This is a genomic window from Azospirillum sp. HJ39 (assembly GCF_041507355.1).
In the GTDB taxonomy this organism is placed as follows: domain Bacteria; phylum Pseudomonadota; class Alphaproteobacteria; order Azospirillales; family Azospirillaceae; genus Azospirillum; species Azospirillum thiophilum.
This window is the reverse complement of the sequence record NZ_CP167909.1, coordinates 584,407-696,043: the sequence shown is the minus strand read 5'-3', so window position 1 is coordinate 696,043 and position 111,637 is coordinate 584,407. Positions and strand designations below refer to the sequence as shown.

At 68.7% G+C, this 111,637-nt stretch carries 106 protein-coding genes (1 of these 106 cut by a window edge); 61 read left to right on the top strand and 45 right to left on the bottom strand.

What is annotated here, in order from left to right; genetic code table 11:
- The first annotated feature begins 69 nt into the window (after positions 1–69).
- The gene (locus ABMY26_RS10610) at positions 70–1,308 is read left to right on the top strand and encodes a polysaccharide pyruvyl transferase family protein (RefSeq protein WP_372395662.1); all 1,239 of its coding nucleotides are present in this window, start codon (positions 70–72) and stop codon (positions 1,306–1,308) included.
- Between the two features lie 11 nt (positions 1,309–1,319).
- Complete coding sequence (locus ABMY26_RS10605; RefSeq protein ID WP_372395661.1) at positions 1,320–2,483, top strand: hypothetical protein; 1,164 nt, start codon at positions 1,320–1,322, stop codon at positions 2,481–2,483.
- Positions 2,484–2,494: 11 nt separating this feature from the next.
- Here ABMY26_RS10605 and ABMY26_RS10600 read toward each other — a convergent pair whose 3' ends face one another.
- Genes ABMY26_RS10600 through ABMY26_RS10580 form a run of 5 tightly spaced genes read right to left on the bottom strand, consistent with a single transcriptional unit; the run spans position 2,495 to position 6,647 of the window.
- Positions 2,495–3,208, bottom strand: a complete 714-nt coding sequence (locus ABMY26_RS10600; RefSeq protein WP_372395660.1) for a histidine phosphatase family protein — start codon at positions 3,206–3,208, stop codon at positions 2,495–2,497.
- The gene (locus ABMY26_RS10595) at positions 3,205–3,588 is read right to left on the bottom strand and encodes a DUF6285 domain-containing protein (RefSeq protein WP_372395659.1); all 384 of its coding nucleotides are present in this window, start codon (positions 3,586–3,588) and stop codon (positions 3,205–3,207) included. Before ABMY26_RS10595 ends, ABMY26_RS10600 begins: the two co-directional genes overlap by 4 nt.
- A 25-nt stretch (positions 3,589–3,613) precedes the next feature.
- Entirely contained in the window at positions 3,614–4,669 is a 1,056-nt protein-coding gene (locus ABMY26_RS10590; RefSeq protein WP_372395658.1) for a phosphotransferase family protein, read from the bottom strand.
- Entirely contained in the window at positions 4,666–5,862 is a 1,197-nt protein-coding gene (locus tag ABMY26_RS10585) for an acyl-CoA dehydrogenase family protein (protein ID WP_372395657.1), read from the bottom strand. The genes ABMY26_RS10590 and ABMY26_RS10585 overlap by 4 nt, the downstream gene beginning before the upstream one ends.
- A 17-nt stretch (positions 5,863–5,879) precedes the next feature.
- Positions 5,880–6,647, bottom strand: coding sequence for an SDR family NAD(P)-dependent oxidoreductase (locus ABMY26_RS10580; RefSeq protein ID WP_372395656.1), 768 nt, complete (start codon positions 6,645–6,647; stop codon positions 5,880–5,882).
- Between the two features lie 153 nt (positions 6,648–6,800).
- On the opposite strand from ABMY26_RS10580, the gene ABMY26_RS10575 reads away from it, so the two are divergent.
- Positions 6,801–7,532 carry a TetR/AcrR family transcriptional regulator gene (locus ABMY26_RS10575; RefSeq protein ID WP_372395655.1) on the top strand — a complete coding sequence of 244 codons (732 nt, stop codon included), beginning with the start codon at positions 6,801–6,803 and terminating at the stop codon, positions 7,530–7,532.
- On the opposite strand, the gene ABMY26_RS10570 is transcribed toward ABMY26_RS10575, so the two are convergent.
- Positions 7,514–9,121 carry a class I adenylate-forming enzyme family protein gene (locus tag ABMY26_RS10570; protein WP_372395654.1) on the bottom strand — a complete coding sequence of 536 codons (1,608 nt, stop codon included), beginning with the start codon at positions 9,119–9,121 and terminating at the stop codon, positions 7,514–7,516. The genes ABMY26_RS10575 and ABMY26_RS10570 overlap by 19 nt on opposite strands.
- A gap of 271 nt (positions 9,122–9,392) precedes the next feature.
- Here ABMY26_RS10570 and ABMY26_RS10565 point away from each other — a divergent pair, with 271 nt between their 5' ends.
- Entirely contained in the window at positions 9,393–11,018 is a 1,626-nt protein-coding gene (locus tag ABMY26_RS10565; protein WP_372395653.1) for an alpha/beta fold hydrolase, read from the top strand.
- Between the two features lie 22 nt (positions 11,019–11,040).
- Here ABMY26_RS10565 and ABMY26_RS10560 read toward each other — a convergent pair whose 3' ends face one another.
- On the bottom strand, positions 11,041–11,904 hold the full coding sequence (locus ABMY26_RS10560) for an IclR family transcriptional regulator (protein WP_045585620.1): 864 nt from the start codon (positions 11,902–11,904) through the stop codon (positions 11,041–11,043).
- Between the two features lie 380 nt (positions 11,905–12,284).
- Between ABMY26_RS10560 and ABMY26_RS10555 the strand changes: the two genes are divergently transcribed.
- From ABMY26_RS10555 to ABMY26_RS10500, 12 genes are all read left to right on the top strand, one after another.
- Positions 12,285–13,178 (top strand): MBL fold metallo-hydrolase, encoded by an 894-nt coding sequence (locus ABMY26_RS10555; RefSeq protein ID WP_372395652.1) that lies wholly within the window; start codon positions 12,285–12,287, stop codon positions 13,176–13,178.
- Positions 13,179–13,226: 48 nt separating this feature from the next.
- Complete coding sequence (locus tag ABMY26_RS10550) at positions 13,227–14,816, top strand: FAD-binding oxidoreductase (protein WP_372395651.1); 1,590 nt, start codon at positions 13,227–13,229, stop codon at positions 14,814–14,816.
- Positions 14,817–14,842: 26 nt separating this feature from the next.
- Positions 14,843–16,099 (top strand): aconitase family protein, encoded by a 1,257-nt coding sequence (locus ABMY26_RS10545; protein ID WP_372395650.1) that lies wholly within the window; start codon positions 14,843–14,845, stop codon positions 16,097–16,099.
- Between the two features lie 7 nt (positions 16,100–16,106).
- On the top strand, positions 16,107–16,670 hold the full coding sequence (locus ABMY26_RS10540) for a 3-isopropylmalate dehydratase (RefSeq protein ID WP_372395649.1): 564 nt from the start codon (positions 16,107–16,109) through the stop codon (positions 16,668–16,670).
- Positions 16,654–17,514, top strand: a complete 861-nt coding sequence (locus ABMY26_RS10535) for an oxaloacetate decarboxylase (RefSeq protein ID WP_372395648.1) — start codon at positions 16,654–16,656, stop codon at positions 17,512–17,514. Before ABMY26_RS10540 ends, ABMY26_RS10535 begins: the two co-directional genes overlap by 17 nt.
- 75 nt (positions 17,515–17,589) lie before the next feature.
- Positions 17,590–18,726, top strand: a complete 1,137-nt coding sequence (locus ABMY26_RS10530; RefSeq protein WP_372395647.1) for an ABC transporter substrate-binding protein — start codon at positions 17,590–17,592, stop codon at positions 18,724–18,726.
- Positions 18,727–18,813: 87 nt separating this feature from the next.
- A complete protein-coding gene (locus ABMY26_RS10525) occupies positions 18,814–19,692 on the top strand; it encodes a branched-chain amino acid ABC transporter permease (protein ID WP_372395646.1) in 879 nt (292 codons plus the stop codon).
- On the top strand, positions 19,689–20,693 hold the full coding sequence (locus ABMY26_RS10520; RefSeq protein ID WP_372395645.1) for a branched-chain amino acid ABC transporter permease: 1,005 nt from the start codon (positions 19,689–19,691) through the stop codon (positions 20,691–20,693). Before ABMY26_RS10525 ends, ABMY26_RS10520 begins: the two co-directional genes overlap by 4 nt.
- A complete protein-coding gene (locus tag ABMY26_RS10515; protein WP_372395644.1) occupies positions 20,690–21,496 on the top strand; it encodes an ABC transporter ATP-binding protein in 807 nt (268 codons plus the stop codon). The genes ABMY26_RS10520 and ABMY26_RS10515 overlap by 4 nt, the downstream gene beginning before the upstream one ends.
- Positions 21,489–22,196: an ABC transporter ATP-binding protein gene (locus ABMY26_RS10510; RefSeq protein ID WP_372395643.1), complete on the top strand. Its 708-nt coding sequence runs from the start codon at positions 21,489–21,491 to the stop codon at positions 22,194–22,196. The genes ABMY26_RS10515 and ABMY26_RS10510 overlap by 8 nt, the downstream gene beginning before the upstream one ends.
- 3 nt (positions 22,197–22,199) lie before the next feature.
- Positions 22,200–23,633 carry an FAD-binding oxidoreductase gene (locus ABMY26_RS10505; protein WP_372395642.1) on the top strand — a complete coding sequence of 478 codons (1,434 nt, stop codon included), beginning with the start codon at positions 22,200–22,202 and terminating at the stop codon, positions 23,631–23,633.
- Positions 23,634–23,677: 44 nt separating this feature from the next.
- Positions 23,678–24,766 carry a serine hydrolase domain-containing protein gene (locus tag ABMY26_RS10500; protein WP_372395641.1) on the top strand — a complete coding sequence of 363 codons (1,089 nt, stop codon included), beginning with the start codon at positions 23,678–23,680 and terminating at the stop codon, positions 24,764–24,766.
- Between the two features lie 9 nt (positions 24,767–24,775).
- Here ABMY26_RS10500 and ABMY26_RS10495 read toward each other — a convergent pair whose 3' ends face one another.
- Together ABMY26_RS10495 and ABMY26_RS10490 are read right to left on the bottom strand one after the other, a co-directional pair.
- Complete coding sequence (locus ABMY26_RS10495; protein ID WP_372395640.1) at positions 24,776–25,057, bottom strand: GNAT family N-acetyltransferase; 282 nt, start codon at positions 25,055–25,057, stop codon at positions 24,776–24,778.
- Positions 25,058–25,156: 99 nt separating this feature from the next.
- Positions 25,157–26,329, bottom strand: coding sequence for a malate/lactate/ureidoglycolate dehydrogenase (locus tag ABMY26_RS10490; RefSeq protein WP_372395639.1), 1,173 nt, complete (start codon positions 26,327–26,329; stop codon positions 25,157–25,159).
- Between the two features lie 602 nt (positions 26,330–26,931).
- Here ABMY26_RS10490 and ABMY26_RS10485 point away from each other — a divergent pair.
- The gene (locus ABMY26_RS10485) at positions 26,932–27,231 is read left to right on the top strand and encodes a hypothetical protein (protein WP_372395638.1); all 300 of its coding nucleotides are present in this window, start codon (positions 26,932–26,934) and stop codon (positions 27,229–27,231) included.
- Positions 27,232–27,426: 195 nt separating this feature from the next.
- Here ABMY26_RS10485 and ABMY26_RS10480 read toward each other — a convergent pair whose 3' ends face one another.
- The 4 genes from ABMY26_RS10480 to ABMY26_RS10465 all read right to left on the bottom strand — a co-directional run bounded on the left by ABMY26_RS10480 (position 27,427) and on the right by ABMY26_RS10465 (position 32,651).
- Positions 27,427–29,103: a methyl-accepting chemotaxis protein gene (locus ABMY26_RS10480; protein WP_372395637.1), complete on the bottom strand. Its 1,677-nt coding sequence runs from the start codon at positions 29,101–29,103 to the stop codon at positions 27,427–27,429.
- 147 nt (positions 29,104–29,250) lie between these two features.
- Positions 29,251–29,859 (bottom strand): histidine phosphatase family protein, encoded by a 609-nt coding sequence (locus ABMY26_RS10475; RefSeq protein WP_372395636.1) that lies wholly within the window; start codon positions 29,857–29,859, stop codon positions 29,251–29,253.
- A gap of 10 nt (positions 29,860–29,869) precedes the next feature.
- On the bottom strand, positions 29,870–31,027 hold the full coding sequence (locus ABMY26_RS10470) for an alpha/beta fold hydrolase (protein ID WP_372395635.1): 1,158 nt from the start codon (positions 31,025–31,027) through the stop codon (positions 29,870–29,872).
- Positions 31,020–32,651 (bottom strand): MFS transporter, encoded by a 1,632-nt coding sequence (locus tag ABMY26_RS10465; RefSeq protein WP_372395634.1) that lies wholly within the window; start codon positions 32,649–32,651, stop codon positions 31,020–31,022. Before ABMY26_RS10465 ends, ABMY26_RS10470 begins: the two co-directional genes overlap by 8 nt.
- A 689-nt stretch (positions 32,652–33,340) precedes the next feature.
- Here ABMY26_RS10465 and ABMY26_RS10460 point away from each other — a divergent pair.
- From ABMY26_RS10460 to ABMY26_RS10450, 3 genes are read left to right on the top strand one after another with little or no spacing between them, the layout of a single operon-like run.
- On the top strand, positions 33,341–33,778 hold the full coding sequence (locus ABMY26_RS10460; RefSeq protein ID WP_372395633.1) for a ferrous iron transport protein A: 438 nt from the start codon (positions 33,341–33,343) through the stop codon (positions 33,776–33,778).
- Positions 33,779–33,813: 35 nt separating this feature from the next.
- Positions 33,814–35,739: a ferrous iron transport protein B gene (gene feoB, locus ABMY26_RS10455; protein ID WP_372395632.1), complete on the top strand. Its 1,926-nt coding sequence runs from the start codon at positions 33,814–33,816 to the stop codon at positions 35,737–35,739.
- A gap of 3 nt (positions 35,740–35,742) precedes the next feature.
- The gene (locus ABMY26_RS10450) at positions 35,743–35,946 is read left to right on the top strand and encodes a hypothetical protein (protein WP_372395631.1); all 204 of its coding nucleotides are present in this window, start codon (positions 35,743–35,745) and stop codon (positions 35,944–35,946) included.
- A gap of 14 nt (positions 35,947–35,960) precedes the next feature.
- On the opposite strand, the gene ABMY26_RS10445 is transcribed toward ABMY26_RS10450, so the two are convergent.
- Both ABMY26_RS10445 and ABMY26_RS10440 read right to left on the bottom strand, forming a co-directional pair.
- The gene (locus ABMY26_RS10445) at positions 35,961–36,632 is read right to left on the bottom strand and encodes a pentapeptide repeat-containing protein (RefSeq protein ID WP_372395630.1); all 672 of its coding nucleotides are present in this window, start codon (positions 36,630–36,632) and stop codon (positions 35,961–35,963) included.
- Positions 36,633–36,703: 71 nt separating this feature from the next.
- The gene (locus ABMY26_RS10440; protein WP_372395629.1) at positions 36,704–38,611 is read right to left on the bottom strand and encodes a methanol/ethanol family PQQ-dependent dehydrogenase; all 1,908 of its coding nucleotides are present in this window, start codon (positions 38,609–38,611) and stop codon (positions 36,704–36,706) included.
- Positions 38,612–39,117: 506 nt separating this feature from the next.
- On the opposite strand from ABMY26_RS10440, the gene ABMY26_RS10435 reads away from it, so the two are divergent.
- Together ABMY26_RS10435 and ABMY26_RS10430 are read left to right on the top strand one after the other, a co-directional pair.
- On the top strand, positions 39,118–40,551 hold the full coding sequence (locus ABMY26_RS10435) for an ATP-binding protein (RefSeq protein ID WP_372395628.1): 1,434 nt from the start codon (positions 39,118–39,120) through the stop codon (positions 40,549–40,551).
- Positions 40,548–41,180, top strand: coding sequence for a response regulator (locus ABMY26_RS10430; protein ID WP_372395627.1), 633 nt, complete (start codon positions 40,548–40,550; stop codon positions 41,178–41,180). Before ABMY26_RS10435 ends, ABMY26_RS10430 begins: the two co-directional genes overlap by 4 nt.
- Before the next feature lie 40 nt (positions 41,181–41,220).
- On the opposite strand, the gene mntR is transcribed toward ABMY26_RS10430, so the two are convergent.
- The gene (mntR, locus tag ABMY26_RS10425; protein WP_372395626.1) at positions 41,221–41,757 is read right to left on the bottom strand and encodes a manganese-binding transcriptional regulator MntR; all 537 of its coding nucleotides are present in this window, start codon (positions 41,755–41,757) and stop codon (positions 41,221–41,223) included.
- 204 nt (positions 41,758–41,961) lie between these two features.
- Between mntR and ABMY26_RS10420 the strand changes: the two genes are divergently transcribed.
- The 3 genes from ABMY26_RS10420 (at position 41,962) to ABMY26_RS10410 (ending at position 47,741) form a co-directional block, all read left to right on the top strand.
- Entirely contained in the window at positions 41,962–43,320 is a 1,359-nt protein-coding gene (locus ABMY26_RS10420; protein WP_372395625.1) for an Nramp family divalent metal transporter, read from the top strand.
- A gap of 249 nt (positions 43,321–43,569) precedes the next feature.
- Positions 43,570–46,584, top strand: a complete 3,015-nt coding sequence (locus tag ABMY26_RS10415) for a LodA/GoxA family CTQ-dependent oxidase (RefSeq protein WP_372395624.1) — start codon at positions 43,570–43,572, stop codon at positions 46,582–46,584.
- 14 nt (positions 46,585–46,598) lie between these two features.
- Entirely contained in the window at positions 46,599–47,741 is a 1,143-nt protein-coding gene (locus tag ABMY26_RS10410) for an NAD(P)/FAD-dependent oxidoreductase (RefSeq protein WP_372395623.1), read from the top strand.
- 58 nt (positions 47,742–47,799) lie between these two features.
- Here ABMY26_RS10410 and ABMY26_RS10405 read toward each other — a convergent pair whose 3' ends face one another.
- From ABMY26_RS10405 to ABMY26_RS10395, 3 genes are all read right to left on the bottom strand, one after another.
- Positions 47,800–48,174, bottom strand: coding sequence for a response regulator transcription factor (locus ABMY26_RS10405; protein WP_372395622.1), 375 nt, complete (start codon positions 48,172–48,174; stop codon positions 47,800–47,802).
- Between the two features lie 142 nt (positions 48,175–48,316).
- Positions 48,317–48,967, bottom strand: a complete 651-nt coding sequence (locus ABMY26_RS10400) for a response regulator transcription factor (protein WP_045585644.1) — start codon at positions 48,965–48,967, stop codon at positions 48,317–48,319.
- Between the two features lie 5 nt (positions 48,968–48,972).
- Positions 48,973–50,652: an ATP-binding protein gene (locus ABMY26_RS10395; protein WP_372395621.1), complete on the bottom strand. Its 1,680-nt coding sequence runs from the start codon at positions 50,650–50,652 to the stop codon at positions 48,973–48,975.
- A gap of 274 nt (positions 50,653–50,926) precedes the next feature.
- Between ABMY26_RS10395 and ABMY26_RS10390 the strand changes: the two genes are divergently transcribed.
- Entirely contained in the window at positions 50,927–51,235 is a 309-nt protein-coding gene (locus ABMY26_RS10390; RefSeq protein WP_372395620.1) for a putative quinol monooxygenase, read from the top strand.
- An 18-nt stretch (positions 51,236–51,253) separates the two neighbouring features.
- Here the strand turns inward: ABMY26_RS10390 and ABMY26_RS10385 are convergent, their stop codons facing one another.
- On the bottom strand, positions 51,254–51,835 hold the full coding sequence (locus ABMY26_RS10385; RefSeq protein ID WP_372395619.1) for a TetR family transcriptional regulator: 582 nt from the start codon (positions 51,833–51,835) through the stop codon (positions 51,254–51,256).
- Positions 51,836–52,081: 246 nt separating this feature from the next.
- On the opposite strand from ABMY26_RS10385, the gene ABMY26_RS10380 reads away from it, so the two are divergent.
- Together ABMY26_RS10380 and ABMY26_RS10375 are read left to right on the top strand one after the other, a co-directional pair.
- A complete protein-coding gene (locus tag ABMY26_RS10380) occupies positions 52,082–52,684 on the top strand; it encodes a TetR/AcrR family transcriptional regulator (RefSeq protein ID WP_372395618.1) in 603 nt (200 codons plus the stop codon).
- A gap of 84 nt (positions 52,685–52,768) precedes the next feature.
- On the top strand, positions 52,769–54,016 hold the full coding sequence (locus ABMY26_RS10375; protein ID WP_372395617.1) for a YbfB/YjiJ family MFS transporter: 1,248 nt from the start codon (positions 52,769–52,771) through the stop codon (positions 54,014–54,016).
- Between the two features lie 29 nt (positions 54,017–54,045).
- Here the strand turns inward: ABMY26_RS10375 and ABMY26_RS10370 are convergent, their stop codons facing one another.
- The 4 genes from ABMY26_RS10370 to ABMY26_RS10355 form a co-directional block, all read right to left on the bottom strand.
- Positions 54,046–54,912 (bottom strand): helix-turn-helix transcriptional regulator, encoded by an 867-nt coding sequence (locus tag ABMY26_RS10370; RefSeq protein ID WP_372395616.1) that lies wholly within the window; start codon positions 54,910–54,912, stop codon positions 54,046–54,048.
- 340 nt (positions 54,913–55,252) lie between these two features.
- Positions 55,253–56,059, bottom strand: coding sequence for an alpha/beta fold hydrolase (locus tag ABMY26_RS10365; protein WP_372395615.1), 807 nt, complete (start codon positions 56,057–56,059; stop codon positions 55,253–55,255).
- A gap of 98 nt (positions 56,060–56,157) precedes the next feature.
- Complete coding sequence (locus tag ABMY26_RS10360; RefSeq protein WP_372395614.1) at positions 56,158–57,174, bottom strand: alpha/beta hydrolase; 1,017 nt, start codon at positions 57,172–57,174, stop codon at positions 56,158–56,160.
- 18 nt (positions 57,175–57,192) lie between these two features.
- Complete coding sequence (locus ABMY26_RS10355) at positions 57,193–57,846, bottom strand: helix-turn-helix domain-containing protein (protein ID WP_372395613.1); 654 nt, start codon at positions 57,844–57,846, stop codon at positions 57,193–57,195.
- Between the two features lie 207 nt (positions 57,847–58,053).
- Between ABMY26_RS10355 and ABMY26_RS10350 the strand changes: the two genes are divergently transcribed.
- On the top strand, positions 58,054–59,064 hold the full coding sequence (locus ABMY26_RS10350) for a C-terminal binding protein (protein ID WP_372395612.1): 1,011 nt from the start codon (positions 58,054–58,056) through the stop codon (positions 59,062–59,064).
- Positions 59,065–59,128: 64 nt separating this feature from the next.
- On the opposite strand, the gene ABMY26_RS10345 is transcribed toward ABMY26_RS10350, so the two are convergent.
- From ABMY26_RS10345 to ABMY26_RS10315, 7 genes are all read right to left on the bottom strand, one after another.
- Positions 59,129–59,944 (bottom strand): NAD-dependent epimerase/dehydratase family protein, encoded by an 816-nt coding sequence (locus tag ABMY26_RS10345; protein WP_372395611.1) that lies wholly within the window; start codon positions 59,942–59,944, stop codon positions 59,129–59,131.
- Positions 59,941–60,402, bottom strand: a complete 462-nt coding sequence (locus tag ABMY26_RS10340) for a MarR family winged helix-turn-helix transcriptional regulator (protein ID WP_372395610.1) — start codon at positions 60,400–60,402, stop codon at positions 59,941–59,943. Before ABMY26_RS10340 ends, ABMY26_RS10345 begins: the two co-directional genes overlap by 4 nt.
- Before the next feature lie 153 nt (positions 60,403–60,555).
- Positions 60,556–61,620, bottom strand: a complete 1,065-nt coding sequence (locus ABMY26_RS10335) for a malate/lactate/ureidoglycolate dehydrogenase (RefSeq protein ID WP_372395609.1) — start codon at positions 61,618–61,620, stop codon at positions 60,556–60,558.
- Complete coding sequence (locus tag ABMY26_RS10330) at positions 61,617–62,885, bottom strand: threonine synthase (protein WP_372395608.1); 1,269 nt, start codon at positions 62,883–62,885, stop codon at positions 61,617–61,619. The genes ABMY26_RS10335 and ABMY26_RS10330 overlap by 4 nt, the downstream gene beginning before the upstream one ends.
- Positions 62,886–63,797 (bottom strand): ABC transporter permease, encoded by a 912-nt coding sequence (locus tag ABMY26_RS10325; protein WP_372395607.1) that lies wholly within the window; start codon positions 63,795–63,797, stop codon positions 62,886–62,888.
- Positions 63,794–64,630: an ABC transporter ATP-binding protein gene (locus tag ABMY26_RS10320; protein ID WP_372395606.1), complete on the bottom strand. Its 837-nt coding sequence runs from the start codon at positions 64,628–64,630 to the stop codon at positions 63,794–63,796. Before ABMY26_RS10320 ends, ABMY26_RS10325 begins: the two co-directional genes overlap by 4 nt.
- A 4-nt stretch (positions 64,631–64,634) precedes the next feature.
- Positions 64,635–65,663: an ABC transporter substrate-binding protein gene (locus tag ABMY26_RS10315; RefSeq protein WP_372395605.1), complete on the bottom strand. Its 1,029-nt coding sequence runs from the start codon at positions 65,661–65,663 to the stop codon at positions 64,635–64,637.
- Between the two features lie 298 nt (positions 65,664–65,961).
- Between ABMY26_RS10315 and ABMY26_RS10310 the strand changes: the two genes are divergently transcribed.
- Positions 65,962–66,384 (top strand): hypothetical protein, encoded by a 423-nt coding sequence (locus ABMY26_RS10310; protein WP_372395604.1) that lies wholly within the window; start codon positions 65,962–65,964, stop codon positions 66,382–66,384.
- A gap of 101 nt (positions 66,385–66,485) precedes the next feature.
- Here ABMY26_RS10310 and ABMY26_RS10305 read toward each other — a convergent pair whose 3' ends face one another.
- The 5 genes from ABMY26_RS10305 to ABMY26_RS10285 all read right to left on the bottom strand — a co-directional run bounded on the left by ABMY26_RS10305 (position 66,486) and on the right by ABMY26_RS10285 (position 70,219).
- Positions 66,486–66,836 (bottom strand): HPF/RaiA family ribosome-associated protein, encoded by a 351-nt coding sequence (locus ABMY26_RS10305; RefSeq protein ID WP_372395603.1) that lies wholly within the window; start codon positions 66,834–66,836, stop codon positions 66,486–66,488.
- Positions 66,837–67,005: 169 nt separating this feature from the next.
- Entirely contained in the window at positions 67,006–68,082 is a 1,077-nt protein-coding gene (locus ABMY26_RS10300) for a YeiH family protein (protein WP_372395602.1), read from the bottom strand.
- A gap of 171 nt (positions 68,083–68,253) precedes the next feature.
- Complete coding sequence (locus ABMY26_RS10295; RefSeq protein ID WP_372395601.1) at positions 68,254–68,793, bottom strand: Rrf2 family transcriptional regulator; 540 nt, start codon at positions 68,791–68,793, stop codon at positions 68,254–68,256.
- A 193-nt stretch (positions 68,794–68,986) separates the two neighbouring features.
- The gene (locus ABMY26_RS10290; RefSeq protein WP_372395600.1) at positions 68,987–69,430 is read right to left on the bottom strand and encodes a cupin domain-containing protein; all 444 of its coding nucleotides are present in this window, start codon (positions 69,428–69,430) and stop codon (positions 68,987–68,989) included.
- Between the two features lie 33 nt (positions 69,431–69,463).
- Entirely contained in the window at positions 69,464–70,219 is a 756-nt protein-coding gene (locus tag ABMY26_RS10285; RefSeq protein WP_372395599.1) for an SDR family oxidoreductase, read from the bottom strand.
- A 272-nt stretch (positions 70,220–70,491) separates the two neighbouring features.
- On the opposite strand from ABMY26_RS10285, the gene ABMY26_RS10280 reads away from it, so the two are divergent.
- The 23 genes from ABMY26_RS10280 to ABMY26_RS10170 all read left to right on the top strand — a co-directional run bounded on the left by ABMY26_RS10280 (position 70,492) and on the right by ABMY26_RS10170 (position 92,393).
- Positions 70,492–70,848, top strand: coding sequence for an ArsR/SmtB family transcription factor (locus ABMY26_RS10280; protein WP_372395598.1), 357 nt, complete (start codon positions 70,492–70,494; stop codon positions 70,846–70,848).
- A gap of 51 nt (positions 70,849–70,899) precedes the next feature.
- On the top strand, positions 70,900–71,418 hold the full coding sequence (locus ABMY26_RS10275) for an arsenate reductase ArsC (protein WP_372395597.1): 519 nt from the start codon (positions 70,900–70,902) through the stop codon (positions 71,416–71,418).
- A complete protein-coding gene (gene arsC / locus ABMY26_RS10270; protein ID WP_372395596.1) occupies positions 71,415–71,849 on the top strand; it encodes an arsenate reductase (glutaredoxin) in 435 nt (144 codons plus the stop codon). The genes ABMY26_RS10275 and arsC overlap by 4 nt, the downstream gene beginning before the upstream one ends.
- 54 nt (positions 71,850–71,903) lie before the next feature.
- A complete protein-coding gene (arsB, locus tag ABMY26_RS10265; RefSeq protein WP_372395941.1) occupies positions 71,904–72,935 on the top strand; it encodes an ACR3 family arsenite efflux transporter in 1,032 nt (343 codons plus the stop codon).
- Positions 72,928–73,689, top strand: coding sequence for an arsenical resistance protein ArsH (arsH, locus tag ABMY26_RS10260; RefSeq protein ID WP_372395595.1), 762 nt, complete (start codon positions 72,928–72,930; stop codon positions 73,687–73,689). Before arsB ends, arsH begins: the two co-directional genes overlap by 8 nt.
- A 111-nt stretch (positions 73,690–73,800) precedes the next feature.
- Positions 73,801–75,762 carry a sigma-54 interaction domain-containing protein gene (locus tag ABMY26_RS10255; protein WP_372395594.1) on the top strand — a complete coding sequence of 654 codons (1,962 nt, stop codon included), beginning with the start codon at positions 73,801–73,803 and terminating at the stop codon, positions 75,760–75,762.
- 204 nt (positions 75,763–75,966) lie between these two features.
- Complete coding sequence (locus tag ABMY26_RS10250) at positions 75,967–76,377, top strand: thioesterase family protein (protein WP_372395593.1); 411 nt, start codon at positions 75,967–75,969, stop codon at positions 76,375–76,377.
- Positions 76,378–76,409: 32 nt separating this feature from the next.
- Positions 76,410–77,732: a phenylacetate--CoA ligase family protein gene (locus tag ABMY26_RS10245; protein ID WP_372395592.1), complete on the top strand. Its 1,323-nt coding sequence runs from the start codon at positions 76,410–76,412 to the stop codon at positions 77,730–77,732.
- The gene (locus tag ABMY26_RS10240; RefSeq protein WP_372395591.1) at positions 77,729–78,493 is read left to right on the top strand and encodes an enoyl-CoA hydratase/isomerase family protein; all 765 of its coding nucleotides are present in this window, start codon (positions 77,729–77,731) and stop codon (positions 78,491–78,493) included. Before ABMY26_RS10245 ends, ABMY26_RS10240 begins: the two co-directional genes overlap by 4 nt.
- 14 nt (positions 78,494–78,507) lie before the next feature.
- The gene (locus tag ABMY26_RS10235; protein WP_372395590.1) at positions 78,508–79,197 is read left to right on the top strand and encodes an HAD family hydrolase; all 690 of its coding nucleotides are present in this window, start codon (positions 78,508–78,510) and stop codon (positions 79,195–79,197) included.
- Positions 79,198–79,308: 111 nt separating this feature from the next.
- Positions 79,309–80,451 carry a branched-chain amino acid ABC transporter substrate-binding protein gene (locus tag ABMY26_RS10230; protein WP_372395589.1) on the top strand — a complete coding sequence of 381 codons (1,143 nt, stop codon included), beginning with the start codon at positions 79,309–79,311 and terminating at the stop codon, positions 80,449–80,451.
- Between the two features lie 144 nt (positions 80,452–80,595).
- Positions 80,596–82,368, top strand: a complete 1,773-nt coding sequence (locus ABMY26_RS10225) for a PhnD/SsuA/transferrin family substrate-binding protein (RefSeq protein ID WP_372395588.1) — start codon at positions 80,596–80,598, stop codon at positions 82,366–82,368.
- Complete coding sequence (locus ABMY26_RS10220) at positions 82,365–82,988, top strand: response regulator transcription factor (RefSeq protein WP_045585666.1); 624 nt, start codon at positions 82,365–82,367, stop codon at positions 82,986–82,988. The genes ABMY26_RS10225 and ABMY26_RS10220 overlap by 4 nt, the downstream gene beginning before the upstream one ends.
- 162 nt (positions 82,989–83,150) lie before the next feature.
- Entirely contained in the window at positions 83,151–84,584 is a 1,434-nt protein-coding gene (gene soxC / locus ABMY26_RS10215; RefSeq protein WP_372395587.1) for a sulfite dehydrogenase, read from the top strand.
- Complete coding sequence (locus tag ABMY26_RS10210) at positions 84,568–85,629, top strand: c-type cytochrome (protein WP_372395586.1); 1,062 nt, start codon at positions 84,568–84,570, stop codon at positions 85,627–85,629. The genes soxC and ABMY26_RS10210 overlap by 17 nt, the downstream gene beginning before the upstream one ends.
- A gap of 24 nt (positions 85,630–85,653) precedes the next feature.
- The gene (gene soxY, locus ABMY26_RS10205) at positions 85,654–86,112 is read left to right on the top strand and encodes a thiosulfate oxidation carrier protein SoxY (protein WP_372395585.1); all 459 of its coding nucleotides are present in this window, start codon (positions 85,654–85,656) and stop codon (positions 86,110–86,112) included.
- A 23-nt stretch (positions 86,113–86,135) separates the two neighbouring features.
- Entirely contained in the window at positions 86,136–86,447 is a 312-nt protein-coding gene (soxZ, locus tag ABMY26_RS10200; RefSeq protein WP_372395584.1) for a thiosulfate oxidation carrier complex protein SoxZ, read from the top strand.
- Between the two features lie 66 nt (positions 86,448–86,513).
- Positions 86,514–87,326 carry a sulfur oxidation c-type cytochrome SoxA gene (gene soxA, locus ABMY26_RS10195; protein ID WP_372395583.1) on the top strand — a complete coding sequence of 271 codons (813 nt, stop codon included), beginning with the start codon at positions 86,514–86,516 and terminating at the stop codon, positions 87,324–87,326.
- Between the two features lie 11 nt (positions 87,327–87,337).
- Positions 87,338–88,006, top strand: a complete 669-nt coding sequence (gene soxX, locus ABMY26_RS10190) for a sulfur oxidation c-type cytochrome SoxX (protein ID WP_372395582.1) — start codon at positions 87,338–87,340, stop codon at positions 88,004–88,006.
- On the top strand, positions 88,003–89,724 hold the full coding sequence (gene soxB / locus ABMY26_RS10185) for a thiosulfohydrolase SoxB (protein ID WP_372395581.1): 1,722 nt from the start codon (positions 88,003–88,005) through the stop codon (positions 89,722–89,724). Before soxX ends, soxB begins: the two co-directional genes overlap by 4 nt.
- 58 nt (positions 89,725–89,782) lie before the next feature.
- The gene (locus tag ABMY26_RS10180; protein WP_372395580.1) at positions 89,783–90,223 is read left to right on the top strand and encodes a DsrE family protein; all 441 of its coding nucleotides are present in this window, start codon (positions 89,783–89,785) and stop codon (positions 90,221–90,223) included.
- 13 nt (positions 90,224–90,236) lie between these two features.
- Complete coding sequence (locus ABMY26_RS10175) at positions 90,237–91,355, top strand: YeeE/YedE family protein (RefSeq protein WP_372395579.1); 1,119 nt, start codon at positions 90,237–90,239, stop codon at positions 91,353–91,355.
- 18 nt (positions 91,356–91,373) lie between these two features.
- A complete protein-coding gene (locus ABMY26_RS10170; protein WP_372395578.1) occupies positions 91,374–92,393 on the top strand; it encodes an MBL fold metallo-hydrolase in 1,020 nt (339 codons plus the stop codon).
- A 136-nt stretch (positions 92,394–92,529) separates the two neighbouring features.
- Here the strand turns inward: ABMY26_RS10170 and ABMY26_RS10165 are convergent, their stop codons facing one another.
- Positions 92,530–92,934 (bottom strand): hypothetical protein, encoded by a 405-nt coding sequence (locus ABMY26_RS10165; protein ID WP_372395577.1) that lies wholly within the window; start codon positions 92,932–92,934, stop codon positions 92,530–92,532.
- A gap of 66 nt (positions 92,935–93,000) precedes the next feature.
- On the opposite strand from ABMY26_RS10165, the gene ABMY26_RS10160 reads away from it, so the two are divergent.
- Positions 93,001–94,968 carry a cache domain-containing protein gene (locus ABMY26_RS10160; protein WP_372395576.1) on the top strand — a complete coding sequence of 656 codons (1,968 nt, stop codon included), beginning with the start codon at positions 93,001–93,003 and terminating at the stop codon, positions 94,966–94,968.
- Between the two features lie 208 nt (positions 94,969–95,176).
- On the opposite strand, the gene ABMY26_RS10155 is transcribed toward ABMY26_RS10160, so the two are convergent.
- Positions 95,177–95,932, bottom strand: a complete 756-nt coding sequence (locus ABMY26_RS10155) for a TetR/AcrR family transcriptional regulator (protein WP_372395575.1) — start codon at positions 95,930–95,932, stop codon at positions 95,177–95,179.
- A 143-nt stretch (positions 95,933–96,075) separates the two neighbouring features.
- On the opposite strand from ABMY26_RS10155, the gene ABMY26_RS10150 reads away from it, so the two are divergent.
- The 6 genes from ABMY26_RS10150 (at position 96,076) to ABMY26_RS10125 (ending at position 102,536) form a co-directional block, all read left to right on the top strand.
- Positions 96,076–97,218 (top strand): ABC transporter ATP-binding protein, encoded by a 1,143-nt coding sequence (locus ABMY26_RS10150; protein WP_372395574.1) that lies wholly within the window; start codon positions 96,076–96,078, stop codon positions 97,216–97,218.
- Positions 97,178–98,305 carry an ABC transporter substrate-binding protein gene (locus tag ABMY26_RS10145; protein WP_372395573.1) on the top strand — a complete coding sequence of 376 codons (1,128 nt, stop codon included), beginning with the start codon at positions 97,178–97,180 and terminating at the stop codon, positions 98,303–98,305. Before ABMY26_RS10150 ends, ABMY26_RS10145 begins: the two co-directional genes overlap by 41 nt.
- A complete protein-coding gene (locus tag ABMY26_RS10140) occupies positions 98,302–99,198 on the top strand; it encodes an ABC transporter permease (protein ID WP_372395572.1) in 897 nt (298 codons plus the stop codon). The genes ABMY26_RS10145 and ABMY26_RS10140 overlap by 4 nt, the downstream gene beginning before the upstream one ends.
- A complete protein-coding gene (locus ABMY26_RS10135) occupies positions 99,195–99,998 on the top strand; it encodes an ABC transporter permease (protein WP_372395570.1) in 804 nt (267 codons plus the stop codon). Before ABMY26_RS10140 ends, ABMY26_RS10135 begins: the two co-directional genes overlap by 4 nt.
- Before the next feature lie 85 nt (positions 99,999–100,083).
- The gene (locus tag ABMY26_RS10130) at positions 100,084–101,709 is read left to right on the top strand and encodes a class I adenylate-forming enzyme family protein (protein ID WP_372395569.1); all 1,626 of its coding nucleotides are present in this window, start codon (positions 100,084–100,086) and stop codon (positions 101,707–101,709) included.
- Positions 101,710–101,768: 59 nt separating this feature from the next.
- Entirely contained in the window at positions 101,769–102,536 is a 768-nt protein-coding gene (locus ABMY26_RS10125) for an enoyl-CoA hydratase/isomerase family protein (protein WP_372395568.1), read from the top strand.
- A 335-nt stretch (positions 102,537–102,871) separates the two neighbouring features.
- Here ABMY26_RS10125 and ABMY26_RS10120 read toward each other — a convergent pair whose 3' ends face one another.
- The 4 genes from ABMY26_RS10120 to ABMY26_RS10105 are packed head-to-tail and all read right to left on the bottom strand — an operon-like array spanning position 102,872 to position 107,675.
- Positions 102,872–104,311 carry a class I adenylate-forming enzyme family protein gene (locus ABMY26_RS10120; protein WP_372395567.1) on the bottom strand — a complete coding sequence of 480 codons (1,440 nt, stop codon included), beginning with the start codon at positions 104,309–104,311 and terminating at the stop codon, positions 102,872–102,874.
- Positions 104,308–105,147 (bottom strand): enoyl-CoA hydratase/isomerase family protein, encoded by an 840-nt coding sequence (locus ABMY26_RS10115; RefSeq protein ID WP_372395566.1) that lies wholly within the window; start codon positions 105,145–105,147, stop codon positions 104,308–104,310. The genes ABMY26_RS10120 and ABMY26_RS10115 overlap by 4 nt, the downstream gene beginning before the upstream one ends.
- Positions 105,148–105,192: 45 nt before the next feature.
- Positions 105,193–106,428 (bottom strand): MFS transporter, encoded by a 1,236-nt coding sequence (locus ABMY26_RS10110; protein ID WP_372395565.1) that lies wholly within the window; start codon positions 106,426–106,428, stop codon positions 105,193–105,195.
- Positions 106,429–106,445: 17 nt separating this feature from the next.
- Complete coding sequence (locus tag ABMY26_RS10105; protein ID WP_372395564.1) at positions 106,446–107,675, bottom strand: ABC transporter substrate-binding protein; 1,230 nt, start codon at positions 107,673–107,675, stop codon at positions 106,446–106,448.
- A gap of 238 nt (positions 107,676–107,913) precedes the next feature.
- On the opposite strand from ABMY26_RS10105, the gene ABMY26_RS10100 reads away from it, so the two are divergent.
- Positions 107,914–108,654: a FadR/GntR family transcriptional regulator gene (locus ABMY26_RS10100; RefSeq protein ID WP_372395563.1), complete on the top strand. Its 741-nt coding sequence runs from the start codon at positions 107,914–107,916 to the stop codon at positions 108,652–108,654.
- Between the two features lie 43 nt (positions 108,655–108,697).
- Here the strand turns inward: ABMY26_RS10100 and ABMY26_RS10095 are convergent, their stop codons facing one another.
- From ABMY26_RS10095 to ABMY26_RS10085, 3 genes are all read right to left on the bottom strand, one after another.
- On the bottom strand, positions 108,698–109,693 hold the full coding sequence (locus ABMY26_RS10095; RefSeq protein WP_372395562.1) for an MDR family oxidoreductase: 996 nt from the start codon (positions 109,691–109,693) through the stop codon (positions 108,698–108,700).
- Between the two features lie 204 nt (positions 109,694–109,897).
- Entirely contained in the window at positions 109,898–110,863 is a 966-nt protein-coding gene (locus ABMY26_RS10090) for a hypothetical protein (RefSeq protein ID WP_372395561.1), read from the bottom strand.
- Positions 110,860–111,637: the 3' portion of an aldo/keto reductase gene (locus tag ABMY26_RS10085; RefSeq protein ID WP_372395560.1), read on the bottom strand. It continues 1,226 nt past the right edge of the window; the window shows 778 of its 2,004 coding nt (coding positions 1,227–2,004); its start codon lies beyond the right edge, outside the window; its stop codon occupies positions 110,860–110,862. Before ABMY26_RS10085 ends, ABMY26_RS10090 begins: the two co-directional genes overlap by 4 nt.

The following is a 111,637-nucleotide window of genomic DNA, read 5'->3' as shown; positions in this document are numbered from 1 at the left end:
CGGCCATACCTCTTCCGCGCTTACCGTCGGGATTGTTTCCAGCATCCAACGCCCCGAGGCAGAGCCGACATGCTTGAAGACATCGCGATCGATACCCCCGTCGACCGGCCGCTCTCTTCCGGACAATCCTCCGGACGGGCGGTGTCCCAGCCTCTGCGCGTCGCGGTGCTGTGGAAGACGCCCAATCTCGGGCTCTATTCGAACGCCCCCTTCGACGATCTGTACAATGGCATCGGGCACAACAACGGCAACCTCGCCTTCGTGCATTCGATCTGCAGCCACCTTGCCAACCCGGTGAAGCATTTCAGCTGGGGATCGTCGGCGGAGACGCTGCGGACCAACGCCGATATCATCGTCATTCCCTGCGCCAACCAGCTCGGTCGCCACACCGACTATGGGCAGATGGCCGAGAACCTTGAAAAATCCGGACTTCCCATCGTCGCCATCGGTCTCGGCGCCCAGGCGAACAGCTACGACCACGACATCGAACTCAGCCCCGGCACGCTGCGCTGGGCGCAGGTGATCGCGGCCTCGAACCGCTCCTCCGCCTCTTCGAACATCTATACCCGCGGTGCCTACACCAGCGCACAGCTCGACAAGCTGGGCATCGCCGGCTCGCTGCCGGGCGGATGCCCGTCGCATTTCCTCAACCAGGCGCCGGGCCTGGGCAGGAAGATCCATGCGAACTGGACGGAGCACGACCTGCCGCGCTCGATCACGGTCGCCGGCGGCCATCAGGCCTGGGTGAAGACGCGGGAGATCGAACATCAGCTGATCGGCCTGATGATGGATCCGCTGGCACCGGGCCAGTACATCGTCCAGTCGATGGGCGAGATGATCCGGGCATCGCGCGGCCTGTTCGACGGCATCGATCCCCACGCGCTGAAGGAAATCCACAAGCACACGGTGCCGCACTACTCCTTCGAGGAGTTCAAGGCCTGGTGCCGCAACTACATGCGTTCCTACTATGACGTGCCGGCCTGGATGGACACCCTGCGCCAGCAGGACCTGACCGTCGGCTGCCGTTACCACGGCGTGGCGCTCGCCATCCAGGCGGAACGGATGGGGCTGACGGTCACCATCGACTCCCGGACGCGCGAGTTGTGCGAGAACACCGGCGTTCCCTATGCCGATGCCGCCGACCTGACCGCGCCGCTGACCCGCAAGCGGTTGAAGTCGCTGATCGCCTTCGATCCCGACGCCTACGATCGCCATCGTGCGGACTCGGCAGGGCGCTATCTGGATTTCCTGGTCGCCAACCGGCTGCAGCCGGCACCCTTCCTGAAATCCATCGCCGACGGCAAGTGACACCCCGTGGCATGATGCCGGCCATCACGCACCGGATCATCGCGACCGCGCTGTCGCTGGGCCTGACCGTTCCGTCCGCACAGGCGCTGACGGTCAGGACGGCGGGGGAGCCGGAGACGGTGACCTCGTGGCAGCGCGACGCCTGCGCCCGGAGCGATGCCCCGGACACGCCGGCCCGCGCCTTCCGCGATGCCGGCGGCACGGTGCATCTGGTCGCCTCGCATTCGACCGCAAGGGCCCTTACCGGTCCGTCTCTCGATGCCGTCCGGCCCAACTGCGCCGTCATCTTCCAGGGGCACGGGCAGGACGATCCGCGCCTCCATGACGACCGCAGCTGGATCTCGTCCTTCTATACGGCAGACGGCAACACGGTTCATGCCCTGATCAGCAACGAGTTCCATGCCCAGAAGCGGCCGGCCCTGTGTCCGTCGGGCGAGTACATGCGCTGCTGGCGCAACAGCATCACTGCCGCCGTATCGACCGACGGCGGGGCGAGCTTCCAACTGAGCGCAGCCCCGCCGGGTCATACCGTGGCGACGTTGCCCTATCCCTACAGCGGCGACGCCGGGCAGCGGACCGGCTATTTCGCGCCGAGCAACATCATCCGTCACGGCGACCACTGGTACGCCTTCATCTGGGCCGAACGCTTCCGCGCGCAGAAGCGCGGCGCCTGCCTGCTGCGCACCGACGATATCGCCGATCCGCAGGCGTGGCGGGGATGGGACGGCAAGTCCTTTTCCGTCCGCTTCGTCCGTGACGGCCAGGAGGGAGAGGCCGCGGAGATGCACACCTGCGCGCCCGTTGCGCCCGGGATGCTGCAAGGGACGGTGCGCAGCGTCGTCCGCCACCGGGCTAGCGGGCTGTTCATCGCGACGCTGGCGATGAGCCGGGACGGCGTCTCCGGGATCTGGACGACGACCTCGCGCGATCTGCTGAGCTGGTCGAAGCCCGACCTGCTCTGGGCTGCACCGCTGCTGTTCCGCTATGGCTGCGGCGATACCGCGGCCTTCGACTATCCGGCGCTGCTCGACCCGGCCAGCGAAAGCCGGAATTTCGAGGATGCCGGCAGGACCGCCTACGTCTATATGACGCGGTTGAACCTCGACAAATGCAAGATCACCTGGAACCGCGACCTCATCCGCCTGCCGGTGGAGATACTCGGGGACAAGCCTTGAGGGCGCCGCGGTCAGTCCAGATCCAGCAGGGGGCCGAACGCTTCTTCCAGGCTGCTGCGGTGCAGGCCGATCTTCACCGGGTTGGCGGGTGTCACGTTCACCGCACGGATCATGCGGCGGAGAATCCTGCCTTCCTTCACGTCGATGTCGACGATGTTGATGCAACCGTAATCCTGCTCGAAGGCCGACAGCGCCGACAGACCGGCCCCACAGGCCCAGGCCAGCAGCATGCGGTTCACGCCGTCATGGGCGACCAGCGCCAGATGGGTCCAGCCCGGCTGCCGCACCAAAGCCTCGATGGCGGAGACCGCACGGTCACGCACGGCGGCGAAGCCGTCGCCACCGGCGAACAGTCCGCCCTCCGTCGCCGTTTCGAAGCCGTAAACATAGGCGGCCTCGCGGCTTTCCTTCGGAATACCGGACAGCCGGCCGGCCCGGATTTCGAGGAATGCCGGATGATGCTCAACGGCCAGGCCATGCCGTTCGGCAATCGGTTCGGCCGTCTGCCGCGTGCGGGCGAGGCCGGAACACAGCACGCGGTCGAGCGGCACCCCGGCCAGCAGCGTCGCGGCAGCCTGCGCCTCCTCCCGACCGCGCCCGGTCAGCGCGGCAAGCTTCGGGTTCAGCGGCTTTCCGTCGGCATCGTAATAGGTGACGTGACCGTGGCGCAGCAGGTAGAGGCGGCGGCGCGCGACCGTGCCGGCCAGCGGCGGGAACAGGTTCATCGGCCGTGCTCCCGCCGTTCGGACGCCAGACGTTTGGGATTGCTCACCGCCAGCCTTGCCTGCGTGATGTCCGCCAGCACCGCGCGCAAGGCCGCCTGCCGGTCGGGTGCATCGAAATGTCCGGCGTCGATGGCGGTGCAGAGCCGCGGCAACAGGGCCGGCAGATCGCCCTGCTCGCCCAACAGCGTCCCGATGGCGGCGGCGAGCGCCGGTTCGTCGGACGCACCGGCGGCCAGCTCCCGTTCGGCCATGCCGAGCGCATTGGCGATCATCAGCGCGGTGAAGCGCTGGTCGGCCGGGATCACCGGCAGGATCGCCTCGCGGAAGCTGCGCAGCGCGATGGCGACGAGGTCGCGGGCGCCGGGATCGTCGTTGATCATGCCTCACCCCCGATCATTGGCCCGATCATTGGAAAGTTCCGCTGGCCGCGACGGCATCGAGCTGCCGCAACAGGTCCATTTCGATTTCCGGCAGCATCCGTCCGGTCAAGGCCAGTTCGAGCGACGGTTCGGTGCCGGAGATGTGGCGTTGCGCCTGCTGGATCGCGATGACCGCCCAACGCATGCAGGCCGCGGCCTCCCAATAGGCGACGGCATTGGGGTCGACGCGACGCCCGGCAGTCTCCTCGTAGCCGGCATAGAGATCGGCACGGTCGGCGATGCCGCCGGCCTCCCGGTCGTTGCGGCCGAAGCGCCAGCAGGCGGCGCAGAACCAGCCCAGATCCTCCATCGGGTCGGACCAGCCGGCGAACTCCCAGTCGATGATCGCGGTCAGCCGGTCGTCCTCGACCATGTAGTTGCCGGTGCGGTAGTCGCGGTGACACAGCACGAGGTCGCTCGGCGGCGGCGCGTTCCGCTCCAGCCAGCGCAGGCCATAGGCCAGGACCGGATCGGTGGCGGCATAGCCGCCGGCCCAGCGGCGGCAATCCGCAACGGCCTGCAGGGCCGCCGTCGGTTCGGGCCGGGCCAGGAACTCAAGCCCGGCCGCTTCCGGCCGCACCCGGTGGATCAGGCCGAGCTGCCGGCCGAGCTCGCGGGCCAAACCGCGTCGCGGCTCGTCGCTCTTGACCATGCGGAAGCCGGCGGCGACGCCGCCCGCCCGCCGCATGATGTAGAAGGGCGCGCCCAGCAGGGTGGGATCGGCCCCGACGAACAGCGGTTCCGGCACGGTGGCGCCGGCTGCGAAGACAGCGCGCAGAACCGCGGCCTCTTCCGCCTTGCCCAGGCTCGCCGACACGCCGGAGGCGGAACCGGTGCGCAGCACGCAGGCATGGCGGCCCTCCTGCGGCCCGCCGTCGATCTCCAGCGTCACCGCGAGGTTCAGCGAAATGGCGCCGCCGCTGAGCCGTCCCTCGTCGACGACGGCGACCGACTGCGCCCGAGCCTGTCCAGCCAGCCAGGATTCCAGCGCCGCCTTTCGGGCTGGCTCCAGGCCGGAGCCGGGCTTTGCGGCCCCGCTCATCGCCAGCCCCAGAAATCGTCACCCTCGGCGAGATAGCTGCGGCTCAGCACCATCTTGTGAACCTCGGACGCGCCGTCGACCAGCTTGGCTTGACGGGCGTAGCGGTAGATCCATTCCAGCACCGTGTCCTTGGAGTAGCCCCGCGCGCCGCAGAGCTGGATCGCCGTGTCGGCCGCCTTGAACAGCGTGTCGGCGACCTGGACCTTGGCCATCGACACCTCCTTGCGGGCGAAGCTGCCACTGTCCAGCGCATGCGCCGCCTTCATGGTCAGCAGCCGGCCGATCTCGATCTGCATCGCGGCCTCGCCCAGCATCCACTGCACGCCCTCATGCTCGGCCAGCGGGATGCCGAAGCTCTCGCGCTCCTTCACGTAGGACGCGGCGATCTCCAGGCAGCGCTTGGCGAGCCCGGTCCAGCGCATGCAATGGGTCAGCCGCGCCGGGCCAAGGCGGATCTGCGTCGCCTTCAGCCCGTCGCCGACCTTCATCAGGACATTCTCGTCCGCGATCTCCAACCCGTCGAAGATCAACTCGCAATGGCCGCCATGCTCTTCCGGACCCATGATCGGGATGCGGCGCTCGATGCGCCAGCCCGGCTGATCCTTGTCGAACAGGAAGGCGGTCAGCCCCTTGCGCGCATCGTCCGACGTGCGCGCCATCAGGATGAAATGCTGCGCCGCATCGGCCCCGGTGATGAACCATTTGCGTCCGGTGACGACCCAGCGGTCGCCCTTGCGCTCCGCCCGCGTCTTCATCATCGACGGGTCGGAGCCGCTGCCGGGATGCGGTTCGGTCATGGCGAACGCGCTGCGCACCCGGCCCTCGACGATGGGCGCCAGCCAGCGTTCCTTCTGGAACTGCGTGCCGACCATGCCGAGAAGACGCATGTTGCCGTCGTCGGGAGCGGCGGCGTTGAAACAGACCGGCCCGAAGATGGAGCGGTTCATCTCCTCATAGCAGGCGGCGACACCGACCATGGGCAGACCCTGGCCGCCGAGTTCCTTCGGCAGTTGCAGGGTCCACAGGCCGGCGGCCTTCGCCTTTTCGCGCAGTGCCGCCAGCGGGGCGTCGGCGATGTTCTCATGCTCGTCCCAGTTGGCGCGGTCGGCCTCGACCGGCAGGATCTCGTCCTCGACGAAGGTGCGCACCCGGCGGCGGTAGTCGTCCAGCTCCGGGGAAAGGGTGAAGTCCATGGACCGGCTCCGTATCTTTACAGGGAAGAGACCAGATGGCCGCCGTCGACGGCAAGGACCGATCCGGTCATGTAGGCGCCGGCATCCGAGGCCAGCAACAGCAGCGGCATATCCAGATCCTGCAACCGGCCGAGCCGGCGCTGCGGAATGCGCTTGACAAGCGCCTTGCCGGCGTCGCTGGCGAAGAAGTCGGCGTTCAGCTCGGTCTCGACATAGCCGGGGCAGAGCGCATTGACCCGGATGTCGTGGCGGGCCAGTTCCAGCGCCATCGCCTTGGTCAGATGCAGCAGCCCGGCCTTGGCGGCGATGTAGGACGAGACATGGCCGGCAACCCGCATGCCGAGGATGGAAGCGATGTTGACGATGGCGCCGCCCTGCCCGTCTTCGCGCATGCGCCGGGCCACCGCGCGGGCGACCCGGGCGCAGCCGGTCAGATTGGTGTCGATCACCCCCTCCCACTCCTCCTCGCCCATGTCGAGGAAGGGGCGCGTCGCGGTGACGCCGGCATTGTTGACCAGGATATCGATGCGGCCCAGCGCCTGCCATGCCTCCCCCACCGCTGCGGCGACGGAGTCCGGGTCGGTGACGTCCATGGCGACGATTGTCGCGGAACCGCCCACCGCCTCGATGGCGGCACGGGTTTCAGCCAGCGCATCCGTCCGCCGGGCGGCCAGCGCGACACGGGCGCCGGCCTGCGCCAGCACCCCGGCGAAATGGCGGCCAAGGCCGCTCGACGCGCCGGTGACCAGAGCCGTCCTGCCCTTCAGGTCGATGGTGACGCTCATGTTTCCTCCCGGTCTGATCCGCTCTTGGAATTTTCCTTCGGGACGGGGCCCCGCCAGCCCGCAATCGGCCTTGAAAAAACGAGCGAGCGCTCGTTTTATATACTGGCAGTGCCTCGCGCACAAGAAAGATTCGTGTTACGGACGATAGACCATATGACGGTCGGGACGGAGCGGATGGACGGGTTGCATGCGTTTCAGGCACGGGTCGACCTGTCGATGGAGGCGCTGTGCGCCCGCATCCTCGAACGCCATGCCGCCACCATCCGGGTGAAGAAGCCGGCGGTCGCCATTGCCAACCTCGCGCGCATCGTGGAAACGACGCTGACACTGGCCAACCGCAAGGGCTTCCACTCCATGAGCCTGCGTGACCTGGCCGAGCAGTCGGGGCTGAGCATGGGGGCCCTCTACGCCTATTTCGACGGCAAGGAGACGCTGCTGATGATGATCCTGGGCCAGGTCGTCGGCGCCGTCGAGGAGGTGCTGGGCCGGCCGCCGGCCGAACTGGCGGAGGATCCGGCCGGCCGGCTGCGCTGGCTGCTGGAAACCCACCTGTTCCTGACCGAGACCATGCATCCCTGGTTCGTCTTCGCCTATATGGAGGCGAAGGCCTTTCCCAAGGAAGGCCGCGATCTCGCCGTCACCAGCGAGATGATGACGGAAGGCATGATCGCCGACGCGCTGGCCGACGGCGTCGCCCGCGGCCTGTTCTCCGTTCCGGACGTCGCCATGACGGCGGCATTGATCAAGCCGATGCTGCAGGATTGGTACGTGAAGCGCGCCAAGCACCGCCGCCGCGGCGTCACCCCGGAACTCTATGCCCGCTCGGTGATCGCCTTCGTCGAGGCGGCGGTGGGGCTGAGGGTGGCCTACCCGGCGACGACCTGATCGCGCAGCACCCGCTTGGTCACCTTGCCGTTGGCGTTGCGCGGCAGCGCGTCGCCCAACAGCGTGACGTAATCGGGCACCTTGTATTCGGCGAGATTGGCCCGGCAGAAATCGCGCACGCCATCTTCGGTCAGCCCTCCCGACTTGGAGATGACGAAGACGTGGATCTTCTCGCCAAGCACCGGGTCGGGATGGGCGACCACCGCCGCCTCCACCACGTCGGGGTGGCGAACCAGCAGGTTTTCGACCTCGACGCTGTAGATCTTGTGGCCGCCGCGGTTGATGACGTCGTTCTTCCGGTCGAACAGCCGCAGATAGCCCGCCGCATCCAGCGAGCCGATGTCGCCAGAGCGCCAATAGCCGTCGACGAAGCCGTCCCGGGTGGCGTCCTCACGGTTCCAATAGCCGCGGATGGTCATGGGGCCGCGGATCCACACCTCTCCGGTCGCGCCCGGCGGGCATTCGCGGCCCTGTTCGTCGACGATCCGCAGATCGCCGCAGGGCACGCACATGCCGACCGAATCCAGGCAGGCGCGGGTATGGCCGATGGGAACCACGCTGATGATGGTGGCGCATTCGGTCGAGCCGTAGGCGTTCAGCAGATGCAGGTCGGGCAGCCGCTCGGCCATCGCCTCCACCGTCGCTTCCGGCATCGGGGCGCCGCCGAAGCCGCCGATCCGCCAAGCCGACAGGTCGTAGCGGCTGAAATCGGCGCGCAGCAGGCAGAGATTGTACATCGCCGGCACCAGCACGGTGGTGGTCATGCGCTCCCGGCTCGCCAGTTCCAGGAAACCGGCGACGTCGAAGGCCGGCATCATCACCGTGCAGCCGGCGACGCGGATCATCGACATGACCACGGCGACCAGTCCGGTGACGTGGGACGCCGGGACCGCCAGGACCGCCCGCTCACCCTCGCGATAGTCCCAGCATTCCTCGAAATGCATGGCGGAATGGATGATGTTCACATGGGCCAGCAGCGCGCCCTTCGGCTTGCCGGTGGTGCCGGAGGTGTAGAGGATGACCGCCGTGTCCTCCTCCCCCTGCGGATGGTCGAAGCGTGGGACCGGACCGTCCGTCTTCAGCAAATCCTCGAAAAGGCGGCAGCCATCGACGGCACCGCCGACCGACAGGCGGGTGACGAGCGACGGCACCTCTGCCGCCGTCGGCATGCGCTCGGCCAGGGCCGCGTCATGGACGAGGATGGATGCGCCGCAGTCGTTCAGGATGCCGGCGATACCAGGCCGCTGTTCACGTGCACTGACCGGCACCGCGACGATGCCGGCGCGGACCGCCGCCAGCAGCGCGATCAGGAACTCCGCCCGGTTGCTCAGGACCAGCGCCATGCGGTCGCCGGCCCGTGCGCCCTGCGCGATCAAGGCGGCGGCAGCGCGCGTCACCAGCCCGTCAAGCCGGGAGTAACTGTAGCGGCGGTCACCGTCGACCAGCGCTTCACCGTCCGGACGGCGGGCGACCGCGGCGCGGAACAGGGCGTCGATGGTGACGGGGCGCTCGCTGTAGCATGGTACGAGACGCGTGCCGAAAAGCAGCTCGCGCCGTTTTGGAACGCCCGTTCCTTCCGGCCAGGCCATGCCATTTCTCCCTGACGATTTCGTTGTATTTCCTGAACAGGACCGGCGCCGCAGCCACGGCAGACCGTGCATCAGCCGGCACCGCTCTTGTCGATCTCCCGAAAACTATGTCATTGTACAAACTGAGTGTCAAACAGTGGCACTGTTAGAGATGCCAGCAAAATATCCGCCGCCGTCGCCGAACCGGCTGGCAAGCGGTCCATGGCACACCCCACCTTCGCTGCACGGTGAAAAGGCCGGTGCGCGTCGACGGCCAATCGGGAGGAAACCCATGTCGACACCCCACTACGTGACCATCGCAAACACCCAGATGCGCATCTGGCGCAGCGGCTCCGGTCCGGATCTGCTGGTGCTGCCTGGCCTGATCGAGGCCGCCTCGGAATGTGCTGACAGGCTGGCCCGCGACCTGCCGGGCTGGACCGTTACCGCGGTCGATCTGCCGGGAACCGGCGGCTCGGCCGGCGCCGCCGGAACCGGGACCGAAGACATCGCCGAGTTGGCGCGCCCGATCGCCGATGCAGCCGCTGCGCTGGGCCTGCCATCCTGCCCGCTGCTCGCCTTCGACCTTGCAGCGCCTTTGGCACTCGCAATGCGGGATGCGGCGGCCGGGTGGCGTCCAGACCGGGTGCTGCTGGTCGATGCGGCAGTGGCGGAAGGTTGGATGGAGCGCGGTTTGCGCCCTGCCCCGATGGCGCCGCGCGCCGACGGCACCCATCTCGCCGTGCTCTGGGCACATCTGCGCGACGCCCATGTGCTGGAGCCGCGCGATCCCCGGCACCCGGCGTCGGCAGGCGCGCCCCTGCCCGGACCGATGGCGCTGGACACGATGCTGCGCATCGCCGCGGCTGCCCCGGACCGCTACGAAACTCTTTGGAACCAGTGCCTCGATGCAATGCCGCGCATCGCCGCTTCCGGCCTCCCGCGCGCCGATGGGATGGCAGCGGCAGTCGAAGCTCTTTCGGCCATGACATCCGGACGACCGGATGCCAAACCCCTGCCCCCGACACGGCCCTTCGCCGATCCGGCGCGGGTCTGGCACGATTACGCCGACACGCCCCGCGGCCGCGTCCATCTGCGCCGCGCCGGGCGGGGCCGGCCGCTGCTCGCCTTCCAGTCGGCACCGGGATCGTCGGCGCCGCTGCTGCCGCTTCTGCACGGATTGTCGGCGGAATGGGAGGTCATCGCTCCCGACTATCTCGGCAACGGCGAATCCGACAAGCCGGAGCGCGCGGTCGATATCGGCATGCTGGCGGACGATATGCTGGCGGTCGCCGACGCGCTGGGATTGGATGGCTTCGACCTGTGGGGAACCCACACCGGGGCACTGGTGGCGCTGGACCTGACGGTCCGCCATCCGGAGCGCATCGGGCGCGCCGTCCTGGAAGCACCGGTGCTCATCCCGCCGGACTTCAGCGCCGACATCCTCGACCATTACTTCCCGCCGCTGGTCGCCGACCGTTGGGGGCTGCATCTGCTCCAGGCCTGGAACATGCGACGCGACATGTTCCTGTTCTGGCCATGGTACCGGCAGGAGCGTGCCGCTGCACGCGCCATCGGCGTCCCCGATGCGACGGTGCTGCATGACTGGACCATGGGCCTGCTGGCGAGCGGGGCCCATTACGACCGCTCCTACCGCGCCGCCTTCCGCTACGACACCCGCGCGGCCTTGCCGCGCCTGACCCGGCCGGCCCTGATCTGCGCCGGTCCGGCCGACATGCTGGTCGAAGGGCTGGTGGAGGCCGAACGGCTGGCGCCCGCGGGAACCGAGGTGACGCCGACGCCAGCCACCGTCTGGTATCCCGGCCAGGGTGCGGACGCCGTGCAGGCGACGATCAACCGCTATGCCACCTTCCTGCGCGGCGGGCTGGATGGGGCGATTCCGCACCCCGTAGCATAGAGCGACACTGCGTCGCCCGCGCTCAGCCGCCGATGGCGGACTGGGCGCGGGCGGCTCGGTGCAGCGGCGGGACCGACAGCGAATAGAGGTTGGCCGAGATCTCCCGCACCGCACCGCGGATGTCGTCCAGGAAGTTGGGCTGGCCGTTGCGAACGATGTGGGGGGTCAGGCCGGTCAGGCTGACCGCGGCGATCAGCCGGCCGTCCGGGTCGAACAACGGCATGGCGATGGCCGCAAGCCCCTCGATGACGTCGTCGACCGCCATCGACCAGCCGCGCTCCCGCACCTCCTCCAACTCCGCCGCCAGTCGGCCGGGGTCGGTGGTGGTGTGGGGGGTCAGGCGGGTGGTGCCGCGGGCAAGCACCCGTTCGACCTCCGACTCCGGCAGATAGGCCAGCAGCACGCGCGGCGCCGCCCCGCAATTCATCGGCAACTGTCCGCCGACGATCCACCAGCGCACCTCCACCGACCGGTCGCTGTGGAACTGGTCGAGGCACACCGCCGACCCGTCATGGTAGACCGACAGGAACACGGTGCTGCCGGTCGATTTCGCCAGCCGCGATAGGATGGTGGACGCGATCTGGCGCAGGTCGCGCCGCTCCGGCACCGCACCGGCCAGCTTCAATACCTCCAGACCCAGGCTGTATTTCTGGCTCTGGGCGTCGAAGACGGCGAAGCCATCCTGCACCAGGGTCAGCAGGATGCGCCGTGCCGTCCCCTTGTCGAGCTTCGCGGCGCTTGCGACCTCGGTGAGGGTCAGCGTCGGACCTTCCTGATAGAAGCTGCGCAGCACGGCCAATGCGCGCGACACGGCGCGGACGCTGAGACCGTTCTTCTCCACGCCTTGGTTGTCAGCGCCCTGGTTGTCGTCCTGTTCGATGTCCATACCTTCAAGCCCCCTGTGGCAAGCACCTTGCCGGTGTCCTGCGTCTCGTTGTCAGGCGGAAGATCTGCCGATCGGCACAGCCCCAGGACGGCGGTTCGGCCGCACTCATCCCGCCCGAGTAGCAATGAAGCCCAGGGCAGGCTTGCGCAACACCTTTCCGCCATTCCGCCATTTCCTTTGCTGCCTATCTGTGTCGAACAGCGATACCAATTTTGCCTGTTGACACCGCAGAGCGCAAATGGTTTCCTTGGCGAACAAACAGAACAAGCGTGCCGCCCCGTCCTCGCCAAAGGTCGGCAGGCCGGCACCCCATGCACCGGCCTGCCGCAGTCCACTGGTTTCCCGGACCGGCCGCCGGCACCCTGCACGAGGGGAGGACAATGCAAACCATCGCCCTGGGTGCGTTCACGGTCACGCGGATCGAAGAAATGCTGACGCCGGGCTTCGATCCCGGCTTCCTGTTTCCGAACTACGACGACGCGATCCTGGACAAGCACCCCGAACTGGCCGAACCGAATTTCCTCGACCCGGCGTCGCGGCGTCTGATGTCGAGCATGCATTCCTGGCTGATCCGCACCGACCGCCATGTGATCCTGGTGGATACCGGCTGCGGCAACCACAAGGAGCGGCACACGCCAGGGTTCGAGCGGTTCCACATGCTCGAAAAGCCCTATCTCCGGCATCTCGCGGACGCAGGCGTACAGCCGGAAGACGTGACGCTGGTCATCAACACCCATCTGCACATCGACCATGTCGGCTGGAACACCCAGCTGGTCGACGGACGCTGGGTTCCGACCTTCCCCAACGCCCGCTACATCTATGGCGCGCAGGAGTTCGCGCACTGGCGCAGCCCCGATGGCGGGCTGGTCGGCATGCCGGGCAATGGCCCGGTGATGGAGGACAGCGTCCTGCCGGTGTGGGAGGCCGGACAGGTCGAGCTGATCGGCGACGGCGACAGCATCCTGGAGGGTCTGTCGGTCGAGCTGGCCCCCGGCCACACCGCCGGCCAGATGTTCGTCCGTCTGGAGTCCGGTCGCCATGCGGCCTACTTCACCGGGGATTGCCTGCACCAGCCGATGCAGGTGTGCCGCCCCGATTGGAACAGCCGCTTCTGCGAGGACCAGGCCCAGGCGGTGGCGACGCGCCGCCGGCTGCTGAGCCACGCCGCCGACCGCAACGCCCTGGTGTTCCCCGCCCATTTCGGCGCTCCGCATACCGGCTACGTCCGCCGTTCCGGCGAGGATTTCCGGTTCGTGCCGCTCGACCAAGCTTGATCGCCGAACCTCATCGGCATCACCCGACCTTACCCAGAGGGATCCTCCATGAGCATCGCCGCCCTCGAAGGCACGGCCACCCTGCTCGACGCGCTGCGCGCCGCACTCGGCGCCGACGGCCTGCTTGATGACGAAAAGAGCCGCAGCTTCTATGCCAACGACGTGTTCTGGCAGCCGGGCATCCCGCCGCTGGCCATAGCCCTGCCCCGCGACCGCGAGGAGGTCGCCGCCACCGTGCGCGCCGCCCATGCGGCCGGCGTCGCCGTGGTGCCGCGCGGCGGCGGCATGTCCTACACCAAGGGCTATCTGCCCGAACGCCCGGACTCGGTCGTCATCGACGGCCGTCGGCTGAACCGCATCGTCGAGTTGAACGCCGACAGCCTCTATGTGACGGTCGAGACCGGCTGTACCTGGGCAGCGCTGAACGAGGCGCTGGAAGGCACCGGCCTGCGCACCGGCTATTGGGGGCCGTTGTCGGGCATCAACGCCACCATCGGCGGCGCCCTGTCGCAGAACAGCGCCTTCTTCGGCTCCGCCCTGCATGGGACGGTGGCGGAAAGCGTGCTGGGCATCACCGTGGTGCTGGCAGACGGGCGAATCGTCACCACCGGGTCGGGCGGGCGGGTCGGAACCAGGCCCTTCACCCGCTCCGGCGGTCCCGACCTGACGGGGCTGTTCCTGGGCGACAACGGCGCCATGGGTTTCAAGGTGGCGGCGACGCTGCGCCTCCACCGCCGGCCGGAGCATGCGGACTTCCTGTCCTTCGGCTTCGCCACCATGCAGGCGATGGCCGCGGCCCAGGTGGAGATGGCGCGGGCGCGCTGCGTGTCGGAAGGCTTCGGCATCGACCGGACCAAGGTCGAGCATTCGGCCAGCGTCAACAAGTTGTCGGACGGGCTGAAGACGCTGGGCAACGTGGCGAAGGCCGGCAAGTCGCTGTTCCAGGGCGCCAGGGAGGCGCTGAGCGTCGCCACCGCCGGCACCGCCTTCCTCAAGGAGCACAACTTCACCCTCCATCTGGTGGTGGAGGGACGCAGCGAGACGCAGCTGCGCGAGGCGATGCAGACGGTGCGCGCCATCGGTGCGCGCCACGGCAAGGAGATCGAGAACAGCGTGCCGAAGGTCATGCGCTCCAAGCCCTTCGGGCCGGTGCGCGGCATGCTGGGGCGCGAGGGCCAGCGCTGGGTTCCCATCCACGCCATCTTCCCGCTGGGCGACGCCGACCGGGTGGTTGCCGCCAACGATGCCTTCTTCGCGGAGAAGCGCGGCTTCATGGAGCAGCACGGCATCATCTATTCGGTGATGACCATGACGGTCGGCAACGACTTCTTCCTGGAGCCGGCCTTCTACTGGACCGACGAGATCACGCCGCTGCATGCCGCCAGCCTGGGCGACGAGGTGGTGAAGCCGTGGCGCGACCGCCCGGCCAATCCAACCGCCCGCAATGCGGTGGCCGAACTGCGCCGCGCCACGCAGGAACTGTATTGCAGCCTGGGCGGCGTCAGCTGGCAGGTCGCCCGCGACTATCCGTTCCGCGAAATCCTCACCCCTGAAACCTGGTCGCTGCTGGAGGGCGTCAAGCGCGCCGTCGATCCGCAGGGGCTGATGAATCCCGGTTCCCTCGGCCTCGGCCGCTGACGCACCGGAGCGGAGACATCGACGCCATGGGCTACACCATCACCGAGAAGATCCTGGCGCGCGCCGCGGGGCTGCCCGCGGTCCGCGCCGGGCAGGACATCAAGGCGAAGCCGGACTTCGTGCTGGCCTACGACTTCCCCGGCTACACCGACGTCTATTTCAAGACGATGAAGGAGGATTTCGGCATCGCCCGTGTGGCCGAGCCGGAGCGCTTCGGCATCTTCATCGACCACATGGTGCCGACCGCCACCGCCAAGGAGGAAGAGCTTCACATCAATACCCGCAACTGGTGCGCGGAGAACGATGTGCCGCTGTTCGAGCGGCATGGCATCGGCCATCAGGTGGCGGCGGAGGTGGGCTACGCGACGCCGGGCGCCTTCGTCGTCCATTTCGACGGCCATGTTAGCCAGCTCGGCACCTTCGGCACGCTCGCCATCGGACTGCGCCGCAACGTGATGGAAGCCTTCGTCAGCGACACCGTGTCGATCCGCGTGCCCGATACGGTGCGGGTGAATTTGCGCGGCAGTCTGCGGCCAGGCGTGATGGCGCGCGACGTCTTCCATCATCTGGTCCGCCGGCTGGGGCCGAGCTCCTGCCGCTTCCAGGTGCTGGAGCTGGGCGGGCCTTCGGTGGCAGCGATGTCGACGGAGGGCCTGCAGACCATCACCGGCCTTGCCATGTTCACCGGCGCGCTGACCGCCATCGTCAACCCCGATCCGGTGCGGCTGGACTACGCCCTGCCTCGCGCACGCAAGCGGCTGGACCCGGTGTCGAGCGACCCCGACGCCCGCTACTCCGCGGTGCATGACATCGACCTGTCCGAACTGGAACCCATCGTCGTCGTGCCGCCGACCCCGGCGGACACCCGCGACCTGACGGAGTTCCTGGGGCTGGAGATCAATGCCGGCTATCTCGGGTCCTGCGCGTCGGGCCGGCTGGAGGATCTGCGGGCGGCGGCCAAGGTGCTGGAGGGCCGGCGGGTCAAGACCGGCGTGTCCCTGCACATCGTACCGACCAGCCAGGAGCTGATGGCGGCGGCGGCGCGCGAAGGGCTCGTGTCGACGCTGGTGGAGGCCGGCGCCTTCGTCTCCTCCCCCAGCTGCGATTACTGCTTCGGCCGCATCGCGACGATGACGGCAGGGCAGCGGGCGGTCTCGACCGGCACGCTGAACGTCCGCGGCCGCATGGGCAGCCCGGATTCCGAGATCTACCTGTGCAACGCCGCGGTCGTCGCAGCGTCCGCCATCGAAGGCCGGATCGCCGATCCGCGCCCCTATCTGTGAGGCCGCGATGACCGGAACCCAGTTGCGGATGCCGACCATGAAGGGCCGCGTCGCCTTCATCTTCGACGAGGTCAATTTCGACGTCGACCAGATCGTCGGCGTCAAGAACATCAAGATCACCGACGTGGCCGAACTGGCCCAGGTCGCCATGCAGAGCTACGATCCGGATTTCGCCACGACGGTCCGGCCGGGCGACCTGCTGGTCGGGGCTGACAATTTCGGCTACGGCCACCCGCACTATCCACCGATGAAGGCGATGCGCCATCTCGGCATCGCCGGGGTGATCGCGGAGTCCTTCTCGCCCGGCTACTGGCGCGGCGAGGTCAGCATGGGCTTCCCGCAGGTCGGCTGCCCCGGCATCCTCGGCTTCGTCGAGCGCTGGGAGGAGATCGAGGTGGATTGGGCGGCGGGCGTCGTCCGCAACCACACCAAGGGCACTGAACTCCCCTTCGAGCCGCTGCCGCAGGCGGATGCCGAGATGATCGAGGCCGGTGGCCTCGTCCCCTTCCTGAAGCGGCAGGCGGCCCAACAACGCGAGCGAAAGGAACACAGCCATGTCTCGGGGACCTGATTTCCGCAACCGCGTTCTGGCGCAGAAGACCGTCTGGTCGGCCGGCGCCTATGACGCCCTGTCCGCACGCTTCATCGAGGCGGCCGGCTTCGACGCGCTGATGACCTCGGGCTTCGGCGTCTCCGCCTCCTTCCTGGGCCAGCCGGACGCCGAGCTCTACACCATGTCGGAGAACCTGACGGTGGTGCGCAACGTGGTTTCCGCCGTCAATGTCCCGGTCATCGCCGACATCGACACCGGATACGGCAACGCCATCAACGTGATGCGCACGATCCGCGAGTTCGAGGCATCGGGCGTCTCGGCCGTCATCATGGAGGATCAGGTCGCCCCCAAGCGTTGCCCGATCTGCGTCGGCGGGGTCGAGGTGATCCCGATGGACGAGGGCGTCGCCAAGATCGAGGCGGCGGTGGCCGCCCGGCGCGATCCCAACATGCTGATCATCGCCCGGACCGACGTCGTCGATCCGGCCGCCGCCATGGAGCGCGGGCGCGCCTATGTCGCGGCCGGCGCCGACATGATCCAGCCGATCAGCAAGTGCTTCAAGGACATCCAGGGCTTGCGCGCCATGCGCGAGGCCGTCGGCGTGCCGCTGTCGCTGCAACTGCTGGGTTGGCTGGAGCGACTGTCGGCAGACGAGGTGGAGGAGGTTGCCGGCATGGCGACCTACGCGCTGGTGCCGCTGATGACGGTGGCGTCGGCGCTGAAGGAGAATCTGGCGGCCCTGGCGGAACGCCGGTCCACCCGCGATCTGCCTCGGCCCGTGACCGACCACAACAGCTTCATCGACTTCATCGGCTTCCCGCAGATCGAGGAGCTGCAGAAGCGCTACCTGAAGAGCGCGTGACGATCCTTTGCCACCGGCCACCATGCGCCGGGACCAAGGGCCAATCAAAAGACGACCAATCCACGGAGGAACCCCATGTTCGGTAGGCGCACTCTCCTTGCCGCGGCGGCGGCCCTGGCCCTGGCCATTCCCGTCGCCGGCACATCCGCCCAAGCCCAGCAACCCCCGGTCCGCATCGCCCTCATCGGCCCGATGAGCGGCACCGGCGCCTTCGAAGGCCAGCTTGGCCTGGAAGGCGCGCAGGCGATGGTCTCGGTGATCAACGCCAAGGGCGGCGTGGCCGGCGGCCGCAAGCTGGAACTGCTGACCTACGACGACAAGGGGTCTCCGGAGGACGGGGTCAGCGCCGCCAAGCGCGCGATGGAACAGGACAACGTCGACCTGATCGTCGGCGGCTGGTTCAGCGCCGTCGCCCTGTCGATGAAGGAAGCGACGCGCGACAAGATCGTCACCGTGATGACCAGCTCGCAGCACCCGAAGGTGACGGAGGAAGGGCACAAGTACCTGTTCCGGCTGAACGCCACCTCCGCGATGATGTCCGAGTTCTACTCGAAGGCGATCTGCGACCGCATCAAGCCCAAATCCATCGCCTTCATGAACGTCAACGACGACTGGGGCCGGCTGGAGCTGGACAACTACACCAAGCTGCTGACTGCCTGCGGGATCGAGGTGAAAGGGCACGAGTTCTACAACCGCACCGACACCGATTTCACCACCGCACTGACCAAGCTGAAGTCGCTGAACGCCGACGCGATCTATGTCGCGGCGATCAACACCTCGCAGGGCGCCACCATCTACCGGCAGATCAAGCAGACCGGCTACCGCGGCAAGGTCATCGCGTCGGCCGGCAACATGAACCCCAAGCTGGTCGAGCTGTCGGGCAACTCGCTGGAACAGGTTTATTCCGCCTCGCCCTTCACCGAGGACGCCACAGCCCCGTCGTTGAAGCCGTGGCTGGAGGAATACCGCAAGTCCTACAAGAACGAGCCGTCCTTCATCGCCGCGCTCGGCGCCCAGGCGGTGCAGATACTGGCCTTCGGCGTCGATGCCGCCGGCGACCCGCGCGCCTACGACAAGATCGCCTCGACCCTGAAGTCGCAGGAAGTCCCGACCGTGATGGGGAACCTGCGCTTCTCCGACAAGGGACAGGCCAGCCAGGCGATCCATCTGGTGCAGGTGCAGAAGAAGCAGATCGTCAGCGTCCGGGACTGAGCGTCCGAGTGACCGGAGCCCCTCTCCCTGGCCGGGAGAGGGGCTTTCCGTCCCCGGCAGGCTCCCCGACAGGAAGGGTCGACCTCCATGGATTTCACCGTCTTCGCCCAGCAGATCGCGAACGGCCTGGTCAACGGGATGGCCTATGTGCTCATCGCCACCGGGCTGACGCTGGTCTTCGGGGTGCTGCGCATCGTGAATTTCGCCCATGGCGAATTCTACATGCTCGGCGCCTACATCACCTATTTCGTCGGCACCCTGTTCGGGCTCGACTATCTTGCGGCTGCAGCCATCTCGGCCGTGGTGGTGGCGGGGCTGGGCATCGCCGCCAACAAGCTGATCTTCTGGCCGCTGCGCCGCGACCATGAATTCACCATCCTGCTGTCCAGCCTGGGCCTCGCCCTGCTGATCGCCAACGGTGGCGAACTGCTGTTCGGCGCCGACCCGAAATATGTCGAGAGCCCCTTCGCCGACGAGGTGCTGGAGATCGGCACGGTGACGCTGACCCAGCAGCGCGTGCTGGTGTTCGCCGCCGCGGTGGTGGCGCTGGTGGCTGTCTACCTGTTCATCCGCTATTCGCGCTTCGGCAAGATGATGCGGGCGACGGCGCAGAATCCGGACGGCGCGGCGCTGACCGGCATCAACATCGGGCTTGTCCACACCTACACCTTCGCGCTGGCCTGCGGGCTGGCGGCGCTGTCGGGCGCGCTGGTCGGCCCCACCGTGATGATCTTCCCGACCATCGGCAACTGGGCGGTGCTGAAGGGCTTCATCGTCGTCATCATGGGCGGGCTGGGCAGCGTCACCGGCGCCCTGTTCGCCGGCCTGCTGCTCGGCGTCATCGAATCGCTGGGCGGCGGCTACATCTCCCTCGGCTTCATGGAGGCGATCGGCTACGCGATGATCATCGCGGTCCTGCTGTGGCGCCCCAACGGCCTGTTCAGCACGGCAAGGGGTCTGCGATGAACACAACCACCCACGGCCGCCCCTTGGCCATTGCCGCCGGAGTCGCAGCATTGGCCGTCCTGCCCTTCCTGGCCGGCAACGCCTATCTGGAGCATCTGCTGGTCCTGTGGATGCTGTATGCGCTGCTGGCGCTCAGCCTCAACATCGTGATCGGCTATCTGGGCGAGCTCACCTTCGGTCATGCCGCCTTCGTCGGCGTCGGCGCCTACACCTCGGCCATCCTCAGCACCCAGCTCGGCCTGCCGCCGCTGCTCGGCCTGCCCCTGGCCGGTCTGGTCGCTGCGGCGTTCGGGCTGGTCATCGGCTATGCGGCGCTGCGGGTGGTCGGGCCGCAATTCGCCATCCTGACGCTGGGTTTCGGCGCCATCCTGTTCACCATCACCAACCATTGGGTCGACCTGACGCGCGGGCCGATGGGCATCTCCGACATTCCGCCGATGGCGGTCGGCCCGCTGACCTTCACCGCCGCGCGCGAGACCTACTATCTGGTGCTGGTGCTGGTACTGGCGACGGCGTATCTCTGCCACGCGCTGGTGAGCAGCCGGACCGGCCGCGCCTTCCTGGCGGTGCGGGAGAATGCGCCGCTCGCCGCCTCGCTCGGCATCAACGTCTTCCACACCAAGCTGCTGGGCTTCGTCGCCGCCACCGCCATCGCCGGCATCGGCGGTGCCATCTACGCCCACTATATCCGGGTCATCACCCCCGACATCATGGGCGTCCACAATGTGGCGGCGCTGATCATCGTCGTCATCATCGGCGGGCGCGGCACCATCCTGGGGCCGATCCTGGGGGCGCTGGTCTATATCGGACTGCTGGAATCGCTGCGCGTCGCCGGTCCGCTGCGCATGGTCATCTTCGCGGCCCTGCTGACCGGAACCGTGGTGTTCCTGCCGGGCGGGCTGGTCAGCCTGTGGCAGCGCTGGCGCAACAGCCACAAGGCCGAGAACAACCTGCCGGCCGCCGCCAACGGCCTGCCCAGCACCGAGGGGGGTGCGAAATGAACGCCGCCGTTCAATCGAGCACGGGCAACGCGGGCGAAATCCTGGCGGTCAGCAACCTGACCCGCATCTTCGGCGGCCTGACCGCGGTGCGCGACGTCACCATGACGGTGAAGACCGGCGAAGTCGTCGGGCTGATCGGGCCGAACGGCGCCGGCAAGACGACGCTGTTCAACATGCTGGGCGGCTCGCTGCCGCCATCGTCGGGCAGCATCCGCTTCGACGGCAGCGACTGCACCGGCTCGCCGTCGCACGTCATGGGGCAGCGCGGCGTCTCGCGCACCTTCCAGATCACCAGCCTGTTTCCCAGTCTGACCGCGCTCGACAATGTGCGCAGCGCCGCCTACCGCACCACGCGGGCCGGCTGGGGCGCCGCCATCCTGCGCAACGCCGCCTACCGGCGGGAAGAGGAGGAACTGCGGCGCAAGGCGCTGGAGATCCTCGCCTTCTGCGACCTCGACCACCGAGCCGACACGCTGGCCGACGCCATGTCCTACGGCGAGCAGCGCCGGCTGGAGATCGCCATCGCGCTGGCCGCCGAGCCGCGCCTGCTGCTGCTGGACGAGCCGGCCGCCGGCATGAACCCCGAGGAGGGGCAGCGGCTGGTCGAGATGATCCGCCGCATCCGCGCCCGCGGCGTCACCGTCCTGCTGGTGGAGCACCACATGCGCGTGGTCGCCAGCGTCTGCGACCGGCTGGTCGTGCTGGACCATGGCGTCAAGATCGCCGAAGGGCCGCCGGCCCAGGTGCTGAACGATGCGGAGGTGATCCGCGTGTATCTGGGACGGGAGCCGGTCGATGCTTAAGATCGAAGGTCTGAAGGTCCGCTACGGCCACCGCGAGGCGGTCCACAACGTCTCCCTGACCGTCGAGGAAGGGGAGCTGGTGACGCTGGTCGGCTCCAACGGCGCCGGCAAGACGACGACACTGAAGGCGATCTCCGCCCTGCTGCGGCCGAGCGGCGGGACGATCACCTTCGACGGCGAGCGCATCGACAGGCTGGCGCCGCATCAGGTCATCGAACGCGGGCTGGTCCATGTGCCGGAAGGCCGCCAGCTCTTCCCCGACATGACGGTGCTGGAGCATCTGGAGCTTGGAGCCCTGCGCGGCCGGCCGGGCAGCATGGGCTTCGCCGAGCGGCTGCGCTGGGTCTATGAGCTGTTCCCCATCCTGGCCGAACGCCGCACCCAGAAGGCCGGCACGATGAGCGGCGGGCAGCAGCAGCTGGTGGCCTTCGGCCGCGGGCTGATGGCCAACCCGAAATGCCTGATGCTGGACGAACCGACGCTGGGACTGGCGCCGATCATCGTCGACACGCTGGCCGACACGATCCGGAGCCTGCACGCCACCGGCATCACCATCCTGCTGGTCGAACAGCGGGTGGATCTGGCGCTGCGGCTGGCCGACCGCGCCTATGTGCTGGAGACCGGACGGGTGGTGATGGAGGATTCGGCCCGGACGCTGCTGGCCGACCCGCGCATCAAGACCGCCTATCTCGGGCTGTAGGCGATGGCCGGCGGGGATGTGATCGCGCGCGCGCGGGCCATCGTCGGGCCGGCGCAGGTGCTGTGCGAACCGGCCGACACCGCGCCCTTCCTGGCGGACTGGCGCGGCCGCTACCGCGGGAGGGCACTGGGAGTCGTCCACCCGGCCGATGCGGCGCAGGTGGCAGCCGTCGTCCGGCTCTGTGCGGAAACCGGCACCCCGCTGGTGCCGCAGGGCGGTAACACCGGGGTCGTCGGCGGCGCCATTCCCGACATGTCCGGTCGCAGCCTGGTGCTGTGCCTGTCGCGGCTGAACCGGGTCCGCGAGCTCGATCCCATCGGGGACAGCCTGACTGTGGAGGCCGGCTGCACCCTGGCCGCGGTGCAGGCCGCCGCAGAGGCCGCCGGCCGGCTGTTCCCGATGAGCCTCGGCAGCGAGGGAAGCTGTCAGATCGGCGGCACCGTCGCCACCAATGCCGGCGGCACCGCCGTCCTGCGCTATGGCCCGATGCGCGACCTCGTGCTTGGGCTGGAGGTGGTGCTGCCCGACGGCACGCTGTGGGATGGCCTGCGGGCACTGCGCAAGGACAACACCGGCTATGCGCTGAAGCATCTGTTCATCGGGGCCGAGGGCACGCTGGGCATCGTCACCGCGGCGACGCTGAAGCTGTTCCCGCGTCCGCGCAGCAGCGCAACCGCCTTTCTCGCCCTGGCCTCGCTGGAGGCGGCACTGGAGGTGTTCGCCCGGCTGCGCGGCACGCTGGGCGACCGGGTGACCACGGCGGAAATCCTGTCCGAGGCGCAGCTGGCGGCGGTGCTGGCCCATGTGCCGGGAACCGTCCGGCCGCTCGCCGCCCCGGCTCCCTGGTATCTGCTGGCCGAGGTCACAGACCCGATGGCCGGGCTCGACCTTGCCGGGGCGCTGGAAGAACTGCTGGCCGCGGGGCTGGAGGATGGCGGCATCGCCGACGCGCTGGTCGCCCGCAGCGAGGCCCAGGCCGCGGCCTTGTGGAAACTGCGCCACAGCGTGTCGGAGGCGAACCGCAAGAGCGGCATCGTCATCGGCCACGACACCGCGGTGCCGATCGCCCGCATCCCCGATTTCGTCGCCCGCGCCACCGCGGCGATCTCGGCGTTGCGGGCGGATGCCCGCGTCATGGCGGTCGGGCATATCGGCGACGGCAACATCCATCTGGTCGCCATCCTGCCGGAAAGCACCCGAACGACGGGCAGACCGCTGGAGCCGGTGGCCCAGGCGATCAGCGCCGCGGTCCAGCGGGTGGCGGTCGAGCTGGGCGGCACCATCAGCGCCGAGCACGGCATCGGCCAGAGCGTGCGCGGCGCGCTGGCCGCCTTCAAGGGGCCGGCGGAAATGGCGTTGATGGACGGCATCAAGCGGCTGTTCGACCCGCGGGGGATCATGAATCCCGGCAAGGTCGTCGGACCCGGCACGCCTTGATCCCAAGGGTTGGATCGCGGCGGGGCTTGACCATATGCCAGGGGATGGAGACGAAACCCCGATCCCAGCCCGACCGCCGATCCGTACTCGCTGCCGCTGCTGTTGCGGCCGTCGGCTCCCTGCTGCCGGGCAGCCTTCCGGCCGCGGAGGCCGGGCGGCCCGCCAGCCCCGGCGATGCCATCGGCCGGGCACTGTTGGACCGGACCCTGCTGGACCGGGCGCTCGACCGGGCGGCGGGCCTCGACCAGCTCCATGCGCTGGTGATCGGCCGGCACGGTACGGTGCTGTCCGCAGAAGCCTTTCGGGGACCGCCGGTCGGCCGCAAGGTGAATGTCAAGTCGGTGTCCAAGACGATCGTCGCCTCGTTGGCCGGCGTGGCGCTCGACCGCGGCCTGCTGCACGGCGTCGACACGACGCTGGGCGAGGCGGCGCCGGAGCTCGTCCCGGCGGGCGCCGATCCGCGGGTGCGCGGCATCACGGTGGCGCAGCTCCTCACCATGCAGGCCGGTCTGGAGCCGACCTCCGGGCCGGGATACGGCCGCTGGATCGGCAGCCGGAACTGGGTCGCGGATGCGCTCGGCCGCCCCTTCGTTGCCGGACCGGGCGAGCGGATGGTTTATTCGACCGGCAGCTACCATGTGCTGGGCGCGGTGCTGGCCCGCGTCTCCGGGCGCAGCCTGCTGGCGCTGGCGCGCGACTGGCTCGGCCGACCGCTCGGCATCGACCTGCCGGGATGGACCCGCGATCCGCAGGGCTACCATCTCGGCGGCAACAACATGGTGCTGTCGCCGCTCGACCTGTTCCGCTTCGGCGAGATGTGGAACCGCGGCGGGGTCTGGGACGGCCATCCGGTGGTGAGCGCGGCCTGGGCCCAGGCAAGCTGGATACCGCGGACGCGCTCCCCCTATTCCGGCGACGCCTATGGATATGGCTGGTTCCTGACCGAGTCGAGCGGGCACCGGATCGCCTATGCGCGCGGCTATGGCGGGCAGATGCTGTATCTCGTCCCCTCGCTCGGGCTGACCGTCGTCGTCACCTCCGATCCCACCCGGCCGGCCCGGTCGGACGGGTATGTCGGCGAGCTGGGCGCGCTGCTGACCGGCCACATCATGCCGGCGGCGGAGATGGCCTGACCCCGCCCTCTACCGGACAAGGTCATGGAACTCCGGGTGGCGCTCGATAAAGCCGGCGAAGAAGCTGCAGAGCGGGACGGCCTTCAGGCCGCGGGCGCGGACATCCTCGAGGGCGCCCTTGGCCAGGGCCGAGGCGACACCCTGCCCGGACAGGCTCTTCGGCACCTCCGTGTGGGTGAAGACGATCTCCCCGTCCCGCAACTCGTAGACGGCGACGGCGGTGGCACCGTCGACGGTCAGCTCGTAACGGCTTTGGGCCGCGTTGTCTCGCACGTCCGCGTGCAGGGTCATGTCTTGCGCCTCCAGTAGAGCCGGGTATCCGAAGCCCCACTATCTGGGCTTCGGACAGGCCCGGTCCAACCCCCCTCCCGCAACGCAACCGCGGATCGGTCAGGCCAGCAGGCCGGCGACCTCCACGCCGCGCTCCCGGCCCAGGCTCTCCAGCATCGCCAGCGTCGCGCCGTCCAGCGGAATGCCGTCGGCCAGCCGCTGGGCGCGGGTCCGCCGTTCCGGCTCGCCCGGCATCTGGATGGCCTCGGCGCCGGGAGCGGCCGGTGTGTCGCGGACATAGGCGAGCAGGTCGTCGAGGTCGGCGGCCCAATGGGCGTTGCCGCCGCGGGCGGGGTCGAAGACGATGGCGAACAGGTTGTTCATCACCCGTCCGGAATCCTGGTGCGACGGCGTGCCGGGCATGGCCGACGCCAGCGCCCCGGCGAGAACGTCGCACATCAGCGCCAAGCCGAATCCCTTGTGTCCCCCGGCGTTGCCGCCCAGCGGCAGCAGGGCGCCGGACGGCTCCCGGAACATCACGCTTGGGTCGCGCGTGGCTTCGCCGTCGGCGTCGAGCAGCAAGCCGGGCGCCATCTCCCGCCCCTTGTTCATGGCGACGCGGCATTTGCCGACCGCGACGGCGCTGGTGGCGAAATCGAGGACGAGGGCCGGGTTGGCCGGCGTCGCCGGAACCGCGATGCAGATCGGGTTGGTGCCCAGCCGCGGCCGGGTGCCGTCATGCGGCGCCACCGCCGGGCGGGTGACGACGTTGACGAAGGCCAGGGCGACCAGACCGGCGTCGCTGCACTGCTCGCCATAGGATCCCACGCGGCCGATATGGTGGGTGTCGCGCAGGGACAGCGCCACCAGCCCCTCCTGCCGGGCCTGGGCGATGGCGAGATCCATCGCCTCCCGCGCGATCGCCTGCCCGTAGCCGTTCCCGCCGCCGACGGACAGGAAGGGGCCGGAGCGGCCGAGCACGGTCGCGTGCCGGTTGGGCTGCAGCAGCCCGGCGGCGATGGCCGGCATGTACATCGCCAGCATGCCGACGCCGTGGCTGTCATGGCCGCGCAGGTTGGCCTCGACCAGATGGTCGGCGACGATCCCGGCCTCCGCCGCATCGCTGCCCGCCGCCCGCAGCAGCAGGCGGACCGCCTCGGCCAGCCGCTCCGCCGTCACCGGGCGGACGCCGGTCCCATAGACCCCGGCGTTGAAGGACGCCGCAGCGGCGAAGGGATCCTTGGGTGTTTCATTCATGTCGAGAGTTTCGTTCATGTCGGGGTGTTCGCCCATGTCCTGGTTTCCCGGCCCGCCGGCATCGCCGCCGTCGCCGGTCCTTGAGTCCCGGCCTCTATCTGGTCGTTGGGGAGCGACCGGAACAAGGGCCGAATTGACGCGGACGGCGACGGGCGAAGGCGGCGATGGAACGTTTGAAACAGTATGGAACAGGAATCCGGACCTGTTCCACTGTTCCATCCGCTGCGGCGGCAGCCGACGGACATCCCGAAGGCCCCGCGGAAAATCCGCGGCGGGGACAGGGGGGCGGCAGGGCGGCTCGATCCGGGCAAGCGGAATGCTCCATGGCCGGGGACAGGACATCCATTCCTATCACGAGCGATGGAAGCCGATAAGCGACGGCTGAAAAATACCGGCGGTCCGGACATGTCCTCCCTTGCAGGACGCCAGAGACATCCACCCGCCGGTAACGGTCATCGTCGCCGGTATGCGCAGGACGGGCCGACCGGCATCCGCCGGATGCGTGAATTGGCCGATACCCGCTCGGTGGTGCCGAATAAAATCCCGCCCCTCCCTGGAGCGCGGCACTATCTTCTTGCCTACCCACGAATATCAGGCGCTGCTTCGTATTTGTCGCAAATCCAATTGAAAGAGCAAGAATGCGCATTCTGAAGATTGCTGCCGTCACCGCGGTCGCCATGATGTCCGTGCCCGCCGTTGCGTTCGCCGATGATTTCGAGGCGCTGTGCACGGCCGCCGACAAGTCCGAGCCGACCGTCAAGTCGTGCAAGTGCGCGTCCGACAAGCTGGCGGGTGCCGACCGCACGGCCGCAATCGATGCGATGAAGGCCGTGAACACCGCCATGGCCGCCGGCAAGGCCGAGGAAGCCGCCGCAGCCACGCAGAAGCACGGCAAGGGCCTCGAGATCATGATGACCGCGCAGGCCACCTGCATGTAATTCGGCTCTCGCCGTCTACCTGTCGGCCGTTCATTTGCCGGCTGACGGGGTCGCCCAAGTGGCGACCCCATTCCAGGAGCAATGAACGCCGGGAGCCGGCGTTCCGGTAAATGACGGCTGAAGTTACCGACAGCGCAGGCTCCCGGCGGACCGTATCGCCGGGAGCCTGCCTGCTATCCGCTGCCCGTTGCCCGGTCAGGCGGCGTTGACCTCGGCCACGAAGCGCCGCACCTCGTCCTTCAGGCGGTCCGACTGCTCGGACACGTTCTCCACGCTGGAGGACACCAGACGCATGCGGTCGCTGGTGGTGGTCATGGTCGCCGACAGCGAGCCGACGCTGCTGGTGACGCGGCGGGAGTTGTCGGCGGCGGTGCGGGCGTTGGCGAAGATCTGGTGGGTCGCCGCCTCCTGCTGCTGCACGGCCGACGCGACCTCGCCGTTCAGGGCGCTGAGGTTGGTGATCAGGCTGGCGATGCCCTCGATCGCGGCAATGGCGTTGGCCGTCGCCGCCCGGATGGCGCCGACCTGCGACTGGATGTCCTCGGTCGCCTTCGCGGTCTGGGTGGCGAGGCTCTTCACCTCGCTCGCCACGACGGCGAAGCCCTTGCCGGCCTCGCCGGCCCGCGCCGCCTCGATGGTGGCGTTCAGCGCCAGCAGGTTGGTCTGTCCGGCGATGGAGTTGATCAGCTCGACCACCGCGCCGATCTGCTCGGCGGCAGACGCGAGGCCGGTGACGATGCCGGTGGTGTTCGACGTCTCGGTCACCGCGCGGGACGCGGTCTGGGCGGCGCTTTCGACCTGACGGCTGATCGCGGAGATCGACCCGCGCAGCTCCTCGCTGGCCAGGGCGGCGGATTCGACGCTGTCGGAGGCCCCCTGCGCGGCACCGGCGGCGGCATGGGCCGCGTCGGTCGTGCTGGCGGCGTCGCTGGTCAGCGCCGCGGTGCGCTCGTGCAGGGCCACGGTGGTGGTGCTGAGCGTCGCGACGACCTCGTCCATCGCACGGGCGAACTCGGTGGCGCGGGCGGACAGGCGCTCGCGCTGGAGGTCGCGGGCGGCGCGGTCCAGGTCGGCGCGCTGGCTCTCGTCACGGGCGGCCTGGAGGGTGGTGGCGAGGCCGGCGACGGCGCGGGCCATGTCGCCGATCTCGTCCGGCCGGTCGACATGGGGGACGGCGGTGGACAGGTCGCCGCCGCCGATGCGGCCCAGCACGTCGCGGATCGCCAGCAGCGGACGCGACATCCCGCGCGACACCCAGATGCCGATGCCGACGCTGATCGCCAGCAGCAGCAGGGTGACCAGAAGCTCGCGGACGGCGCGGGCGCGGAACTCGGCGTCGACGTCGTCGGTATAGACGCCGGTGCCGACCATCCACTGCCAGGGCTGGTAGCCGGTGGCGTAGGCGATCTTCGGGGTCGGTTCGGCATCGTCGGTGCGCTTGTGGCGGAAGGCGACGAAGCCGCCGCCGGCCTTGGCCGCCTCGGTCATCTGCACGTTGAAGGGAACGCCGTCGGGATCCTTCAGGTTCAGCAGGTTCTTGCCCTCGACCTGCGGCCGCAGCCCATGGACCAGGCTGACGCCGGCATAGTCGTAGACGAAGAAATACTCGCCTTTGCCATAGCGCATCGCGCGCACGGCGTTGCGCGCGAGTTCCTGCGCCTCGGCACGCGGCAGCTTGCCCGACTTCTCCTGTTCGCCGTACAGCGCGATCACGGAGGAAGCCGCATCGACCATCTCCTTGACCTTGGCCTTGCGCTGTTCGACCAGATTCGTGCGCATGCCCGTCAGATGGACGGTCGCGCCGGCCAGCGTGCTGAGCAGCGCCACGCCGAACACCAGCAGCATCAGCCGCGTACCAATCTTGAGCTTCATCGCCCCTTCTCCTCGACTTTTTATACGCGGCACCGCGCGGTATCCACGCATCGTTCAATGGTTATCTTCAGGCGGTCATCGCCAGGCGGCCATCGCCAGGCGGTCATGATTCGGGCCGGCAGCCGTCGGCGGACGGCGACCCTCCCGTCAGGCCGCGAAACCGGCGGGGCCGGCCTCCTGGGCCGATCCCTCCGGATGGTCGCAGCGCCACCCCGCCGTCATCCCGGCTGGGCCGGGCTGGCGGGCGAAGGCCACGACCTCGCAATTCTCGAGCTCGACGCCCGGCCGTCCGGCCAGCCGGTGCAGCAGGATGCGGCCGACCCCCTTGCTGCCGACCAGCAGCGGCCGGTCGGCCAGCCGGTCCCGCAGCGCCGCCACCCCGTCGAGGACGCGGGCTGCGAATTCCTCCTCGCTTTCGCCGCCGGGCGGCGTCTCGCCGGCCGCGAACCAGGGCCGGGTCAGCGCGACGGGCAGCCCGTTCCACTCACCCAGCGCCCGCTCGCGCAGCCAGTCGCAGCCGACCAGCGGAACGCCGAGCGTCTCGGCGAACAGGGCGCCGGTGACCGCGGTGCGTTGCAGCGGCCCGGCGATCACCAGACCGCAGCAGCCGCCGGCCTCGCGGAACCGCTCCGCCGCCCGGCGGGCCTGCTCGACGCCCAGCCCGGTCAGCGGCACGTCGCGGTCACCGCCGCAGCGCACGCCGAGGCGGTTGTCCTCGGTCTGGCCGTGGCGCACGAAGTGGAAGAGGTCCGTCATCGCCGGCCCCTCAGCGGAACAGGAGGCGGTCGGCGCCCGCGCTCCAGCCGATGACGCTGTCCGCCGGCAGGGCGCCGGGCGCCACGATCCAGCGGCGCAGCGCGTCGATGTGCAGCGGGTCGCTCAGCGTCGGGGTATGGCCGACATCCGGCACATGGAGGACGGTGACCCGCGGCTTGTCCATCATCCGCGCGATGGTCGCATCCTGCAGCGCGTCGCTCATCATGCCGTGCACCAGCAGCACCGGGCAGCCGATGCGCTGCCAGTCGTCCCACTGGTCGTGGTCCTGGGCGGCGCCGTCGCGGTAGCATTGCAACGCGCGGATGTCGTGGCGGTAGACCCGCCCGCCATTCTCCTCCGACCAGCGGGTCTGGTGGAAGCTGTTGTGCAGCAGCACGGTGTCGTCGACCGGCCCGTCGTTCTTCTGGGCGGCGCCCGTGCGGTGGAACAGTTGGGCCGGGTGGCGGAAGACATAGTGGCGGGCCACCGATTCGGCGCGGCGGCGGCGGCGCTCGGTCGGGATGAAGGGGCCGATGTCGTTGAGGATCAGGCGGTCGACCAGCTCCGGCGCCTCGGCCGCCACCCGCATCGCCACGCTGCCGCCGAGCGAGGAGCCCAGCAGCGTGACCGGCCCCAGCCGCTTGTGCCGGATCAGGGCCAGCACCTGGGCGACGTTGCCCTCGAAGCTGTAGTCGGACTGCTCCGCCAGCCAGCCGCTGCGGCCGCGCCCGGCCCAGTCCAGGCACAGGACATGGTGATGGCGCGACAGCGTCCGGGCGAGATAGTCGAACCGCCGGGCGGAATTGGCGATGCCGCCCAGGCACAGCAGCGGCGGCAGCGACGGGCTGCCCCATTCCGTGTAGGCGAGGCGGACGCTGTAGTCGTTGCGCAACCGCTCCACCGTACCGGGCTGGAGCGCCGCGGAATGGGTGTAGTCGAAATGGCGCAGGCTGTGGCCGGCGCCGATCAGCGGCTCGATCACCCGCATGATCGTCTCGTAGTTCTTCCAGGTCATCTCCCCGGCATCGGCGATGCCGAGCGCGTCCAGCGTGGCGCGCAGCGCACCCATCGCATGGCCGTGACGGGGAACCGCCAGGGTGTCGCCGCCGGGCGGAAACGGGAGGCCCGGCATGGCCGGAAGGGGCTCCACGAGCATCTGGTCAGGCATGGGCGTCGTCGCCTCCATGATCGATGGGTGGGGTGAGGGGCGGGGTGGCAAGGCGGGGTTGGGCGGCCTCGCGCGGAGGCGCCAGCAGGAAGACCGCACAGAAGGCGGCGCCGCACAGCATGCCGAGCGCGCCGAACGCCACCAGGGCGGCCTGAAGGCCGAACCGGTCGGCGATGACGGCGGCCAGCAGCGGGCCGATGACGGATCCGCCGCGCTCCAGCAGGCGGTAGACGGCGAAGACGCCGGTTTCGCCCATGCGGGCGCATTCGGTGCGGCAGACCTCCGGCACCAGGGCCAGCTGGGTCGCGTTGTTGAAGGCGTGGGCGATCCCGAGCGCGGCGATGCCGGCCAGGATCCCCGGCACCCCGGGCGCCTGGAGGATCGCCAGCGTGCCGGCCCCGCCGATCAGCCCGCCCAGCCCGGCGAACAGCGAATGGCGGCCGCCGCGGTCGGCCATCCGCGACACCCAGGGGCCGAGGACCACGATGATCAGGCCATAGGTCATCATCATCCGGCCGATCCCGGCCGGCGTCTCGCCCGCCGCATGCAGGGAGACCGGAACCAGATAGAACAGGTAGCCGGTCAGCATCAGCTTGGTCGGGATCGACGAGAACAGCAGCAGCGCCAGGAACCGCCGGTTGGCGAGCAGCCCGGCGGCGTCGCGCAGGCGGAACCGGCCGCCGTCCCGCGCGCCCCCCGCCCGGTCGGCGGGCAGCAGGAGCGCGGCGGCCAGGGCGGCGGCGAGCGCCAGCAGCGCCGACGCCGCGAAGGCGGCGCGGTAGCCGAGATGGTCGGCCAGGATGCCGCCGATCGGCGCGCCGCACAGGCCGGCGACGATCACCGCGGCGACGAACTGCGCCATGCCGCGCGCCCGCTGGTCCGGCGGGGTGTGGCGGGCGATGAAGCCCTGCGCGCCGATGAACATCACCGCATAGCCGAGCGCACAGGCGCTGCGCCACAGCAGCAGCTCGGGCAGCGACTGGGCCAGCGCCGTCCCGGCGAAGCCGGCCACCGCCGGCAGCGTGCCGACCAGCAGGGTGCGGCGGCTGCCGAACCGCTCGGCCCAGGCGCCGGCGAAGGGGGTGAAGACGGCGACCAGCAGCATGAACAGCCCGATCGGCAGCCCCATCATCAGAGTCTCCGACAGGCCGGGAACCGGCGTGTACAGCTCGCGCGCATAGAGCGGCAGGAAGGAACGCGACAGCTCCTCCGCCAGCATGAACAGGAACAGGGCGGCGCGCATGCCGGCCACTGCGGCCCGCGGTTCGGCGGCCGTCGCATCCGGCGACCTCAATCGCGCCGATCCGGCGCCGAGCAGCAGCAGCGCCTCGAACACCACGAGAATGGACACGACCAGCAGGGCGGCCCCGTCCCGGAGGATCCCGTGCAGGGCTTCCGGGGTCAGCACGGCCGCCAATTGCGGCATCAGCCCGGCGCCGAACGCCAGCATCGCCCCCGCCGGCAGCAGCAGGGAGCGCAGGGGCGTGGCAGCGGCGGCCCGCATGGCCGAGGGCAGCAGCAGGGACACCAGCAGGACGCCCAGGAACACCGCGGCGGCCACCATCCACACGCGGTCGCGCACCGCGTGCAGCACGATCAGTGCGGCATCTTGGCCGATTGACAAGCCAAAGCTTACATAAAATTTAGCAAAAATAAGATAAGACAGGAGAGATAGACCGAACGCCGTGAGTAGGGGCAGAGTCACACGCGGACATGCGACTGAATCAAGTTGCATAAACAGCTCCGGACACACAACGGCCTTCGGAAAGTGTGTCAGAAGCTAAGACATAACTCCAAAGAATTGGTAAACCGAATTTGCATTTAAAAATGAAAGTTATTCATTGAATGTTACACATACATGTATGCTGATCGCTTGAAGCGCTGACGATTAATATCTTTTATAAAATACTATACACTACTTGGAGTGACCGTAATTCATCATTGAATCGATGCATCGGCAACTTTCGAATGGCTCTCGGCATGCGCAGAGGTGCAAAAAATGCGACTGCTTTCACTCGATGACAAACCTTGGTTGCGGTGCAGCAAGTGATATATAACACTATTCCAGATTGGATATGATATTCAATTTTCTCACTACGCGAAAAGTTTTCCCGAGAGGCCGGCTCCCGAGGGCGAGGAGGGGCGCGCGGTGACGGTCATCCTCGATTGCAGAAACGGCTGCTGGACGATGCCGCTTTGCGACGCTTCGCCACATCGCAAGTGCGAGTGATTCGCACGACAATCGGTCCCACGGCCCCGATGCCGTCGAATTGCACGCCTGTCTGCAGCGTGCAGCCGAAAAGGTGACCTCAAATGACTCCCCCAGTGTCCGGCGCTTTGTCCGGCGCCATGTCGGGTGCCGCGTCCGGCCCCGTTCCCGCCACCGGTTCCCCCAGCACAGTCCCTGCCGCGGCCCCAGCCGCCGCCCCAGCCGCCACCCATGCCGGTCCCGGCATCGTTCCGGCCACCGCCTCCGACCCGCCAGCCGGGCGGCGCAGCCCCAGCCTCGGCAGCCTGCGCAAGGGTCAGCGCGCGGTGGTGACCGGTCTCGACGAGACCGCGGTCGCCACCCCGCTGCCGGCCGGCGAACTGGAACGCCGCATGATCGAGATGGGCCTGATCGAAGGCGCCCGCGTGGAAATCCTGCATGAAGGCTTCCCCGGCGCCGATCCGCTTGCCGTGCGCATCAACGACCACACGCTGGCCCTGCGCCGCGCGGAGGCGCACGCCGTCCTGGTGACGCTCGGCTGAGCGTCGCCCCCCTTCCTGCGGACAGGAGTTCCGCGATGTCCAATATCGCCGTTTTCGCCGCACCGCCGCGCATCGCGCTGGTCGGCAATCCCAACTGCGGCAAGACCGCATTGTTCAACGCCCTGACCGGCGCCCGCCAGAAGGTCGCCAACTATCCCGGCGTGACGGTCGAGCGCAAGATCGGCGAGTTCCTCAGCCCCGCCGGGTCGCGCGTGCAGATCATCGACCTGCCCGGCACCTACAGCCTGCGCGCCCGCTCCCCCGACGAGGAGGTGACGCGCGACGTCGTGCTCGGCCGCTTCGAGCACGAGGCGCCGCCGGACGTCATGGTCTGCGTCGCCGACGCCACCAACCTGCGCCTGCATCTGCGCCTGGTGCTGGAGTTGAAGAAGCTCGGCCGCCCCATCATCCTGGCGCTCAACATGATGGATGTCGCCGAGGCCCGCGGCTGCAGCGTCGACGCCGCCGCGCTGTCCGCCGCGCTGGGCGTGCCGGTGGTGCCGACCGTGGCGATCCGCCGCCACGGCGTGCGCGGGCTGCTCGACCAGATCGACCGCAGCATGGCGGTGATGGCCGGCGCAGACGGGGCGCCAGCCGCCCCGTCCCTTGCCCCGTCCATCGCCCCCTGCGGCTGGAGCGAGCCGTCGGCGCACGAGCTGCGCGCCTACCATCAGGAGGTCGAGGCGATCCTGGCCGCCGCCCTGCGCAGCGCCGGACGTCCGTCGCTGGCGACCCGGCGGATCGACGCCGCGCTGCTGCACCCGGCCATCGGCCTGCCCTTCCTGTTCCTCGTCCTGTTCCTGATGTTCCAGGCAGTGTTCGCCTGGGCGGCCCTGCCGATGGACATGATCGACACCGCGTTGGGCTGGGTCCAGGCGACGGCCGGCGCCGCGCTGCCGGACGGGATGCTGAAGAGCCTGATCACCGACGGCATCATCGCCGGGGTCGGCAGCGTGGTGATCTTCCTGCCGCAGATCCTGGTGCTGTTCTTCTTCATCCTGGTCCTGGAATCCACCGGCTACATGGCGCGGGCCGCCTTCCTGCTCGACCGGCTGATGGGCGGGGTCGGGCTGCACGGACGGGCCTTCATCCCGCTGCTGTCCAGCTTCGCCTGCGCGGTTCCCGGCATCATGGCGGCGCGCACCATCGAGAACCGCGCCGACCGGCTGGCCACCATCATGATCGCGCCGTTGATGACCTGCTCGGCCCGGCTGCCGGTCTATACGCTGCTCATCGCCGCCTTCGTCCCGGAACGGACGGTGGCGGGCGGCATGATCGGGCTGCAGGGGCTGGTGATGTTCGCGCTCTACGCCGCCGGCATCCTGTCGGCGCTGGCGGTCGCCTTCGTGCTGAAGCGCACGGTCTTCAAGGGCGCGCGCGAGCCGCTGCTGATGGAACTGCCCTCATACCGCCTGCCCGGCCTGCGCGACCTCTCCCTCGGCCTGCTGGAGCGGACGCGCATCTTCCTGGCCCGCGCCGGAACGATCATCTTCGCGATCATGATCCTGCTGTGGTTCCTCGGCACCTTCCCCGGTGCGCCGGACGGCGCCACCGGCCCGGCGATCGATTACAGCTTCGCCGGGATGCTGGGGCACGCGCTGGCTCCGCTGCTCGCCCCCATCGGCTTCACCTGGCAGATCGCCATCGCGCTGGTGCCGGGCATGGCCGCGCGCGAGGTGGCGGTGGCGGCGCTCGGCACCGTCTATGCGCTGAGCGAAACCGGGGACGCGCTGTCGGGATCGCTGGCCGGCGTGCTGGCCGCCGACTGGAGCCTGCCGACGGCGCTCGCCCTGCTCGCCTGGTTCGTCTTCGCCCCGCAATGCGTCTCCACCCTGTCGGTGGTGAAGCGCGAGACGAATTCCTGGTTCTGGATGATCGTGATGCTCGTCTACATGACGCTGCTCGCCTACGGTGCCGCCTTCGTCACCTTCCAGCTCTCCAGCGCCCTGCTGGGAGGCTGAGCCATGGCCGAGTCCATCATCGTCGGTCTGGCCGTCGCCGCGGCCTTCGCCTGGGTCGTCTGGACCATCCTGCTGCCGGCGGCGGCGCGCGACCGGCTGCGCCGCCTCGCCGGAAGGCCGGCCCCTCCCGCCAAGAACTGCGGCGGCTGCTGCGGCTGCGGCGGAACGGGACCGGGCAAGCCGGGGCACCGCGTCCGGCCCGGCTGAGCCGCCCCTGCCGCTCACCAGCCGGTCGGGCAGGCCGTGCAGCCGGTCATCAGCGCGTCCTGGAAGATGGCGAAGCGGATCTTGGCCCCCTCCATGTTGACGCCCGACAGGTTGGACAGCGACATCTTCGCCTCCTGGAGGTTGGCGCCCTCCAGGCTGGCGCCGGACAGGTCGATCTTGTCGGCGCGGATCGCCTCCAGGTTCGCGGCGGTCAGGTCGGTGCCGGTGAAATCGGCGCCGGTGGCCCGGGCGAATTCCAGGTTGGCGCCGCGCAGCCGGGCGCCGGACAGCTTGGCCCCCTGGAGGAAGGCGGTGCGCAGGTCGGCCCCGTCGAGGATGGCGCCGCGCAGGTCGGCCCCGCGCAGGTCGGCGTTGCGCAGGTCGGCCCGCATCAGGTTCGACCCGTGCAGGTCGGCACCCGCCAGCCCCAGCCCGCGCAGGTTGCGGTGGCGCAGGTCGAGGTTCGGGCAGACGGACTTCGGGGCCAGCGTGCAGCCGGCGACCGCGGTGGTCCGCTCCTCCTCGCCGCCGCCGACCAGCGGTCCCGCCGCATCGTCGAGGGCGGCGTTCTCCACCTCCGCGGCGTTGGCGGAGGGAACGGGGGCGGAGGAAAGGGGGGCGAAGGGAACGGGTGCCAGCCCCCACAGGGACAGCGCGAGCAGTGCGGCAGTGAAGCGCGGCGTCATGATGGTGCCTCCGTTGGGAAAGGGGACCGGGACGGACGGCCGCCGCCGCCCGCCCCGCTCCCGGTTGCCGCCTACTTGGCGCTGGACAGCTTCACGTCGGCGAGCTTGAACACCCAGAAGGACCCGCCCTGGGTCACGCGGGTGGTCAGGTCGGCCAGATCGCCGCCCCACAGCGGCACCGCGCCGCCATAGCCGGTGGTGATGCCGACATACTGCACCCCGTCCTGCTCCCAGGTGACGGGAGACGAGATGATGCCGGAGCCGGTCTGGAACCGCCACAGCTCGGCACCCGTCTTGGCGTTGAACGCCTTGACGAAGCCGTCGCCGGTGCCGGTGAAGACCAGGTTGCCGGCGGTCGCCAGCGTGCCGGACCACAGCGGCAGCTCCTCCTTGTGCTCCCACACGATCTTGCCGGTCTTCGGATCGAGCGCCCGCAGCACGCCGACATGGTCGTCGAACAGCTTGTGGATGCGGAACCCCATGCCGAGATAGGCCGAGCCGGGGTTGTAGCCGACATGCTCGGTCCAGTAATCCTCCTTCCAGTGGTTGGCGGCGATGTAGAACAGCTTGGTGTCCTCGCTGTAGGACATCGGGTTCCAGTTCTTGCCGCCCAGGAAGGGCGGCGACACCTCGACCGGCTTGCCGCGCTTCTCGCCTTCCGCCGGCAGCGGCGGACGCTGGCCCTCGACCTCGATCGGCCGGCCGGTCTTCAGGTCGATGCCCTTGGCCCAGGTGATGCCGTCGACGAAGGGATAGGCCGCCAGCACGCTGTTCGGCTTGTTGGCCTCGCCGCCCGCCGTCGCCAGCTTGACCCGGTCGGTGACATAGAAGAAGCCGTTGCGGTCGGCATGCGCGGTCGCCTTGACCGTCTTGCCGGCGGCGTCGGTGTAGTCGAACAGCACCAGCTCGTTGTTGCCAGAGAAATCCCAGGTGTCGTTCGGCGTGTGCTGGTAGAAGCCCTTCAGCTCGCCGGTGCCCGGATCGACGTAGGCCTGGCCCGAGGTGTAGAGGCTGTCGCCCGGCCAGCGCGCCCAGCCGTTCCAGGGAGCCGGGTTGCCGGTGCCGATGACGATGGTGTTGGTTTCCACGTCGAAGGTGGCGCTCTGCCAGGGCGCGCCGCCGCCATGGTTCCACGCCTCCACCAGATTGCCGTCCTTGTCGCGCGGCCAGGAGGGGGCCCTGTCGCTGCCGGTCGGGGTGCTGTCCTTGCCGTTCAGCCGGCCCATGTGCCCTTCGACCAGCGGACGCATCCACACCTCGTCGCCGCTGTCGGGATCGCGGGCGAACAGCCGGCCGACCACGCCGAACTCGTCGCCGGACGAGCCGTGGATCAGCAAGACCTTGCCGCTCTTCTGGTCCTTCACGATGGTGGGGGCGCCGGTCATGGTGTAGCCGACCTTGTGGTCGGCGAATTTCTTCTTCCAGACGACCTTGCCGGTGTCCTTGTTCAGCGCGACGATGGAGGCATCGAGCGTGCCGAAGAACACCTTGTCGCCATAGATCGCCGCACCGCGGTTGACCACGTCGCAGCAGGGCCGGATGTCGTCGGGCAGCCGGTGGGAATAGGACCACAGCCGCTTGCCGGTCTTGGCGTCCAGCGCGAACATGCGCGAATAGGAGCCGGTGACGTAGATCACCCCGTCATGCACCAGCGCCTGGGTTTCCTGCCCGCGCTGCTTCTCGTCGCCGAAGGAGAAGGACCAGGCGGGAACCAGCCGCGACACGCTGTCGGTGTCGATCTGCTTCAGCGGGCTGAAACGCTTGCCCTCGACCCCCATGCCGTACATCAGCACGTCGCTGTTGTTCCGCGCGTCGTTGGCGATGGCGTCCCAGGTGACGTCGGCGGCCAGCGCCGGCACGGCCGGCGAGGCGAGCGCGAGCAGCCCGGCCAGCGCCGCCGCGAGGCGGAGACGGCGCCGCAGACCGGACCGGTGAGCCGGGCCGGCGGAAGCGGTGGTGGTGTTGGACGAAAGTGTCATGCGTTTCCCCCGTTGATTGGCCGCGTGGCGATTGGCCGCGCGGTGGCAGCGTCGTGGCAGCGTCGTAAGCGATCGAGTGGCGGCGATGGGCGGCAGGGGTCACGCCGGCCCACCCCCGCGGCACGGACGGCGGGAGGCTTGTGCCGTCCGGGTCCGGGAGGGGGCCGTGCGTGACCATGCGACGCCCTGAGGCGGTGCTTGGTCGGCAAGACCCTTTTTCGCGAAGGCTCTGCACGGTGCATCCCGCATGATGCTCCGTGCTCTCGTCCTGCCGGTCCCCATGTTCTCCCCGGCGGCCTGCCGGTTCCATTCGACAATCCGGGGAAGATGTTTCCGACGCGGCGACGGGATTTCATCCCGTATCAGACGGGATTTCTTCCCGTTCATCAGGACCGGCCGGCGGAAAACCCTGACCTGAGGCGGGACATTGTCCAAAGGGCGGATGGCGCCCGATCAGGTGGGTGGGCTAACATTCCGTCTATGGTCTTATAATGGAGCGGGCGGCGATGTCGCTGAAGATGCGCATCCTGGCCCTGATCGGGCTGTTCCTGCTGCTGATGGCCGCCGCCGGCGGCGCGGTGCTGGTCGCCAACGCCCGCGACGCCGTGCAGGCGGAGATGGCGTCGGCGCTGGAGCTCGGCAGCGCGATCGGCCGCAGGATGGTGGGTCGGGACGCGGCGGCGGCAGATCTGGAAACGCTGAACGGCCTCGGGCTGCGCCACCTGCGCTTCATCCCGGACGACGCGGCGCCGGAACCGGTGACGGAGCTACAGCACGCTCCGGATTGGTTCGCAGCGCTGATCGCCGTCGAACCGCAGGAGTTGCGGTTGGCGGATGGCGGCGGCCTGCGCATCGTCGCCGAGCCCTGGGACGAGATCGCCGAGGTGTGGGAGGACATGAGCGACCTCGCCGCCGCCATGCTGGCCGTCGGCTTCCTGCTGCTGACCGCCGCATATCTGGCGGTCGGCAGGGCGCTGGCGCCGCTGGCACGCTTCGAAGCCGGGCTGGAGCGGCTGCGCGCCGGCCGCTACAATCTTTCATTGGACGCCGGGGGCGTTCCCGAACTCGACCGGCTGGGCAGCGGCATCGCCGCGCTGGCCGAGGGGCTGGCCGCCGCCGAACGGGAGAACCGGCGGGTCGGCCAGCGGATCGTCGCGGCGCAGGACGCCGAACGGCGGGAGATCGCCCGCGACGTCCACGACGAACTCGGCGCCGCCCTGTTCGCGATCAAGGTCGATGCCGGACGCATCCTGCGCCTGACCGGGCGAGCCCCGGACGCCGCAAGCCGGGAGGGGGCAAGCCCGGACATGGCGGAGACCGCCGGGGAGGTTGCCGGGCGCGCCCGGACGATCCTGGACACCGCGGCCGAGGTCCACCGCCTGAGCCGGCGCATCCTGGTCCGGCTGCGCCCAGCCCTGCCCGACCAGTTGCCGCTGAGCGAGGCGCTGACCGAACTGGTCGGCGACTGGGCACGGCGCAAGCCGGAGGTCGAGTGGACGCTCAGCATGGAACCTCAGGACACGGCACAGGATGCCGGCGCCGATACGGACGGCTGCGATCTAGACGGCTGCGACGAGGTGCTGCGCCTGACGGTCTACCGGCTGGTGCAGGAATCGCTGGTCAACGCCCTGCGCCATGCCACGCCGACGGCGGTCGCGGTGCGGGTGGCGGCGCTGGGGGACCGGGTCGAGATCGCCGTCACCGACGACGGACCCGGCCTTCCCGGCGGCCACGATCCGGCGCGGAGCGGCTTCGGCATCTCCGGCATGATGGAACGGGTGCAGGCGCTGGGCGGCTGCCTGACCATCGGGGATGCCGGCGGAAGCTCCAGCAACGGCGGCGGCACCAGGGTTTCGGCCCGGCTGCCGCGGCATACGCCCTCCCCCGCGCCCTCCCCCGCCACGGCCCCGGCTGCGGCCACACTGGAGCGAACGGCATGAGCCTCACCATCCTGCTGGTCGACGACCATCCCATCGTCAGGGCGGGCTGCCAGCGCCTGCTGGCCGAAGCGGCGCTGGGCCGCGTGGTGGAGGCGGAGGATGTCGACAGCGCGCTGGCCCTGTGGCGGGCGGAGCGGCCGGACGTCGTCGTCCTCGACCTCAACCTGCCGGGCGAGGGCGGCGGCATGGCGGTGCTGCGCACCATGCGGGCGGAGGATCCGGCGATCCCGGTGCTGATCTTCAGCATGCACGAGGATCCTGCCGTCGCCGCCCGCGCGCTGAAGGCCGGCGCGCGCGGCTATGTCACCAAGAACGACGCGCCGGACAGCCTGGCGGCCGCCATCGGCAGCGTGCTGGCCGGCCGTGTCCATCTCGACCACGCGCTTGCCCGCGAGTTGGCGCTGATGTCGCTGGCGCCGACGGACGATCCGCTGGCGGCGCTGACCCAGCGCGAGCGCGAGATCCTGGCGCTGGTCGGGCGCGGACTGACGACGACGGCCATCGGCGACCGGCTGGGCATCAGCCAGAAGACGGTGGCGAACGCCTGTACCCAGATCAAGGACAAGCTGGGCGCCGACAGCGCCCGCGCCCTGATCCGCATCGCCATCGGGCATGGGCTGGCCGATTGAGCGGGCCGGGAGGCGGCGCAGGCCGGCCCGCATGGACAGATCAGCGCGGCCGGGCCAGCGCCCGGCGGAAGGCGTCCAGCGTCTCGGCGCTGACATGGTGCTCGATGCCCTCGGCATCGATCCGCGCGGTGTCGGGGCTGACGCCGAGCGAGCGCAGGAAGGCCTCCACCGTCTGGTGGCGCACCCGGCTTTCCTCGGCGATCCGGCGGCCGGCGTCGGTCAGGAAGACCGAGCGGTAGGGCCTGCGGTAGACCAGCCCGTCGGCCGCCAGCCGGTCGAGCATGCGGGCGACGGTCGGCTGCGCGACGCCCAGCCGCGCGGCGATGTCGACCTGACGCGCCTCCTGCCCGCTTTCGATCAGGTCGGCGATCAGCTCGACATAATCCTCGGCCAGGGCGCCGCGCTGCGCCTCCCGCGTCTTGCGGAAGCCCTCGGCATGGAGTTCGGCGTCGGGAAGGGCCGTTTCGGCCGGCACGGCGCCGCCCCCGATGTCGCGGCCCCCGCCTTCGCCAGTCCCGATGTCGCCGCAATGGTCGCAGCGGTCTTCCCAGCCCGTTGATTTCCGGGGATCGGCCATCGCGCGCATCGGCTCCTTTCCATCTTCCGTTCCACCCTCCGACGCCCGGTATCGGCGGTCAAGCCCTTCGGAGCGGCGTCGTTCGGGGGACATGGCGATTCCGGCGAAAAATTTCCGGTCCGGAAAGTATAGCATCTTGCATACTCGATGCGGCGATACATACTTGATTGATACCAATTCGCAGTTCGGCCGGGAGTTTCGTCGATGTCGGAAGCCGAAGCCGTCGTTCCGCCGCCCGTCGCCTGGAAATATTCCAGCCCGGACGGACAGGGCCGGCCAAGCCTGCCGGAGGTCCATGCCTCGGTCGCGGTGCCGCAGGGCGGCTTGTGGCTGCGGCGGATGCTGGCCTTCGCCGGCCCCGGCTACATGGTGTCGGTCGGCTATATGGACCCCGGCAACTGGGCGACCGATCTGGCGGGCGGATCGCAGTTCGGCTACACGCTGCTCGCCGTCATCATGCTGTCGAACCTGATGGCGATCCTGCTGCAGTCGCTGGCGGCGCGGCTCGGCATCGTCACCGGCCGCGATCTGGCCCAGGCCTGCCGCGACCATTACCCGCGTCCGGTCAATCTGGTGCTGTGGGTGGCCTGCGAGGCGGCGATCATCGCCTGCGACCTGGCCGAGGTCATCGGCACCGCCATCGCGCTGAACCTGCTGTTCGGCATCCCGCTGATCGGCGGTGCCCTGATCACCGCGCTCGACGCCTTCCTGGTGCTCCTGCTGATGCAGCGGGGGTTCCGCTACCTGGAAGCCTTCGTGGTGGCGCTGCTGGTCGTGATCGCCGGCTGCTTCCTGGTCCAGATCATCGCCGCCGCCCCGCCGGTCGCGGCGGTGCTGCACGGCTTCGTGCCCTCGACGCAGATCGTCACCAACCCGGCGATGCTCTATATCGCCATCGGCATCCTGGGCGCGACGGTGATGCCGCACAACCTGTACCTCCATTCCTCCATCGTCCAGACCCGGGCCTATCCGCGGACGGAGGAGGGGCGGCGCGACGCCATCGTCTGGGCGACCGCCGACAGCACCATCGCCCTGATGCTGGCGCTGTTCGTCAACGCCGCCATCCTGATCGTCGCCGCCAGCGTCTTCCACGGCAGCGGCCATACCGACGTGGCGGAGATCGGCCAGGCGTTCGAGCTGCTGTCGCCGCTGCTGGGATTGGGCATCGCCTCGACCCTGTTCGCCGTCGCCCTGCTGGCGTCGGGCCTGAACTCGACGGTGACGGCGACGCTGGCCGGGCAGATCGTGATGGAAGGCTTCCTGCGCCTGCGCCTGCCCCATTGGGCCCGCCGCCTGCTGACCCGCGGCCTCGCCATCGTCCCGGTGGTGGTGGTGACGGCGCTCTACGGCGAGAGCGGCACCGCGCAGCTGCTGGTGTTCAGCCAGGTGGTGCTGTCGATGCAGTTGCCCTTCGCCGTCATCCCCCTGGTCCGCTTCGTCACCGACCGCGGCAAGATGGGCAGCTTCGTCGTCCCGCGCTGGGTCGCGACGCTGTCCTGGGCGGTGGCCGGCATCATCGTCGTGCTGAACCTGAAGCTGCTGTACGACACGCTGGCGGCCTGAAATCGGACCGGTTGCGGGATTCCGGCTGCGGTGGCGGCCGGAAAAACCCGCTTCGCTGCGTGACCGGCGGGCACTCTCTCCACACAACAGAAAAAGTGCGCTCTGCCAATTATTTTTGGTGGAAACCACTGGAATGCTCGCGTAAGCACGATGCATCCGGTGCGAGAAATTCTTTCAATACGACAATTTTATACCGGCACCCCCACCCTCCCCGGCGCCACCGCCGGACGATTTCTGGAGATGGAGCGCATGACGGCCGACACCCCCGATCACGACAAAGCCCCGCCCTGCTTCGACTGCGCCACCGACGCCACCCGGCGGCTGGACGAGATGTTCATCGGCATGGTGCAGATGAAGCGGCTGGCCCTGGGCCAGAAGCCGGCGGAACGCGCGGTGTTCCGCAAACTGCACGGTACCGCCCGCGGGCGGCTGGTGATGAATCCGGACCGGCCCGACTCCCTGCGCGTCGGCGTTTTCGCCAAGGACGAGCTGCCGGCCTGGGTGCGCTTCTCCAGCGACACCGGCCCGACCTCGCCGGACCTGAATTCGACACTCGGCATCGGCTTGAAGGTCTGGGGCGTGGACGGCGTGAATGCGCTGGGTGAGGCGGGCGACGTCGCCGACTTCATCATGCAGAACTTCCCGGTCTTCTTCGTCGACGACGCACAGGCGATGTGCGAGTTCACCTATGCCGGCGTGGTGCTGAACGATTATCCCGGCTATCTCGCCAAGCATCCCAAGACCAACGCCATCCTGAACCGGATGTCGGCGCAGGTCGACGGCAGCGTGCTGACCACGCAATATTGGGCGATCCTGCCCTTCGCCTTCGGCCCCGACCGCTACGCCAAATATTCCCTCGTCCCGGAAGCGCCGCCGCCCGGCCATCCGGCGGTCAACGTGCCGACCGACGACAAGAACTACCTCGCCACCGACCTGACCGACCGGCTGTCGGAGAACGAATACCGCTTCACCTTCATGCTGCAGGTGGTGCCGAAGAGCGCAGGCTATCCGCTCGACAAGGCGACGGAGGAATGGCCGACCGACCAGTATCCCTACCAGCCGGTCGCGACCCTGATCCTGCCCAGGCAGGACGTCTGCGCCCGCGGCCAGGCGGACTACGGGCAGGAGCTGGCCTTCAACATCTGGCGCACCCCGGTCGAGCAGACCCCGCAGGGCAGCATCGCCGCGGTGCGCAAGCTGGTCTACGACCATGGGGCGGCCGTCCGCCACCAGGCCAACGGCCAGCCGCTGGAGCAGCCGACCCGGCCGCGCGGCGAGGCCCCGCCGCCGCCGCCGGACGATTGCATCGTCAAGGCGGTGATCCATCCCGCCATCGGCGTCGCCCGCATCGGCAACGCGCCGGACGGCTATTTCGTCGGTCCGGAGGTGTCGAACCCGAAGCCGGAGATCGTCGACGGCACGCGGGCCGACACCCCCTATCGCGATGCCGAAGGCCGGCTGCTGCCGCAGGCGGCACGCTTCCGCATCTATGGCGTCAACGCCATGGGCCGGATCGTCCGCGAACTGACCGGAGAGGACGGCAAGGCCGACATCACCTGGAAGGTCCATCTCGCCAACAAGAAATCGGCCTGGTACGCCTTCCAGCTCGCCCTCGACATTCCGGAGGCCTCCGCCGTCGACCCGAGCACGCTGCGCAACCCGACGGTGACCAACAAGGACCGCGAGGCGCTGGTGCTCGACGCCGGGGAGCATCAGATCCGGGTCGGCCACGGCAAGCAGAGCCGGAAGATGGTCGCCGGCCAGTTCATGCACCAGGGCGAGCCGGTCCGTCTCGGCCGCATGTGGTGCGAGAAGGACGGGCGCCTGCTGGTCACCGGCGGCCGGGGCCGGTCGGCCTCCTACAACGGCACCAAGGCGATCACCTTCGGCAACAACGAGGGCTGGCACGACGACGTGTCGGACGGGCCGGTCGATGCCACCGTCACGCTGAACGGCGTCGAGCTGCCGGTCACCCCCGCCTGGATCGTGGTGGCGCCGCCCAACTACGGGCCGCAGCAGAAGTCGGTCCGCACCATGTGGGACCTGATGCGCGACGTCGCCATCCAGGCCGGCACGCTGCCCAAGCCCACGCGCCCCTCCTTCACCTATGACATCTACCCGGTGTTCGAGCGGATGACCGGGCTGCAATGGGTGAATGCAGGCTTCGCCGCCGGGTTCGGCTGGAAATCCGCCAACGACTTCACCAGCCCGGACTGGATCGCCCGGCTGAACGACCGCAGCCTCGCCAACCAGGAGACCCGGCGGGTGCTGAAGAACGCCTTCCGGCACGATGCGGTCGATTCCTGGTCGCCGACGCCCTGGCCCTGGGTCTATGGCGACGCGATGAACATCCCGCCGGCCGAAACGCCGCGCCAATACACCTCGCTGACCCAGACCCAGCTGGCGATGCTGGACCAGTGGGTGGCCGGCGACTTCGACGACGATTGGGGCAAGGTCCCGGTCTACACCGAGTTCGACCAGGTCCCGCTGGAGCGGCAGGGCGAGGTGCTGACCAAGGCGGCGCTCGACTTCTGCCTGGCCGACGCCTTCCATCCCGGCTGCGAGATGACCTGGCCGGTGCGCGCCGCCACCATGTACATGGAACCCTTCCGCTTCGCCCATGCGCCGAAGGGCTGGGTCGAGCCGGGCATGGGGGCGATCCTGTCCAGCGACACGGTGACGATCCCCAACGGCCCGCTCTACGGCCAGCTGCCCGGCGGCATCACCCGCTGGATGGCGGTGCCGTGGCAGACCGATACGGCAAGCTGCCGCTCCGGCTACAGCGCCGACTACGACCCCTATGTCCCGACCTTCTGGCCGGCCCGCGTGCCGAACGAGGTGCTGACCCGGGAGAATTACGAGATCGTGATCGACGCGGCGCAACCGGCGCAGGTGCGTCTGGCCGCCTTCGCCAACCGCGCCGCCTGGATCGCGCCGCTGGGCACCACCAGCTACACCGACCAGATCAACAACATGATCCATCACTTCGACCATCTCGGCGTGGTCGAGGTCAACCCCGGCCCGACCGACGAGGAGGGCGCCCGGCTGTTCCCGCCGCTGATCGGGGTCGAGGACCGGCACACCCCCATCCACGATGCCGGCGACACCGTCGACGCCAAGGCCGGCCACGCCCGGCACCACACGATGAAGAGCGACGCTCCGTCCGCCACCGGCGGCGGAGGAGGACGCCTGGCGGAGCGGACCCCGGTCGACCTGTCCCGGATCGACAAGGTGCGCCGCTTCCCGCGCGGCCTGCGCCGCTGACCGCAGGGGCGCAGGTGGCCGGAGCGGGTGCCATCGAGGTGGGTGCCATCGAGGCGGATGCGGTCGTAATCGGCGCCGGGCCGGCCGGCGCCGCATTCGCCCTCAATCTGGCGCCGCTGCGCCGGGTCCTGGTGCTGGACCGGCGGGACGCCCCCGCCGTCCGCATCGGCGAATCCCTCGCCCCCGCCGCCCGCCGGCTGCTGGCCGACATGGGGCTGTGGGACGCCTTCCTGGCGGAAGGGCACGCCCCCTGCCATGGCGGCCGCTCGGTCTGGGGCGGTCCCGACCCGGTCCTGTCCGACAGCCTGCGCGACCTCGACGGGCCGGGCTGGCATCTCGACCGCGGGCGCTTCGACGGCTGGCTGCGCCGGATCGCGGTATCGCGCGGGGCGGCACTGCTGGTGCCGGCCCGGCTCAAGGCCGTCTCCCCCGCCAATCCCGGCGAATCCGCCGGCAGGCGGGACGGCTGGCTGCTGGAGGTGGAGGCGGCAGGCCGCCGCATTCCGGTGCGCACCCGCCTGCTGGTCGATGCCGGCGGGCGCAGCTCGCCGCTCGCCAGGCGGCTGGGGGCGCGGCGGATTGTGTCGGACCGGCTGGTCTGCGGCTGGCTGCATGGGCGGGACGCCCCCGGTCCCCGACCCGGCCTGACCCGGATCGAGGCGGAACCGGACGGCTGGTGGTACAGCGCGCCGCTGCCGGAGGGCCGCCGGGTGGTCGCCTTCCACACCGACGCCGACCTGCCGGCCGCAGCCGACGCCCGCGACGCCGACGCCCTGATGCGGCGGCTGGCCGGCCGCCCCTTCCTGTCGGAGGCGATGCGTGCCGGCGGCTTCGAACCCGCCGGGGCGGCCGGATTCTGCGCAGCCCACAGCACGACGCTGTCATCCGCGTCGGGGGACGGCTGGCTGGCGGTCGGCGATGCCGCCCTGGGCTTCGATCCGCTGTCGTCGCAGGGGATCCTCAACGCGCTCTACACCGGGCTGGCGGCGGCGGAGGCGGCGGACCGCCACCTGTCGGGCGATGCCGGCGCCCTGCCCGGCTACGGCGCCGGGCTGTTGCCGGTCGGCGACGCCTACCGCAGCCATCTGCGGGCATGGTACGGGCTGGAACGGCGCTGGGCCGACCGGCCGTTCTGGAGCCGCCGGCTGGCGGCGTGAGGAGGCGCGGCTTCGCTTCGATGCAGGGCCGCGGACCGTCCACCCGCGCCTCGGCCCGTCAACGCCCGGCGATGGCAGCGTTCAGGGAATCGATCAGGATGTGGTCGTCGACCGGCTTGCCCAGCAGGCCGCAGGCCCCGCCGCCCAGCGCACGCGACCGCGTCGCGGGGTCGGCATAGGAGGTCATGAACAGGATCGGCGGCCGGACCCCGCCGGCGGCATTCAGCCGCTCCTGCAACTCCAGGCCGGACAGGCCCGGCATCCGCACGTCCAGGATGATGCAGGCGATGTCCGCCCGGTCGGCACGGGCGAGGAAATCCTCGGCCGATCCGAAGGGCTGGCAGCGGAAACCGGCCGATTTCAGCAGGTCGTCGAGCGCCTCGCGGATCGCCTCGTCGTCGTCGACCACCGCTATCAGGGGTTCATGGGACAATTTCTCGATGCCTCGACCGAATGGCGGCGCCGGTCCTCGGCGTCACATGCATCCTATCCGGACGGGGCGGGCCGGAGATAGCCACACCTAGGTCTAGCGAGGGTCTAGCGAGGGTCTAGCGAGAACCGGGGAGCCCGTGCCGTCAGCCGCCCGCCTCCAGCATCTCGACCTTGCGGACGAGGTCGGCGACCGAGCGCACCTGCATCTTCCGCATCACCTTGCCGCGGTGCAGCTTCACCGTGACCTCGCTGATGCCGAGGTCGCCGGCGATCTGCTTGTTCAGCCGGCCCTTGACCACCGCCGCCATCACCTCGCGCTCGCGCGGGGTCAGCGAGGCGGCGAGCGACGCCACGCCGTCGGTGACGGCGCGGTCGCGCCGGCGGGCGCGGTCCTTGGCGATGGCGGCCTCCACCGCGTCTAGCATGTCCTGGTCGCGGAAGGGCTTGATCAGGAAATCCTCCGCCCCGGCCTTCATGGCGCGGACCGACATCGGCACGTCGGCGAAGCCGGTCATGAAGACGATGGGAAGCGCGATGCCCAGGCTTTCCAGCCGGGCCTGGAACTCCAGCCCGCCCAGGCCGGGAAGCCGGACGTCGAGAACCAGGCAGCCGGGCCGGTCGGGCACCGCCGCATCCAGCAGTTCGGCCGTCGTGCCGAAGCTCAGGCCTTCGATGCCGACGGACCGCAGCAGATCGACCAGCGCCTCTCGCATGCCCTCATCGTCGTCGACGACGAGAACGAGCGGAACGTCGTCAGCCGGGAAGGGGGCCGGCAGCGGGGCGGGGGTCGGCATGGCGGTCAGTCCTCCTGTGCTGCGGGCAGCGGGGCGGCGGTTGGCGATGGAACGGGGGACGGAACGGGAGACGGCGGCGGCGCGGCGGCGGGAATCGTGAATTCGAACACCGCCCCGCCCTCCTCATGGTTGCGTGCGGTCAGCGTACCGCCGCAGGATTCGACGGTCGAGCGGCAGATGGCCAGCCCCATGCCCATGCCGTCCGGCCGGGTGGTGAAGAACGGATCGAACAGCCGGGCGCGATGCTCCTCGGCGATGCCGGTGCCGCGGTCGCGTACCGACACCCGCACCTGCGCGGGATCGGGGCTGTCCACGGAGACCGTCAATTCCCGCTGGGCGGTCCCTGCCCCCATCTCGGCCCCCTTCTCGGCCCCCTTCTCGGCCCCCGTCTCGGCCATGGCGTGCAGGCCGTTGGCGATCAGGTTGATCAGCACCTGCTGCAAGCCGACCCGGCTGGCCCGCACCGGCGGGACGCCGTCGGCGAAATCGGTCGCCAGGGTGGCGCCGCCCGCCGACAGCTCGCGCTCAAGCAGTTGCGCCGCCTCCTCCACCAATTGGGGCAGGTCGATGATCTCGTCGCAATTGGCGTCCTTGACCAGCATGCCACGCGTCCGCTGCACGATCTCGCCTGCCCGCTTGCTGTCGCGGACCATGCGCTCCACCGCCTTGGACGCGGTGTCGATGTCGGGGGGATCGCGGCGCAGCCAGCGCAGGCAGGCCTGCGCGTTCAGGACGATGGCGCCCAGCGGCTGGTTCAGCTCGTGCGCGATGGAGGCGGACAGGGCGCCCAGGGTGGCGGCCCGCGCGGCGCGGGCAAGCTCGGCCTGGGCCGCCAGAAGCGCCTCCTGCGTCCGTTCGCGCTGGGTGATGTCGACCACGCCGACCACCACCTGATCGAAGCCGATCCCGTCGTCGGGCAGGCTGATGCCCAGCAGCACCGTCAGGACACGGCCATCGGCGGCGATCAGGCGGGCACGCCCCTCGAACCGGTCCCTCCCCTCATGGATGGCCAGCAGGGCGTCCAGCATCGCCGGATCCTCCGCCGGCAGGAAGCGTTCGAGCGGCCCAAGCACCTCCGCCCGGTCGGCGGCGCCCAGCAACTCCAGCGTCGCGTCATTGACGTTGGTGGTGACGATCAGCGACGCCATCCCGCGCGCCCAGCCGGGATTGGCCTGGGCATGGGCGGCGAGATCGGTCACGCCCGCGGCCCGCAAGGCGTCCAGCGCGTCCTTGACCCCGCTGAAGTCCTGCTCCCACAACGAAAAGCGCGCCTGCTCGAACATGCTGCGGTAGCGCTTCTCGCTGCGCGCCAGCGCCCCGTTGGCGCGGACCAGCAGCGCACGGGACAGATGGTCGCGCACCAGGAGGGCGGTGGTGATCAGGATCGCCGCCAGCGACACGCCACAGCGCAAGGCCGACTGCACGTCCATGTCGTGCCAATGGGACAGGAGAAAGGACAGCACGGCCAGCACCGCGCAGCCGGCGCCGACCCGGACGATGCCGGCACGCGGCAGCGCGTTGGCAGCCAGCATCAGGACCAGGACATAGAGCACGGCGATCGCGCTCTCGATGTCGGTGAAGGTGTCGACGGCGAAGACCGTCAGGCCGAGCAGGAACGCCAGGGCGCCGAACCGCAACTCGTTCCGCCGCCGGGACTCCGGCGACGCGCCATAGCCTGCAACCATGTGCCCGCCCCCACACCCTTGCGGCTTGCCGCCCTGCTTCGCGGACAGCCTAGAGGACGGCCGCCCGCGCTTCTTGAAGGATCTGTCGCTGTTTTGGACGATCTGGACCGGCTTCCGCCAGTCATACCTTGGTTTAGCTGTCCACGGCCGACACCGGGCCTTTACTTCGCCACCGGCCGGCTTCATCGTCGGACCGGGTTCCAGGGCAGCGGCGGTCCGCGGGACTACCCCCGGAGCGCGAACAGTCCGAGCCCGAACAGAAGGAAAAGCCGGAATGAGCCTTCCACCGAACGACCAGGTCCAACTCGTCGCCTACCTCGTCGCCACGGAAGGCGAGGAACAGGCGCTGGCCAACGCCATCGCCGACATCGTCCCGGCCGTGCTGGAAGAGCCGGGCTGCCTGGGCTATGCCGCCCATGTCATCCGCGACGTCCCCGGTACCGTCGTGATGTACGAGGTGTGGGAGAATCGCGCAGCGCTCGATGCCCATTTGTCCGGGGCCAATTTCGCCAGCCTTTCCGCTCTGTTCAAGACGTTGTTGAGCGAACCGCCGCGCATCGACCTGCTGCGCCGGATCGCCTGACACCGCGTCCGGCCCCGCTCAGGCGCGGTCCGCGTCCGGCGCCGCGAAGGCCGTGCGCGCCGCGTCCAGGATTTCTTCCGACAGCGCGGGATCGTCGACGGCGCGGGCCAGGATCAGGGCGCCGACCATGCCCGACAGGGTGGCCAGCGCCGCCTTGCGCCGTGCCGCGGCGGACCGGCCGGACACCAGCCGATCCAGCAGCTCGATGAAGGGACGCAGCCCGGCGGTGAAGGCCCGGCGCGCCGCGCCGCCTTGCCGCGCCGCATCCACGCCCAGCGCCGCGATCGGACAGCCGGCGGCCGGATTGTCGCGATGGGCCGGCGTCAGATAGGCGGTGACGAGCGTCGACAGCCCATCGCCGCCGGCCGCCGCCCTGCGTTCCCAGAGCTGCGCCGATGCCGCCATCGCCCCGGCGCAGGCTTCGGCCGCCAGATCGTCCTTGGACGCGAAATGGCCATAGAAGCCGCCATGCGTCAGGCCGGCCTCCTTCATCAGGTCGACGACGCCGATGCCGTTGAACCCGCGTTCGCGGAACAGCGCCCCGGCCACCTCGACGATCCGGCGCCGGTTCTCCGCCGCCTGTTCCTTGCTTACGCGCATGCCCTGCCCCCGCTGGACGGGCGCGCACCGGAGCCGCCCCCGTCGGGATTTCATCGGCTGAATATATGATGGCCATCATTATTTTTGCAATCGGGACCGCCGGCCCGGCTCCGGACGCATGCGGCATTGGCCGGGCAGGCAGGCTCCTGCGGCATGTGTGCATCGCAGCGAAATCCCTTGACCGCGATCATGGCCGGGTTATGTTTTAGATCATTCGATACAAAACGGTGGAGCGGAGAGCCGACGATGGCGCGACCGCGGAAATTCGACGAGACGGCGGTGCTGGACGCGGCGGTCGACCGCTTCTGGACGCAGGGCTACGAGGCGACATCGACCCGCGAGCTGGCCGAGAGCATGCGGATGACGCTCGCCAGCATCCACAACGCCTTCGGCGACAAGCGGGCACTGTTCCGCCGTGCGCTGGAGCATTACCTGGACGGTTCGCTGCGCGCGCGCATCCTGCGGCACGAGGCCGTGGCCTCCCCCGGACTCGCCATCGCCGGCTTCCTGCGGGAGAGCATCGAGCGGTCGCTGGGCGACGGCTGCCGGCGCGGCTGCCTGCTGGTCAACTCGGCGCTTGAGGTCACGCCGGCCGACCCGGACATGCGCGCCTTCCTCGACGCCGAGCTGTCGACCATCGAAGGCTTCTTCCGCCGCTGCATCGTCAAGGGGCAGCAGAGCGGCGACATCCCCGGCCGGATCGATCCCGACGACGGCGCCCGCCTGCTGTTCTCCAGCCTGCTGGGCATCCGCGTCCTCGCCCGCATCCGCCCCGAACGCGACCTGCTGGAGGGGGCGGCCCGCGCCGCCCTGGCCAGCCTCGGGCTGCCGGCGATGCCCGATCGCTGATCCACTGCCGGCACGCTTCCTTCCCAAATCCCGATCCCCGAAGGCGGGCCGCGAGCGCGGCTCCGTCAACAGCAAGGCACGACCATGGGCAGAGCAACAGCAGCCGCGGCGCCGGATCGCCGCCCCGATCCCCGCGATGACCGCCTGGACGGGGCCGCCTGGATGGCGACGCTCGCCGGCATGGCGGGAAGTCTCGTCGCCATCGGGCTGGCGCGCTTCGCCTATACCCCGCTGGTCCCGTCGCTGATCCAGGCGCACTGGTTCTCCGCCGGCGACGCGGTGACGCTGGGGGCGGCGAATTTCGCCGGCTATCTGGCGGGCGCCCTGCTCGGACGGCCGATGGCGGGGCTGCTGCCCAGCCGGACGCTGCTGCGCCTGCTGATGCTGGCGGCCTCCGTCGCCTTCATCGCCTGCGCCTATCCGATCTCGACCGGCTGGTTCTTCGCCTGGCGCTTCCTGTCGGGCCTTGCCGGCGGCGCCATCATGGTGCTGGTCGCGACCTCCATCCTGCCCCACATCCCGGCATCCCGCCGCGGCTTCGCCAGCGGAATGATCTTCCTCGGCATCGGGCTGGGCATCGCCGCCTCGGGCACCGCGGTGCCGGCGCTGATGCGGCTGGGGCTGCACGAGACGTGGCTTGGGCTGGGCGGGCTGTCGCTGCTGCTGACCGCCCTGTCCTGGTTCGGCTGGCCGCCGTCGGCACCGCCGCAGGGCATCGCCACCCCGCCGGTCGAGCATGCCCCGCGGCACGAGGGCGGCGTGCTGCGTGTCCTCTATGCCGAATATGCGCTGAACGCGCTGGGGCTGGTGCCGGTCATGCTGCTGCTGGTCGATTATGTCGCCCGCGGCCTGCATCACGGAGCCGACGTCGGCGCCATGTACTGGGTGCTGTACGGCGTGGCGTCGGTGGCCGGGCCGGTCGCCGCGGGAACGCTGGCCGACCGGATCGGCTACGCCGCCGCCTACCGCATCGCCCTGCTGCTCCAGGCGGTGGCGGTGGTCACGCTGGCGACCAGCGGCCATCCGCTGGCGGTCGGCGTCGCGACGATCGTCGTCGGCGCCCTCACTCCGGGCGTGGTTCCCCTGGTGCTCGGCCGCATCCACGAGCTGCTGCCGCACAGCCACACCGAGCAGCGCGCGGCCTGGAGCCGGGCGACCACGGCCTTCGCCCTGTTCCAGGCGCTGGGCGGCTACGGCTATTCCTACCTCTTCGCCCACAGCGGCGAGAGCTACTCGACGGTCTTCCTGTGCGGCGCCGCCGCCCTGGCCGTGGCGCTGGGCATCGACAGCCTCGCCAACAGCCGCCACCGCCGCCGCGCGGGCACCGGCTGATCCCTCCCGGCCCCCTGATCCGCCCCCCTTCAGGCCAGCGGGAGCCCAGCCGGCGCGCGGAGCCTCGCGCCGGCCGGCATCGCATCGGCGGGCGTGTTGCTGTGCCGCCAGTTGCGCGGCGAGATGCCGACGAGACGGCTGAAGGTGCGGGTGAAATGGCTCTGGTCGGCGAATCCGCAGGCGAGCGCCACATCGGCCAGGGTCTGCGACCGGTCGCGCATCAGCGCCTTGGCATGCTCGATCCGCCGGTGCAGCAGCCATTGGTAGGGCGTGATGTTGGCGGTGCGCCGGAAGGCGCGGACGAAGTGGCCGACCGACAGCCGGCATTCGGCAGCGAGGTCCGCCAGCCGGATCTCGCCGTCGAGATTGGCGGCGATCATCTCCTTCACCCGCCTTTCCTGCCAGGGGGCCAGCGTACCGCCGCCCTTGGCCTCGCTCAGCCGGCCATAGGCGGTGACGATGTGCAGCGCCAACGCCGAGCAGATATGGTCGAGGAACAGCGGGCTGATCCGCTCCGGCAGCGCCAGCGCCGGCAACAGGGCCGACGCCAGGGCGGCGATGGTCGGATCCTCGACCGGACGGCTCGGCCGGATCGCCAGATCCTCCAGCCGGCCGGCCCGCGCGTCGGGACACAGCCCCTCCAGCACCGGCCGCGGCAGATGGAAGGTCAGCGTGTCGAAGGCGGAATGCATGTGGCAGGCGATGTCGCGGCGGTAGTCGTGGATGGAGGTCAGCCCGGCGATGTTCCGCGGCTTTTCCACCAGTTCTCCGTCGACCCACACGTCGGAGCGGAAATTCGACAGATGGTGGCTCACCAGGAACGCATCCTCGGCGGTCGGGCTGTGGAAACGGCCGACATCGTCGGTGGCGCAGCGAACCCGCGCGATCCCCATCATTCCGCATCCGGACCGGACGACAGTCACATTCGGCTTTTCCGGAATCGTAACGAAACGCAGCTGGAGATTGCTTTGAGAGGCCGAGGCCATGGGTGTCTCCGTGGTCTTGCGTGCGGACGTCCGGCCCGGTCATCCGGCGGGAACCCGGATAGATGGTCCGTCCTTCGAGGCAGGACGGGACGGCGCGATGCGCGACGGCCCGGCTGGCTCCCATGGAGGGTAAGCGCGGCGACAGGTCGCAGGCCACTAGACACAGATTGACTTCGGCAGTGTTTAGGTAGGGCGACCCTAGACCTTGGTCTAGGATCCGGCCCGCTCGTCGACGGTCGGTCTGCCGGTTTCAGGACAGATGGCGGCGCAGCGCGTCGATCACCACCGCCGGCGCGGACAGGTGCGGCAGATGGCCGGACGCGTCGAGCACCTCCATGACGCTTCCCTGCAGATGGCGGTGCAGGTAGTCCGCCGCCTCACGGGTCACCGCTGGGTCGTGACTGGCCTGGAGAACGACCGCCGGCACCCGGATCTCGGCCAGCCGGTGGCGAACGTCGCTTTGCAGGATGGTGATCAGCAGCGACAGCGCCCTATCCGGCCGCATCGCCCGCAGGGTCGCCACGAATTCCCGGACCGCCGGGGCGTCCGCCGGGCCGGAGACGACCATCTCCCCGAAGCTCGCGGTCCATTGCAGATAGTCCCGGGTCGCGCTTTCGATCAGGCCGTCGATGTCGGCGCCGTCGAATCCGCCGCGATAGTCGCCCCGGTTGCGATAGCAGGCGGACGCCCCCAGCAGCACCAGCTTCCTGAAGGCATAGGGCGCCCTGATCGAGGCGAGCGCCGCGATGGTGCCGGCCACCGAATGGCCGACGCAGACGCAGTCGAAGATCCGCAGGGCGTCGAGGACGGCGACCACATCGCGGACATAGGCATCGAGTGAGCCGTAGCGGACATGGTCGTAATGGGTCTGGCTGCCCGGCCCGATTCCCGTCAGATCGAACAGGACGATGCGGTAGCGGTCCTTGAACGCCTCCACGACATGGCGCCACGCCGCTTGGCCGGTGCCGAATCCCGGAACGAGGACAAGCGTCTCCGCCGCCGACCCGATGACGGTGACGTTGTGACGTTCCAGAACCGAGCCACCGCTTTCGATCATCGTGACGTTCCAACCACAGCAATGCCTAATGCAACCATCCTGTGCAGCCACAACGCAAGAGACATCGGCGCAAAAGACATCGGCGCAAGACCGCCGGCTCAGCGCCGCAGGTGTCGGCGGACAGCATCGGCGGCCTGGATCACCGCCTCTTCGGCCTTGCGGACATGGCGGGTCATTCCGGCGAAGGAATGGGGCAGCGCGTCATGCAGCACCAGCCGGTGCGGAACCTTGGCGTCCTCCAGCCGCCGGGCGAGGCGCAGGCTGTCGTCGCGCAGGCAGTCCAGCCCGGCTGCCGCCACATGCAGCGGCGGCAGCCCGCGCAGGTCGGCGAGCAGCGGGGCGGCGCCGGGGTCGCGGGTCATGGCATCCCGGCCGAGATACTGCCGCCAGTACCAGCGCATCCGCCCGGTGGTCAGGCCATAGTCGCCGCCGCCGAACAGCCGGTGCGACTCCGTATCGAAATCATGGGCGAACATGCCGTAGAGCAGCATGCCGAAGGACAGCGGCGGTCCCGCCTCGCTCCGGGCGTCGAGCGCCAGTCCGAGCGCCAGGTTGGCCCCGGCCGAATCGCCGCCGACGGCGATCCGCTCCGGGTCCAGCCCGTGATCCGCGCCATGGCGCACCACCCAGCGCAACGCGGCCAAGGCCTCTCCCCGCTGGTGGGGATAGCGCCTCTCCGGGGCGAGGCTGTAGCCGACGGCACAGACCGCCACACCGCCATGCCGGGCCAGCAGGCGCAGCAGCCGGTCATGGGTGTCGATCGAGTTGACCGCGAACCCGCCGCCATGGAAGTAGATCAGCACCGGCAGGGGGGCGTCTCCGACGCCTGCCCCGCCGCCTGCCTCGCCATCCACCGGGCGGATCAGGCGCAGGCGCAGCGGTCCCGCCGGACCGGCGACCTCGACCTCCCGCACTTCCGCCGGCAGGGCGGGGCCGTTGAGGAAGGCGTGGTAGCGCTCCGCCGCGTCCCGCGCCTCGGCCAGCGGCTGGCGGAGCGGATCGGCAGGCGCCAGCCCGGCGCGGGCGGCCAGGGCGCCCAGCTCGGTGACTTCGGGATCGAGCAGGCTGCGGCGAAGAGGCAGGCCATGGCAGAAGGGCTGGATCGTGTCAGGCATCACGGGCGCTCCCGGCGGTCACAGGATGTAGGACATCACCAGATACAGCACCGCCTCGCCGTCGCCGGGATTGCGGTAGCCGTGCGGGACGTCGGCCTCGAACAGGATGGAGTCGCCCTCCTCCAGCCGGTGTTCGCCATCGGCGGTGACGATCTCGACCGGGCCGCGCCCGACCAGGATGTTCTCCACCGTGCCGGGGGAATGGCCGTCGGACTCCTCGTCGGCACCCGGGGACAGGCGAAGCTCGTAGAACTCGACCTGACGCTCCCCCTTCAGCGGGAACAGCGCGCGGGAGGTGAAACGGCCGTCGCGGGAGGTGAGGCTGCGCGACTCCGCCCGCCGGATCACCGTGGTGCCGGCATCGCCGCCGGTGCTGAGCAGGCTGGAGAAGGACAGGTCCAGCGCCTTGGCCACCGTCCACAGCGTGGCGATGTCGGGGCGGTGGCGCCCCTCCTCGATCGCCGAGAGAAGGGCGCGGTCGATGCCCGACAGCTGCGCCAGCCCGTCGACCGACAGTCCCTGGCGGCGGCGGAAGGCGCGCAGATTGTCGCCGATCACGCCGACGAGCTGGTCGACCGATGCCGGGGACGAAGCCGGGTCGGAGCCTTCGCCGGACATGGCCGCCGGGGCGCGGAGCGGGCGGTCGAATGCGGGGGCTGTGCCGATCGTCATGGATCCCTGCTCCTGCAACGGTGATGATCGGGACGGGGCGAACGGACAAGGCAGGCCGGGCCCGATGGAGGTCGGGAGGATTGAACACCAAACATGCCTATCTATCAAGTAGGCAATTCTGCATTTCGGTGTTATTTATCGGCCGAGCTTGATGGTATTCAACGATTATAATTTGTTCTAATTGGACCGAAGAGAGGGTGTCAAAGCATGTCGCATGGAAAGCCGGGGGCGTTCACCGTCGGGATCACCGACCATATGATCCCGCCGCCGGACCTGGAGGCCGCGGTGCTGGACGGGGTGGCCGAAATCGACTTCCTCGATACGCGGCGGGAAGAGGATCTGGACCCGGAACGGCTGGCACGGCTGGACGCGCTGCTGGTGTGGAGCACCAGGATCGGCCCGGCCACGGTGGACAGGCTGAAACGCTGCCGTGTCGTCGTGCGGTTCGGTGTCGGCTACGACCGGGTCGACGTCGCGGCGCTGGAGGCGGCCGGCATCCCCTTCGCCAACAACCCGGATTACGGGACGGAGGAGGTGGCCGACCATGCGGTCGCCATGATCCTGTCGCTGCAACGCCGGCTGTGGGAGCATGACGGGCGCGCCCGCGGCTATGGCGCGACGTGGCAGGCCAACACGCTGACGCCGCTGCATCGTTCCAGTGCCGCAACGGTGGGCGTCGTCGGGGTCGGGCGGATCGGCACCGCGGTGGTGAACCGGTTGAAGGGCTTCGGCTACCGCATCCTGGGCTACGATCCGCTCCAGCCGGCCGGACACGAGAAGGCGGTCGGCTACCGCCGCGTCCGCCGGCTGGAGGAACTGCTGGCCGAATCGGACATCGTCACCTTCCACTGCCCGCTGACGGGCGAAACGCGCGGCCTGCTGGACGAGGCGACGCTGGCGGCGATGAAGCCGGGCGCCATCCTGGTCAACACCGCCCGCGGCGAGCTGTTCGCCGGGCTGGACCCGGTGGAGGCGGCGCTGCGCAGCGGCCGGCTGGCGGCGCTGGGCACCGACGTGCTGCCGGTCGAGCCGCCGGCCCCGCACCCGCTGCTCGACGCCTGGCGGGCGCGGGAGGAGTGGCTGGCCGGCCGGCTGGTGGTGACGCCGCACAACGCCTTCCACTCCGATCAGGCCGCGGTGGAGATGCGTCGGAACGCTGCCGAAACGGTGCGGATCTTCCTGGAGGACGGGGTGCTGCGGAACAGGATCCGGGCGTAGGCGCCGCCCCGGCCGAAATCCGGTCCGGACATGGCATCGCCCTCCGGCGAGGGCGATGCACGCGTCACATCAAGCCGTCCCGTACAGCCTGATGCACGGTTCTCACGGCCGGCTGGAAGCCGAGGCGCCGGGCGAGCGAGCCGTCCATATGGATGTGCCACGGGTTCGCCAGAGGCTCGGCCGAGGGCCTGATCGGCTCGCCGGCCAGCTCGGCGAGTTCGTAGAATGACGTCGGCGCCTCATCGGCGATGTTGACGATACGGCCGTCCATCGCGCCGGTCAGCGCCAGCATCATGGCGGTGGCGATATCGCGGTGATGGACCATGCTCATCCTCTGGGCAGGATGGAAATTGGCCCGCTCCACAAGCCCGGGGAGCGATTCGATGTGACCGTCCCTGTCGCCGTAGACGAAGCCGAACCGCTGGATCGCCCAGGTCAATCCGCTGGCCCGCAGCGCCGTCTCGGCCGCCAGCTTGCTCGCCGGGTAATCGAGCTGCGGATTGCACTCGTCCTCCTCCCGGCCGGGACGGGGAGAGTCCCTGTCATAGATCAGCGCCGTGCTTGCCATGATGAATCGGGCGGCGGGCGCATGCATTTCCACCGCGGCGATGAGGTTGCGCGTGCCGTCGAGATTGCTCTTCCAGATCAGCTCCGTGTCCGGCGTGCGGAACACGGCTGCGAGGTGGATGACCGCCGACACGCCCGATACGGCCGACACAAGCGACGCCGGGTCGAGCAGGTCGCCTTCCACCGTCGCCACCCCCGAACCGAGCCCCCTGCCTGCCCGCAGGAGCGCGCGGCAGTCGATCCCCGCCTCCCGAAGGCGCGGGACGAGACGGACACCGACGAGCCCGGTGGCCCCGGTCACCAGGACGGTCATGGACTTTCTCCTTTTTTGAGAAGGGTTTCCAGACGCTCCGTTGCCGTCCGGAGAACTCTGACCGCCGTCGCGAGGTCGGCCTCGTCGATGCCGTCGAAGGCGACGGAGCGGATGAAGGACAGGTCAGGCAACTCGCCCCACAGCCTCGTGCCGGCGGCGGTGATGCGGACGAGCTTCTGCCGCTGGTCGGCCCGGTCGGGCACCTGTTCGACAAGGCCCTTGCGCACGAGGGTCGCGACGATGCCGGTCATCGTCGCGCGCTCTATGTCGAGCAGCCGCACGAGATCGCGCTGCATCGTCGGCCCGGCACTCACGAGCCGGTGGAGCACATACCACTGCACGGAGCCGAGGTCATGGGGTCGCAGGGCGGAATCCATCGCCGCCCGGCCGGCGAAATAGCAGCGTTTCGTCCAGGCTCCGATGAGGGCCTGGGCCGGCCTGTCCTGATCGTCCGCCAAGGCGGCATCCTCCATATTTGCTAGCTACCTAGCAAATATGTAAGGTACCAAACAAATGTCAAGGATCGATGTGCAAGGGCCGCTCTCAAAGATCACTCCCAAGGATCGGCGTGCGGGCCGGTCGCACCCAGCCGAGGGAACGCCCTCGCCCCCCTACCCCTCCAGCAGCCCGGCCACGTCCAGCCCCAGCCCGCCGCCGATGCGGTAAAGCGCCGCCTCCGTATCCGGGTCGAGCGCGATCCCGCGGTCCATCGCGGCCATGCGGTGCAGCGCCTCCGGCTCGCCGGGGATGCTGACGCCGCTGCTGCCGGGGGCCGGCGGCGTGTCGGCGACATGGTCGAGCACGGCGTCGGTCAACGCCTGCCATTCCGGACCGGCGATCCGGTTGGGGTCGATGACGAACGCAAGCGCGTTGTTGACCACACGGCCCGGCCGCAGGTTTTCCGGCAAGGCCGGCAGGCCGCCGGCCAGCGCGCCGGCCAGGATCTCGCAGGCCAGCGCAAGGCCGTAGCCCTTGTGGCCGCCGAAGGGCAGGATGGCGCCGGTCGGATCGGAGAACATCACGCCGGGATCGCGGGTCGGCCGGCCTTCCGAATCCAGCAGCAGGCCGTCCTCCACCTCCTTGCCCAGCGAGGCGGCGACCCGGCATTTGTTGGCGGCAACGGCGCTGGTGGCGAAATCCAGCAGGAAGGGCGCATAGCCCGGCGTGCCGGGCACAGCGATGCAGATCGGGTTGGTGCCCAGCCGCGGCCGCCCGCCGCCATGCGGCGCCGCCAGCGGGCGGCTGACCACATTGACGAAGAACAGGCCGATCAGCCCGGCGGCGATGCATTGCTCGCCATAGGAACCGACGCGGCCGATGTGGTGGGCGTTGCGCAGCGCCAGGATGCAGGCGCCGCCGGCCTGCGCCCGCTCGATGGCGAGGGCGGTCGCCTCGCGCGCGATCACCTGCCCATAGCCGACGTCGCCCTCCACCACCAGGAAGGGCGCCTCGTCGCGGACGATGCGGGCATGGCGGTTGGGCTGGAGATGGCCCAGCTCCAGGCTGCGGGCATAGACGGCGATCTGGCAGACGCCGTGGCTGGCATGGCCGCGGGCGTCGGCCTCCACCAGATTGGCGGCGACGACGGCCGCCTCCTCCGCCGAGCTGCCGCTGCGGCGGAGGATGGCGTCGAGCGTGGCGACAAGCCGCTCCGGGCGGTAGCGGGTGCCACTCATGCGAAGACCGCATAGTCGATGGGCTTCGTCCGGTCCAGCGTGCGATGGACCGGCGGCAGCGGGTATTTCAGGCCGGTGGCGCAGTTGAACAGCACCGCCCGCTCGTCCTTGCCGACCCGGCCGTCGGCCAGGGCCTGGCGGTAGGCGGCGTAGGTCGCGGCGCCTTCGGGGCAGAGCAGGAAGCCCTCCTCCCGCGCCGCCTCGTCCAGCGCCGCCTGGATGGCGTCGTCGGGAACCGAGATGGCGAAGCCGCCGCTCTCGCGCACCGCGCGCAGGATCAGGAAATCGCCGACCGCCTGCGGCACGCGGATGCCCGACGCGATGGTGTGCGCATCCTCCCAGCGCGGGGCATGCTCCTCCCCCTGTTCCCAGGCGCGGACCATCGGCGCGCAGCCGGCGGCCTGCACCGCCACCATGCGCGGACGTTTGGCGCCGATGAAGCCGATGGCCTCCAGCTCGGCGAAGGCCTTCCACATGCCGATCAGGCCGGTGCCACCGCCGGTGGGATAGAAGATGACGTCCGGCACCTCCCACCCCAGCTGTTCGGCCATTTCCAGCCCCATGGTCTTCTTGCCCTCGATCCGGTAGGGCTCCTTGAGGGTCGAGACGTCGAACCAGCCGGCCCCGGCCCTGCCCTCGCCGACGATCCGGCCGCAATCGTCGATCAGGCCGTTGACGCGGTAGACGGTGGCCCCCTGCAACTCGATCTCCGAGACGTTCACCTCCGGCGTGTCGGCCGGGCAGAAGATGGTGGTGCGGATGCCGGCGCGGGTGGCGTAGGCGGCCAGCGCCGCCCCGGCATTGCCGTTGGTCGGCATCGCCATGTGCTTGATGCCGAAGGACTTCGCCATCGACACCGCCATCACCAGCCCGCGCGCCTTGAAGGAGCCGGTGGGCAGCCGCCCCTCGTCCTTCACCAGCAGCTCGGCGGCGCCCAGCTTCTTCGCCAGACGGGGCAGCGCCACCAGCGGGGTCACCGCCTCGCCCAGGCTGACAATGTCCCCGGCCCGGCGGACGGGCAGCAGTTCGCGATAGCGCCACAGATCCTGCGGACGTTCGGACAGCGCGCTCTTGGTCAGCGCCTGCTTCACCCCGTTGAGGTCGTAGCGGACCAGCAGCGGCTTGCCGGCGCGCGACAGGTTGTGAACCGTATCGGCCTCGTAGCGCTCGCCGGTATAGGCGCATTCCAGATGGGTGACGAAGGTCGGACGCTCGACCGTCAGGTTCGAATCGAAGCGCAGCGGGTTGATGTCTTGGAAAGCCATTTAGCGGACCATGCCCCATTTGCGGACCGTGTGGACCTCGATCCAGCGGAAGACGACATTCTCGACCAGCAGGCCGATCAGGATGACGGTGACGAGGCCGGCGAAGACCTTGTCGATGTAGAGCTCGTTGCGGTTCTGGAAGATGAACCAGCCCAGCCCGCCCTTGCCGGAGGACACGCCGAACACCAGCTCGGCCGCGATCAGCGTGCGCCAGGCGAAGGCCCAGCCGACCTTCAGCCCGGTCAGGATCGCCGGGAAGGCGGCGGGGATCAGCAGGGTGACGACATAACGGATGCCGCCCAGCCCGTAATTGCGCCCGGCCATGCGCAGCGTCTCGGAAACCGAGGTGAAGCCGGCATGGGTGTTCAGCGCCAGCGGCCACAGCACCGCATGGACCAGCACGAAGATCAGGCTGACCTCGCCCAGCCCGAACCACAGCATGGCGATGGGCAGCAATGCTATGGCCGGCAGCGGGTTGAACATGGACGTCAGCGTCGACAGCAGGTCGTTGCCGATGCGGGTGGAGACGGCCACCGTGGTCAGCGCCACCGCCAGCACCACCGCCACCGCGTAGCCCTTCAGCAGCACCGCCAGCGAGGTCCAGGCCATCGACAGCAGGTTGTCGCGCCGGATGCCGTCCCACAGCGCCGCCGCGGTGTCGGTGAAGGTCGGGAACATCAGCGGGTTGTTCTGCCAGACCGCCGCCGCCTGCCACAGCGCCGCGACCGCGGCCAGAACCAGCAGCCGACGCAGCGCCGTGACGTTGCCCAGCCGCTCCCACGGGGACAGCGGTCGGGCGACATCGCCGATGGGGCCGGTCGCGGTGACGGTGCGCTCATAGTCCGGCCGCAGCGGCGGCTCGCGCCGGCCGCCCGGCGGCAGGGGGCGCGGGGAAAAGGACAGGTCGGTCATGCGTGGGCCCCTTTCCCGGTGCCTTCGACATCCTCGGCGAACAGCATGGTGTGGATACGGCCGGCGAGGTCCTGGAACTCGGCGCCGCCGACGGCGCCATGGTCGTAGCCGGCGCAGTTCACCTCCGCCTTCACCTGGCCCGGATGGGGCGACAGCACCAGGATGCGCGAGCCGACGACCAGCGCCTCCTCGATGGAATGGGTGACGAACAGCACGGTGAAGCGCAGATCGTCCCACAATTGCAGCAGCTCCTCCTGCATCTTGCGGCGGGTCAGCGCGTCGAGCGCGGCGAAGGGCTCGTCCATCAGCAGGATGTCCGGCTCCATCGCCATGGCGCGGGCGATGGCGACGCGCTGCTTCATGCCGCCCGACAGCATGTACGGATGGACGTCGGCGAATTTCGACAGGTTGACGCGGGCGATGCAGTCGAGCGCCTTTTCCTCCGCCTCGCGCCGCTTCGCCTTGCCGCTGGCGAGCAGCGGGAACATGACGTTCTCCTTGACCGTCTTCCAGGGCGGCAGCTGGTCGAATTCCTGGAACACCATCATGCGGTCGGGGCCGGGCCTCGTCACCGGACGGCCGTTCAGGCGGATGGCGCCCTCCACCGGCTGGAGGAAGCCGCCCACCGCCTTCAGCAGCGAGGATTTGCCGCAGCCCGACGGCCCCAGCAGGACGTAGCGTTCGGCCTGGAACACCTGGAAATCGACGCGGTAGGTCGCGGTGACGAGATGCCGGCGCGTCTTGTACTGCAGGGTCACGCCGGAGACGTCGAGCAGCGGACGTTCCGACACGGCGTCGGCATCCACGCTGCGCGGGTAGGTCAGCGCGTTCATCGGCTCAGCTCCCGGCGCCGTCATGCAGGTCCTCGAAGAAATAATCCTTCCAGGAGGCCGGCTTGTTCTTGATCGCCCCGACCTTGTGCATGAAGTCGGCAAAGGCCTCGGTCCGGCTGGGCGCGACGGTGAAGCGGATGTCCGGATCCTTCAGCAGGTTCAGGATGAAGGGCTTGTCCAGGCTGCCCTTGTTCTGCGCCAGATAGGCCTCCGCCGCCCCTTCGTGGTTGGTGTTGATAGAGTCCATCGCTTCGCGAAGCGCGTCGAGGAAGGCGCGGTAGGTCTTCGGGTTCCCGTCGCGGAAGGACTGCTTGCTCCAGATCAGGTTGAAGCTGTGCGGGCCGCCCAGCACGTCGTAGGAGCTGACGACCTTGTGGATCTTCGGGTCGGCGAGCTGCTGGTACTGGAAGGGCGGGCTGGAGAGGTGGGCGGTGATGCCGCCGCTGCCCGACAGCAGCGCCGCGGTGGCGTCGGGATGGGGCATCGACACGGTCAGCTTGTCGAGCGCGTCGAACTTGTCGGCGCCCAGTTCCTTCTCCGCCGCCATCTGCAGGACGCGGGCCTGCACCCCGACCTTCACCGCCGGCAGCGCGATCTTGTCGGCGTCGGTGAAGTCCTTCAGCGACGTGACCTTGGGGTTGCTGGTGGTGAGGAACAGCGGCATGTCGTTCAGCGAGGCGATCGCCTTGACGTTGGCGTTGCCCTTGGTGCGGTCCCAGATGGTCAGCAGCGGCCCGACGCCGGCGGAGCCGAGATCGATGCTGCCGGACAGCAGCGCGTCGTTCATCGCCGCCCCGCCGGACAGCTGGACCCACTCGACGGCGATGTCGAGGCCCAGCGCCTTGCCGTGCTTCTCGATCAGCTGGTTCTGGCGCAGCACATGCAGGGGCAGATAGCCCAGGCCATATTGCTCGGCGATGCGGATCCGCCCTTCCGCCGCCGCCGGGCCGGCAAGCGCCACCGCCATGATGCCGGCCAGGGAAAAGGCAAGGGCGGCGAGCGCGTGACGAACCGGGCGTGCTGGCTGTTGCATGGTGACTCTCCGACGCGAAAAGGTCTCTATTAATCTACTAGATTTAAGGGGATCACGATTCCATCGAAGCGTCAATCTCGTAAATTATGCGGACCATCATCGTATAATTAACGTTTTAATATTGTTATTTCTGGTTTCGAGAAGGGGGTGCCGGCGCCCCGAAAGAGTCGGAAGAGGGTTAACCTGGGTTAAGGGGCCGCTGCCGCAATGGCGCCTACATCGACGGAACGGACAGTACCCTTACAGTGAAGGGGAACGGTCCGTTCCTTGGAAATGGAACACCAGGAGGGGCCAGGCGATGAATACACCCCAGATGCAGTCCCCGGCGGACGCGATCGGCGCATGGACGGCCGGCACGATGCTGCAGACCACGCTCCTCCAGCGGACCGAGGCGATGCTGCGGATGCAGTCGGGCCTGTTCGAGACTGTCGAAACCATCAGCCAGTTGTGGCTGGAGCATCGGCAGGACGACATCCGGTCGGCTCTCGCCACCGTGGAACGGATGGAAACGGCGGAGAATACGGCGGAGCGCTCCACCCTGTGGAGCGACTGGATGAACGAGCGCCTGAAACGCTGGTCGGGCGAGGCATCGGAAATGGCGGAGCGTGTGCAGACGATGACGCACGTCCTGGCCGACGCGGTTCCGGCCGCGGACAAGCCCCCCACCCGACTGCGGGAAGCGGCGCCGCGGCGCGACCGCAGGAGCGAGGGGACGGCCTGAAAGCTCCATCGCCGCGTCCGCCGGGCTGTTCCGGGCGGACGCGGCGATGGCCGGAATGCCTTGCCACGAGGTTTGCAATGAACCGGTGGCGGAGGACAAGGTTACGCCCGGGCGTGGGTCTTCACCTCGTGGCGCTGACGCTCCGCATAGCGCTCCAGCGCATGGCGGGCTGCATCGAAGGCGTCGCGGATGGCGGCGTCGGCCGTCTCATGACCATGGCCGCCCGGCTTGTCGCTGTGCACGACCAACTCCCCCCCGGGAAGGGTCAGGGCGATCTGGACGGTGTAGCGATTGCCCTGATGCCGATGGCGGTGCGGCACCTCGAAGACAACGCGCGTGGCCAGGATGCGCGTGAAGAAGCGGTCGAGCTTGTCGGCATGCTCGCCGATCAGATGCTCCAGCGCGGGAGAGGGGTCGATGTTGCGGAAGGCGATCTGCAACTCCTGACGCATGTCCGTTCTCCTTTCCGGAAGGCGCCCCATCCGCCGGCCAGTCGAAAAACGGGACCGATGCGGGGCCTGGACGAACCCAGGATCGCACACTGGCGGAATCCTGCCTTAATCTGCGTCAATGCGGCGCCCGCCCGCCGGCTGTAGACTCCGCCGCGTTCAAGACAGCCCGTCAGGCCAGCCCGATGGTATGGATGAGCGCGAGGCTGAGCCCGCCCAGCGTGAGCAGGCAGAGCACCACCGCCGCCGTCACCCGCCCGCCGGCCCGCGCCACCGTCCGGACATCGACGCCCAGCCCAAGCGCCGCCATCGACACCACGGTCAGCAGGGTCGCCGCATGCTCCATCGGCACCAGCGCCGCCTGCGGGACGAGGCCGAAGGAGCGCAACGCGACCATCGCCAGGAAACCCAGGATGAACCACGGCACCAGATGGTGGACCGGCGGGTATCCCGGATGGGCGCGCTCGTCACTTTCCTCACGCAGGCGGGGCGCCAGGACCGACAGCAGCAGGCAGACCGGCCCAAGCATCAGCACGCGCACCAGCTTCACCAGCGTGCCGACCTGCACGGCGGCGGCCCCCAGCGGCGCGGCGGCGGCGATCACCTGCGGCACCGCATAGACCGTCAGCCCCGCCAGCGCGCCATACTGCACACCGCTCAGCCGCAGCCCCATCCCGACCAGCGGCAGGCCGAGCACGACGACGACGCCCAGCACGGCGGTGAAGGCGATGGAGGCGGCGACGTCGTCGCCGTCCGCACCGATCACCGGCGCCACCGCGGCGATGGCCGAGTTGCCGCAGATCGCGTTGCCGCAGGCCACCAGCAGCGCCATGCGCACCGGCAGGCCGAGCAGCCGGCCGATGCCGTAGCCCGCCGCCAGCGCCAGCACCACCACCCCGGCGATGCCGAGCAGGAGCACCGGGCCGGCCGACAGGATGGTGGCGGCGCTGACCGACGCGCCGAGCAGCACGACCGCGATCTCCAGCAGGAACTTGGCCGAGAAGCCGATGCCCGGAATCCAGCGGGCCGACGGCGTCCAGGCGGTGCGGATGGCGGTGCCGGCCAGGATCGCCAGCACCAGCGCCTCGATCCAGGCGTCGCCGAACAGCCTGCGCTCGCCCCAGGCGACGGCGAAGGCGAGGATGGTGACCGCGATGCACAGCGCAAGGCCGGGCAGGACGGTGCAAAGACGGGCAAGGACGAATCGTCCCGGCGCCGCGCTTGCGGCGGCCATGGTGTCGGGAAGCAAGGGGATGATCTCCACTGGCGATCGGAAGGGCTGACTGCCGCCGACGCGATCCGGGACCGGGAGCCCGACCATGTCGGGCGCCGGTGGTCGCATCCGTTCCGATGCAAAGACTATGGAGACCGGGATCGATCGCATCCAACGTTAAGAAGTGATGCGTTCGATAAACTGGCCTTATGGAACCGGGCGGGTGCGCGGGGTGCGTGACGAACCCCGCGCCTCGATGCGCTCCCGGATCCAGCGTTCCACATCGCCGCCGAACTCCGGGGGAGCCTTGCGCCCGAAACCGGCGGCGACGCTCGCCAGCGTTTCCTGGGCCAGCGTTGCGCGCATCGCCTTTTCCGCCCGCAGCATCACCGCATGCACCGCGCAGACGCCGGCCGTAGACCATTCCGGCGGGTTGCCGTCGAACAGCGCGCAGCGCCCGCGGACTTCCTGGCAGTCGAACAGCGGCTTGTCTCCTTCGATGGCGTCGACGATGTCGAGGAAGCTGATTTCCTCCGGCGGCCGGGCCAGCCGGTAGCCACCGCGCACCCCTTCGCTCGCCGCCACGATCTCCGCCTTCTCCAGCCTGGGAAAGATCTTGGCGAGGAAGGAGGGGGAGATGCCCTGCAGTTCGGCCAGGTCACGGCTGCTCAGCGGCGTATCCCCGGACGACACCAGCCAGAGCAGGCAGTGGATGCCATATTCGACGCTGACGGTGAGATGTGCCATGACAGGTCTGGACCGCTTTCCGGTGAGAGGCGTGATCGCGGCGACAATAGATCGGATCGCGTAAAATCGGCATCGATTTGGAGCGTGAATCCGATCGCCAAATACAAGGCTGGAGTTTCGTGCGTTTCATATTGAACGCACGAAACTCCAGCCATCCGCGTTCCGCCCCCGCAAGCGCCCGGCCCGGCCCGGATCAGTGCCGGTCCGGGATGGTCAGTTCGGTTTCGGCGGTATCCACCACGAAGACCGCCAGCAGCTTCGACGGCTCGGTGTTGCTGGCGTTGGCGCTGACGCCATGGCGGTCGCCCGGCAGTTCGGTGAAGCTCTCGCCCGCCCGATAGGTCCTGACCGGCCCGTCGTTGACCTTGCTGCGAACCGCCCCTTCCAGGACGGTGGCATAGATCAGCGCCGATTTCGCATGGGTGTGGGCGGGCGAATAGCCGCCCGGTCCATATTCGACCAGCACGCCCTTGAGGCTCTTGCCGGGAACGTCCGGCAAGGCGTGTTCATAGACCAGCGTCACCTTGGCGTTCCTGGCCGCCGGCGCATCATCGGCCAGAGCGGAGGCCGGAGCGGTGGCGAGCGTACCGGCGACGGCCAGGACGGCGAGCGCCGCGATGGGAAGAAAGCGCTTCATCGGTCTGCTCCTTGTCGTTTGGAGGGGATGGGATCAGGCCGCGGCCTGCGAGCGGCGCAGCCAGTCGTCGAGGCCGATGCGGCCCAGCCGGGCTTCGCCGGTGGGAACCAGCGAGAGGCCCTCCATCCGGCCGCCGAAATAGCGGGCCTCCGGATCGGCCACGACCGCACGCGGATCGCCCACCGCCGTCAGGTAACGGCCGACGATCAGGTCGAAGCGGGCGCGCTCGGGGCCGGCGATGTCGACGATGCCGTTCAGCGGCGGCGCCAGCGCCACATCGGCGACGAGGGAAGCCACGTCCTCGGCGGCGATGGGCTGGAACAGTCCGGGCGCCAGCCGCACCGTGCCGCCCGTCGTGCTGAACGCGGCGATACCGCCGAGGAATTCGAGGAACTGGGTCGAGCGGACGATGCTGTAGGGAATGCCGGACTCCACGATCAGCACCTCCTGCGCCACCTTGGCGCGGAAATAGCCGTTGTCCGGCATCCGGTCGGTGCCGACGATGGACAGGACGACATGGTGCCGGACGCCCGCGTCGGCTTCGGCGGCGAGCAGGTTGCGCCCGGCGGTCTGGAAGAACTCCATCACCGCCCCTTCCTCGAAAGACGGGGAATTGGCGACGTCGACGACGACATCCGTGCCGGCCAGCGCCTCCGCGAGCCCCTTGCCGGTGAGCGCGTCGATGCCCGTGCTGGGGGCCGCGGCGACGGCGTCATGGCCGCCGGCACGCAAAAGCGCGACGAGTTTCGACCCGATCAGTCCCGTGCCGCCGATGACGACGATTTTCATGATGCGATCTCCCATCCGGCAGGTCGTGCCGGTTCGATGAAGGGGAATGAGAAGCTGTTCGGAGAGCCGCATTCCGGTGCGGCCGCCTATAACAAGGACAATATCAGTCTGCGTTTTTAGGCGCAAGCATAAACACGGATCATTTTAGTCTGCGTTGTATGGGCGGAACGCCCTGCCCTCCGTGAACCGGCTTCACCTCGGCCTTCGGCCGACAGCCACGACGCCGATGACAGCCGCTTGCCACGGCTCAATATTTCGATTATTGTCGAAACATGGAAAACAAGACTGCCATCGACGCCTTTGCCGCCCTTGCCCAGGAAACCCGCTTGGCCGTGTTCCGCCTGCTGATCACGGTGGGACCGAACGGGCTGACGGCCGGCGAGGTTGCCCAGCAGGTGGGGGTTCCGGCCTCCACCCTGTCCCACCATCTGGCGACGCTGGAACGCGCCGGCCTGCTCCGCTCCTGGCGGGTGCAGCGGCAGATCTTCTATGCGTCCGACTATGAGGGCACCCGCCGGCTGATCGCCTTCCTGATGGAGGACTGCTGCCAGGGGCGCCCCGAACTCTGCTCCGCCGACCTGACCCAGGCCGTCCTGTGTGGTCCCGACGGATGCGACCACGACGCCTGAGCCCCGACCCCAACCGCCGCGCACCCAGCGGCCTGGAAAGGCAATCCCGCGATGACCGACCGCGTCTACAACGTCCTGTTCCTGTGCACCCACAACAGCGCCCGCAGCGTCATGGCGGAGTGCCTGCTGAACCGGGAGGGCAAGGGCCGCTTCCGCGGCTTCAGCGCCGGCAGCCAGCCGTCCGGCCGGATCAACCCCCATGTCCATGGCCTGCTGGAGCGGCTTGGCTTCCCGACCGCGGAACTGCGCTCCAAGACCTGGGACGAGTTCGCGGCACCGGGCGCCCCGCACATGGATTTCGTCTTCACCGTCTGCGACAACGCCGCCGGCGAGGTCTGCCCCATCTGGCCCGGCCAGCCGATGACCGCGCATTGGGGCTTCCCCGACCCGTCGAGCGCCCAGGGCACCGATGCGGAAAAGGCCGCCTTCACCGCCACGGTGTTCGGGCAGATCCAGCGCCGCATCCAGGCCTTCGTCAGCCTGCCCATCGCCTCGCTCGACCGTCTGGCGCTGAAGCGCAGGCTGGACGACATGGGCCGGGCGTCCGCCGCCGAAGAGTCCGCGCGATGACGCCGGTCGCCATCTACCACAACCCGGCTTGCGGCACCTCGCGCAACACGCTGGCGCTGATCCGCAACAGCGGCGTCGAGCCGACGGTGATCGAGTATCTGAAGACGCCGCCGACGCGCGACGAGCTGGCCGGCCTGATCCGCCGGATGGGCGTGCCGGTGCGCACCCTGCTGCGCGAGAAGGGCACGCCCTATGCCGAGCTCGGGCTCGGCGACCCGGGCTTGAGCGACGACCGGTTGCTCGACGCCATGATGGCCCATCCGATCCTGATCAACCGGCCGATCGTGGTGACGCCGCTCGGCGTGCGGCTGTGCCGCCCGTCCGAGGCGGTGCTCGACATCCTTCCCGATGCCCAGCGCGGCGCCTTCGCCAAGGAAGACGGCGAGGCCGTCATCGACGCCGCCGGACACCGCATCGACAAAGCCTCCTGACGGACACCGATCATGACCACCGACATTCACGCCGCTCCGGCGGCCCGCCCCGCCATGGGGCTTTTCGAACGCTATCTCAGCGTCTGGGTCGCGCTGTGCATCGTCGCCGGGATCGCGCTGGGCCATCTGGTTCCGGGGGTCTTCCATGCCATCGCCGCGGCGGAGGTGGCAAAGGTCAACCTGCCGGTGGCGGTGCTGATCTGGCTGATGATCGTGCCGATGCTGCTGAAGATCGACCTCGGCGCGCTTTCGCGGGTCGGGGAGCATTGGCGCGGCGTGGGTGTGACGCTGTTCATCAACTGGGCGGTCAAGCCCTTCTCGATGGCGCTGCTGGGCACGCTGTTCATCGGAAACCTGTTCGCCCCGCTGCTGCCGCAGGACCAGATTTCCTCCTACATCGCCGGCCTGATCCTGCTGGCCGCCGCCCCCTGCACCGCCATGGTGTTCGTCTGGTCGAACCTGTGCGAGGGCGAGCCGCACTACACGCTGAGCCAGGTGGCGCTGAACGACATCATCATGGTCTTCGCCTTCGCGCCGCTGGTCGGGCTGCTGCTCGGCGTCGCGTCGATCGCCGTGCCCTGGGAGACGCTGCTGCTGTCCGTCCTGCTCTACATCGTCATCCCCGTGGCCGGCGCCCAGATCTGGCGCCGCAGCCTGCTGGCCACCGGCGGCGAACCGGCGCTGAAACGCACCCTGGACTTCATCCAGCCGGTCTCGCTGGTGGCGCTGCTGACCACGCTGGTGCTGCTGTTCGGCTTCCAGGGCGAGCAGATCCTGGCACAGCCGCTGGTCATCCTGCTGTTGGCTGTGCCGATCCTGATCCAGGTCTATTTCAACGCTGGCCTCGCCTATTGGCTGTCGCGCCGCTTCGGGGTGGCGTGGTGCGTGGCGGCGCCGGCGGCGCTGATCGGCGCCTCCAACTTCTTCGAGCTGGCCGTGGCCGCCGCCATCAGCCTGTTCGGCCTCGGCTCCGGCGCGGCGCTCGCCACCGTGGTGGGCGTGCTGGTCGAGGTGCCGGTGATGTTGTCGGTGGTGAAGATCGTCAAGGCGACCAAGCCCTGGTACGAGGGACGCACCCATGCATGACGTCGAGCCCACCCTGCACGAGAGCTTGCCGAGCCTGGACGAGCCCTATTTCGAGGTGCCCGGCCTCGACGCGCTGACGCCGGACCATCCGTCGACCCACCCGCCGCGCATCCTGCTGCTCTACGGTTCGCTGCGGGAGCGGTCCTACAGCCGCTTCCTGGCCGAGGAGGCCGCCCGCCTGCTCCGGCGCATGGGGGCGGAAACCCGCATCTTCGATCCGCGCGACCTGCCATTGCCGGACAGCGTGCCGGCCGACCATCCCAAGGTGGCGGAACTGCGCGCCCTGTCGCAATGGTCGGAAGGCCAGGTGTGGGTCAGCCCGGAACGCCACGGCACCATCACCGGCATCCTGAAATGCCAGATCGACTGGCTGCCGCTGGAAAGCGGCGGCGTCCGGCCGACCCAGGGCCGGACCTTGGCGGTGATGCAGGTCTCCGGCGGCTCGCAGTCCTTCAACGCGGTCAACGCGATGCGGGTGCTGGGGCGCTGGATGCGGATGGTGACCATCCCCAACCAATCCTCCGTCGCCAAGGCCTACCAGGAGTTCGACGAAGCCGGACGGATGAAGCCGTCGCCCTACTACGACCGCGTGGTGGACGTGATGGAGGAGCTGGTCAAATTCACCCTGCTGGTGCGCGACCGCAGCGACCATCTCACCAGCCGCTACAGCGAGCGCCGCGAGGCCGGACTGAAGGCCGAAACCGAGGCGCAGGCCCTGGCCGCTGCGGCGATGAGCGGTGAAAGGACAGCGTAACGGCGGCCCGGCAGCGGGCTCGCCACATGACCCTGGAAACCATCGCTCCCCTCGGCGATGATGCCGCGTCGGCTTGCCCGCGCTGGCCGCCTGACGGCAGGAGACGCCTTTTTGGACACGCCACGCGACCGCTTCCTGAACGGCGAGGAACCGCCGCCTGGGTGTCTGGACGAGGCGGTGCTGTCTTCCTGGCGGCGTCTGCGCGACCGGGCGACGGAAAACGCCGCCCCTGCGGTTCGGACGGAGCGGCTTTCGGCGGACCCGCGGGCGAACCGGCTGCTTGGCAGCATAGCCGCCACCGGCGCCCTGATCCTCGGCTCGATCCGCCTGATCCTGGGCCGCGATCATCCGGTCGCCATCGTCTTGGCCGATGCCGGCCTGATCGTCCACAGCGTGGCCGGAGACCGCCCATTCGTCGGGCAACTGGACGCGGCCGGTATGGGCGAAGGACGGTCGGCGGCGGAGGACGCCATAGGCACCAATGCCATCGACCTGTGCCTGCGGGAACGGCGGCCCATGGTCACGTCCGGCTGGCAGCATGTCCGCCCCGGCTTGACGAACTCCGCGATCGCCGCCGCGCCTCTGTTCGGCTTGAACAGCGCCTTGCACGGCGCCATCGCGCTGGTGTCGGACGCCTCGGTCGGCACGGACACGCTGAGCGGCCTTGCCCTGCTGTGCGCGGAGAGCACCAGCGCCCAGATGGGGGCATTGGAGACCAGCGGCAACCTCGACCGCATGCTGGGCGAGCAACGTGCCATCGTCGACAGCATTTCCGACGGGCTGCTGGTGGTGGACGAGGATGGCCGGGTCCGCCACATGAATGCGCCGGCCGGTCGCATCCTGACCCTGAACCCGGAGCAGAGCGTCGGCCGCCGCTTCGCCGAACTTCTCGATTTCGAGCCGATCATCGCGCCGATCTTCCGGAGCGGCATCGGCTATTACGACCGTGAACTCATCATCGATTCCGGCCGTCGCCACCTGCACCTGATCGATACCGCCATTCCCATCAAGGATGCCCAAGGCAAGGTCCAGTCGGTCGTCAACACCTTCCGCGAGTTCAACCGGGCAAAACGGATCGCCCAGCAGATCGCCGGCAGTCCGGCACGCTACACCTTCGACGATATCATCGGCACATCGGAGTGCCTGCGGCAGGCCGTCGGCGACGCCCGCAAGGCGGCACTCGGCACCGCGAACATCCTGCTGAACGGACCGAGCGGCACCGGCAAGGAAGTCTTTGCCCAAGCGATCCACGCCTATGGCGACCGCCGCGACGCCCCCTTCATCGCCGTCAATTGCGCCGCCTTGCCGCGCGAACTGATCGAGAGCGAGCTGTTCGGCTACGTCGCCGGCAGCTTCACCGGAGCGCAGAAGGGCGGGCGGCCGGGCAAGTTCGAAATGGCGTCCGGCGGGACGATCTTCCTCGACGAGATCACCGAGATGCCGCTCGACCTCCAGGCGAAGCTGCTGCGCGTTCTCCAGGAGCGCGAGGTCACACGCATCGGCGCCACCCGGCCCATTCCGGTCGACGTCCGGGTCATCGCCGCGTCCAATCGCAACCTGAAGGACGCCATCGCCCGGCGGGAGTTCCGCGACGACCTCTATTATCGTCTGCATGTCGTCTCGATCGCCATTCCGGCTCTGAAGGAGCGCAGAAGCGACATCCCGATGCTGGCGACCCACTTCCTGCGCAAATACGCCGCCGCCGCGGGCAAGCCGGTCTTCACCATTTCCGACGCGGCCCTGCAAGCCATGACCGGGTACGATTGGCCGGGCAATGTGCGTGAGCTGGAAAACACGCTGGAGCGCCTCGTCGTGCTGTCCGACGGAACGGAGATCCAGCATTTCGACCCGCCCGGCGACGCACGGGTGCCGCCCCCGTCCCCGGCCGTGGCTCCGGCCGTGAAGACGCTGCGCGAGCACGAACGCGACGTCATCGCCGCGACGCTGACCCATGCCGATCACAACGTGACGAAGGCGGCGGAGATCCTCGGCATCGCCCGGCCGACGCTCTACAGCAAGATCCGCGACTACGGCATCGCCCTGCAACGCGCCGGAGCGGGCAAGCCGTCTTGATTCCGAACGATCGTAAGATTCCATAACGTTTCATTTTCTTACGCCTCCTGTTGGACGCGATGGCCCTCAAGGTTCGCAGCCCCTCCCCTGTTCTAGGCAAGTAACTCATTTCGTTTGGTTTTATGCCTGCTTCCCCGGTTCGGCGAAGCTTGGCACGGGCGTTGCGTTGTGATGGGCGAGCCCCCTGAACAGGAGACAGCCCGCATGGCAAGCCCTTTGGATCCGGAGCGTGTCGAGACGGTGCACCTCGTCGTCGCCCCGTCGATGACGGCCGACGCCTTTGCCCGCGACCCGGACGAACACTATCCGCAGGTCCTCGCCACGCCGGTGATGATCGCCGAGATGGAGCGCGCCTGCGCCGCCCTGCTGCGCCCCCTGCTCCAGTCCGGAGACCTGTCGGTCGGGGCCAGGCTCGAGGTGTCGCATGTCGCGCCGACGCCGGTCGGCGGCCAGGTGAGGACCAGTGCCCGCTTCACCGGCCGCGAGGGCGCCCTCTACTGGTTCGACGTCTGGTCCGAGGATGACGGCGGCAAGATCGGCCAGGGCCGGCACGCCCGCGCCATCCTGCCGCAATCCGCCATCGAATCCCGTGCCGCCGCACGCGCCGGTTCCTGACCGGTGCTTCCACCATCCAGCCCGAGGCACCGATGCCGACCTCCGATCTTCTCCATCCCGATTTTGAAACCTTGGGCGACGGCGACGTCCGCGCCCTGCAGGACCGCCTTTGGGCCGGACAATGGGCCTATGTGTCCGGCCGGTCGGCGATGTACCGGCGCATGCTGCCCGCCGGCATCGGGCGGCCGGTGACGCTCGACGGCCTCCAGGATCTGCCGCTGACCGACAAGGAGGATCTGCGCGCCGGCCAGGAAGCCGCCTATCCCTTCGGCGACTATGTGGCCTGCCCGGAGGATAGCATCGTCCGCCTGCATCGAACCTCCGGCACCACCGGCCGTGCGCTCAACCTCGCCAATAGCCGGCAGGATTGCGACCGCATCGCCACCATCGGCGGCCGTGCGATGCATGCGTCCGGACTGCGGTCGACCGACCGCGTGGTGCATTGCCTGAACTATTGCATGTGGACCGGCGGCGTGACCGACCACATGACGCTGGAGGCGGCCGGCGCGACGGTGGTGCCCTTCGGCATCGGCAACACCAGGCAGCTTCTCCAGACCATCCTCGACCTGAAGGTCACCGCCATCTCCTGCACGCCGTCCTATCCGGCCCTGCTGGAGAAGCTTCTGCGTGACGAGGGCGGTCCGGCACCGCGCGACCTCGGGCTTCGGCTCGGCCTGTTCGGCGGCGAGGCCGGGCTGGACAATGCGGCCTTCCGCGCGACGATGGAGGAAACCTGGGGCTTCGGCGTGCGCAACGCCAATTACGGCCTCAGCGAGGTATTGAGCACGCTGGGCAGCCAGTGCGAGGCGACCACCGACCTGCATTTCCACGGCAGCGATTACCTGTTCGCCGAGATCCTCGACGCGGAGGGCAACCGCCTGCCGATCCGCGAGGGCACGGTGGGCGAACTGGTCTGCACCCACATCGAAAAGGAATGCCAGCCGCTGATCCGCTACCGCACCCGCGACGTCATCACCGTGACCGGCACCGGGCGTTGCGACTGCGGCCGCACGTCCTGGCGGTTCCGCGTCAGCGGGCGCACCGACGACATGTTCAATGTCCGCGGAATCAACGTCTTCCCCAGCGCGGTCCGCAAGGCGGTCAGCAGCCTGCCGGCCCTGTCGTCCGGCCATTTCCGCATCCGGCTGGTCGGGCCGGGACCGTACGACCGCATCCAGCTGCGCGTGGAGGCGGCCGAGGGGTTGCCCGAGACGGCATGGCCCGCGGCTGCGGCTGACCTGGAAAAGGCGGTGCGTGAGCAGGCCGGGGCGACCGCCATGGTCACCATGATTTCGCATGACTCGCTGCCGCGCACCGCCGGCAAGACCGACTGGATCGAAAGGGTCGGGTCATGAGCACGGTCGATCTCGATGTGACGGCCGGCATCGGCCGCGTGACGCTGAACCGGCCGGAGCGGATGAACGCCATCGGCACGATCCTGCTGCACGACCTTCACGCCGCGCTGACCGAAGCGGCGGAACGCCCGGACGTCTCGGTGATCCTGCTGTGCGGTGCCGGACGGGCCTTCTGCGCGGGCGACGACCTGAAGGAGTTCGACCAGCAGACCCGCGACGATGCGGCGATCCGCGCCCACATCGCCGGCATCCAGCAGATCACCCACGACCTGATGTTCGGGTCGAAGATCGTCGTGGGGGCGGTGCACGGCTTTGCCGTGGGCGGCGGGTTCGAGTGGTTGCTGAACTGTGATCTCGTGGTCGCCTCCGACGACCTCCAGGCCTTCTTCCCCGAAATGGATTGGGCACAGTTCGTGACCGGCGGGGTGACGCATCTGCTTCCGCTGGCGGTCGGCTATCAGCGGGCCATGGAGCTGATGCTGCTGGGCGAACGGCAATCGGCGGCGTGGCTGGCCGAACTCGGTCTGGTCAACCGGGTGGTCCCGCGCGAGGCGCTGCTCGATACCGCCATGGCGCTGGCGACCACGGTCGCCGGGAAGTCGCACTTTTCCACCGGCCGGCTGAAGCGCCTGATGACCGTCGACCTCTCCGACACGCTGCGCCGCGCGCTGGACCTGGAAGCGGCGGCGGCTGTCGAGGCGTTCGGCAATCCCGAAGCCGCCGAACGCGTCGCCCGCTTCGCGACGCGCAAGTCGTCTTGAGAAAGGGAACGGGAATGGACGCGATCAAGGCCGTCACCTTCGATTATTTCGGCACGCTGGTGGACGTCGATGCCGGCGGCACCGCCGGCATGGCGGAGCTGCTGTCCAGGCTGGGACGCCGCGACCTGGACGCCGCCGCGCTCTATCTCGACTGGGACATGCGCAACGTCCAGCTCTACCGGTCGTCCGCCTATCGCCGCTACCGCGAGGTCGCCGCCGAAGCGCTCGCCGCCACGCTGGCCGGAGCCGGAATCGCCGGGCTGGATGCTGACCGGCTTCCGCCCCTGACCGACACGCTGCTGACCGGCCTGGTCGAGCAGGCGCCTCCGCACCCCGAGGTGCCGGAGATCCTCGCCCTTCTGGCGGCCAAGTACCCGCTGATGCCGATCACCAACATGGACAGCGACCTGTTCGCGCGCAGCCGGCTGGCCTCCTTCTTCCCAAGCGTCACCACCGCCGAGATGGCCCGGGCCTACAAGCCGTCGGAGCGCATCTTCCGTCTCGCTCTCGACCGGCTGGCCCTGGCCCCCGGCGAGGTTCTGCACGCGTCATTGGCCTCCTGGGCGGACATCGACGGAGCCAAGCCGCTGGGGATGCGGGTGGCCTGGATCAACCGCACGCAGGACAGGCTGGGGCCATGGCAGCCCCGGCCGGACCACGAGTTCGCCGATCTCACCGGATTGCGCGGGGTGCTGGCCTTCTGACACCGGGGGGCGCCGCAAGGCCGCTCCTGCCAAGACACGTCCGCCGCATGCGGTTCGGCGGACGGATGCAACGACACGACAACATGCCGCTTCAACGAATGGGGAAGTTCCATGTCTCGATCCGAATCCCGATCCGACGCGTTCATCCAAAGGTCGTTCCGCAGCAATCTTCTTCGTTTCGGCATCTCCCTTGCGGCGCTGATGCCGGCAGCGGCGGCGGCCGACGTCAAGCTGGGCCTTGCCGGGCCGGTCACCGGGCAATACGCCTCCTTCATGGAGCAGATGCGGCGCGGCGCCGACCTCGCCGTCGCCGATCTCAACGCCGCCGGCGGCATCAATGGGGAGAAGGTCGTCCTGCAGGTGGCCGACGATGCCTGCGATCCCAAGCAGGCGGTGGCCGTCGCCAACCGCTTCGTCGCCGACGGCGTGCAGGCGGTGGTCGGACATTTCTGCTCCAGCTCCACCATTCCGGCGTCCAGCGTCTATGCGGAATCCGGACTGGTGATCGTCACGCCGGCCTCGACCAACCCGACCATCACCGAACGGGGCCTGACCAACATGTTTCGTGTCTGCGGGCGCGACGACCAGGCCGCCGGGGTCGCGGCGAAACAGATCGTCGGCCGCAACCTCGGCCGGACCATCGCCATCGTCCACGACAAATCCACCTACGGCCAGGGCATCGCCGAGGGGGTGCGGACGGAGTTGGCGCAGCAGGGCCGCAACGTCGTTCTGTTCGAAGGCATCACCCAGGGAGAGCGCGATTTCTCGTCGCTGGTCGCCCGGATGAAGGCCTTGAACGTCGATATCGTTTTCTTCGGCGGGTATCATACAGAGGCCGGGCTGCTGGTGCGGCAGGCGTCCGAACAGGGGCTCAAGACCCGGTTCGTTGCCGGCGACGGTTTGGCGACCACCGAATTCGCCTCCATCGCCGGGCCGGCCAGCGATGGGGTGATGTTCACCTTCTACCCGGACCCGCGCGCCAACGCCGGCACCGCCGATCTGGTCCAGCGCTTCCGTGCCGCCGGTTTCGAGCCGGAGGGCTTCACCCTCTACACCTATGCCGCCGTCAAGGTGCTGGCCGATGCGGCCAAGGCGGCGAAGACGATGAAGGGCGACAGGCTGGCCGATGCGCTGCGTGCGGGCACCTATCGCACCGTGCTGGGCGATATCCGGTTCGACCGGAAGGGCGATCCCAACTCCGAGCCCTTCGTGCTCTATGCCTGGAGCAACGGCACCTACGCTCCCCTGAAGTGATCCCGGCGGTACGCCTGCCCTGACGAAGGTCCCCGTTACCCGCACCGATTTGCGGCTGGTGTCGGCAATGACCCTGTTGGCAATGCGATCGCCGCATGGGCTATGCTGACGGTTATGTTCAAGTGCCTGATTGTTTCATGTGCGATGCTGGCGTGGACGGCGGCCGCGCGGGCGGAGCCGGAGACCGTGCGCATCGGCGTGCTCGCCTATCTGGGCTCGGAGCGGGCGGCACGCGACTGGGAACCGACGCTTGCCCATCTTGAGCACGCGATACCGGATCGCCGCTTCATCGCGCTGCCGCTCGACCTCCCGGGCATGGTGCTGGCGGTCGCCGACCGGCGGGTCGATTTCGTCATCACCAACCCCGGCAACTACGTCACGCTGGAGGCCCGGTTCGCGGTGACGCGGATCGCCACGCTGGAATCCGGCCTGCCGGCCTTCCCCATCGCGGCGGTCGGCTCCACCATCATCCGCCGGGCCGACCGCCAGGGGATCCACACGCTCGCCGACCTCAAGGGCAAGCGGCTGGCGGTGGTGTCGACCGATGCCTTCGGCGGCTTCCAGATCGCATGGCGCGAGATGGAGGACGCCGGCATCCACCCCTTCACGGATCTGGCCGCGCTGATCCCGGTCGGCTTTCCGATGGAGGGCGTGGCGGATGCGGTGCGCGACGGCACGGCCGACGCCGGCGTGTTGCGCGCCTGCCTGCTGGAGGAGCTGGAAGCGCAGGGCCGGGTCGCGCCCGGCACCTTCGCTGTGGTGGGAGCGCGGCAGACCGACGCGCTGCAACCCGACACGCCGCCTTGCCGGGTGTCGTCGCGCCTCTATCCCGACTGGCCGTTCGCCCGGCTGGCGCACACGCCGCGCGGCCTTGCCCGGCAGGTCGCCGCCGCGCTGCTGACCATGCCGGCAACCGACGGGCGGGCCTGGACCGCCTCGCTCGACTACACGACGGTGCACGAGCTGTTCCGCACGCTGCACATCGGCCCCTATCCGAAAACCCCGCCGACGCTGGAGGATCTCCTGCGCCGGAACTGGCACTGGCTGGCGGTCGCCGGCGCGGCGGTGCTGTGGTGGGTGATCCACGCCGCGCGGGTCGAGGTGCTGGTCCGCCGCCGCACCGCCGAGCTGGTCCACGAGATCGCCGAGCGCGAGCGCGCCGAAGCCGCGGCGCTCCGCCTGCGCGAGGAGCGTGACCAGCTCTCGCGGCTCGGCATCGTCGGCGAGATGGCGAGCACCATCGCCCATGAACTGAACCAGCCGCTGGCGGCGATCGGCAATTTCGCCGGGGGCATGACCCGGCTGCTCGACGCGCCCGCCCCCGACCTCGACCGGCTGCGCGCCGGGGCGCGGTCGGTGGTCGAACAGGCCGAACGCGCCGCCGCGATCATCCAGCGCACCCGTGGCTTCGTCAGCCGTCGCGGCGCCCAGCGCTCCACCCTGGCGGTCGGTGCCGTGGTGGAGGAGACGCTGTCGCTGTTCGGCACGCCGTCCGACCTGCAGCTGTCCATCGTCGCCGAAGCGGCAGCGGACCTGCCGCCGGTGCAGGCCGACAAGGTGGAGTTGCAGCAGGTGGTGTTGAACCTGTTGCAGAACGCCGTCGACGCGATGCGGCCGGCCGACGGCGGCACCATCGCCGTGCGCGCCGCCCTGTCCGACGGCATGGTGATGATCGAAGTCCGCGATTCCGGGTCGGGTGTGTCCGACGATGCCAGGATGCGGATGTTCGAACCCTTCTTCACCACCAAGCCCGACGGGCTGGGGCTGGGGCTGTCGATCTGCCGGACCATCGTCGAGCGGCATGGCGGGCGCATCTGGGCCGAGCCCTCGCTGCCCCACGGCCTGGCCGTCCGCTTCACGTTGCCACCCTCTTGCGGCCCGTCCATCATCCCATCCATCGAGGATCCCATTCCATGACCGACACGCCCCTGGTTCTGATGGTGGACGATGACGAGGCGATGCGCGGTTCGGTCGGCTATCTGCTGGCGTCCGTCGGAATCGCCTGCGAAACCTTCGCGTCGGCCGAGGCCTTCCTGCGCTCGCCCCATCTGCGTCCGCCGCTGCGGCCGGGCTGCGTCCTGCTGGATGTCCGCATGCCCGGCATGAGCGGGATCGAGTTGCTGCGCCATCTGAGGGAGCAGGGCTGCAAGCGGCCCGTCATCATGATCACCGGCCACGGCGACGTGCCGCTTGCCGTCGCCGCGCTGAAGGGCGGGGCCGAAGACTTCATCGAGAAGCCCTGGAAGGATCAGACGCTGCTCGACGCGGTCAACGCCGCGATCCGGAAATGCCGTGACGTGCTGACGCGCAGCGCAGGGCGCGAGGCGGTGGAGGCACGCCTGGCCCAGCTCAGCCGGCGAGAGCGCGAGGTGCTGACCCTCGTGCTCGACGGGCGGCAGAACAAGGAGATCGCGGCGGCGATGTCCATCTCCGTCAAGACCGTCGAAGGCCATCGCCAGATGGTGATGGAAAAGATGGGCGCACGCTCCGTCGCGGAGCTCGCGCGGTTGATGCTGGCGCCCGGCGAGCGGATCTGAGGCCGGCGATCCCGCCGCATCCGCCGTACGACGCGGACCGAAAGGCAAGGGTTTACCCTTGGTCGGCACCGGAATCCACCCGGTGGCGCCAATTGTTCGTCGAGCGTACTGTCCGTGGCGGACAAGAAACCGGCGGTGCGCCGGACTGACATCGGGACAGACATGACCAAGTTGCGGCCAGACGGAGAGGCGACTCTCCGAACCGATCCGCTCGCCCCCGGCGCGGATGTTTCGTCCGGCCGGTTGCGGCGGGCGCCCGAGAATTTCCTGACCCCGGAAGACATCCGGCAGGTCGGCCGGGGCCGGCGCGATTTCCTGCGCGCCAGCTTCCTGACCGCCGCCGCAGCGACCGCCGCCACCGTCGCGGCGACGGCAGGCGGCCGGGCAGCCGCCGCGCCGGCTGCGACCGCCGGCATCGGCGATCCCGACATCCTGAACCCGACCCCCTGGGGCAGCAGCCTCGGCCAGCCGGTGGCCGCCACCCCCTACGGCCTGCCGTCCAGGCACGAGCGCGGGCTGGTGCGCCGGCAAAGCCCGGGACTGACCCAGGTGGCCGCCGCCAGCGTGTCCTTCGCACCCCTGCAGGGTCTGTTCGGCATCATCACCCCGTCCGGCCTGCATTTCGAGCGGCATCATCAGGGCTGGCAGGACATCGACCCGACCCGGCACCGCTTCATGATCGACGGCGCCAAGCCGGGGTTCGTGAAGACGCCCAAGGTCTACACGATGGACGACATCCTGCGCCTGCCCCCGGTGTCGCGCATGCATTTCATCGAGTGCGGCGCCAACACCGGCATGGAATGGGGCAACGTCGCGGTGCCCACGGTGCAGTACACCCACGGCATGCTCTCGTGCAGCGAGTTCACCGGCGTGCCGCTGCGCACGCTGCTGGAGGATTGCGGCGCCGACCTGAAGGCCGCGAAATATGTGCTGGCCGAGGGCGGGGACGGATCGTCGATGACCCGCACCATCCCGATCGAGCCGGTGCTGTCCGGCGAGGTGCTGGTCGCCTACGGCCAGAACGGCGAGATGCTGCGGCCGGAAAACGGCTATCCGCTGCGCCTCGTGGTGCCGGGGGTCCAGGGGGTGTCGTGGGTGAAATGGCTGCGCCGGGTCGAGGTCGGCGACCGTCCTTATGCGACCAAGGACGAGGCGGTGCATTACATCGACCTGATGCCCGACGGCCAGCACCGGCAATACAGCTCGGTCCAGGAATGCAAGTCGGTCATCACCACCCCGTCGGGCGGCCAGACCCTGATGGCCAAGGGCTATTTCACCATCAGCGGGTTGGCGTGGTCGGGCCGCGGCAAGGTCAAGCGGGTCGACGTCTCGGTCGACGGCGGCGTCAATTGGGTGGAGGCGACCCTGCAGACGCCGGTCCTCTCCAAATGCCTGACCCGCTTCACCCTGCCCTGGAGCTGGGACGGGCAGCCGGCCCTGCTGCAATCGCGCGCCATCGACGAGACCGGCTTCGTCCAGCCCGGTTACGGCCAACTGCGCGCGGCGCGCGGGTCGCGGTCGATCTACCACAACAACGCGATCCAGACCTGGCAGGTCGCCGAAAACGGGGACGTGAACAATGTCCAGATTCTGTAAGGCGGCACTCGCCGGCCCCGCCCTCGCCATCCTGCTCGGCATTTCAACGGGCCTTTTGCCGGGCGGGACCGCCCTGGCCGACGGCTTTCCCGGCGTCGGACGTCCGGCCACCCCGGCGGAGGTGAAGGCGTGGGACATCGACGTCGGCCCCGACTTCGCCGGCCTGCCGCCCGGCTCCGGCACCGTGTCGCGCGGCATGGACATCTGGGAGGCCAAATGCAGCAGCTGCCACGGCACCTTCGGTGAAAGCAACAGCGTCTTCAACCCGCTGATCGGCGGCACCACCGCCGAGGACATCAAGTCCGGCCATGTCGCCACCCTGAAGCGGACCGACTTCCCGGCGCGGACGACCGTGATGAAGGTCGCCACCGTGTCCACCCTCTACGACTACATCCGCCGGGCCATGCCGTGGAACGCGCCGAAGTCGCTGAGCGACGACGATGTCTATGCCGTGCTCGCCTACATGCTGAACCTCGCGGAGATCGTGCCCGACGATTTCGTCCTGACCGACAGGACGATCCGCGAGGTCCAGGCGCGGATGCCGAACCGCAACGGCATGACCACCGCGCACGCCCTGTGGCCCGGCCCCGGCCTGCCGGATGCGGCGGCCAAGCCGGACACCGCCAACACCGCCTGCATGACCAAATGCAAGCCGTCGGTCCAGTTGGCCTCCCACCTGCCCGACCATGCCCTTGGCGCGCACGGCAACCTCGCCGCCCAGAACCGGATTTTCGGCCCGGTCCGCGGCCAGCGCACCGGCCCGGACGAGGCGGCGGCCGACAAGCCGCCCCCCGCCCTGACGCTGGCGGAGGAGTCCGGCTGCCTGTCCTGCCACGCGGTGGACACGCGGATCGTCGGGCCGAGCTACAGCGAGATCGCCGCCCGCTATCGCGGGAGCGACAGCACCGACGCGCTGGTGTCCAAGGTCAAGGCCGGCGGCGAAGGCGTCTGGGGCGCGGTGCCGATGCCGCCGCAACCGGACCTGAACGACGACCAGGTGAAGACCCTGGTCGCCTGGATCCTGGCCGGCGCGCCGGCGAAATGACGTGATCGAGAAGGAACCCCAGTCATGACACCGAGACTATTGGAACGACGCCAGCTCCTGGCCTTCCTGGGAACATTGGCTGCGGCCGGGTTCGTCCTGCCGCGGATGGCCTTCGCCAACTGGGACAAGGCGGCCTTCGACGCCAGGACGATGGACGAGGCGCTGAAGGCGCTGGGCGCCGGCACGCCGGGCCAGAGCGGCGACGTCCAGATCGTCGCCTCCGACATCGCGGAGAACGGGGCGGTGGTGCCGGTCCAGGCGATCAGCAAGCTGCCCAACACCGAACGCATCGCCATCCTGGTCGACAAGAACCCCAGCATGCTGGCGGCCTCCTTCGACCTGATGCCCGACACGATCCCCGAGGTCACCGCGCGCATCAAGATGGGCCAGACCTCGAACGTCGTCGTCCTGGTCAAGGCGGACGGCAAGTTCTACGCCACATCCAAGGAAATCAAGGTGACGCTCGGCGGCTGCGGCGGCTGAGCGGACAGGAAGGGAGCACCAGCATGGGCAGTCCGATGAAGATCCGCGCCTCCGTCAAGGACGGCGTCACCGAGATCAAGGTCCTGATGGGCCACGAGATGGAAACCGGCCAGCGCAAGGACGCCAACGGCGCGGTCATTCCCGCCTGGTTCATCAACGAGGTCACCGCCAAGCTCGACGGCAAGACGGTGATGCAGGCGCAATGGGGGCCGTCGATCTCCAAGAATCCCTACCTCGCCTTCAAGGTGAAGGGCGGCAAGGCCGGCGACAAGGTGTCCGTCACCTGGGTCGACAACAAGGGCGACACCCGCACCGACGAAGCCGCCGTGACGTAACCGGGCTCTCGAACCGGAAGCGGGGGCGCGTCCGGCACACAAGAACAAGGACGGGAGGGAACAGGGATGGACCGGGCAAGCGTTGGGATCATGGCGTTCCTCGCGGTGTCGGCGGCCGCCGCGACGGCGGCCTACGCCCAGAAGGATGCGGCGCAGGAAGGCATCGAGGCCTACCGCGAGGCCTTGCAGGACGGCAACCCCGCCGAACTGTACGAGGCCAGCGGGGAGGAGCTGTGGAAGACGCCCGCCGGACCGAAGGCGGCGTCGCTGGAAGGCTGCGACCTCGGCCTCGGCCCCGGCGTGGTCCGGGGCGCCTACGCCCTGTTGCCGCGCTATTTCGCGGACACCGACCGGGTCCAGGATCTGGAATCGCGCCTGCTGACCTGCATGCAGACCCTCCAGGGCAAGGATCCCAAGCCCTACATCGAGGCCTCCTTCACCGCCCCGCCCAAGGAGGAGATGAACGCCCTGGCCGCCTACATCTCCGGCCAGTCCAAGGATGCGCCCATCGCGGCGACGCCCAGGCATCCCAAGGAACAGGCGATGTACGAGCTGGGCAAGCGGATGTTCAATTACCAGGGCGGCCCATACGACTTCTCCTGCGCCACCTGCCACGGCCAGGAGGGCACGCGGATCCGTCTCCAGGATCTGCCCTACATCCCGGGAGCCAAGGGGGCCGCTGCGGGCTGGGGCAGCTGGCCGGCCTACCGGGTCAGTTCCGGCCAGATGTGGTCGATGCAGTGGCGCCTCAACGACTGCTTCCGCCAGCAGCGTTTCCCCGAACCCGTCTACACCTCCGACGCGACCATCGCGCTGTCGATGTACATGGCGGCCAACGCCAGCGGGGCGACGATGAAGACACCCGGAATCAAGCGCTGACGGAGGCCGCCATGAAACATATCGCCCTGCTCGCAGTCACCCTGCTGCCGCTGGCCGCCGGTCCCGCCCTCTCCCAGACGGCGAGCTGGGGGCCGGGGGCCGACGACGCCGCCTTCTCCCGCATGCTGGCCGCCAGCTTCAAGGACAAGGGCATCGCCAAGGTCGACCGACTGACCCAGGACGAGACGCAGGCCTTCTGCTCCGATCCGGAGGCCGCCGCCAGCCCGGCCGCCGCCGCAAGGCGCGAGCGGATCGAGGCCGCCAACATGGCGACGGTCAAATGGCCGTCCGACGGCCAATGGCTGGGCGACTGGAAACAGGGCGAGGCGATCGCCCAGAGCGGGCGCGGCAACACCTGGACGGACAAGCCGGACGGGGCCAACGGCGGCAACTGCTACAACTGCCACCAGATCAGCCCGGCCGAGATCTCCTACGGCACCATCGGCCCCAGCCTGACCCAGTACGGCGCGCTGCGCGGGCGGGACGAGGAGACGCTGAAGGCGACCTGGGCCAAGATCTACAACGCCAAGGCCAGCAACGCCTGCTCCAACATGCCGCGCGCCGGCCACATGGGCATCCTGGGCGAGACGCAGATCAAGCATCTGATGGCCCTGCTGTTCGACCCCAAATCGCCCGTCAACGCATCGCCCGTCAATACCCAGCCGGGGCCGGCCAAATGAACCGCCGCGAGTTCCTCAACGTCCTGGCCGCCGCCAACGCCGCCGGCCTGCTGCTGCCCGCCGGTTTCGCCCGCGCCCAAACGGCGGCCGATGCCATCTACGACGCGCCGGCCTTCGGCACGGTGTCGCTGCTGCACATCACCGATTGCCACGCCCAGCTCAAGCCGATCCATTTCCGCGAGCCGAGCGTCAATCTCGGCGTCGCCGGCATGGCCGGGCGGGCGCCGCATCTGGTCGGAAACCGGCTGATCGAGCATTTCCGCATCGCCCCCGGCAGCCGGGAGGCGCATGCCTTCTCCTGCCTCGATTTCGAACGGATGGCCGGACTCTACGGCAAGGTCGGCGGCTTCGCCCATCTGGCGACTCTGGTCAAGCGGGTGCGGGCCAACCGTCCGGGCGCCCTGCTGCTCGACGGCGGCGACACCTGGCAGGGCTCGGGCACCGCGCTGTGGACCAAGGGGCAGGACATGGTGGAGGCGGCCAAGCTGCTGGGCGTCGACGTCATGACCCTGCATTGGGAATGCACCTACGGCCAAGACCGGGTGCGCGAGGTCGCGGAAAAGGACTTCGCCGGGCACATCGAGATCGTCGCCCAGAACATCAAGAGCGCCGATTTCGGCGACGACGTGTTCAAGCCCTACACCATGCGCGCGGTGAACGGCGTCAAGGTGGCGGTGATCGGCCAGGCCTTCCCCTACACGCCGATCGCCAACCCGCGCTACATGGTCGCCGACTGGACCTTCGGCATCCGCGAGGAGGACATGCAGAAGACGGTCGACGACGCCCGCGCCGCCGGGGCGGCGGTGGTGGTCGTGCTGTCGCACAACGGCATGGACGTCGACCTGAAGATGGCCTCGCGGGTCGCCGGCATCGACGCGATCCTCGGCGGCCACACCCATGACGGCATGCCGGCCCCCAGCATCGTCGCCAATCCCGGCGGCAGGACGCTGGTCACCAACGCCGGCTCCAACGGCAAGTTTCTCGGCGTGCTCGACCTCGAGGTGACCGGCGGCCGGGTCGCCGACTTCCGCTACCGGCTGCTGCCGGTCTTCGCCGACCTGCTGCCCGCCGACCCGGAGATGGACGCGCTGATCGCCCGCGTGCGCGCGCCCTACGAGGCGGCGCTGGGCGAGACGCTGGCGGTGACGGATGGCACGCTGTACCGGCGGGGCAATTTCAACGGCAGCTTCGACCAGTTGATCCTCGACGCGCTGATGGCGGAGAAGGATGCCGAGATCGCCTTCTCGCCCGGCTTCCGCTGGGGAACCAGCCTGCTGCCCGGCCAGCCGATCACCATGGAGAACCTGCTGGACCAGACCGCCATCACCTACCCCTACGTGACGCTCAGCAGCCTGTCCGGCGCGCAGATCAAGACGGTGCTGGAGGATGTCTGCGACAACCTGTTCAACCCCGATCCCTATTACCAGCAGGGCGGCGACATGGTGCGCGTCGGCGGCCTGTCCTACGCCTGCGATCCCATGGCGCCGGCCGGGCAGCGCATCCAGGACATGACGCTGAACGGCAAGCCGCTGGAGGCGTCGAAGACCTACAAGGTCGCCGGCTGGGCCCCGGTCGCGGAGGAGGCCAGGACGGCGGGCGGCGAGGCGATCTGGGATCTCGTCGCCCGCAACCTGCGCGCCCGCAAGACCGTCGCGCCGTCCCGCCTCAACCTGCCGGTCCTGAAGGGCATGGACGGCAATCCCGGCCTCGCCGCCTGACGCCGGATCCTTCGAACGCCGCCCCGAACGCCGCCCCCCGAACCGAAAGACCGCCGCCATGAGCCTCCGCCGCCTCCTCGCCCCTCTGCTTTTGCCCGTGCTCCTGCTGTTCGGCGCGGCGGCATCCATGCCGGCGCTGGCCCAGGACAAGGTGGTCTACCACATCGACAATGCTGCCGAGCAGGGCACCAAGGCCCTGCGCAACATCCGCAACCACCTGGACGTCGCGCCGAAGACCGAGATCCGCGTCGTCACCCATGCCGAGGGGGTGGACCTGCTGCTGGAAGGCGCCCAGGACAAGAAGAACAACATCGACTACGGCCCGCTGATCTCCGACCTCAAGGGGCGCGGCGTCCGCTTCGAGGTGTGCGAGATCACCATGAAGCGGCGCAACCTGACCAGGGACCAGTTCGTGATGGAGGCGGAATTCACCCAATCCGGCGTCGTGCGCATCACCGAATTGCAGGCCCGCGACCGTTACGCCTACATCAAGCCCTGAGGACGCCGCCGCCATGGGTGTCGCCATCACCATCGACGGCCTGATGGAAGCGCTGGGCGAGGACCGCTTCCTGGCGCTGGGCGGGCTGCTGATCGGCACGCTGTTCGGGGTGCTCGCCCAGCGCTCCCGCTTCTGCCTGCGCGCCTCGACGCTGGAGGTGGCGCACGGACGGTTGGGCGAACGGCTGGCGGTGTGGCTGCTCGCCTTCTCCACCGCGCTGATCGCAACGCAGGGCTTGATCCTGCTCGGCCTGTTCGACACCGGCAACGTCCGCCAGCTCAACAACCCCGGCAGCCTGTCGGGCGCGGTGATCGGCGGGCTGATGTTCGGCTGCGGCATGACACTGACCCGCGCCTGCGCCAGCCGCATGCTGGTGCTGGCGGCCACCGGCAATCTGCGGGCGCTGCTGTCGGGGCTGGTGTTCGCGGTGGTGGCCCAGGCGGCGTTGCGCGGCGTGCTGTCGCCTGCGCGCGAGGCGATCAACGGCTGGTGGACGGTCGGCAGCGCACAGCGTGACCTGCTGGCGCTGGCCGGCGTCGGGCATGACGGGGCGTTGCTGTTCGCGCTGGGCTGGCTGGCTGCCGGTGCGGCGATTGCCCGGCGCAACCGCCTGTCGGGCTGGTCCTGGCTGGGAGCGGCGGGCGTCGGCCTGACCGTCGCCGCCGCCTGGTGGTTCACCTGGCGCAGCGCCGCCGCCGCCTTCGAGCCGGTGGCGATCCATTCCCTGAGCTTTACCGCGCCGTCCGCCGATTTCCTGATGCTGGTGCTGTCGCCGCCGGGCGCCCCCTGGGGGTTCGACACCGGGCTGATCCCCGGCGTGGCGCTGGGCGCCTTCCTGGCCGGGCTGGCCGGGCGCGACCTGAAGCTGGAAGGCTTCAACGACGGCTCCACCATGCGGCGCTACATCGTCGGCGGCTGCCTGATGGGATTCGGAAGCGTCCTGGCCGGCGGCTGCGCCATCGGTGCCGGCGTATCCGGCGCCTCGATCTTCGTGCTGACCGCCTGGCTCGTGCTGTGGTCGATGTGGATCGGCGCCGTGCTGACCGACCGGGCGATCGACCGCAAGACCGGCCGGCCGGTACGCGCGCGCTCGTCCGACGCCGCCGCCATCCCGCCGGTCGCGGCGCAATGACCGTCCAGGAGGTTCCGAATGTTTCGCCTGCCACGCCGCCGCCTGCTCGCCGGCGGAACCGCCGCCTTCACCGCCCTGGCAACCCTGCCGGGATTGGCCACGGTCCGCGCCTTCGCCGCCGGGGTCGAGGCCTTCGTCAAGGGGCCGCCGGTGCCCGACCGGCCCCTGGTCCAGGTCAGCCCGCATGTCTGGGTCATCCGGGCGCCGGACGGCTTTCCGACACCGCAGAACCAGGGGATGATGGCGAACATCACCTTCGTCGTCGGGCGCGAGGGCGTGATCGTCGTCGATTCCGGGGCCTCGCTCCAGATCGGCGAGATGGCGATCCGCATGCTGCGCACGGTCACGAACCGGCCGGTGGTCGGCATCGTCAACACGCATTACCACGGCGACCATTGGCTCGGTAACCACGCCTTCGCCGAGGCGTTCGGCGAGGATCTGCCACGCTACGCCCTGCCGGAGACACGCGCGGCGATCCTCGGGCTGGAAGGCAGCGCCTGGCAGAGCGCGATGGTGAAATGGACGGCCCAGGCCTCCGCCGGCACCCGGATCGTCGCCCCCAACCGCGACGCGGCCCATGGCGACGAGTTGTCGCTCGGCGACGTCCGGCTGCGCCTGCACCATTACGGGCGTGCCCACACGCCGTCGGATCTGTCGGTGGCGGTGGTCGAGGACGGGGTGATGTGCGTCGGCGACGTGATGATGGACCGGCGGATCGCCAACATGGACGACGGCTCCTACCTTGGCACGTTCGAGACCATGGACCGGCTGCGGACCGACAGCGACACCCGCATCTGGCTGCCGGCCCATGGCGAACCCGGTCCCGGCGTGCCGGTCTGGCAACGCACCCTGTTCGAAGGAATCTACGAACCCTGCGCCGCCGCCGTGAAGGCCGGCCGGTCCATCGAGGAGGCGAAGGCCGCGGTGCTCGCCGACCCGCGCGTTGCATCCCGTGCCGCCGAGACCAAGGGGTGGGACAGCAACATCGGCAAATACATCAGCCTCGCCTATCTGGAGGCCGAACAGGCCGATTTCTGAACAAGCCCCTTTGGAGCGGGAGCATGCCGGCCGTCCATGCTGGCGGCTCTTCGCATGGACGACCCTCCCCCCAATCGATGTATCTCCCGCACCGGCATCTGACCGGCCGGGTCACACAAATCGCGTGACCCATGCGCTACCCGCGTTTGAAATATTCCCTCCTCATTGAAGATGGAAGATCGCTCTCTTCCAGAAGGAAGGCATCTATAATATTTCCAATAGTGATCGACATATTTGCCGATTGCATTAGATGCCGATTATATAACAGTTCGGCAAATCTATGTTGCTGCACTCTTATATATGCGTATGTATCATAGCCTGTATCGGCGGAGACATCAGCAGGGTCGCTGGCAATGCTCAGGCGCACCGAAATCAGTCCGGCACGGTTTCGCAGGAACTCCGCGCCGAATGCGTTGCAGGCACAGACGATGGCTGCCGACGGGAATCCGACCGTCGCGCGCCTCGCCCATCCGCGGAAACCATTGAAAATATGGGTCCGTTCGGCACCGTCGACTGACAGGGTTTCCTCCGGCTTTTGCATCGACCACCCGTGACGGACCAGGGGCTCCGCAGCCCACAGGATCCGGCGGCCCATCCAGGAGTGACCATGTTCCGCGGAATGAAGATCGGCGCCCGCTTGGCGCTTGCTCTGGCGGGAAGCGTCGTGCTGGCGGTCGGCACCACAACGCTCAGCAACATGTGGCTCAGCGGCGTGCTTGTCGAACAGGCAGCAGGCAAGCAATTGAGGACGCTTCAGGAATTCCTGGACGCCAAGGTCTCCAGCGAGGCCCGGCGCGCCCTCACGCTCGCCAGCGGGCTGGCAGGCAATGCGGAAATCCAGGCGGCGCTTGCCGCGCAGGACCGTGGGCGGCTGACCGGCATGCTGGTGCCGGGCTTCAAGGACCTCAAGGAGCAGCACGGCATCACGCAGATGCAGTTCCACACGCCGGCCTCGGTGTCGTTCCTGCGGGTCCATCGACCGGAGAAATTCGGGGACGACCTTTCCTCGTTCCGCTTCACCGTCGTCGAGGTCAACAAGACCCGCAAGCCGGTCTTCGGACTGGAGAATGGTGTGGAAGGCCTCGGCATTCGTGGCGTCGTGCCGATGGTGAGCCAGGGAACCCCCATCGGCTCCTTCGAGGTCGGCCTGTCCTTCGGCAAGTCGTTCTTCGAGGCCTTCCAGAAGGAAACCGGAGCCGATATCGCATTCCACGTCGCGAAGGACGGGAATTTCGAGACCTTCGCCTCGACCTTCCGCCAGGCACCCGCCATCGGGCCCGACCAGATGAAGGCGGCCCTGGCCCAGGAGTCGGAGGTGCGGACATACCATCTCGGCGACGCCAGCTACGCCGTTCGGCTCGTTCCGATCCGGGACTATCGCGGCACCGCGATCGGGGTCTGCACCATCGCGATGGATCGGGGTGCTTTCGATGCCCAGATCGCCGACGCGCGCCTGTCCTCGATCCTGATCGGATTGGGGGTGCTCGCGGCGGCGCTCGGCATCGCCTGGCTGATGAACCGGGGAATCGCGCATCCGATCCAGGCCATGACCGGGGCCATGGGCGAACTCGCCAACGGGAACACCGATATCCGCGTCCCCGGAATCGGGCGTCGCGATGAGATCGGCGCCATGGCCGGCGCCTTCGAGATTTTCCGCCGCAGCATGATCGAGGCCGAAACGCTGCGGTCCGAGCAGGAGACGCTGAAGCGCCGCGCCGACGAGGAGCGGAAGGTGGCGATGCTCGACCTCGCCCACCGCTTCGAGGGCAAGGTCGGTCACCTGATCGGAACCCTGTCGTCCGCCGCAACCGAGATGGAGGCCTCCGCCGGCTCCATGTCGGCCACCGCCGAGCAGACGAACCGGCAGTCCGTGGCGGTGGCCACCGCTTCGGAGGAGGCCTCCGTCAATGTCCAGACCGTCGCCGCGGCTACGGAGGAACTGGCCGCCTCCATCAGCGAAATCGGGAACCAGGCGGCGCAATCGCGCAGCGTTGCAGGAAAGGCGGTGATCGACACGAAGCAGACCGACGAGGCCGTGCGCAAGCTGGCCGGCAGCGCGGACCGGATCGGACAGGTCGTCGACCTGATCCAGGACATCGCGAGCCAGACCAATCTGCTGGCATTGAACGCCACCATCGAGGCCGCCAGGGCCGGCGAGGCCGGGAAAGGGTTCGCCGTCGTCGCCTCCGAAGTCAAGGCGCTAGCCAACCAGACCGCGCGGGCGACCGACGAGATCAGGCAGCAGATCTCCCAGATGCAGGAGGATGCGAACGGTGCCGTCGGCTCGATCAAGGGGATCGGCGGCGTGATTTCGGAGGTCAGCGAGATCGCCGCGGCGATCGCGGCGGCTGTCGAGGAGCAGGGGGCGGCCACACAGGAGATCTCGCGCAACGTCCAGCAGGCGGCCATCGGAACGCAGGAGGTTTCGTCCCATATCGCCGGCGTCCGCGGGGCCGCCAACGAGACGGGAGCGGCGGCGACGCAGGTTCTCGGTGCGGCCCGCGACTTGTCGCGTCAGGCCGAGGTTCTGACGACCGAGGTGAAGGGATTCCTCAACGACATCCGGGTGGCCTGAGGCGAGGTTGCCGCTTTTTCGGCGCAGGCCGTCCCGCTGTGCATCGGCGAGGAACAGCAGGCCGGTTTCGGGGGAAACGGCATCTCGGTAAGAGCGGCATGTGCAGCCGAAGCTCTTGATCCTGACGTGTCGGGATCAAGAGCCTTTGGTGTAATTCATAAATCGGCCTGTCTCACAACCGCCGACACGGTCCGTGATCTCTGTCTTGTCACCTTGACGCTGCACGCTGGTTATCGCCTGCAGTCGGCTGGGTTGGGCTTTCGAACTCCACCATCGCAAGATACCATTGGTCCGACAGGGCCTTTGCGAGGCTGTCGGCGGTGGGGAAGGAACGGCACAGCAGCGCGTCACCATGGACGAATCGTTCGCGCAGGCTCTCGATCGTCATCGCGATCAGCAGGCGCAGGACGCCCTCGAACCTGCCGCGTTCTTCCGCGCTGAAAGCCTGTCCGCGACGGCGGGCGACGGCCGCGATGATGCGGTCGACCCATTCGGAGTTCATGCGCTCACGCATGCGCAACACCTCGGGATCCCGCGTGGCCAGTTCCGAGAACAGGCTGTAGACGCCCGCATTTGCCTCATAGGCACGGCAATAGTCGGTGTTGGCGTTCAAGATCGCCTCGTACCTGCTTCGCGGTCCCTTCGTCACGGTGCGACGGAAGGTGACATGCTCGAAGAACAGGTTGACGAGGACGGCGGCGCATTCATCCATGTCTTTGAAATGATTGTAGAAAGTTCCGCGCGACAGCCCGGCTTCATCCAGCAACGCCTCCACCGTCATCAGCTTTCCTCGTGTGGTGCGCAGGTGGCGGGCGACGAGGGAGAGCAGCATATAGCGCGTCCGCTCCCGCTTCGGGCGCGTCCGTTCCCGGCTCTTGATCGCCAGCACCTCTTCGAAGAAGAGAGGGGGAACCGTTCCGTCCCGCTCAGGATCTTTGCCCTGAAATTCTTCATCCTGCCGCATTTTTGTGCCCTCACTCCCCAACAGACCCGATCCCGCCAAAAATGTTCCGTGAGCTGACTTTCACAGCTTGACGCAGGAAGTTTTTATACATAGCGTCATATTTAGACAATGCGTCATCACTGGACATGCCGATGGTACCTACGATGGTGGACGTCAATAAACCCTCCAGCGGCACCTTGAACAGGGAAGCTTCCCCGGAAGCGAAGGGCACTGGTGCAACGATCGAGTTCCAATCCGTCCGAAAGGCTTATGGATCGGTAACAGCGCTCCATGATTTTTCTTTGAACATTCATCCCGGTGAGTTTCTGACGATCCTCGGGTCGAGTGGCTCCGGGAAAACGACGGCCCTGAACGCACTTGCGGGCTTTTCCGGGGCCGACTCGGGCGACATCCTCATAGACGGCAGGTCGGTGATCGATGAACCGCCGGAGCGCCGGAACCTGGGGATGGTGTTCCAGAACTACTCCCTGTTCCCGCACATGACGGTGTTCGACAACATCGCCTTCCCCCTGCGGATGCGCCGCGCCCCGCGCCGCGAAATCACCGAACGGGTGGAGCGGGTTCTGGAGATCGTGCGGCTCGGCGCGCTTGCCAAGCGGATGCCCCGCGATCTTTCCGGCGGACAGCAACAGCGCGTGGCCTTCGCCCGTGCCATCGTGTTCGAACCGCCCGTTCTGCTGATGGACGAGCCGCTCGGCGCGCTGGACCTCAAGCTGCGCGAAGCGTTGCAGTTCGAGATCAAGGAAATCCAGCACCAGCTCGGCTGCACCGTGGTCTATGTGACCCACGATCAGCGTGAGGCGCTCGCCATGTCGTCGCGCATCGTCGTGTTGCGCGATGGCCGGATCGAGCAGGTCGGCACCCCGTCCGAAATGTACGACGCGCCGAAAAGCCGCTTCGTCGCCGGTTTCATCGGGCAGACCAATCTCCTGGCCGCCGATCTGTCGAAAACCGGATCGGTGTCCATCCCCGAACTTGGCGCCGTTTATCGGGACGCGGTGTCCCAGGCCCGTCAGGGTTCCTGGTACGCCAGCGTTCGTCCCGAAAAGCTCCAGCGCCGCCCGGCCGAAGGGTCGGATATCGCAGTGGACGTGACCGTTCAAGAGGCTGTGTTCCTCGGCGACGTGATCGAGTACAGCGCCCGCACCGCCCATGGTGCGCTCATCCACTTCCGGGAACAGCGACGCGACAGGGATCGGATCCCGGAACGCGGCGAGACCATCGGTCTCGTCCTGCGCCCCTCCGATGTTGTCCTCGTTCCGGATCTCGCCAAGACCGGTCGCTAAAGAACTGATTGGGAGTGCCGTTATGAAGAAGCTGCTGTGGAGCCTCTCCGTTGGAGCGGCGATTGTCGGCGGTGCCGGCGACGCCGCCCTGGCCCAGTCCGGCAACAAGTCGATCACGATTGCCAATTACGGCGGCGCGTGGGCGGAAACCCTGAACCGCATCTGCATCGAACCGTTCACCAAGGAGACCGGCATCACCGTCACCCAGGCGGCGACCGAGGACTCCCTTGCGCAGATCCGCGTCCAGCAGACCACCAAGAACATCCTGTGGGACATTGCGCCCACCGAGCGTTCGGGCCTGCCGGTCTCGTCCAAGAATGGCTGGCTGGAACCCATTGACTGGTCGGTGGTCGACCCGGAAAACAAACTTCCGCCGACTGCGCGCAAACAGTACGCCATCGGCGCGATCGCCTATTCCACCACAATCGGCGTGCGCACCGACAAGCTGCCGGAAGGCAAGAGCTTCGGCGGCTGGAAGGACTTCTGGGACGTCAAGAATTTCCCCGGCCCGCGCACGCTGCGCAACTCCCCGGCGGAAAACCTGGAATTCGCCCTGATCGCCGACGGCGTGAAGCCGTCCGATGTGTACACCGTGCTGCGGTCGCCGGACGGCGTCGACCGTGCGTTCAGGAAACTGGACGAGATCAAGCCGGCGATCACCGTCTGGTGGACCAGCGGCCAGCAGCCGGTCCAGCTTCTCGCCAGCGGCGAGGTCTTCTACGCGACCGCGTTCAACGGCCGCATCCAGCAGCTTCAAAAGGACAAGCTGCCGGTCAAGATCATCTGGAGCGGCGGGTCGCTGGACGTCAGCTACTACTCGATCGTGAAGGGCGCCCGCAACGTGGCCGACTCCCAGAAGTTCATGAAGTACTGCTGGAACACCCCGTCGCGTCTGGCCGAGATCGCCCGCGCCATGCCGTACTCCTCCTTCAACCCCGAGATCTACAAGATCCTCTCGGCGGACGAAGCCAAGGAACTGCCGACCAGCGCGGCGAACCTCGACGTTCAGTTCGCGCTGGATTCCGAATACTGGGCTGAAAACCTGCCGCGCATTCAGAAGCGGTGGGAAGCTTGGCGCCTGCAATGAGCGACGGCATTCCCATGCCGCGTGATGGGAAGGGGGCGACGCGCAGCAGGCGCGCGCCTCTCTCCTCCCTCTGGCTGCTTGCCCCGGCGGCCGTGCTGTTCCTCTTCGTGTTCATCCTCCCGGTGAGCGAGGTCGCGTTGTGGAGCGTGCAGGGCGAAGCCGGGCTGTCGGCGGAGCATTACGAGGCCGCACTCGGCGAGGGGCCATACCGCAGGATCCTGGTCGGGACGTTGCAGCTTTCCTTCGGTGTGGCTTTCGCCTGCATCCTGGCCGGCTATCCGGCCGCCTATTTTCTCGCATCCTGCCGGCCGCGCAACCGCACCCTGCTGCTCCTGCTCATCCTGACTCCGCTGTGGGTCAGCGTGCTGGTGCGCACCTTTGGCTGGATCGTCGTTCTCGGCCGTGAAGGGCTGGTGAACTCCATGCTGATCGGTATCGGTGCCATCGATGGCCCCCTCCAGATGCTGTACACGCGCGGAGCCGTCTACATCGCGATGGTTCAGGTTCTGCTGCCGGTCGCCATTCTGGTCATGTTCTCGACCATGACCACCATCAACCGCTCCTTATTGATGGCTTCCCGGATTCTTGGCGCATCGCCGTGGCGCGGCTTCGTCCACATCTTCCTTCCGCTGAGCGCGGGGGGAGCGATCAACGCCTGGATGCTCACCTTCGTGCTGGCTCTCGGCTTCTTCATCACCCCGGCGCTGGTCGGCGGTCCGAAGGAGACGATGATCGCGAACCTGATCGCCACGCAGATCACGCTGACCCTCGATTGGGGCCTGGGTTCGGCGCTGGGCGTGGTGTTGGTGATCGCGGGCTTTGCCGTTGTGGGTGCCATCGCCCTGCTCTTCCGGCGTGTGACAATGCTGAGCGGCCATGGAGGCTCGCGATGAAACGATCGCTCTGGGAACAGTCCGGGCGCTATCTCCTGCCGGTCTATTTCGTCGGTGTCCTGCTTTACCTGCTGCTGCCATTGCTGCTGGTCATCCCGATGTCGATCAGCGAAACACGCTATCTGAAATTTCCGCCGCAGGGCTTCACGCTCCGCTGGTATGACGAGTTCTTCGCGTCCGCCGGCTGGATCGACGCCACCCTGCGCAGTCTGCTCATCGCAGCGGCGAGTGCCGTGCTGGCCACCGCCATCGGCACCGCAGCCGCCCTCGTGCTGAGCCGGGAGGGCGGCAAGGCCGTGCGGGCGGTCGGACCGATCTTCCTTGGTCCGCAGGTGGTGCCGGTCATCATCCTGGCGCTGGGCACCCTGCTGGTCTTCAGTCGCTTCGGTCTTTATGGCTCGCTGTGGGGTGTGGTTCTGGTCCATGCCGTCCTGGCCCTGCCCTTTGTCACCACCACGGTGTCGGGGGCGCTGCGTCAGACCGGGGACACGCTGGCCCGCGCGGCCCGCGTGCTGGGGGCCAGGCCGCATGAGGCCTTCTGGTACGTCACCTTGCCGACGATCCGTCCGGCGGTGATCTCGGCCGGCGTGTTTGCCTTCTTCATCTCCTTCGATGAATTGGTCATCGCCCTGTTCGTCATGGGTCAGAACGAAACCCTGCCCATGCGCATCTGGGCGGACATGCGTCACGACCTGACGCCGGTTGTGGCCGCCGTCGCCACGCTGCTGATCGTCGTCACCTTCGCCGCCGTCTTCATGAGCGACCTGATCCAACGCCGCGCCCAACGGCGCGCGGGGTAACGGGCCGCCCGACACCGCATGCAAAACATGCGCATCCCAATGACGGCCACCGCGCTCAACGGCCCTATCACCCGGGGAAAGTGTGATGTTCTCAGATTTTCGCAGGGAAGAGCCCGATGCTCTCGCCCGACGCCTGGAGGCGATGACGCTTCCGGATTCAGTCTATGACCTGCTGCTGAATACCGCGACCCGCGTCCCGACGGCGCCCGCCTGGCGCTTCCTCGACGATGGGGTTGAGCGGAACTGGGGCGAGGTTCTGGCCAAGGTCGACACCGCCGCCGCCGCCCTCTCCGCGGTCGGCATCGGCCCGGGTGTCCACGTCGCGGTGATGTCGTGGAACCGCGAGGAATTCCCGGTCACCTGGCTGGCGCTGTCGCGCCTTCAGGCGGTGATGGTGCCGGTCAACGCGACCTACACCGCGCGCGAGGTCGAGTATGTCCTGAAGACCTCGCTCGCCGCCTACATGGTGCTGGAGGCGGAGTTCCTGCCGCATCTGGACAGGCTGGAAGCGGTGACGCTCGATCCCTCCCACGTCATCGTGATCGGCGATGCGGTGACGGACCGTCATCGCAACTGGCAGATCCTGATGGACGAGGCCCGTGGCCGCCGGGCTCCGGCGATCCCACGGTCCATGGATGCCACGCTGAACCTCCAATACACCTCGGGCACGACGGGCTTTTCCAAGGCCTGCATGCTCAGCAACGAGTATTGGCTCTGCCTCGGCATCAGCTCGACCGAGTTCTTCGCCACCGACCTCAGCCGCTTCTATGTCGGCTCCAGCTTCTTCTACATGGTGGGGCAGCGCATCCTGCTGAACGCCATGGTCAGCGGTGGCTGCGCCTTCTTCCCGCGCAAACCGGGTGCCAAGCGCTTCATGTCCGACGTGTCGGCGCTGGAATGCGATTACTGCGCCCTGTTCGAGATGGTCTACAAGCAGCCGCCGCGCCCGAGCGACGCGGACAACAGGCTGAAGATCGCCACGATCTTCGCCTTCGGTCCCGAAAGCCACGCCGACTTCCAGCGCCGTTTCAACGTGTATGGCCAGGAATATTACGGCATGACCGAAATCGGCGGCGGCAGCTACGTCCCCGCCCATCGCCTGCCGGAGATGACCGGTTCGGGAAGCTGCGGCGTGGCCGCGCCCTTCCGTGAGCTGATGGTCACGGGCGAGGACGGAAAGCCGGTTCCGACCGGCGAGACGGGCGAGCTGTGGGTTCGTGGCCGTGGCATCCTCAAGGGTTATTTCGGCAACGAGGAAGCGACGGCGGACGCCTTCACCGACGGATGGTTCCGCACGGGCGACCTTTGCCGCGTGGATTCCAAGGGCTATCACTACATCCTTGGCCGCACCAAGGACATGGTCCGCCGCATGGGCGAGAACATCGCCGCGCGCGAGGTCGAAGTGGTGCTGCGCACGCTCGACCAAATCCAGGACGCCGCCATCGTGCCGGTGCCCGACGATTACCGTGGCGAGGAGATCAAGGCCTACATCCTGCTGGCCCCCGGTGTGTCCCCGGACTCCTGCACGCCGGAATTCATCGCCGATCACTGTTCCCATCATCTCGCCGGGTTCAAGGTCCCCCGCTACTACGAGTTCCGCGACAGCTTCCCGCTGACCGACTCCCAGCGGGTCCAGAAGAAGCACCTGATTGCCGAGAAGCCCGACCTTCGCGTCGGTGCCTATGACCGGCAGGACAAGATCTGGCGCTGACGCCATCCCCACCGACCCAATCCGAAAAGGCCAGCCGGCCTTGTATGAGGACTTTTGCCATGCCCGAAATTTCTACGCGGACAGAGGGCGCGATCCGCATCCTGACCATCTCCAACGAACGCAAGCGGAATGCGTTCGAAGGGAAGATGGCGGCGGACTTCCTCCGCCTCCTGAACGAAGCGGAAAGCGATGACGCGGTGCGCGTGATCGTGGTCACCGGGGCCGGGGACATCGCCTTCTCCAGCGGCCATGACCTGAACGAGATCGCGTCCGGCGCGCACGCCGAAAGCAACCTGGGCGAGGAACCCTTCCTGCGCCCGCGCAGCCTGCACAAGCCGGTGATCGCGGCGATCAACGGCCATTGCTATGCCGCAGCCCTTATCCTGGCGGTAAACTGCGACCTGCGGGTGGCGAGCAGGAACGCGACCTTCGGTTCGCCGGGGGCACGTCTCGGCATGCTGCCCGAGGGTGGCCAGATCGGCCGTCTGCCGCGTCTGATGGCGTCGTCCCGCGCGCTGGAGCTGATGCTGACGGCAAACCCGCTGCACGCCGACGAGGCCTACCGGACCGGCTTCATCAACCGTCTGGCTGAAAAGGGCGAGGCTCTGAACGAAGCCCTCGCCCTGGCGCGCGACATTGCCAAGAACTCCCCTTCAGTGGTCGCCGCGATCAAGGCCGGGGTGATCCTGGGAGAACTCGAGGGGGTCGGGGCCGCGGCCGCCTATGAAGCGACCGTCGCCCGTCAACTGGAAAAGGAAGCCGACGCCCGTGAAGGGGTCAGCGCCTTCCTGGAAAAACGCGCTCCCGTGTTCGGTGGCGGTGAATGACGATAGGCTCAGGCGGTAACGACAGGCGCCATCGAACAGCCGGCAACCCGGAGCCTGTCCATAGAGGTCATCCGCTGACCTTCCGGATGTGAATCGGCACCCGGCATGGACCTCGAACCGATGCAGCCCACCCCTTTGAAGGACCTGTGAGGGGCTTTTCTGAAGCGGGGTACCGACCGACATCGGCCGGAACCCCGCTCCGGGAAAGAAGCTGGTATCCACAAGGGACCACAGTGCTTCTTGGCCTGCGCCGTCAACAATCGGACGACCGGTCCCGGCATGCCGCTCTCCCGCAAGGCCGCCTGATCGCCGCCAGCTGCCGGCGGAAGCCGCCCTCACGCCGATTTGTGCGCCGAAGTCGCGGCATCGTCGACGATGGACAGGCGCAGGGCATTGCGGTCGGCCTTGCCGGTGCGGCCCAGCGGCAGGTCGCCGCCGATATGGATGACGTCCGGCAGCTTGTATCGCTCCATCCTCTCCGCCGCCCAGGACAGCAGAGCGTCACGGTCCAGCACCGCGCCGGGACGCGGCACCAAAAGGACATGGATGCGCTCGCCCAGCACGGGATCGGGGACACCGGTCGCCAAGGCGGCGGCGACGTCGGGATGGCCGGCGAACAGGCGATCGATCTCCAGCGGCACGATTTTGTTGCCGCCACGGGAAATCACCTCCTTGGAGCGTCCGACCAGCTCGACGAAACCGTCGGGCCGCTGGCGGGCGAGGTCGCCGGTGCGCAAACAGCCGTCGGTGAAGGACGCGGCGGTCAGTTCCGGATTGTCGAGATAGCCGAGCATGCCGAACGGGCTGCGGATCAGCAATTCCCCCATGCCGTCCGCCTCCATGCCGTCCGGGGGGGCGGCGATGCGGTACTCAACCCCGCCGGTGGGGTGGCCGATGGAGCCGGCGCCGGCTGCCTGCTGGTCGGGGCGCAGGCAGAAATCGCAGGATCCGGTTTCGGTCAGGCCATAGAGGTCGAAGACTCCCGCCGTCGGCCACGCCGTGGCGATCCGCTGGCCCAACCCGCCGCCGAGCGGCTCGCCACCGGTGAGGATCTGGCGCAGGGCGGGCGCCTTGCCCGGCCCCTCGGCGTCGGCGAACAGCGCGCGCATCATGGTCGGCACGAAGGCGGCGGTGGTCGCCCCGTCGGCTAGCGCCGCGCGGGCCAGGGCGGGCGTGAATCTGGGCATCATGCGCAGCCGGGCGCCCGACGCCATCGCCAGCAGCCCGACCCAGATGCCGAAGATGAAGGTGATCTGCAACGGCAGCAGGACGACGGACTGCCCGGAGAAGCCCAGCATCGCCTGGAGGGCGTGGATCTTGCCGGCGAACCGCTCGTGGCCGAGCACCGCGCCCTTGGGCGTGCCGGTCGAGCCGGAGGTGAAGATGATCAGCGCCGCCCCGCGCAACAGCGGCCGGTCGGGCGGTGCCGGGCCGTCGACCGCCAGCGCTCCGGCCGCGCCGTCGACCGTCAGCCGGACGCCGGTCCGCTCCTGGATGTCGCGCCGGGTGGCATCGAGCGCGCGGGCATGGATCGGCACCGCCACGCCGCCCGCCAGCCAGACGCCGAGGAAGCTGGCGAAATCGGCGGCGGCTCCGTCGACGCGGACCAGCACCGGCTCGTCGGGCCGGATGCCGGCGGCGCGCAGCCGGTCCGCCAGGGCGGCGGCGTGCGTCGACAGGTCGGCGGCGCGCAGCCGGCGGTTCGCATCCTCGACGCAGGGATCCCGCCCGTCGCGGAAGGCGTCGAGGAGAAGGGCGGCCAGCGGCGGCATCATGCCCGGCCCTCCCCCGCTTCGGAGTCCGGCGGAAAGCGGGCGTCGCGCCAGGCGATCGCCGCCCGCAGCCCCTCGCGCCGGGCGATCTCCATGAACTGGATCTTGTCGGGGCAGCCCTCGCCCTCGATGTGCAGGTCGATGTCGAGCGCCGCCTCCAGCGCCTCGCCCATGCCCATGATCTGGAAGGTCCGGTTGATGGCGTGCTTGGTCTGGCGCATCAGCATCGGATCCACGGCGGCGACATGACGGGCCATGGCCAGGGCGGTCCGTTCCAGCGCCGCGCCGGCGACGACCCGGTTGACGATGCCGATGCGCTCGGCCCGCTCAGCCGTGATGCGGTCGGCACCGGTCATGATGATTTCCTTGGCCCGCTTGGGGCCGACGATCCAGGGCAGCAGCATCACCACGATGCCGGCGCCGAACTTCAGCTCCGGCTCGCCGAACACGGCGGTGTCGGCGGTGATGGTCATGTCGCAGGCCAGGGCCAGTTCGAAGGCGCCGGCCAGACAATGGCCGTTGACGGCGGCGATGGTCGGCTTGGGGAAATGCCAGAAGCGCATCACCGTGTCGAAATCCTTGCGCAGCGGGCCGCGCCATTGCCCGACCCCCCGGGGCTGGTTCTCCATCTGCTCCTTCAGGTCGAAGCCGGAGGAGAAGGCGCTGCCCGCCCCGGTGACGACGACGGCGCGCAGCCGGTCGTCCGCCTCCACCACGTCGAGCGCGGCATTGATCTCGCCCAGCATGGTCTGGTTCAGGGCGTTGAGGCGTTCGGGCCGGTTCAGCACCAGCCACGCGACGTCGCCGCGCGTTTCCAACCGGATGGTGTCGTAGCTCATACCGTCAGCCTTTTCGGAAGCGAGAGGGAGGAAAGCGGGAGGCCGTCAGCGCCTGCCGCCGGCGATGCGCACCGCCGCCGGGTGGGCGCGCAGCCGCAGCATGGCCAGCGTGCCGAGCGCCGGCCCGATGGCGAGGAACGCGAAGGCGTAGCGCCAGCCGACCAGTTCCACCGCGTAGGGGATCAGATGGATGCTGACCAGGGTCAGCAGGAATCCGACGCAGGTTTGCAGGGTCAGCATGGTGCCGATCAGCGAGCGGTCCGACAGCTCGGCGACCGTCGCGGAGAATTGGCCGGAATCGGCGATGACGCTGATCCCCCAGATCAGGCCGACGGCGACGATCGGCCCCGGCGGCCCGCCGAACAGGAAACCGATGCCGAGCGCGCAAGCGCCGCTGACCAGCATGGCGGCGGAGGTGACCAGCGTTCGCCCCCAGCGGTCTGCGCACCAGCCGCCGGCCAACGCCCCCAGCGCCCCCGCCCCGACGATGGCGAAGGTGGCGAGCTTCGCCGCATCGCCGGCGCCGTCCGTCATCGACAGCGCGAAGCTCTCGTTCAGGAACAGCGCCAGCCACGCCCACATGGCGTAGAGTTCCCACATGTGGCCGAGATAGCCGAGATTGGCGAGGCGCAGCGGGTAGTTGCGCCAGGCCTCCAGCGCGTTGCCCAGCCGCAGCGGCGGCGCCCGCGTCACCTGCGGGCCGATGCCGACGAAGCACACCGTCACCGCCGCCAGCAGCGCTCCGGCGGCGGCGGCGGCGTAGGGCACGCGCCAATCGACGCCGCCCAGCAGCGCCAGCAGATGCGGCGACGCCGATCCGAGGGTCAGCGCCGCGATCAGCAGCCCGATCAGCAGCCCCAGGTCGCGGTTGGCCCAGGTCGCCGCCAGCTTCATGCCGACCGGATAGACCCCGGCCATGCACAGGCCGGTGAGCAGGCGCAGGACCGGCAGCAGGGCGTCGGTCGGTTCCAGCGCCAGCACCGCCAGATTGGCCACCGCCGCCACCAGCGCGCTGGCGGCGAACAGCCGGCGCGGATCGATGCGGTCGGGCAGGCTGAGCAGGGCGCTGACCAGCGTTCCCACCACGAAGCCCGCCTGCACGCTGCTGGTCAGCAAGGCTTCGTGGAAGGGACCCAGCGTCCAGTGGGCCTTGATGTCGGCCAGCGACGCGGTCGTGGCGAACCAGACGGACATCGCCGCCACCTCGGCGATCAGCAGCAGGGTCAGGGAGACGGGCTTGCCCATCCCGCCTGTCGTGCCCTTGAGAGGAACGGCGTCCATCGGTCAGCCCCGTCCGTTCACTTGGTCGTCGCGACCAGCGGGCATTCCGAGGTCGCCAGCGGACGGAAAGCCTGATCGCCGGGAATGGTCTGCACAAGCTTGTAATAGTCGTAGGGGCCCTTCGATTCGGACGGCTTCTTCACCTCGAACAGATACATGTCATGGATGGTGCGGCCGTCGGCCCGGATGCTGCCCTTGCCGAACAGCGGGTCGTCGGTCGGCATCGCCTTCATCGCCGCGACCGTCTGGTGGCCGACACGGGCCGCCTTCTTGTCGGGCATCACCGCGACCGTCTTCATCCAATGCAGCACCGACGCGTAGGTGCCGGCCTGGTTCATCGTCGGGTAGCGGCCGTTGTTGCGCTGGACGAAGCGCTTGGTCCAGGCCCGCGTCCCCTCGTTCATGTCCCAATAGAAGGCTTCGGTCAGCAGCAGCCCCTGCGCCGTCTCCAGCCCGATCGAATGGACGTCGGTCAGGAACACCAGCAGCCCGGCCAGCTTCTGGCCGCTGCTGGTGATGCCGAACTCGGCCGCCTGCTTGACCGAGGCGACGGTGTCGCCGCCCGAGTTGGCGAGCGCGATGATCTTGGCCCGGCTGTTCTGTGCCTGAATCAGGAAGGACGAGAAGTCGGGCGTCTGGAAGGGCGTGCGGACGGCGCCCAGAACCTTGCCGCCGTTGGCCTTGATGATCTCGGCCGCATCCCGCTCCAGCGACTGGCCGAAGGCGTAGTCGGCGGTCAGGAAATACCAGCTGTCGCCGCCCTGGCCGATCACCGCCTTGGCGGTGCCGTTGGCCAGCGCCCAGGTGTCGTAGGTCCAGTGCACGTTGTTGGGCGAACAGGCCTTGCCGGTGAGATCCGACGTGCCGGCGCTGGCGATCAGGAAGACCTTGTCCTTGGCCTTGGCGATCTCCGAGACGGCGAGCGCGATCGAGGAGGTCGGCACGTCGGCCACCACGTCGACGTTCTGCTGGTCGAACCAGGACCGGGTGACGGCAGCGCCGATGTCGGTCTTGTTCTGGTGGTCGGCCGCCAGGATCTCGACGCGGAAGCCCTTGGTTTCCGGCTTGAAATCCTCCACCGCCATCCGTGCCGCTTCGACCGAGCCGATGCCGGCGATGTCGGAATAGAGGCCGGACTGGTCGTTCAGCACGCCGACGCGGAACACCGGCAGGTCCTGCGCGGCCGCGGGCAGCGCGGCGGCGATGATCGACGTGACTGTCACGGCGGCCGTTGCGAAAAGACGCATGAATTTCCTCCCATGGGTTGGCCGGTTGCGCCATTCGCTCGTCGGCGGCCGCCGCTTGGGCCGCCTTTGTCCGGGATGAAGGAAGGCGAAGGCGATGGCCATCAGATTATGTATGAACACAAACAGTTAGAAACACAAACAAACATTTGTCAAACAAATAAAGGCTTTTCTTTTAATCCCCCGTGCCATCGTCGGCTGTGCTAAGGTCGAGCCGGACGAGAGCGAAAGAGCAGACGGCATGCCAGTGGAATTCGAAACCGTCGTCACGACGAGCGCGGCCAAGCAGATCGCCGACACGCTGCGGGCGGCGATCATGGATGGCCGCCTGAAGGTCGACGAGCGCCTGCCCACCGAGGAGGAGTTGGCCCAGCGTTTCAAGGTTTCCCGCCCGACGGTGCGCGAGGCGCTGAAGCGGCTGGCAGCCCAGCATCTGATCCGCTCGCGGCGCGGCCCGACCGGCGGAAACTTCGTGGCGAGCCCGGCCCCGGAGGAGGCGGCGCGGTCGCTCGCCAACGCCACGACCCTGATGGTGGTGGTCGGCGACATCCAACTCGACGACATGGCGACCGCCCGGCTGGAGTTGGAGGGTGCCTGCTGCCGTTTGGCGGCGGTCGCGCGCACCGACGAGCATCTGGACCGGATGCGGCGGGAGTTGGCGCACCAGCGCGACGTGGCGCTGAGCGACGAGGAATTCTGCGCGTCCGATGTGCGGTTCCACCGCGCCCTGGTCGACGCCGCCGGCAATGCGCTGCTGTCCTTCCTGATGCACGCCGTGGTCGAGGCGCTTCAGCCGGTCAGCAACATGGTGATTTTCCGGGTGCGCGAGCGCCGGACCATCGTGATCTTTCACGAGCGCATTCTTCAGGCCATGGAGACCCGCGACGCCGACGCCGGCATGGCGGCTCTGGGCGATCTGGTCGCCTACATCCGCGACCGCTACCGCGAGGCGCTGGACCGGCGGGCCGAACGGACGGGGTAACGCCCGGCCCCACCGGATCAGGCGTTCCGCGCCCTGCGCCGTATCAGGCGTTGAGGTCGAGCACGACACGTCCGCGGATCTGACCGGCGAGGATGCGTTCCGCCAGAACCGGCAAATCCTCGAAGGGGTGGACCTCGTACATGGTCGCCAGATGCGCCCGGTCGAGATCGCGCGCCAGCCGTGCCCAGGCGACCGCGCGGCGGTCGGCCGGCGCCATCACCGAATCGATCCCGATCAACGCCACGCTGCGCAGGATGTGCGGCAGCACCGTACCGGGAAGATCCGCCGACCCCGCCAAACCGCAGGCTGCGACGGCACCGCCCCAGACGGTCTGGGCCAGGGCGTTGACCAGCGTCGTGCCGCCGACCGAATCCACGCCGCCGGCCCAACGCTCCTTCTGGAGCGGGGCGCCTTTCTCGGCCAGCGCGGAGCGGTCGATGAAGCCCGTGGCACCCAGGCCGCGCAGATAATCATGGGTGTCCGGGCGCCCGGTGGAGGCGGTGACCGCATAACCGCGCTTGGCGAGCAGGGCGACGGCGACCGATCCGACCCCGCCGGCGGCCCCGGTGACCAGGACCTCCGCGCCGCCGGGCTGGATGGTGCCCCATTTCTCGAGAGCCTCGACGCACAGCGACGCGGTGTAACCGGCGGTTCCGATGCCCATCGCCTCTTCCAGGGTGAAGGCGTCGGGCAGGCGGATCAGCCATTCCGGCTTGACGCGCTGGAAGCGGCTGTAGCCGCCCCATTGGGTTTCCGACAGGCCCCAGCCGTTGACGACGACGCGGTCGCCGGCTTTCCAGTCGGGCGACCGGGATTCCACCACGGTGCCGGCCAGATCGATGCCGCCGACCATCGGCAGCTTGCGGGCGATCTTGCTCTTGCCGGTGGCGGCGAGCCCGTCCTTGTAGTTGACCGTCGAATAGGAAACCTCGACCAGAACGTCGTTGTCGGGCAGATCGGCGAGGGACAGCGGCTTGAAGCCCCCCTTGGGCTTGCCGCCGGAATCCTCGATGACAAAGGCCTTGAAGCTGTCGGTCACGGTGGAATCATCCCTTCAACGAGGAAGAATGTAGGGAGCGCCAAGGAACTCGCCCGCGACGTCGCGGTTCCAGTCCAAGGCGCTCGACCATGCCGCAGGGTAGGAAGCGGGGCCCTATTTGTCAAACAAATATGTGTCTGCTTTTCGTCGCCCGGAAATGTGGGGTGCTCAACGCCCAAGGTGCCCCGATGCAACAACGTCTCGCTATGACCCATGCCCGAAGCGGCTGAACGCGACCGCGTGCGTATCGCCGTCTTGACCGACAAAGGCGGTTTCCAGCGTCACCGCCCCCTCCTGCGACGCGGACGCCACCATGGTCCGCACCGCGGCGCCCCGGCCTGCCAGCATCGGCTTCAGGAAGGTCGCCGACAGTCCGCCGCCGGACAGCCAGGCAGGACCGGCCCACCGGGTCAACGCTTCCGACAGCCAGCACACGCTGACCAGCCCCTGCACCACCAGATCGGGAAACCCCATCTCGGCAGCGACGCCGAGATCCGTGTGAAGGTTGACGAAACCGTCGCCCAGACCGGAGAACACCGCGGATTGCGCCCGGTCGACCCAGATGTGCCCCTCGGCCAGTCTCATGCCGGCCTGCGGAACCGGCGACGGACGGTCGCTGACGATCGCCCCGGCATCCCATCCGATGGTGGGACGCTGCCCCCGGCGGGTATCCGGGTCATCGGGAACGCCGGGCCGCGACCGTTCGATGATCTCGGTATTGACCTGCGAAACGTAGAGACGCCCGTCGCGACCCCGGGCTTCGCTGACGTGGCGGAAATAGCCCTTGCCGCGCTTGGTGAACTTCTCGGTGTTGCGGCCGGTGAGGATGAGCTCGGTCCCGGCGGGCACCGGCGCGTGGAAGACCGCATCCTCATGCTGGTGGAAGCCGCGGACGCGGGAGCGGTCGTACTGGGTCTGATAGAGCCACATCAGCTCCTTGAGCACCATGGCGCTGGGTGCCAGCCGCAGGCCGAACCGCTCGGTCGGTCCGAAATACCAGGGGTCGTGGCAATCCACCGCATAGCAATAGGCCTTGATCGCCCGGTCGTCGGCGACATAGCGGACGGCGGGCGCCTCCTCCGGCACGACGATGGCATCATAGGTGGGCTCCCGCAGATGCGGACCGGTCTTGAGCGAGAACAATTCGGGCAGGGAGGACCAGTCGGTCATCGGGACTCTCCGGACTTGAGCCAGGCGGCTTGATCGGGGGTGAGGCGGACGCGAAGCGCCCCCAGGGAATCACGCAGTTCGCCCAGCGTGGCCGGGCCGACAATGGGAAAGACCGGATGCGGTTGGACCAGCAGCCAGGCCAGCGCCACCTGCGCCGGGGTGACGCCCAGGCGGGCCGCCAGGTCGTGCACGCGGTCGCGGCGGGCGAAATTCGTTTCGCTGTACCAGCAGTCGACCATGACCGGATCGTCGCGCCGGTCCCGTCCCGCCCGGTCGGTGAAGAAGCCGCGGGCCTGGCTGGACCAGGCGAACAGCGGAGTCTGCGTCCTGGTCAACCAGTCCACGCTGGCATCGTCCGACGAGGCGATGCAGCCCTCCCACATCGGCGCCACCATCTCGGCGAGGCTGAAATTGTTCGACAGCAGGTCGAACCCCTGCCTGCCGTTGCGGGACGCATAGGCCTTGGCTTCCTCCATCCGCGCGATGGTCCAGTTGGACCCGCCGAACCGTCCGATGCGGCCCTCCCGGACCAGGGCGTCGAGCACGTCGACGAACTCGCCCACCGGCACCGATGGGTCGTCGCGGTGCATGAAGTACAGCTCGACATGGTCGGTCCCCAGCCGGTCCAGGGACTCCATCAGCTGGGGACGGATGGCGTCCGGACGGCAATGCGGGGTGTGGGCGCCCTTGGCGATCAGGACCACCTCCTCGCGCACGCCGCGGCTGCGCAGCCACTGGCCGAGCAGCCGGTCCACCTCCCCCTGCCCATAGACG

Bases quoted from the DNA above. Each gene is read 5' to 3' on its own strand.
- ABMY26_RS10605 (WP_372395661.1), top strand. From the start codon at position 1,320: ATGATGCCGGCCATCACGCACCGGATCATCGCGACCGCGCTGTCGCTG.
- ABMY26_RS10175 (WP_372395579.1), top strand. From the start codon at position 90,237: ATGGGTGTCGCCATCACCATCGACGGCCTGATGGAAGCGCTGGGCGAG.
- ABMY26_RS10485 (WP_372395638.1), top strand. From the start codon at position 26,932: ATGCGCATTCTGAAGATTGCTGCCGTCACCGCGGTCGCCATGATGTCC.
- soxY (WP_372395585.1), top strand. From the start codon at position 85,654: ATGACACCGAGACTATTGGAACGACGCCAGCTCCTGGCCTTCCTGGGA.
- ABMY26_RS10280 (WP_372395598.1), top strand. From the start codon at position 70,492: ATGGAAAACAAGACTGCCATCGACGCCTTTGCCGCCCTTGCCCAGGAA.
- ABMY26_RS10385 (WP_372395619.1), bottom strand. From the start codon at position 51,835: ATGCGCGTAAGCAAGGAACAGGCGGCGGAGAACCGGCGCCGGATCGTC.
- ABMY26_RS10360 (WP_372395614.1), bottom strand. From the start codon at position 57,174: ATGCCTGACACGATCCAGCCCTTCTGCCATGGCCTGCCTCTTCGCCGC.
- feoB (WP_372395632.1), top strand. From the start codon at position 33,814: ATGTCCAATATCGCCGTTTTCGCCGCACCGCCGCGCATCGCGCTGGTC.
- ABMY26_RS10400 (WP_045585644.1), bottom strand. From the start codon at position 48,967: ATGCCGACCCCCGCCCCGCTGCCGGCCCCCTTCCCGGCTGACGACGTT.
- ABMY26_RS10120 (WP_372395567.1), bottom strand. From the start codon at position 104,311: ATGATGCCGCCGCTGGCCGCCCTTCTCCTCGACGCCTTCCGCGACGGG.
- ABMY26_RS10450 (WP_372395631.1), top strand. From the start codon at position 35,743: ATGGCCGAGTCCATCATCGTCGGTCTGGCCGTCGCCGCGGCCTTCGCC.
- soxA (WP_372395583.1), top strand. From the start codon at position 86,514: ATGGACCGGGCAAGCGTTGGGATCATGGCGTTCCTCGCGGTGTCGGCG.
- ABMY26_RS10240 (WP_372395591.1), top strand. From the start codon at position 77,729: ATGAGCACGGTCGATCTCGATGTGACGGCCGGCATCGGCCGCGTGACG.
- ABMY26_RS10550 (WP_372395651.1), top strand. From the start codon at position 13,227: ATGAGCATCGCCGCCCTCGAAGGCACGGCCACCCTGCTCGACGCGCTG.
- ABMY26_RS10460 (WP_372395633.1), top strand. From the start codon at position 33,341: ATGACTCCCCCAGTGTCCGGCGCTTTGTCCGGCGCCATGTCGGGTGCC.
- ABMY26_RS10390 (WP_372395620.1), top strand. From the start codon at position 50,927: ATGAGCCTTCCACCGAACGACCAGGTCCAACTCGTCGCCTACCTCGTC.
- ABMY26_RS10445 (WP_372395630.1), bottom strand. From the start codon at position 36,632: ATGACGCCGCGCTTCACTGCCGCACTGCTCGCGCTGTCCCTGTGGGGG.
- ABMY26_RS10275 (WP_372395597.1), top strand. From the start codon at position 70,900: ATGACCGACCGCGTCTACAACGTCCTGTTCCTGTGCACCCACAACAGC.
- ABMY26_RS10375 (WP_372395617.1), top strand. From the start codon at position 52,769: ATGGGCAGAGCAACAGCAGCCGCGGCGCCGGATCGCCGCCCCGATCCC.
- arsB (WP_372395941.1), top strand. From the start codon at position 71,904: ATGGGGCTTTTCGAACGCTATCTCAGCGTCTGGGTCGCGCTGTGCATC.
- ABMY26_RS10610 (WP_372395662.1), top strand. From the start codon at position 70: ATGCTTGAAGACATCGCGATCGATACCCCCGTCGACCGGCCGCTCTCT.
- ABMY26_RS10180 (WP_372395580.1), top strand. From the start codon at position 89,783: ATGAGCCTCCGCCGCCTCCTCGCCCCTCTGCTTTTGCCCGTGCTCCTG.
- ABMY26_RS10235 (WP_372395590.1), top strand. From the start codon at position 78,508: ATGGACGCGATCAAGGCCGTCACCTTCGATTATTTCGGCACGCTGGTG.
- ABMY26_RS10250 (WP_372395593.1), top strand. From the start codon at position 75,967: ATGGCAAGCCCTTTGGATCCGGAGCGTGTCGAGACGGTGCACCTCGTC.
- ABMY26_RS10525 (WP_372395646.1), top strand. From the start codon at position 18,814: ATGGATTTCACCGTCTTCGCCCAGCAGATCGCGAACGGCCTGGTCAAC.
- ABMY26_RS10480 (WP_372395637.1), bottom strand. From the start codon at position 29,103: ATGAAGCTCAAGATTGGTACGCGGCTGATGCTGCTGGTGTTCGGCGTG.
- ABMY26_RS10520 (WP_372395645.1), top strand. From the start codon at position 19,689: ATGAACACAACCACCCACGGCCGCCCCTTGGCCATTGCCGCCGGAGTC.
- ABMY26_RS10330 (WP_372395608.1), bottom strand. From the start codon at position 62,885: ATGGCTTTCCAAGACATCAACCCGCTGCGCTTCGATTCGAACCTGACG.
- ABMY26_RS10350 (WP_372395612.1), top strand. From the start codon at position 58,054: ATGTCGCATGGAAAGCCGGGGGCGTTCACCGTCGGGATCACCGACCAT.
- mntR (WP_372395626.1), bottom strand. From the start codon at position 41,757: ATGGCCGATCCCCGGAAATCAACGGGCTGGGAAGACCGCTGCGACCAT.
- ABMY26_RS10535 (WP_372395648.1), top strand. From the start codon at position 16,654: ATGTCTCGGGGACCTGATTTCCGCAACCGCGTTCTGGCGCAGAAGACC.
- ABMY26_RS10285 (WP_372395599.1), bottom strand. From the start codon at position 70,219: ATGAAAATCGTCGTCATCGGCGGCACGGGACTGATCGGGTCGAAACTC.
- ABMY26_RS10320 (WP_372395606.1), bottom strand. From the start codon at position 64,630: ATGAACGCGCTGACCTACCCGCGCAGCGTGGATGCCGACGCCGTGTCG.
- ABMY26_RS10395 (WP_372395621.1), bottom strand. From the start codon at position 50,652: ATGGTTGCAGGCTATGGCGCGTCGCCGGAGTCCCGGCGGCGGAACGAG.
- ABMY26_RS10335 (WP_372395609.1), bottom strand. From the start codon at position 61,620: ATGAGTGGCACCCGCTACCGCCCGGAGCGGCTTGTCGCCACGCTCGAC.
- ABMY26_RS10505 (WP_372395642.1), top strand. From the start codon at position 22,200: ATGGCCGGCGGGGATGTGATCGCGCGCGCGCGGGCCATCGTCGGGCCG.
- ABMY26_RS10365 (WP_372395615.1), bottom strand. From the start codon at position 56,059: ATGATCGAAAGCGGTGGCTCGGTTCTGGAACGTCACAACGTCACCGTC.
- ABMY26_RS10100 (WP_372395563.1), top strand. From the start codon at position 107,914: ATGCCAGTGGAATTCGAAACCGTCGTCACGACGAGCGCGGCCAAGCAG.
- ABMY26_RS10145 (WP_372395573.1), top strand. From the start codon at position 97,178: ATGTTGTCCTCGTTCCGGATCTCGCCAAGACCGGTCGCTAAAGAACTG.
- ABMY26_RS10570 (WP_372395654.1), bottom strand. From the start codon at position 9,121: ATGGCCTGGCCGGAAGGAACGGGCGTTCCAAAACGGCGCGAGCTGCTT.
- ABMY26_RS10130 (WP_372395569.1), top strand. From the start codon at position 100,084: ATGTTCTCAGATTTTCGCAGGGAAGAGCCCGATGCTCTCGCCCGACGC.
- ABMY26_RS10315 (WP_372395605.1), bottom strand. From the start codon at position 65,663: ATGCAACAGCCAGCACGCCCGGTTCGTCACGCGCTCGCCGCCCTTGCC.
- ABMY26_RS10380 (WP_372395618.1), top strand. From the start codon at position 52,082: ATGGCGCGACCGCGGAAATTCGACGAGACGGCGGTGCTGGACGCGGCG.
- ABMY26_RS10420 (WP_372395625.1), top strand. From the start codon at position 41,962: ATGTCGGAAGCCGAAGCCGTCGTTCCGCCGCCCGTCGCCTGGAAATAT.
- ABMY26_RS10430 (WP_372395627.1), top strand. From the start codon at position 40,548: ATGAGCCTCACCATCCTGCTGGTCGACGACCATCCCATCGTCAGGGCG.
- soxX (WP_372395582.1), top strand. From the start codon at position 87,338: ATGAAACATATCGCCCTGCTCGCAGTCACCCTGCTGCCGCTGGCCGCC.
- ABMY26_RS10490 (WP_372395639.1), bottom strand. From the start codon at position 26,329: ATGGGCGAACACCCCGACATGAACGAAACTCTCGACATGAATGAAACA.
- ABMY26_RS10105 (WP_372395564.1), bottom strand. From the start codon at position 107,675: ATGCGTCTTTTCGCAACGGCCGCCGTGACAGTCACGTCGATCATCGCC.
- ABMY26_RS10115 (WP_372395566.1), bottom strand. From the start codon at position 105,147: ATGAGCTACGACACCATCCGGTTGGAAACGCGCGGCGACGTCGCGTGG.
- ABMY26_RS10160 (WP_372395576.1), top strand. From the start codon at position 93,001: ATGTTCCGCGGAATGAAGATCGGCGCCCGCTTGGCGCTTGCTCTGGCG.
- ABMY26_RS10125 (WP_372395568.1), top strand. From the start codon at position 101,769: ATGCCCGAAATTTCTACGCGGACAGAGGGCGCGATCCGCATCCTGACC.
- ABMY26_RS10590 (WP_372395658.1), bottom strand. From the start codon at position 4,669: ATGAGCGGGGCCGCAAAGCCCGGCTCCGGCCTGGAGCCAGCCCGAAAG.
- ABMY26_RS10515 (WP_372395644.1), top strand. From the start codon at position 20,690: ATGAACGCCGCCGTTCAATCGAGCACGGGCAACGCGGGCGAAATCCTG.
- ABMY26_RS10355 (WP_372395613.1), bottom strand. From the start codon at position 57,846: ATGACGATCGGCACAGCCCCCGCATTCGACCGCCCGCTCCGCGCCCCG.
- ABMY26_RS10600 (WP_372395660.1), bottom strand. From the start codon at position 3,208: ATGAACCTGTTCCCGCCGCTGGCCGGCACGGTCGCGCGCCGCCGCCTC.
- ABMY26_RS10135 (WP_372395570.1), top strand. From the start codon at position 99,195: ATGAAACGATCGCTCTGGGAACAGTCCGGGCGCTATCTCCTGCCGGTC.
- ABMY26_RS10370 (WP_372395616.1), bottom strand. From the start codon at position 54,912: ATGATGGGGATCGCGCGGGTTCGCTGCGCCACCGACGATGTCGGCCGT.
- ABMY26_RS10540 (WP_372395649.1), top strand. From the start codon at position 16,107: ATGACCGGAACCCAGTTGCGGATGCCGACCATGAAGGGCCGCGTCGCC.
- ABMY26_RS10225 (WP_372395588.1), top strand. From the start codon at position 80,596: ATGCTGGCGTGGACGGCGGCCGCGCGGGCGGAGCCGGAGACCGTGCGC.
- ABMY26_RS10565 (WP_372395653.1), top strand. From the start codon at position 9,393: ATGTCGACACCCCACTACGTGACCATCGCAAACACCCAGATGCGCATC.
- ABMY26_RS10165 (WP_372395577.1), bottom strand. From the start codon at position 92,934: ATGCAAAAGCCGGAGGAAACCCTGTCAGTCGACGGTGCCGAACGGACC.
- ABMY26_RS10345 (WP_372395611.1), bottom strand. From the start codon at position 59,944: ATGACCGTCCTGGTGACCGGGGCCACCGGGCTCGTCGGTGTCCGTCTC.
- ABMY26_RS10575 (WP_372395655.1), top strand. From the start codon at position 6,801: ATGACGGTCGGGACGGAGCGGATGGACGGGTTGCATGCGTTTCAGGCA.
- arsH (WP_372395595.1), top strand. From the start codon at position 72,928: ATGCATGACGTCGAGCCCACCCTGCACGAGAGCTTGCCGAGCCTGGAC.
- ABMY26_RS10140 (WP_372395572.1), top strand. From the start codon at position 98,302: ATGAGCGACGGCATTCCCATGCCGCGTGATGGGAAGGGGGCGACGCGC.
- ABMY26_RS10580 (WP_372395656.1), bottom strand. From the start codon at position 6,647: ATGAGCGTCACCATCGACCTGAAGGGCAGGACGGCTCTGGTCACCGGC.
- soxZ (WP_372395584.1), top strand. From the start codon at position 86,136: ATGGGCAGTCCGATGAAGATCCGCGCCTCCGTCAAGGACGGCGTCACC.
- ABMY26_RS10290 (WP_372395600.1), bottom strand. From the start codon at position 69,430: ATGAAGCGCTTTCTTCCCATCGCGGCGCTCGCCGTCCTGGCCGTCGCC.
- ABMY26_RS10220 (WP_045585666.1), top strand. From the start codon at position 82,365: ATGACCGACACGCCCCTGGTTCTGATGGTGGACGATGACGAGGCGATG.
- ABMY26_RS10230 (WP_372395589.1), top strand. From the start codon at position 79,309: ATGTCTCGATCCGAATCCCGATCCGACGCGTTCATCCAAAGGTCGTTC.
- ABMY26_RS10210 (WP_372395586.1), top strand. From the start codon at position 84,568: ATGTCCAGATTCTGTAAGGCGGCACTCGCCGGCCCCGCCCTCGCCATC.
- ABMY26_RS10530 (WP_372395647.1), top strand. From the start codon at position 17,590: ATGTTCGGTAGGCGCACTCTCCTTGCCGCGGCGGCGGCCCTGGCCCTG.
- ABMY26_RS10310 (WP_372395604.1), top strand. From the start codon at position 65,962: ATGAATACACCCCAGATGCAGTCCCCGGCGGACGCGATCGGCGCATGG.
- ABMY26_RS10500 (WP_372395641.1), top strand. From the start codon at position 23,678: ATGGAGACGAAACCCCGATCCCAGCCCGACCGCCGATCCGTACTCGCT.
- ABMY26_RS10440 (WP_372395629.1), bottom strand. From the start codon at position 38,611: ATGACACTTTCGTCCAACACCACCACCGCTTCCGCCGGCCCGGCTCAC.
- ABMY26_RS10150 (WP_372395574.1), top strand. From the start codon at position 96,076: ATGGTGGACGTCAATAAACCCTCCAGCGGCACCTTGAACAGGGAAGCT.
- ABMY26_RS10495 (WP_372395640.1), bottom strand. From the start codon at position 25,057: ATGACCCTGCACGCGGACGTGCGAGACAACGCGGCCCAAAGCCGTTAC.
- ABMY26_RS10510 (WP_372395643.1), top strand. From the start codon at position 21,489: ATGCTTAAGATCGAAGGTCTGAAGGTCCGCTACGGCCACCGCGAGGCG.
- ABMY26_RS10155 (WP_372395575.1), bottom strand. From the start codon at position 95,932: ATGCGGCAGGATGAAGAATTTCAGGGCAAAGATCCTGAGCGGGACGGA.
- ABMY26_RS10555 (WP_372395652.1), top strand. From the start codon at position 12,285: ATGCAAACCATCGCCCTGGGTGCGTTCACGGTCACGCGGATCGAAGAA.
- ABMY26_RS10560 (WP_045585620.1), bottom strand. From the start codon at position 11,904: ATGGACATCGAACAGGACGACAACCAGGGCGCTGACAACCAAGGCGTG.
- arsC (WP_372395596.1), top strand. From the start codon at position 71,415: ATGACGCCGGTCGCCATCTACCACAACCCGGCTTGCGGCACCTCGCGC.
- ABMY26_RS10305 (WP_372395603.1), bottom strand. From the start codon at position 66,836: ATGCGTCAGGAGTTGCAGATCGCCTTCCGCAACATCGACCCCTCTCCC.
- ABMY26_RS10470 (WP_372395635.1), bottom strand. From the start codon at position 31,027: ATGCCTGACCAGATGCTCGTGGAGCCCCTTCCGGCCATGCCGGGCCTC.
- ABMY26_RS10295 (WP_372395601.1), bottom strand. From the start codon at position 68,793: ATGGCACATCTCACCGTCAGCGTCGAATATGGCATCCACTGCCTGCTC.
- ABMY26_RS10475 (WP_372395636.1), bottom strand. From the start codon at position 29,859: ATGACGGACCTCTTCCACTTCGTGCGCCACGGCCAGACCGAGGACAAC.
- ABMY26_RS10110 (WP_372395565.1), bottom strand. From the start codon at position 106,428: ATGGACGCCGTTCCTCTCAAGGGCACGACAGGCGGGATGGGCAAGCCC.
- soxB (WP_372395581.1), top strand. From the start codon at position 88,003: ATGAACCGCCGCGAGTTCCTCAACGTCCTGGCCGCCGCCAACGCCGCC.
- ABMY26_RS10435 (WP_372395628.1), top strand. From the start codon at position 39,118: ATGTCGCTGAAGATGCGCATCCTGGCCCTGATCGGGCTGTTCCTGCTG.
- ABMY26_RS10585 (WP_372395657.1), bottom strand. From the start codon at position 5,862: ATGGACTTCACCCTTTCCCCGGAGCTGGACGACTACCGCCGCCGGGTG.
- ABMY26_RS10595 (WP_372395659.1), bottom strand. From the start codon at position 3,588: ATGATCAACGACGATCCCGGCGCCCGCGACCTCGTCGCCATCGCGCTG.
- ABMY26_RS10325 (WP_372395607.1), bottom strand. From the start codon at position 63,797: ATGACCGACCTGTCCTTTTCCCCGCGCCCCCTGCCGCCGGGCGGCCGG.
- ABMY26_RS10170 (WP_372395578.1), top strand. From the start codon at position 91,374: ATGTTTCGCCTGCCACGCCGCCGCCTGCTCGCCGGCGGAACCGCCGCC.
- soxC (WP_372395587.1), top strand. From the start codon at position 83,151: ATGACCAAGTTGCGGCCAGACGGAGAGGCGACTCTCCGAACCGATCCG.
- ABMY26_RS10545 (WP_372395650.1), top strand. From the start codon at position 14,843: ATGGGCTACACCATCACCGAGAAGATCCTGGCGCGCGCCGCGGGGCTG.
- ABMY26_RS10415 (WP_372395624.1), top strand. From the start codon at position 43,570: ATGACGGCCGACACCCCCGATCACGACAAAGCCCCGCCCTGCTTCGAC.
- ABMY26_RS10245 (WP_372395592.1), top strand. From the start codon at position 76,410: ATGCCGACCTCCGATCTTCTCCATCCCGATTTTGAAACCTTGGGCGAC.
- ABMY26_RS10090 (WP_372395561.1), bottom strand. From the start codon at position 110,863: ATGACCGACTGGTCCTCCCTGCCCGAATTGTTCTCGCTCAAGACCGGT.